This is a genomic window from Streptomyces sp. NPDC015139 (assembly GCF_043079785.1).
Lineage (GTDB): Bacteria > Actinomycetota > Actinomycetes > Streptomycetales > Streptomycetaceae > Streptomyces > Streptomyces albidocamelliae.
The window spans coordinates 1-112,555 of the sequence record NZ_JBIBUW010000001.1; the positions used below are offsets into that span (position 1 = coordinate 1).

100 protein-coding genes and 2 pseudogenes (1 of these 102 cut by a window edge) are annotated in these 112,555 nt (G+C 72.9%); 55 read left to right on the top strand and 47 right to left on the bottom strand.

Going from position 1 to position 112,555, the window contains the following annotated elements:
• A pseudogene (locus ACF08B_RS00005) lies at positions 1-198 on the top strand (IS5/IS1182 family transposase); the annotation flags it as partial.
• 15 nt (positions 199-213) lie between these two features.
• On the opposite strand, the gene ACF08B_RS00010 reads toward ACF08B_RS00005, so the two are convergent.
• The 3 genes from ACF08B_RS00010 to ACF08B_RS00020 form a co-directional block, all read right to left on the bottom strand.
• Entirely contained in the window at positions 214-1,455 is a 1,242-nt protein-coding gene (locus tag ACF08B_RS00010; protein WP_392315263.1) for a sensor histidine kinase, read from the bottom strand.
• A 93-nt stretch (positions 1,456-1,548) separates the two neighbouring features.
• Positions 1,549-3,870 (bottom strand): TOMM precursor leader peptide-binding protein, encoded by a 2,322-nt coding sequence (locus ACF08B_RS00015; protein WP_392315264.1) that lies wholly within the window; start codon positions 3,868-3,870, stop codon positions 1,549-1,551.
• The gene (locus tag ACF08B_RS00020) at positions 3,867-4,040 is read right to left on the bottom strand and encodes a hypothetical protein (protein WP_176985518.1); all 174 of its coding nucleotides are present in this window, start codon (positions 4,038-4,040) and stop codon (positions 3,867-3,869) included. The genes ACF08B_RS00015 and ACF08B_RS00020 overlap by 4 nt, the downstream gene beginning before the upstream one ends.
• A 220-nt stretch (positions 4,041-4,260) precedes the next feature.
• Between ACF08B_RS00020 and ACF08B_RS00025 the strand changes: the two genes are divergently transcribed.
• From ACF08B_RS00025 to ACF08B_RS00055, 7 genes are all read left to right on the top strand, one after another.
• A complete protein-coding gene (locus tag ACF08B_RS00025; RefSeq protein ID WP_392315265.1) occupies positions 4,261-4,476 on the top strand; it encodes a DUF6059 family protein in 216 nt (71 codons plus the stop codon).
• A 155-nt stretch (positions 4,477-4,631) separates the two neighbouring features.
• Positions 4,632-5,855 (top strand): MFS transporter, encoded by a 1,224-nt coding sequence (locus ACF08B_RS00030; RefSeq protein WP_392315266.1) that lies wholly within the window; start codon positions 4,632-4,634, stop codon positions 5,853-5,855.
• Between the two features lie 405 nt (positions 5,856-6,260).
• Positions 6,261-7,847 (top strand): class I adenylate-forming enzyme family protein, encoded by a 1,587-nt coding sequence (locus tag ACF08B_RS00035; protein ID WP_392315267.1) that lies wholly within the window; start codon positions 6,261-6,263, stop codon positions 7,845-7,847.
• The gene (locus ACF08B_RS00040) at positions 7,837-9,489 is read left to right on the top strand and encodes a phosphopantetheine-binding protein (RefSeq protein ID WP_392315268.1); all 1,653 of its coding nucleotides are present in this window, start codon (positions 7,837-7,839) and stop codon (positions 9,487-9,489) included. Before ACF08B_RS00035 ends, ACF08B_RS00040 begins: the two co-directional genes overlap by 11 nt.
• A gap of 54 nt (positions 9,490-9,543) precedes the next feature.
• A complete protein-coding gene (locus tag ACF08B_RS00045; RefSeq protein ID WP_392315269.1) occupies positions 9,544-10,602 on the top strand; it encodes a ketoacyl-ACP synthase III family protein in 1,059 nt (352 codons plus the stop codon).
• Between the two features lie 125 nt (positions 10,603-10,727).
• Positions 10,728-11,144, top strand: a complete 417-nt coding sequence (locus ACF08B_RS00050) for a hypothetical protein (protein WP_392315270.1) — start codon at positions 10,728-10,730, stop codon at positions 11,142-11,144.
• 182 nt (positions 11,145-11,326) lie between these two features.
• Positions 11,327-12,583, top strand: a complete 1,257-nt coding sequence (locus ACF08B_RS00055; RefSeq protein WP_392315271.1) for a cytochrome P450 — start codon at positions 11,327-11,329, stop codon at positions 12,581-12,583.
• A gap of 119 nt (positions 12,584-12,702) precedes the next feature.
• Here ACF08B_RS00055 and ACF08B_RS00060 read toward each other — a convergent pair whose 3' ends face one another.
• Positions 12,703-13,971: an FAD-dependent oxidoreductase gene (locus ACF08B_RS00060; protein WP_392315272.1), complete on the bottom strand. Its 1,269-nt coding sequence runs from the start codon at positions 13,969-13,971 to the stop codon at positions 12,703-12,705.
• Between the two features lie 102 nt (positions 13,972-14,073).
• A complete protein-coding gene (locus tag ACF08B_RS00065) occupies positions 14,074-14,529 on the bottom strand; it encodes an SRPBCC family protein (protein WP_392315273.1) in 456 nt (151 codons plus the stop codon).
• Between the two features lie 462 nt (positions 14,530-14,991).
• On the opposite strand from ACF08B_RS00065, the pseudogene ACF08B_RS00070 reads away from it, so the two are divergent.
• The 3 genes and pseudogenes from ACF08B_RS00070 to ACF08B_RS00080 all read left to right on the top strand — a co-directional run bounded on the left by ACF08B_RS00070 (position 14,992) and on the right by ACF08B_RS00080 (position 17,936).
• Positions 14,992-15,812 (top strand): annotated as a pseudogene (locus tag ACF08B_RS00070) (methylenetetrahydrofolate reductase).
• A 104-nt stretch (positions 15,813-15,916) separates the two neighbouring features.
• Complete coding sequence (locus ACF08B_RS00075) at positions 15,917-17,422, top strand: AlkA N-terminal domain-containing protein (protein WP_392315274.1); 1,506 nt, start codon at positions 15,917-15,919, stop codon at positions 17,420-17,422.
• 22 nt (positions 17,423-17,444) lie between these two features.
• A complete protein-coding gene (locus ACF08B_RS00080; protein WP_093480602.1) occupies positions 17,445-17,936 on the top strand; it encodes a methylated-DNA--[protein]-cysteine S-methyltransferase in 492 nt (163 codons plus the stop codon).
• A 25-nt stretch (positions 17,937-17,961) separates the two neighbouring features.
• Here the strand turns inward: ACF08B_RS00080 and ACF08B_RS00085 are convergent, their stop codons facing one another.
• On the bottom strand, positions 17,962-18,246 hold the full coding sequence (locus ACF08B_RS00085; protein WP_392315275.1) for a hypothetical protein: 285 nt from the start codon (positions 18,244-18,246) through the stop codon (positions 17,962-17,964).
• Between the two features lie 680 nt (positions 18,247-18,926).
• On the opposite strand from ACF08B_RS00085, the gene ACF08B_RS00090 reads away from it, so the two are divergent.
• Positions 18,927-19,628: a hypothetical protein gene (locus tag ACF08B_RS00090; RefSeq protein ID WP_392315276.1), complete on the top strand. Its 702-nt coding sequence runs from the start codon at positions 18,927-18,929 to the stop codon at positions 19,626-19,628.
• Here ACF08B_RS00090 and ACF08B_RS00095 read toward each other — a convergent pair.
• On the bottom strand, positions 19,596-20,330 hold the full coding sequence (locus ACF08B_RS00095; RefSeq protein WP_392315277.1) for an NAD-dependent deacetylase: 735 nt from the start codon (positions 20,328-20,330) through the stop codon (positions 19,596-19,598). The two genes, ACF08B_RS00090 and ACF08B_RS00095, sit on opposite strands and share 33 nt — an antisense overlap.
• A gap of 272 nt (positions 20,331-20,602) precedes the next feature.
• On the opposite strand from ACF08B_RS00095, the gene ACF08B_RS00100 reads away from it, so the two are divergent.
• Positions 20,603-20,803: a type II toxin-antitoxin system VapB family antitoxin gene (locus tag ACF08B_RS00100; protein WP_093473416.1), complete on the top strand. Its 201-nt coding sequence runs from the start codon at positions 20,603-20,605 to the stop codon at positions 20,801-20,803.
• Positions 20,804-20,829: 26 nt separating this feature from the next.
• Here the strand turns inward: ACF08B_RS00100 and ACF08B_RS00105 are convergent, their stop codons facing one another.
• Both ACF08B_RS00105 and ACF08B_RS00110 read right to left on the bottom strand, forming a co-directional pair.
• The gene (locus ACF08B_RS00105; protein WP_392315278.1) at positions 20,830-21,324 is read right to left on the bottom strand and encodes an NUDIX domain-containing protein; all 495 of its coding nucleotides are present in this window, start codon (positions 21,322-21,324) and stop codon (positions 20,830-20,832) included.
• A gap of 28 nt (positions 21,325-21,352) precedes the next feature.
• The gene (locus ACF08B_RS00110; protein WP_392315279.1) at positions 21,353-22,441 is read right to left on the bottom strand and encodes an ADP-ribosylglycohydrolase family protein; all 1,089 of its coding nucleotides are present in this window, start codon (positions 22,439-22,441) and stop codon (positions 21,353-21,355) included.
• A 176-nt stretch (positions 22,442-22,617) separates the two neighbouring features.
• Here ACF08B_RS00110 and ACF08B_RS00115 point away from each other — a divergent pair, with 176 nt between their 5' ends.
• Positions 22,618-23,754 (top strand): glycerate kinase, encoded by a 1,137-nt coding sequence (locus ACF08B_RS00115; protein WP_392315280.1) that lies wholly within the window; start codon positions 22,618-22,620, stop codon positions 23,752-23,754.
• A gap of 81 nt (positions 23,755-23,835) precedes the next feature.
• Here ACF08B_RS00115 and pssA read toward each other — a convergent pair whose 3' ends face one another.
• The 9 genes from pssA to ACF08B_RS00160 all read right to left on the bottom strand — a co-directional run bounded on the left by pssA (position 23,836) and on the right by ACF08B_RS00160 (position 34,779).
• Complete coding sequence (gene pssA, locus ACF08B_RS00120; RefSeq protein WP_093473412.1) at positions 23,836-24,657, bottom strand: CDP-diacylglycerol--serine O-phosphatidyltransferase; 822 nt, start codon at positions 24,655-24,657, stop codon at positions 23,836-23,838.
• Positions 24,658-24,679: 22 nt separating this feature from the next.
• Positions 24,680-25,336, bottom strand: coding sequence for a phosphatidylserine decarboxylase (locus ACF08B_RS00125; protein ID WP_093473410.1), 657 nt, complete (start codon positions 25,334-25,336; stop codon positions 24,680-24,682).
• Between the two features lie 170 nt (positions 25,337-25,506).
• Positions 25,507-26,712, bottom strand: coding sequence for an acyl-CoA dehydrogenase family protein (locus ACF08B_RS00130; protein ID WP_093473409.1), 1,206 nt, complete (start codon positions 26,710-26,712; stop codon positions 25,507-25,509).
• 2 nt (positions 26,713-26,714) lie between these two features.
• Positions 26,715-27,227, bottom strand: coding sequence for a MaoC family dehydratase (locus ACF08B_RS00135; protein ID WP_123440216.1), 513 nt, complete (start codon positions 27,225-27,227; stop codon positions 26,715-26,717).
• A gap of 5 nt (positions 27,228-27,232) precedes the next feature.
• Positions 27,233-28,195: a CoA ester lyase gene (locus ACF08B_RS00140; protein ID WP_161291613.1), complete on the bottom strand. Its 963-nt coding sequence runs from the start codon at positions 28,193-28,195 to the stop codon at positions 27,233-27,235.
• Positions 28,192-30,219: a protein meaA gene (locus ACF08B_RS00145; RefSeq protein WP_392315281.1), complete on the bottom strand. Its 2,028-nt coding sequence runs from the start codon at positions 30,217-30,219 to the stop codon at positions 28,192-28,194. The genes ACF08B_RS00140 and ACF08B_RS00145 overlap by 4 nt, the downstream gene beginning before the upstream one ends.
• Before the next feature lie 9 nt (positions 30,220-30,228).
• Positions 30,229-31,566, bottom strand: a complete 1,338-nt coding sequence (gene ccrA / locus ACF08B_RS00150; RefSeq protein WP_392316006.1) for a crotonyl-CoA carboxylase/reductase — start codon at positions 31,564-31,566, stop codon at positions 30,229-30,231.
• 431 nt (positions 31,567-31,997) lie between these two features.
• Positions 31,998-32,819, bottom strand: a complete 822-nt coding sequence (locus ACF08B_RS00155) for a TetR family transcriptional regulator (RefSeq protein ID WP_392315282.1) — start codon at positions 32,817-32,819, stop codon at positions 31,998-32,000.
• A gap of 145 nt (positions 32,820-32,964) precedes the next feature.
• On the bottom strand, positions 32,965-34,779 hold the full coding sequence (locus tag ACF08B_RS00160) for a 3-hydroxyacyl-CoA dehydrogenase family protein (RefSeq protein WP_392315283.1): 1,815 nt from the start codon (positions 34,777-34,779) through the stop codon (positions 32,965-32,967).
• Positions 34,780-35,149: 370 nt separating this feature from the next.
• On the opposite strand from ACF08B_RS00160, the gene ACF08B_RS00165 reads away from it, so the two are divergent.
• Positions 35,150-35,734, top strand: a complete 585-nt coding sequence (locus ACF08B_RS00165; protein ID WP_392315284.1) for an adenylosuccinate lyase — start codon at positions 35,150-35,152, stop codon at positions 35,732-35,734.
• 7 nt (positions 35,735-35,741) lie between these two features.
• Here ACF08B_RS00165 and ACF08B_RS00170 read toward each other — a convergent pair whose 3' ends face one another.
• The 4 genes from ACF08B_RS00170 to ACF08B_RS00185 all read right to left on the bottom strand — a co-directional run bounded on the left by ACF08B_RS00170 (position 35,742) and on the right by ACF08B_RS00185 (position 39,547).
• Positions 35,742-36,266 (bottom strand): GNAT family N-acetyltransferase, encoded by a 525-nt coding sequence (locus tag ACF08B_RS00170; RefSeq protein WP_392315285.1) that lies wholly within the window; start codon positions 36,264-36,266, stop codon positions 35,742-35,744.
• A 53-nt stretch (positions 36,267-36,319) separates the two neighbouring features.
• The gene (locus ACF08B_RS00175) at positions 36,320-36,718 is read right to left on the bottom strand and encodes a RidA family protein (RefSeq protein ID WP_392315286.1); all 399 of its coding nucleotides are present in this window, start codon (positions 36,716-36,718) and stop codon (positions 36,320-36,322) included.
• Positions 36,719-36,768: 50 nt separating this feature from the next.
• Positions 36,769-38,358 (bottom strand): alpha/beta hydrolase, encoded by a 1,590-nt coding sequence (locus tag ACF08B_RS00180; protein WP_392315287.1) that lies wholly within the window; start codon positions 38,356-38,358, stop codon positions 36,769-36,771.
• A 136-nt stretch (positions 38,359-38,494) separates the two neighbouring features.
• Positions 38,495-39,547, bottom strand: a complete 1,053-nt coding sequence (locus ACF08B_RS00185) for an Rv2578c family radical SAM protein (RefSeq protein WP_392315288.1) — start codon at positions 39,545-39,547, stop codon at positions 38,495-38,497.
• A gap of 135 nt (positions 39,548-39,682) precedes the next feature.
• Between ACF08B_RS00185 and ACF08B_RS00190 the strand changes: the two genes are divergently transcribed.
• The 11 genes from ACF08B_RS00190 to ACF08B_RS00240 all read left to right on the top strand — a co-directional run bounded on the left by ACF08B_RS00190 (position 39,683) and on the right by ACF08B_RS00240 (position 55,043).
• Entirely contained in the window at positions 39,683-40,126 is a 444-nt protein-coding gene (locus ACF08B_RS00190) for an SRPBCC family protein (protein ID WP_392315289.1), read from the top strand.
• 151 nt (positions 40,127-40,277) lie between these two features.
• Positions 40,278-42,737 carry an MFS transporter gene (locus tag ACF08B_RS00195; protein ID WP_392315290.1) on the top strand — a complete coding sequence of 820 codons (2,460 nt, stop codon included), beginning with the start codon at positions 40,278-40,280 and terminating at the stop codon, positions 42,735-42,737.
• 142 nt (positions 42,738-42,879) lie between these two features.
• Entirely contained in the window at positions 42,880-45,333 is a 2,454-nt protein-coding gene (locus tag ACF08B_RS00200) for a SpoIIE family protein phosphatase (RefSeq protein ID WP_392315291.1), read from the top strand.
• A gap of 139 nt (positions 45,334-45,472) precedes the next feature.
• Positions 45,473-46,192, top strand: coding sequence for a class I SAM-dependent methyltransferase (locus ACF08B_RS00205; protein ID WP_392315292.1), 720 nt, complete (start codon positions 45,473-45,475; stop codon positions 46,190-46,192).
• A gap of 209 nt (positions 46,193-46,401) precedes the next feature.
• Positions 46,402-47,235 (top strand): M55 family metallopeptidase, encoded by an 834-nt coding sequence (locus ACF08B_RS00210; RefSeq protein WP_392315293.1) that lies wholly within the window; start codon positions 46,402-46,404, stop codon positions 47,233-47,235.
• Positions 47,228-48,532, top strand: a complete 1,305-nt coding sequence (locus ACF08B_RS00215; RefSeq protein ID WP_392315294.1) for a M20/M25/M40 family metallo-hydrolase — start codon at positions 47,228-47,230, stop codon at positions 48,530-48,532. The genes ACF08B_RS00210 and ACF08B_RS00215 overlap by 8 nt, the downstream gene beginning before the upstream one ends.
• A gap of 3 nt (positions 48,533-48,535) precedes the next feature.
• Positions 48,536-50,503 carry a prolyl oligopeptidase family serine peptidase gene (locus ACF08B_RS00220; RefSeq protein WP_392315295.1) on the top strand — a complete coding sequence of 656 codons (1,968 nt, stop codon included), beginning with the start codon at positions 48,536-48,538 and terminating at the stop codon, positions 50,501-50,503.
• On the top strand, positions 50,500-51,423 hold the full coding sequence (locus tag ACF08B_RS00225) for an LD-carboxypeptidase (RefSeq protein ID WP_392315296.1): 924 nt from the start codon (positions 50,500-50,502) through the stop codon (positions 51,421-51,423). The genes ACF08B_RS00220 and ACF08B_RS00225 overlap by 4 nt, the downstream gene beginning before the upstream one ends.
• A gap of 82 nt (positions 51,424-51,505) precedes the next feature.
• Positions 51,506-52,057 carry a GNAT family N-acetyltransferase gene (locus tag ACF08B_RS00230; protein WP_073891800.1) on the top strand — a complete coding sequence of 184 codons (552 nt, stop codon included), beginning with the start codon at positions 51,506-51,508 and terminating at the stop codon, positions 52,055-52,057.
• An 84-nt stretch (positions 52,058-52,141) separates the two neighbouring features.
• Complete coding sequence (locus ACF08B_RS00235; protein WP_392315297.1) at positions 52,142-53,041, top strand: arginase family protein; 900 nt, start codon at positions 52,142-52,144, stop codon at positions 53,039-53,041.
• A gap of 40 nt (positions 53,042-53,081) precedes the next feature.
• A complete protein-coding gene (locus ACF08B_RS00240; RefSeq protein WP_392315298.1) occupies positions 53,082-55,043 on the top strand; it encodes a DUF5107 domain-containing protein in 1,962 nt (653 codons plus the stop codon).
• Between the two features lie 5 nt (positions 55,044-55,048).
• On the opposite strand, the gene ACF08B_RS00245 is transcribed toward ACF08B_RS00240, so the two are convergent.
• Positions 55,049-55,396, bottom strand: coding sequence for a VOC family protein (locus ACF08B_RS00245; protein ID WP_093473380.1), 348 nt, complete (start codon positions 55,394-55,396; stop codon positions 55,049-55,051).
• An 81-nt stretch (positions 55,397-55,477) separates the two neighbouring features.
• Between ACF08B_RS00245 and ACF08B_RS00250 the strand changes: the two genes are divergently transcribed.
• Positions 55,478-55,927, top strand: coding sequence for a phage holin family protein (locus tag ACF08B_RS00250; protein WP_392315299.1), 450 nt, complete (start codon positions 55,478-55,480; stop codon positions 55,925-55,927).
• A gap of 157 nt (positions 55,928-56,084) precedes the next feature.
• Here the strand turns inward: ACF08B_RS00250 and ACF08B_RS00255 are convergent, their stop codons facing one another.
• Positions 56,085-57,041 carry an LLM class F420-dependent oxidoreductase gene (locus tag ACF08B_RS00255; RefSeq protein ID WP_392315300.1) on the bottom strand — a complete coding sequence of 319 codons (957 nt, stop codon included), beginning with the start codon at positions 57,039-57,041 and terminating at the stop codon, positions 56,085-56,087.
• 223 nt (positions 57,042-57,264) lie between these two features.
• On the opposite strand from ACF08B_RS00255, the gene ACF08B_RS00260 reads away from it, so the two are divergent.
• The 13 genes from ACF08B_RS00260 (at position 57,265) to ACF08B_RS00320 (ending at position 67,257) form a co-directional block, all read left to right on the top strand.
• Complete coding sequence (locus ACF08B_RS00260; RefSeq protein WP_392315301.1) at positions 57,265-58,668, top strand: NAD(P)/FAD-dependent oxidoreductase; 1,404 nt, start codon at positions 57,265-57,267, stop codon at positions 58,666-58,668.
• Between the two features lie 268 nt (positions 58,669-58,936).
• On the top strand, positions 58,937-60,784 hold the full coding sequence (locus ACF08B_RS00265) for a transketolase (protein ID WP_392315302.1): 1,848 nt from the start codon (positions 58,937-58,939) through the stop codon (positions 60,782-60,784).
• Positions 60,781-61,743: a non-homologous end-joining DNA ligase gene (gene ligD, locus ACF08B_RS00270; RefSeq protein WP_392315303.1), complete on the top strand. Its 963-nt coding sequence runs from the start codon at positions 60,781-60,783 to the stop codon at positions 61,741-61,743. The genes ACF08B_RS00265 and ligD overlap by 4 nt, the downstream gene beginning before the upstream one ends.
• A 76-nt stretch (positions 61,744-61,819) precedes the next feature.
• A complete protein-coding gene (locus ACF08B_RS00275) occupies positions 61,820-62,239 on the top strand; it encodes a gas vesicle protein (protein ID WP_392315304.1) in 420 nt (139 codons plus the stop codon).
• Between the two features lie 59 nt (positions 62,240-62,298).
• Entirely contained in the window at positions 62,299-62,724 is a 426-nt protein-coding gene (locus tag ACF08B_RS00280) for a gas vesicle structural protein GvpA (protein WP_392315305.1), read from the top strand.
• Positions 62,721-63,491 carry a GvpL/GvpF family gas vesicle protein gene (locus tag ACF08B_RS00285; RefSeq protein WP_392315306.1) on the top strand — a complete coding sequence of 257 codons (771 nt, stop codon included), beginning with the start codon at positions 62,721-62,723 and terminating at the stop codon, positions 63,489-63,491. The genes ACF08B_RS00280 and ACF08B_RS00285 overlap by 4 nt, the downstream gene beginning before the upstream one ends.
• 29 nt (positions 63,492-63,520) lie before the next feature.
• On the top strand, positions 63,521-63,778 hold the full coding sequence (locus ACF08B_RS00290) for a gas vesicle protein GvpG (RefSeq protein WP_392315307.1): 258 nt from the start codon (positions 63,521-63,523) through the stop codon (positions 63,776-63,778).
• A 1-nt stretch (position 63,779) separates the two neighbouring features.
• On the top strand, positions 63,780-64,439 hold the full coding sequence (locus ACF08B_RS00295; protein WP_392315308.1) for a DNA primase: 660 nt from the start codon (positions 63,780-63,782) through the stop codon (positions 64,437-64,439).
• Positions 64,436-65,611, top strand: a complete 1,176-nt coding sequence (locus ACF08B_RS00300; RefSeq protein ID WP_392315309.1) for an SRPBCC family protein — start codon at positions 64,436-64,438, stop codon at positions 65,609-65,611. Before ACF08B_RS00295 ends, ACF08B_RS00300 begins: the two co-directional genes overlap by 4 nt.
• On the top strand, positions 65,608-65,973 hold the full coding sequence (locus ACF08B_RS00305; RefSeq protein WP_392315310.1) for a gas vesicle protein: 366 nt from the start codon (positions 65,608-65,610) through the stop codon (positions 65,971-65,973). The genes ACF08B_RS00300 and ACF08B_RS00305 overlap by 4 nt, the downstream gene beginning before the upstream one ends.
• On the top strand, positions 65,970-66,785 hold the full coding sequence (locus ACF08B_RS00310; RefSeq protein WP_392315311.1) for a GvpL/GvpF family gas vesicle protein: 816 nt from the start codon (positions 65,970-65,972) through the stop codon (positions 66,783-66,785). Before ACF08B_RS00305 ends, ACF08B_RS00310 begins: the two co-directional genes overlap by 4 nt.
• Positions 66,782-66,970 carry a gas vesicle protein gene (locus ACF08B_RS00315; RefSeq protein ID WP_073891766.1) on the top strand — a complete coding sequence of 63 codons (189 nt, stop codon included), beginning with the start codon at positions 66,782-66,784 and terminating at the stop codon, positions 66,968-66,970. Before ACF08B_RS00310 ends, ACF08B_RS00315 begins: the two co-directional genes overlap by 4 nt.
• Positions 66,967-67,257 carry a gas vesicle protein K gene (locus ACF08B_RS00320; RefSeq protein ID WP_073891764.1) on the top strand — a complete coding sequence of 97 codons (291 nt, stop codon included), beginning with the start codon at positions 66,967-66,969 and terminating at the stop codon, positions 67,255-67,257. Before ACF08B_RS00315 ends, ACF08B_RS00320 begins: the two co-directional genes overlap by 4 nt.
• A gap of 73 nt (positions 67,258-67,330) precedes the next feature.
• Here the strand turns inward: ACF08B_RS00320 and ACF08B_RS00325 are convergent, their stop codons facing one another.
• Both ACF08B_RS00325 and ACF08B_RS00330 read right to left on the bottom strand, forming a co-directional pair.
• A complete protein-coding gene (locus tag ACF08B_RS00325; protein ID WP_392315312.1) occupies positions 67,331-68,152 on the bottom strand; it encodes a class I SAM-dependent methyltransferase in 822 nt (273 codons plus the stop codon).
• A gap of 123 nt (positions 68,153-68,275) precedes the next feature.
• A complete protein-coding gene (locus tag ACF08B_RS00330) occupies positions 68,276-69,772 on the bottom strand; it encodes a bifunctional phosphatase PAP2/diacylglycerol kinase family protein (protein ID WP_392315313.1) in 1,497 nt (498 codons plus the stop codon).
• An 82-nt stretch (positions 69,773-69,854) separates the two neighbouring features.
• Between ACF08B_RS00330 and ACF08B_RS00335 the strand changes: the two genes are divergently transcribed.
• Both ACF08B_RS00335 and ACF08B_RS00340 read left to right on the top strand, forming a co-directional pair.
• Positions 69,855-70,574, top strand: a complete 720-nt coding sequence (locus ACF08B_RS00335; protein WP_392315314.1) for a histidine phosphatase family protein — start codon at positions 69,855-69,857, stop codon at positions 70,572-70,574.
• A gap of 42 nt (positions 70,575-70,616) precedes the next feature.
• Positions 70,617-72,236 carry an ABC-F family ATP-binding cassette domain-containing protein gene (locus ACF08B_RS00340; protein ID WP_392315315.1) on the top strand — a complete coding sequence of 540 codons (1,620 nt, stop codon included), beginning with the start codon at positions 70,617-70,619 and terminating at the stop codon, positions 72,234-72,236.
• Between the two features lie 26 nt (positions 72,237-72,262).
• Here the strand turns inward: ACF08B_RS00340 and ACF08B_RS00345 are convergent, their stop codons facing one another.
• The gene (locus ACF08B_RS00345; protein ID WP_392315316.1) at positions 72,263-73,375 is read right to left on the bottom strand and encodes a Vms1/Ankzf1 family peptidyl-tRNA hydrolase; all 1,113 of its coding nucleotides are present in this window, start codon (positions 73,373-73,375) and stop codon (positions 72,263-72,265) included.
• An 87-nt stretch (positions 73,376-73,462) separates the two neighbouring features.
• Between ACF08B_RS00345 and ACF08B_RS00350 the strand changes: the two genes are divergently transcribed.
• Complete coding sequence (locus tag ACF08B_RS00350; protein WP_093473339.1) at positions 73,463-73,720, top strand: DUF6158 family protein; 258 nt, start codon at positions 73,463-73,465, stop codon at positions 73,718-73,720.
• Between the two features lie 75 nt (positions 73,721-73,795).
• Here the strand turns inward: ACF08B_RS00350 and ACF08B_RS00355 are convergent, their stop codons facing one another.
• The 3 genes from ACF08B_RS00355 to ACF08B_RS00365 form a co-directional block, all read right to left on the bottom strand.
• Entirely contained in the window at positions 73,796-74,338 is a 543-nt protein-coding gene (locus ACF08B_RS00355) for a type 1 glutamine amidotransferase domain-containing protein (protein WP_392315317.1), read from the bottom strand.
• Positions 74,339-74,393: 55 nt separating this feature from the next.
• Positions 74,394-74,771 (bottom strand): DUF2795 domain-containing protein, encoded by a 378-nt coding sequence (locus ACF08B_RS00360; RefSeq protein ID WP_392315318.1) that lies wholly within the window; start codon positions 74,769-74,771, stop codon positions 74,394-74,396.
• A 100-nt stretch (positions 74,772-74,871) separates the two neighbouring features.
• Positions 74,872-76,668: a thiamine pyrophosphate-requiring protein gene (locus ACF08B_RS00365; RefSeq protein ID WP_392315319.1), complete on the bottom strand. Its 1,797-nt coding sequence runs from the start codon at positions 76,666-76,668 to the stop codon at positions 74,872-74,874.
• 341 nt (positions 76,669-77,009) lie between these two features.
• On the opposite strand from ACF08B_RS00365, the gene ACF08B_RS00370 reads away from it, so the two are divergent.
• The 3 genes from ACF08B_RS00370 to ACF08B_RS00380 all read left to right on the top strand — a co-directional run bounded on the left by ACF08B_RS00370 (position 77,010) and on the right by ACF08B_RS00380 (position 80,539).
• Positions 77,010-77,948: a hypothetical protein gene (locus ACF08B_RS00370; protein WP_392315320.1), complete on the top strand. Its 939-nt coding sequence runs from the start codon at positions 77,010-77,012 to the stop codon at positions 77,946-77,948.
• Positions 77,949-78,167: 219 nt separating this feature from the next.
• Positions 78,168-79,424: an aminotransferase class I/II-fold pyridoxal phosphate-dependent enzyme gene (locus ACF08B_RS00375; protein ID WP_392315321.1), complete on the top strand. Its 1,257-nt coding sequence runs from the start codon at positions 78,168-78,170 to the stop codon at positions 79,422-79,424.
• The gene (locus ACF08B_RS00380) at positions 79,421-80,539 is read left to right on the top strand and encodes an MBL fold metallo-hydrolase (protein WP_392315322.1); all 1,119 of its coding nucleotides are present in this window, start codon (positions 79,421-79,423) and stop codon (positions 80,537-80,539) included. Before ACF08B_RS00375 ends, ACF08B_RS00380 begins: the two co-directional genes overlap by 4 nt.
• A 74-nt stretch (positions 80,540-80,613) precedes the next feature.
• Here the strand turns inward: ACF08B_RS00380 and ACF08B_RS00385 are convergent, their stop codons facing one another.
• Both ACF08B_RS00385 and ACF08B_RS00390 read right to left on the bottom strand, forming a co-directional pair.
• The gene (locus ACF08B_RS00385; protein ID WP_392315323.1) at positions 80,614-81,255 is read right to left on the bottom strand and encodes a DedA family protein; all 642 of its coding nucleotides are present in this window, start codon (positions 81,253-81,255) and stop codon (positions 80,614-80,616) included.
• Between the two features lie 8 nt (positions 81,256-81,263).
• Positions 81,264-82,037 (bottom strand): MBL fold metallo-hydrolase, encoded by a 774-nt coding sequence (locus tag ACF08B_RS00390; protein WP_392316007.1) that lies wholly within the window; start codon positions 82,035-82,037, stop codon positions 81,264-81,266.
• Between the two features lie 84 nt (positions 82,038-82,121).
• Between ACF08B_RS00390 and ACF08B_RS00395 the strand changes: the two genes are divergently transcribed.
• The 4 genes from ACF08B_RS00395 to dnaK all read left to right on the top strand — a co-directional run bounded on the left by ACF08B_RS00395 (position 82,122) and on the right by dnaK (position 87,368).
• A complete protein-coding gene (locus ACF08B_RS00395; RefSeq protein ID WP_256340241.1) occupies positions 82,122-82,553 on the top strand; it encodes a hypothetical protein in 432 nt (143 codons plus the stop codon).
• A gap of 109 nt (positions 82,554-82,662) precedes the next feature.
• Positions 82,663-84,738: a phage holin family protein gene (locus ACF08B_RS00400; RefSeq protein ID WP_392315324.1), complete on the top strand. Its 2,076-nt coding sequence runs from the start codon at positions 82,663-82,665 to the stop codon at positions 84,736-84,738.
• 173 nt (positions 84,739-84,911) lie between these two features.
• On the top strand, positions 84,912-85,337 hold the full coding sequence (locus ACF08B_RS00405) for an OsmC family protein (RefSeq protein ID WP_073891740.1): 426 nt from the start codon (positions 84,912-84,914) through the stop codon (positions 85,335-85,337).
• A 138-nt stretch (positions 85,338-85,475) separates the two neighbouring features.
• Positions 85,476-87,368, top strand: a complete 1,893-nt coding sequence (dnaK, locus tag ACF08B_RS00410) for a molecular chaperone DnaK (RefSeq protein WP_392315325.1) — start codon at positions 85,476-85,478, stop codon at positions 87,366-87,368.
• 27 nt (positions 87,369-87,395) lie between these two features.
• Here dnaK and ACF08B_RS00415 read toward each other — a convergent pair whose 3' ends face one another.
• From ACF08B_RS00415 to ACF08B_RS00470, 12 genes are all read right to left on the bottom strand, one after another.
• On the bottom strand, positions 87,396-89,897 hold the full coding sequence (locus tag ACF08B_RS00415) for an acyl-CoA reductase (protein ID WP_392315326.1): 2,502 nt from the start codon (positions 89,895-89,897) through the stop codon (positions 87,396-87,398).
• Positions 89,894-91,060 carry an acyl-protein synthase gene (locus ACF08B_RS00420; RefSeq protein WP_392315327.1) on the bottom strand — a complete coding sequence of 389 codons (1,167 nt, stop codon included), beginning with the start codon at positions 91,058-91,060 and terminating at the stop codon, positions 89,894-89,896. Before ACF08B_RS00420 ends, ACF08B_RS00415 begins: the two co-directional genes overlap by 4 nt.
• A complete protein-coding gene (locus ACF08B_RS00425) occupies positions 91,057-92,193 on the bottom strand; it encodes a GNAT family N-acetyltransferase (RefSeq protein WP_392315328.1) in 1,137 nt (378 codons plus the stop codon). The genes ACF08B_RS00420 and ACF08B_RS00425 overlap by 4 nt, the downstream gene beginning before the upstream one ends.
• Positions 92,190-93,470 carry an MFS transporter gene (locus tag ACF08B_RS00430; protein ID WP_392315329.1) on the bottom strand — a complete coding sequence of 427 codons (1,281 nt, stop codon included), beginning with the start codon at positions 93,468-93,470 and terminating at the stop codon, positions 92,190-92,192. Before ACF08B_RS00430 ends, ACF08B_RS00425 begins: the two co-directional genes overlap by 4 nt.
• Entirely contained in the window at positions 93,467-94,729 is a 1,263-nt protein-coding gene (locus ACF08B_RS00435; protein ID WP_392315330.1) for a phenylacetate--CoA ligase family protein, read from the bottom strand. Before ACF08B_RS00435 ends, ACF08B_RS00430 begins: the two co-directional genes overlap by 4 nt.
• 239 nt (positions 94,730-94,968) lie before the next feature.
• The gene (locus ACF08B_RS00440) at positions 94,969-95,853 is read right to left on the bottom strand and encodes an LLM class F420-dependent oxidoreductase (protein WP_392315331.1); all 885 of its coding nucleotides are present in this window, start codon (positions 95,851-95,853) and stop codon (positions 94,969-94,971) included.
• Between the two features lie 235 nt (positions 95,854-96,088).
• Positions 96,089-96,811: a respiratory nitrate reductase subunit gamma gene (gene narI, locus ACF08B_RS00445; RefSeq protein WP_392315332.1), complete on the bottom strand. Its 723-nt coding sequence runs from the start codon at positions 96,809-96,811 to the stop codon at positions 96,089-96,091.
• A complete protein-coding gene (gene narJ / locus ACF08B_RS00450; protein WP_392315333.1) occupies positions 96,808-97,302 on the bottom strand; it encodes a nitrate reductase molybdenum cofactor assembly chaperone in 495 nt (164 codons plus the stop codon). Before narJ ends, narI begins: the two co-directional genes overlap by 4 nt.
• Positions 97,302-98,897 carry a nitrate reductase subunit beta gene (gene narH, locus ACF08B_RS00455; RefSeq protein ID WP_392315334.1) on the bottom strand — a complete coding sequence of 532 codons (1,596 nt, stop codon included), beginning with the start codon at positions 98,895-98,897 and terminating at the stop codon, positions 97,302-97,304. Before narH ends, narJ begins: the two co-directional genes overlap by 1 nt.
• Entirely contained in the window at positions 98,897-102,592 is a 3,696-nt protein-coding gene (locus tag ACF08B_RS00460; RefSeq protein ID WP_392315335.1) for a nitrate reductase subunit alpha, read from the bottom strand. The genes narH and ACF08B_RS00460 overlap by 1 nt, the downstream gene beginning before the upstream one ends.
• Positions 102,593-102,713: 121 nt before the next feature.
• Positions 102,714-103,577, bottom strand: coding sequence for a helix-turn-helix domain-containing protein (locus ACF08B_RS00465; protein WP_392315336.1), 864 nt, complete (start codon positions 103,575-103,577; stop codon positions 102,714-102,716).
• A gap of 98 nt (positions 103,578-103,675) precedes the next feature.
• Entirely contained in the window at positions 103,676-104,509 is an 834-nt protein-coding gene (locus ACF08B_RS00470; protein ID WP_392315337.1) for a helix-turn-helix domain-containing protein, read from the bottom strand.
• 155 nt (positions 104,510-104,664) lie between these two features.
• On the opposite strand from ACF08B_RS00470, the gene ACF08B_RS00475 reads away from it, so the two are divergent.
• The 4 genes from ACF08B_RS00475 (at position 104,665) to ACF08B_RS00490 (ending at position 108,188) form a co-directional block, all read left to right on the top strand.
• Positions 104,665-104,970 (top strand): 4a-hydroxytetrahydrobiopterin dehydratase, encoded by a 306-nt coding sequence (locus tag ACF08B_RS00475; RefSeq protein WP_392315338.1) that lies wholly within the window; start codon positions 104,665-104,667, stop codon positions 104,968-104,970.
• Positions 104,971-104,975: 5 nt separating this feature from the next.
• Complete coding sequence (locus tag ACF08B_RS00480) at positions 104,976-105,725, top strand: class I SAM-dependent methyltransferase (protein WP_392315339.1); 750 nt, start codon at positions 104,976-104,978, stop codon at positions 105,723-105,725.
• An 87-nt stretch (positions 105,726-105,812) separates the two neighbouring features.
• Positions 105,813-106,730, top strand: a complete 918-nt coding sequence (locus tag ACF08B_RS00485; protein ID WP_392315340.1) for a class I SAM-dependent methyltransferase — start codon at positions 105,813-105,815, stop codon at positions 106,728-106,730.
• A gap of 756 nt (positions 106,731-107,486) precedes the next feature.
• A complete protein-coding gene (locus ACF08B_RS00490; protein ID WP_392315341.1) occupies positions 107,487-108,188 on the top strand; it encodes an SDR family oxidoreductase in 702 nt (233 codons plus the stop codon).
• Between the two features lie 12 nt (positions 108,189-108,200).
• Here ACF08B_RS00490 and ACF08B_RS00495 read toward each other — a convergent pair whose 3' ends face one another.
• Positions 108,201-108,908: a glycoside hydrolase family 75 protein gene (locus ACF08B_RS00495; protein WP_392315342.1), complete on the bottom strand. Its 708-nt coding sequence runs from the start codon at positions 108,906-108,908 to the stop codon at positions 108,201-108,203.
• Between the two features lie 209 nt (positions 108,909-109,117).
• Here ACF08B_RS00495 and ACF08B_RS00500 point away from each other — a divergent pair, with 209 nt between their 5' ends.
• On the top strand, positions 109,118-109,729 hold the full coding sequence (locus ACF08B_RS00500) for an antibiotic biosynthesis monooxygenase (protein ID WP_392315343.1): 612 nt from the start codon (positions 109,118-109,120) through the stop codon (positions 109,727-109,729).
• A 69-nt stretch (positions 109,730-109,798) separates the two neighbouring features.
• On the opposite strand, the gene ACF08B_RS00505 is transcribed toward ACF08B_RS00500, so the two are convergent.
• Both ACF08B_RS00505 and ACF08B_RS00510 read right to left on the bottom strand, forming a co-directional pair.
• Complete coding sequence (locus tag ACF08B_RS00505) at positions 109,799-110,635, bottom strand: aldo/keto reductase (RefSeq protein WP_392315344.1); 837 nt, start codon at positions 110,633-110,635, stop codon at positions 109,799-109,801.
• 106 nt (positions 110,636-110,741) lie between these two features.
• Positions 110,742-112,555, bottom strand: partial view of an AMP-dependent synthetase/ligase gene (locus ACF08B_RS00510; RefSeq protein ID WP_392316008.1) — the 3' portion only. The gene runs 13 nt beyond the window's last position; only the last 1,814 of its 1,827 coding nucleotides appear in the window; the start codon falls outside the window, past its right edge; the stop codon is at positions 110,742-110,744.

A 112,555-nucleotide genomic window follows, 5' to 3' on the forward strand; every position in this document is an offset into this window, starting at 1 on the left:
CACCGCCACAACCGCGGTTCCCGCGGCGGCCGGCCCACCGGCTTCGACCGGGAGCGCTACAAGAAACGCAACACCGTCGAACGAGCCATCAACCGCCTGAAAGGCTTCCGCGCCGTCGCCACACGCTACGAGAAACGGGCCTACACCTACCTCGGCACTGTCACCCTTGCCGCACTCATCATCTGGCTCCGCACATGATCCGAGAAACAGCGCCTAGAGGGTGTCCGGCACGGCTCCGGTCGGTCTCTCGGCCCCGGCCGGTGCCGGGAGTGAGGCCGGCGCGACCGCCCGGACCCGGAACGTGCCGCCCGGCAGGGCGCCGGAGGTGAGGTTGCCGCCGATCTCCCGCAGTCGCAAGGCCAGGTTCTCCAGACCGTTGCCGCCGTGCTCCGAGGGCACGCGACCGCCCGGAGAGGAGCCGTCGTTGACCACCGACAGCACGATCGCCCCCGGCTCCGCCACCACCCGGATCGTGCAGTGGGCGGCCTTGCTGTGCCGCAGCACGTTGGTGACCGCCTCCCGCACCACGGCCGCCAGCACGTTCTCCACCCGCCGGTCGAGATCCCGCACCGACACCTCCACCTCGACGGTCACGTCCGCGGCGTTCAGGACCGACTCGGCGGAGGTGACCTCCTGGGCGAGCGACATGTTGCGGAAGCCGCTGGCGACCCGGCGCACATCCGCGAGCGACTGGCGGGAGATGGTCAGGATGTCGTCGACCTCCTGCACCGCCCGCTCGGGGTGCAGGGGTATGAGCCGGTGCACCAGCTCGCTCTTGAGGGTGATCGCCGACAGGCTGAAGCCGAGCAGGTCGTGCAGGTCCCGGGCGAACCGCAGCCGCTCCCTGACCACCGCGAGGCGCGCCAACTCCCCGTGCGCGTCGTGCACTTCCTGGATGACCTCGGCCAGGTGCGTCAGGCCGTACACGATGAGGCCCGTCAGCAGCGTCGACTGGCACAGGTAGATCGCGTCGACGATGCTGCGGCCGTCCAGCAGCGGGGGCAGGAACATGCTGAGCCCGACGGCCGCGTACAGGCACCACGCGGGCCGGGGCGGCAGCAGGAGCAGCAGCGACCCGGAGAGGAAGCCGCCGAGCGCGCCCCACTGGGCGTGGTAGACGAGGATCGGCAGATAGGTGAGCAGCATCTGCGCGCCCAGCGTCAGGAACCGCTCGCGTCCGGGGCGCCGTCCGGCCCCCGGCGCCGAGTGCCGCAGCTGGATGAGGAAGACGGCGACGAGCGCCAGGATCGCACCGACGTCCGCGGCCGGCGACAGACCGGTGCTGATGACGTTCAGCGCGGTGATGAAGAGGTAACTGAGCAGTGCCACCCGCAGGATGACCCGGGCCAGACGGGGCCCGGGGAGAGCCTGGTTGATGCGCGTGTCCGTGTCTCCGGCGCCGGCCGGAGGCTGGACGAGACCTGCACGCGGCTCACGAGGTGCACTGGCCTTCACGGACTCCTCTTTCGCAGCAAGGGGCGGAGTTCGTTTCGGATCGTATGGGACCTACGTGAAGACCGTGTGTGACTTGTATTGATAGCTGGAGATTTAGACGAACATGGGTACCGGGTTGAGCTGTTCGTACCGTCTTCGCTCCCGCAGCCGCCCCAGCGTCACGGGTACGTCGTAGAGCCGGCCCGGGGCCAGTCTGGCCCAGAAGTGCCTCATCCCGGGCACGATCACCTTGACCACCGGCAGTTCCAGATCGGGGCGCGTCTGGTCGAGGACGAGCAGTTCCATGCCGCGGTCCCGGACCAGTTCACCGATGGCGGTCACGTCGTCCAGCAGATCCGGGCGCGGAGCGGCCGGCCACGACCGCGGACCGCGTGCGGCGACGGACGGGTCCGGCAGCAGGTAGGGCTGGTTGGCGGTCGTCGCGGTACGCCACCAGTGGACCGCATCGGGATCGTCGATGCCGTAGCCCGGGGCGTCCGGCCGCCGTGGCGTCACCGCGGGCAGCATCTGCCCCATCTCGGTCAGCGCCCGGCGCAGGGCCACCCGCGGATCGAAGTGGGCACCGAAGCCGAAGATCACGTCCTCGGCCGGCCGGCCGGTCCGCCGGGACACCGCCGCCAGGACCGGGACGCCGAAGTCCGAGGTCAGGTCGAGCACCCACAGCTCCCGGCCCAGCCGCAGGCACCCCTCGCGGATCCGGTCGGTCTCGGGGGCGGCGAACGCGTCCAGGTCCACGCCGGGCTGACGGGTGCGGTTGTACCACCACAGGGCCACCGCGTCCCGCTCCACCAGCTCCAGAAAACCCTGCACCAGGGCGTCCTCCGGGCTGCTGCCCGCCGCGTTGCCGTTGGAATCGGCGTGCAGCCCGTCCGCGGACCCGCCGCCGTCGGAGAAGTAGAGCATCGAGGTCGGCAGCAGCCGGTGCCGCCCGGCGGTCAGCGACCACACCGGCGTCCAGTCGGTGGGCCGGCCCTCGTCGAACGGCCGCGGCACGTGCTGGAAGTGCGAGCCGCGGGCGTTCCAGAGGTCGCGGTCCCGCAACTGCCGCTCGTGGTACAGCTGGCAGGCGTTCGGGTGCACGGCGTCCGCGCCGAGCGCCCGGTAGGTGTCCTGTACGACGGGCTCGTCGCCCTGCCGGGTGCCGCTGTACCGTTCCACCGCCTCGCCCAGCGCGCTGACCCGGGCCTCCGTGGCGTCCAGGCCCTTGCCGCCGCTCAACGCCCGCAGCCCGGCGCGCAGTCCGGCCACGCTGTGCGGGTTGAAGGCGAGGTTGTGCCCGGACAGAAAGGTGTCGACGAAGTCGGGCGTGCGCGGGGCACGGCGGATCTCCTTGACGATCCCGGTCACCGGGCCGACGAGATGGCCGTACCGGTCCAGCATCTCCCCGGGCGACGCGGACCGGTGGCTGTTGCCGTGGTGCGCGGCCTTCGGCCGGGACACCGGCACGAACGGTGCACGGACCCGCTTCGCCACCGCCTGCGGATCACCGCACACCGGGCACTGGGGGCGCCGGCGCACCGGATGGCAGGCCGCCCGCAGCAGCATGGTGTCCAGGGTGTGCACGAGGTCCTGCGACGGATACCGCATCCCGGCCAGCCACTTGGCCGCCTCCAGCACCGCCATGTGCACACCGAGGGCCCGGCCCGCCGCGACCGACGCGGCCGGCCGCTCCGGCGGCCCGGTCAGCCCGAGAGCGCGCTGCACCGGCCACTCGGAGCGGCGGTGCCCGCGCAGCCGGTGGGCGAGGCAGGTCCAGCACGGGCCGTGGCCCGGCCGGAAGAAGGGCCCGATCCACGGGTCGACACCGCAGACCTTGGCGAGCAGCCACGGCGTTCCGCTCGCCCGGTGCCGGGCGTCCACCTCCGCCAGTTCCGGCGACAGGTAGTCGTCGCACAGGACGAGGGAGAGGGCGCCGGACGAGCCGGGGGCCGCCACGGCGACCCCCGACTCCCTGCACGCCGCCAGGACCGGCGCCGCGTCGACCGTCGGGAGCACCTCCAGTAAGACCGCCGCGCCCGCCAGTTCGGCCGTGGCCCGGCAGCCGTCAAGGCCCATCAGGTCCCAGTAGGCCTCGGCCATCGGGTCGGCCTGCCGGACGGGACCGCGGTCGTCGGCCTCCGCCGGGCGGAAGCCGAGCAGACCCGAGCGCGCCAGCTCGCCGAGGGAGGAGCCGGCCTCCTCCGCGGTCAGCGCCGAGGACGCCTCCCGCAGCACCGAGCGCACGCTCCGCGTCCCGTCGAGCAGCGGCGCGAGCACCTCGGCGTGCGGGCCGCGCAGCGCGGTGACCCCGCGGCGGGACACCAGGTAGGTGGCTTCACCGGGAACCACGACCGGGCTCAGATGGCGCTTGAAGCCCACCAGAACGCTTTCGTCCGGGAGCGTCGTCCCGGCCTCGTGCCCCCCGGCGTCGGTCATGCCCCGAACTGCCCGCTCGCCTCGGCGGCCGGGAACGCGATGATGCAGATGCTGAACAGCACGGCGTCGTTCTGGCCGAGGGAGTCGAGATCCTCGATCACCAGGGAACGGGCGGACTGAGCCGTGTCGTCGGTGCGACGGTGGACGCCGGACGGAACTGCGTTGACCATGGGACAACCTTTCCCCGTTGGGATTCCGCTGACTTAGGGTGTTTCGAACGACTGTCCTTGTGGCGAAGATTCTGGCGAGGGCGGCGACCTCACAGACAGTGCTGCCGTCATCTGTCGAGGGTGAACTTTTCACGCCAACGGGCCCCGGCCCAAGGGCCGTTTTAGCTCCGTCCGGGAACATCGAGGGCCCTGCCCGCCCAGGTCGAGAGGAACCCCCCGGATGATCCGCCTCCTGGCGCACTACGCCGCCCGCGCCGTGGGCCAGGCGTACCGCTGTCTGGTCGCGTACGGCCAGATGTGGCTGTACCTCCCGGCCGAGCCGCCCCACCCGACACCGCCCCACCTGCTGGAACGCCTCCGCCCCGACATACCCCTCACTCCGGCCGAACGGGCCCTGGACGAGCAGCTGCGGGACCTCGACTTCCGGAGCCGATGAGCTGACCGGACGGCCCAGTTCCGGCCAATCGTGCCGCGCCCGTTCACACCGGTGGCCTCGCGGGTCGCCGCGCAAGCGGCACTTCAGGGCCCGCTCCTACGGTCGCGCCGCAGCCGCGCCCGGCCCGGGCGCCGGCGGTCACCGGAAGGGGTGCCATGGAGACATCGGTACGGCTGCGGCAGGCCCGCCTCGCACTGCTGGCGGTGTTCCTCGTCCACGGCGCGGTCTTCGCCCTGCTGGTCACCCGCATCCCGGCCGTCCAGGACCGCTACGGCCTCAGCGACACCGCCCTCCCGCTCTTCCTCGCCGCCGTGCCGGTCCTGGCCGGCGCGGGCAGCGTCACCGCCGCACGGCTGGTACGCCGGGTGCCCGCCCCCACCGTGGTCCGCGTGCTCCAGCCGGCGGTCTGCCTGCTGCCCGCGGGCATCGGCGCGGGCGACACCTGGTGGCAACTCGCGCTCTGCCTGGCCGTCTTCGGCCTGCTGGTGGGCGCGCTGGAGGCGAGCGTCAACATGAGCGGGGTGGCGGTGCAGCGCCGCTACGGCCGCAGCGTCATGCTGGGCTTCCACGGCGCGATGAGCCTGGGCGGCATCCTCGGCGCCCTGCTGGCCGGCGCCGGCGCCCGCTGGCACCTGTCCCTGTTCGCCCTCTTCGCGGGCGCCGCCGTACCGCTGCTGGCGATCGCGGCGACGGCCGGCCCCCGGCTCACGGCTGTCGCCGACGGACCGGCGGACAGGGCCGGTGACGGCGGCGGGGCGGCCCGCCCCGCCGCCGTCCCGTGGCGGCCGCTGCTGCCGCTCTGCCTGATCATGGGCGCGGCCTTCGTCGCCGACTCCACCTCCAGCAACTGGAGCGCCAAGTTCCTCGAGGACACGCTGCACAGCTCCGAGGCGATGGCCACGGTCCCGTACGCCCTCTACATGGCCACCACCCTGCTGGGCCGCGGACTCGGCGACCGCTGGGTGCGGCGCTGGGGCGCGACCGCCGTGGTGCGCGCCGGCGCCCTGCTCAGCACCGTCGGCTTCGCCGCGGTCGCCGCCGCACCGGGGCCCTGGGCCGCCGTCGCGGGCTTCGCCGTGCTCGGCGCGGGGCTCTCGGTGATCGTCCCCCAGGTGTTCACGGCCGCCGCGCAGCGCCTGCCGGGCGCGGCGGACACCGCCGTGGCCCGCATCAACCTCTTCAACTACGTCGGGTTCCTGGTCGGTCCGCCCCTGGTCGGCGCGGTCGGCGCGACCGTCTCCTACCGCGCCGCCATGTGCGTACCGCTGCTGCTGACCCTGGGCGTCCTCCTCGCCGCCCGGTCGCTGACCCCGGCACCCCACGCCGTACCGGCCGGGGCCGCGCCCCGGCCGGAAACGGCGACAGCGGGCACGGCGTGACGGCGCCGGGACCGCACCGTTCGCGCCCGCTTCGGGAACGGCACGCGCCAACTGCCTTTTTAGCCGTGCCAAAGCACCACCCCCGACGCTTTCCGCAGGACACGAGCCCGTTCACGGGTGAGCCCGCCGACGAGGGGAGGACCATGCGCCGGGAGAGCGTCCACGCGGTGCGGACGGCATCCAGGGCCCCGGGCAGGCCTCCGCCCCGGCTCGGAGCCGGCGCCCCCCGGCGGCGCCGCACGACGGCCACGGCGACCGCGGCACGGCGTCCGTGCCCCGGACCGGCGGCCGGCCCCCGGCACCGGCCGGAGACACCGGCCGTGCCGTGCCGGGGGACCTCCGCCCACCGGGCCGGACGATTCCGGCCGCCGAACCGCAGGATGCGCAGAAACCGGAGATGCAGCCATGACCGCGACCGCACTCGGATCCGCCCCCGCCACCGCCCTGATAGACGACGCCGTCGGCACTCCGGCCGCCCCCCGGGTGGCCAACGCGGCCGAGGTCTTCCTCACGGCCGCCGTCGACCGGAGCCCCGGCGCACCGGCCGTGCGCGACCGCGAGGGCGCCTGGACCTACGCACAGCTCGACGCCGCCGCCGACTCCTTCGCCCGCGTCCTGGACGGCCACGGCATCCGGCCCGGCGACCGGGTGCTGGCCCGCGTCGACAGCGCCCGCGAGTTCACCGCCCTGCTGTACGGGACCTGGCGCCGCGGCGCCGTCCTGGTGCCGATCAACCCCGGCATGAAGGCGTTCCACCTCAAGGCCGTGCTCGCCGACTCCGAACCCTCCCTGATCGTCGTGGACGCGGCGGAGCGCACCGGCACCGAGGGCCTGACCTGGCCCGCCGGCACACCGGTCGCCGTCGCCGCGGAGCTCGACCTGTCCGGACCCGCCGACCCGGCCGCCCGCACCGAACGGGAGGTCCCCGCCGACCGGCTCGCCCTGCTCATCTACACCTCGGGCAGCACCTCCGCGCCCAAGGCGGTGGCCTGTCCGCACGGCCCCGTCGCGTTCGCCGCCCGCGCCATCGAGGCCCGGCTCGGCTACCGCCCGGACGACGTCGTGCTCACCGCCGTCCCGCTCTCCTTCGACTACGGCCTCTACCAGATCCTGCTCTGCGCCCTCGCCGGCGCCGAGCTGCTGCTGTCCGGCCCCGCCGACCACGCCCGCGTCCTGGGCTTCGCCCGCGACCACGGCGCCACGGTCGTACCGCTGGTCCCCTCCCTCGGCGAACTCCTGGTCCGCCTCGCCTCCCGCGACACCCGGCCCACCCGTATCCGCATGTTCACCAACACCGGCGCCGCGCTCAACGCCCCGCTCATCGCCTCGCTCCGGGAGACCTTCCGCGGCGCCGCCGTGGTGCCCATGTACGGCACCACCGAGTGCAAGCGGATCACCATCCTGGAGCCCGACGGCGACCTGACCCGCCCCGGCTCGGTCGGGCCCGCGCTGCCCGGCACCGAGGTGCTCGTCGTCGACGACGAGGGACGGCCCCTGGCACCGGGGGAGACCGGCGAGATCGTGGTCCGCGGCCCGCACGTGATGGCCGGCTACTGGCGGGCCCCGGAACCGACCGCGCTGCGCTTCCGGCGCCCCGCGGACGGCGGCCCGGTCACCCTGCACACCGGCGACTACGGACGGCTCGACGACGACGGCCACGTCTACTTCCAGGGCCGCCGCGACGACCTGTTCAAGCGCCGGGGCTCGCGCATGAGCTCCGTCGAGATCGAGTCCGCCGTACTGGACATCGACGACGTGCGCGAGGCGGCGCTGCTGGTCCCGGAGGAGGACCGCGACATGGTCCTGTTCGTCGTCGGCGAGACGCCCGCACTCACCGGCGAGCAGGTGCTGGCCCGGCTCGGCGACCGCCTGGAGGCCGCCAAGGTCCCGGACGTCTGCCACGTGCTGCCCGCGCTTCCGCTCACCCCCAACGGCAAGACCGACCGCAAGGAACTGCGCCGCCGCCTCGTGGAGGGCACCGATGAGCACTGACAGGGACGTGGCCGGGCGGACCGGTCCCGCCGCCCCGGCCGTCCGCCGCCTCGCCGAGCGGTACGGCAGCCCGCTCTACGTCTACGACCTGGACCGGGTACGGACCGCGCTGGCGGACCTGCGCGCCGCCCTGCCGCAGCCGAGCCGCGTCTACTACTCCCTCAAGGCCAACCCGCACCCGGCCCTCGTGGCCGAACTCCGCCGGGGCGGCGCCCGCGCCGAGGTCACCTCGCGCGGCGAACTCGCCGCGGCGCTCCAGGCCGGCCACCCCGCCGCCGAGCTGATGTACTCCGGCCCCGGCAAGGTGCGCGCCGAACTGGACGAGGCGATCACCGCGGGGATGCGCACCTTCTCCGCCGAGTCCTTCGGCGACCTGGAGCGGATCGGCGCCGCCGCGCACGCGCAGGGCGTCACGGCCGACTGCGTCCTGCGGATCAACGCCGCCGGCGCGCCCGGCCAGGCGGGGCTGCGGATGACCGGCGCCCCCTCGCAGTTCGGCTTCGACCTCGACGACCTGACCGAGCACCGGGCCCGGCTGCTCGCCGAGGGCGCCCGGATCGTCGGGATGCACTTCTTCCCGCTGACCAACGCCCGGGACGAGGACGGCCTGTGCGCCGAACTCGCGCAGAGCGTGCGCACCGCGGCCCGCCTGCGCACCGAACTCGGCATCCCGCTGCACCTCCTGGACCTGGGCGGAGGATTCGCCGCGCCCTACGCCACACCCGGCGAGCGCCCCGTCTACCGCGGTCTGCGGGCGGCACTGACGGCCGTGCTGGACGAGCACCTGCCCGGCTGGCGGGACGGCGAGCCGGTGGTCGCCTTCGAGTCCGGCCGCTACCTGGTCGGCGACAGCGGGCAGTTGGTGGCCACCGTCACCGACGTGAAGCACAGCCGGGGCAGCGCGTACGCGGTGCTCGACTCCGGCATCAACCACCTGGGCGGGCTGTCCGGCCTGGGCCGGCTGCTCCCGCTGTCCGCCCGGCCGCTCGACCCGGCGGACCCCGGCGACGACCACCCGGAGACCCGGGGCCTGCCGGACGAAGCCCCCGCGGACGGCGCCCGTCCGGCCGCCGTCACCCTCGCCGGCCCGCTGTGCACCCCCGCCGACATCCTGGCCCGGGCCGCCGAACTGCCCGGACTGCGCCCGGGGGACCTGCTGGCCTTCCCCAACGTCGGCGCCTACGGACTGTCCGCGAGCCTCCTCGGCTTCCTCGGCCATCCGGCACCCGCCGAGATCGTCGTCGACGGCCACGAGGTCATCTCCGCCACGCGTCTGGCCCTCGGCCGCCACGACGCCGAGCCCCTCACCGCACCCCGTACGGAGGAATCCGCCGCCATGACCGACACCACCGCCGCCGTCCCCGCGACCGACGCGGCAGCGCCGCCCTGGGACAAGGCGTACGAGGAACTCCTGCTCGAACTGCTGCCCAGGCTCGCCTCCCAGGGGCCGCTGCGGCCCGACAGCAGCCTGAAGGCGGCGGGCCTGGACTCGCTCGCCATGGTGGAGACCCTGGTCCGGGTCGAGCAGACCTACGGAATCGCCGTACCCGACTCGGAGCTGGTCGCCGACACCTTCGCCACCCCGGCCGCGCTGTGGCGTGTGGTGTCCGCCCTGCGCGACAGCTCCGTCGGACCGGCCTGAGCGCGCCGGCCGCCGGCCAGGACATCCCGACGACACAGGACGAGAGGAGCCACCATGCGGTGGGAAGGCGTGTACGTGGCCGGGACGGGGGCGTGGCTCGGCGAGCCCGAGTCCGCCCGGTCGGCCGTGGAGTCCGGCGCGTACGACGCGGAGCAGCACGCGGCCGACGAGATCGTGTCGGTCTCCGTCGCCGAGGAGTCCATGGCCCCTCCGGACATGGCGGTCCACGCGGCGACGACCGCGCTCAAGCGGTCCGGTCTCGACGCGTCCCGGGTGAACCTGCTGATCCACAGCGGCTTCTGGTTCCAGGGCGTCGAGATGTGGCCGGCGGCCTCCTACGTCGCCGGTCACGCCCTCGGCCGGGACGCGACCGCGTTCGGCTTCGAACAGGAGTGCAACGGCGGACTCGGCGCCCTGGAGGTCGCGGCCCGCCAGGTCGCCGCCCAGCCGGGCACCGGGGCCGCGATGGTCACCACCGCCGACCGGTTCGGCGCCCCGCTGGTGAAGAGGTGGAGCAGCGAGCCCGGTTTCGTCTACGGCGACGGCGGCACCGCCCTGCTGCTGTCCGCCGCCGACGGCTTCGCCCGGCTTGTGTCCACCGCGAGCGGATCGGACAACTCCCTGGAGGCGGTCGTCCGCGGGGCCGGGCTGCGGCCCCTGCCGTCCGGGGAACCCCTGGACCTGCTGGGCCGGGTGGGGCACTTCATGCGCGCCCACGGCAGCGTCCGGGAGGCCACCGAACGGGTCGGCGCCGTGATGAGGAACGTCGTGGGCACCGCGCTGGCCGACGCCGGCATCGAACTCGCGGACGTGTCCCGGGTGGTGACCCTGGCCAGTGGACGCAGCCGGCTGGAATGGCAGGTGCCGGTGCTGCTCGGCCTGCCCGTGGAGCGCTCCACCTGGGACTTCGCCCGCCGGGTCGGCCACCTCGGTGCCGGGGACCAGATCGCCGGCTTCAACCACCTCGTCGAACAGGGCGAGTTGAGCCGGGGCGACCATGTGCTGTTCGTCGGCGGCGGCTCCGGATTCAGCTGCACCTGTGCCGTGCTGGAGATTGTCGACGTACCGGAATGGGAACGCTCCGGCAGCGGGGGCGCGACCAGCGTGACCTGACCCCAACCCGCGTCGGTGACCTGCGACTTCAGTGGGACTTCAGCGCGCCGCGGGACACTGCACCGCCGGACCGGTCCGCCGTCCGTGCCCCCGCCGTCCGTCCGTCTCCACACGAGGAGAGAAGCATGGTGACGACCGAACCCGACGGCGCCACGAGGAGCTCCACCTCCACCGTGGTGCGCGTGGTCTGGGGAGTCGTGGGGATCCTGCTGCTGGCCTGGGACGTCTTCGAGGCGGTCAAGCACGCCGGCTGGGTGTACCCGGCCGCCGTCCTCGGCCTGGTCCTGCCCGAGCTGCCCCGGCTGGCCGGCCTCGGGCAGCGCCACGCGCCGGGCCGGCTCGCGCCCCGGGCCGTGCCCCTGTACAACCTGCTGAACCGGCCGCTGATCCCCTTCGCGATCATGGTGGTCTTCTCGTTCCTGGGGGACAGCCCTAACGACATCGCCGCCCCCTTCACCTTCGGCATGTCCTGGCTGACCACCATCGCCCTCACCCGCGCGCTGGGCCAGGGCCTGCGCACGCCGGACGGCCGCCTGCGCTGAACCGGCCCCGCGAACCCGGGCCCGCAGCCTCTCCCCCCAGAGCTGCGGGCCCGTCGCCGTATCCGGACGCCGGGAGCGGACGAGCCGGCTCCGGCGGCCTTTATCGGCGCGCAAGCCGGTGCTGCGAACCTCGCCGGACAGTCCCGAACGCATGCACCTTCCGAAGCACCGGAGGCCACACGATGGACACCGCCTCAGCGCCCGGCACCGGCACCGACACCGGGACGGCGCCCGAGACCGGGACGGAGCCCGGACTCCAGTACCCCTTCCACCGCCCCTCGGCCGTGCAGACACCGCCCGTCTACGAGGAGTTGCGCGGCAAGTGCCCCGTGGCCCACGTCCGGCTGCCCAGCGGTGACGAGGGGTACGTGGTCAGCCGTTACGACGACGTCCGCACCGTCCTCGCGGACGGCCGGTTCAGCCGGGCGGCGATGCTCGCCGAGGGGGCGCCGCGGCTCACCGCGGCCCCGCCCATGGCCGGCAGCCTGTTCACCATGGACCCGCCCGAGCACACACGGCTGCGCAAGCTCGTCTCCCGCGAGTTCACCGCCCGCCGGGTGCAGAACCTGCGCCCGCGCATCCAGGAGCTCACCGACGGGCTGCTGGACGAGATGGAGAAGCTCTCCGGGCCCGTCGACCTCAACCCCGTCTTCGCGTTCCCGCTGCCGGTGATGGTCATCTGCGAGCTGCTCGGCGTCCCCTTCGAGGACCGGGGCAGGTTCCGCGCCTGGTCCGACGCCTTCGTCTCGCTCACCTCGCACACCCCGGAGGAGGTGCTGGAGCAGCGGATGGCGATGGTGCAGTACCTCGGCGAGCTGGTGCAGCGCAAGCGCGAGGAACCCACCGACGACCTGATGGGCGCCCTGGTCTCCGTGCACGACGAGGACGGCGGCCGGCTCAGCGAGCACGAGCTGATCACCATGGGCATCACCCTGCTCGTGGCCGGCCACGAGACCACCGTCAGCATGATCGGCACCTGTGTGCTGACCCTCCTCCGGCACCCCGAGCACCTGGCCGCGCTGCGCGAGAACCCGGGGACGATCGACCACGTGGTGGAGGAACTGCTGCGGATCAACCCCATCGGGGACGGCGGCCCGTTCCGCATCACGCTGGAGGACGTCGAGCTCGGCGGCACGACCATCCCCCGGGGCAGCGGGGTGATCGCCTCGGTGTGCTCCGCCAACCAGGACGCCGACCGCTTCGGGGAGTCCGCCGACTCCTTCGACCCGTCCCGGCCGTCCGCCTCCGCCCACCTGGCGTTCGGGCACGGCGCGCACTTCTGCCTGGGCGCCGCCCTCGCCCGCGCCGAGCTGCAGATCGCCATCTCCTCGCTGATCCGCCGCTTCCCGACGCTGCGCCTGGCCGACGAGGTCGGCAACCTCACCATGACCAGCGGCATGATGGTGCACGCCCTGAGCAGTCTGCCGGTCACCTGGTGACCCGCCGCCGGTGACCCCGGAACGCCGCCGCCCGGATCCCTGCCAAGGGATCCGGGCGGCGGCGTGTCGACGGGTGCCGGCGTCCGGCGCGGGGGCGGCCCCCGCGCCGGCGGCCGGGCTCAGGCCCGCCGGGCGGGCTCCTGCACCATCCGCCGGGCCACGGTGGGACCCGGCTGCTGCACCTGGAAGTACGCCCGCGACAGCACGCGCTGCTGCACCGAGCGGTTGCGGTCCATCACCCGGTACAGCGACCGGCGGAACACGCCGCCGAGCCGCCCCTCCAGCGCGAACAGGCGTTCCTGGCGCAGCTGGAGGGCACGGGAACGGCGTACGGACTCCTCGCGCGCCTCCTGGAACGCCTCCCCGGCCCGCTGCAGCCGCTCCGGGCCGCCGCCGGCGGCCATCGCCTTCTCCACCAGCGGCGCCAGGGTGACCGCGTCGATGATCGCGTGGTTGACGCCCTGTCCGAGGATCGGCGTCAGGGTGTGCGCGGCGTCCCCCATGAGGATCAGACCGGGCGTCGACCAGCGCGGCACCAGCGTGGTGAAGATGTCCAGCATCGACGTGTCCGACCAGGCGCGCACGGTGTCGCGCACCGCGTCCGACAGCTCGGGCGCGAGCCGGTCCAGGCGCTCGTGGAGCGCGCCGAGACCCTGCGCGCGCAGCGCCTTCAGGCCGCCCTTGGGGATGTTGAGCCCCACCCGGACACTGTCCGGATGGGTGGGGATGAACAGCCCGTGCTCGCCGCCCCGGATGCGGATGCGGTACGTGTGGCCGTCCCACTGCTCGGGGAACGGCAGCCGCAGCCAGATGACGTCCCGGTCCAGCGGCAGCTTCTCGTAGGACAGTCCGGACAGCTCCCGCACCTTGCTGAACCGGCCGTCGGCCGCCACCGTCACCGCGGCCCGTACGGTGATCTCACCGTCGGGGGTGCGGGCCCGCACCCCGGTCACCGGTCCGTCGTCGCCCTGCTCGCGCAGCAGTCCCACGGCGGTGGCGGACTGGACGAGCGTGAAGCCGGAGTGTTCCCGCCCGGCGTCGGCGAGCGCGGACAGCAGGGCCGGCTGGGGGAGTTCGACGGGGTAGGGGTGCGGATAGGGGAACTCGGAGAGGTCGGCCCGCAGCACGACGCTGCCACCGTCGACGATCTCCATGTGGTGCATCTGGACGTACGTCCCCTCGAGCCGGTCGAGCAGCCCGAGCCGGTCCAGCATCCACACCGAGTCCGGGGACACCGACTCGCCCCGGAACGAACGGTTGAAATGCCCGCTCTGCTCCAGGACCACCACCGAAACGGAACGCTTGGCGAGCTCCACGGCGAGCGTGAGCCCGGCGGGCCCCCCTCCTACCACGCACACCTGTGCGGTCAGCTCTGCTGTCATCGTCATGCTGCCTCTCCAGCGGAGTCATGGTCGGTCGATCGTGTGACCGCGCCCTAAAGCTCCTCTTGCAGCCGACGCGCCCCGGACGCCGCAGGCCCGGCCCGGCGTTCAGTCCCGCGGCCGAGCCGGGACGGAGGCGGACTCGACCCGCTCCTTCAGCGCGTCGGTCAGCGCCTGGAACCCCTTCTCCGAGGGGGTGATGACCGCACCGGAGAACGGCACCAGCAGACCGCTGAACCGCTCGCTCTGCAGCACGTGCGTGCCGCCGTCCCGGGCCGTGAGTTCGAAGCTGTGCACCCCGTCGAAGACGCCCGGCACGCCGAACCGGCCCCGCCAGCGCAGAAGCCGGCCGGGCTCGCTCTCCAGCACGGTGGGCGTGAACACCATCTCCCGCCCGCCGCCGGGAAGCCGGAACCGCAGGCTCAGCCGCGTGCCCGGAACGGCCTGTCCGGCGGCCTCGACGAGGAAGGGGTTCCACTCGTGGAACCGCTCGAAGTCGGTCAGGACCGCCCACACCTGCTCGGCGGGCGCGCAGATGTGCACTGCGGACGAGATGCGACGCATACGGGGTCCTTCCAGAAGCCCGGCGGAACGTCCACGCGGGGCGGGGCGGAATGTGCCGTGCTCCGGCAAGCGTTGTCCGACGCACCACGCTACTGAACGCCACCGCACGACCGCACGCCTCGACCGCCCCCGCACAAGCGCCGCCTTAGCGCCCGCGCGAGCGGGGAGTACGGCGCGGGGCCGGTGAACCGGACGGGCTCGTGTGACCTCCGGCCCGGTACGGCCGCGCGCCGCGACGGCCCGGGGGACCGCTCGGCGAGGGCCGGACCGGGGCCGGCCTCCCCCCCTGGGACCGGGCTCCGGCGGGGCGCGTGGCATCATCGGGCCGGGTCAGGACCACGCCGTAGGAGGAGCACGATGAACCCCGCTCTCACCGCCCCGCCCGACGGGGGTACCCCCGGCCCGCACGGAGCCGAGAGCCAGGAGCGGGCCACCGGACTGCTCGACGACTTCTCCCTGGAGATGACCGGCAAGGACGTGGCCCGCCTGGAGGAGGCGTCCGACGGCATCCCGCCCGGCACCCGGATCAACATCACCTTCCTCGCCGGCGAGGACCTCGCGACGCGGCTGACGGCCGCCCGCGCGGTCCGCCGGCTCGGCTTCGTCCCCGTGCCGCACATCTCCGCGCGCCGCCTGCCCTCCCGCGCCGCCCTGGAGGAGTTCCTGTCCGGGCTCGCGGCCGACGGCACCGCCGAGAACGTGTTCCTCGTCGGCGGCGACCCCGCCCGCCCCGAGGGCCCCTACGCGGACGCCCTCGCCCTCCTGCGCACCGGCCTGCTCCAGGAGCACGGCGTCCGTCACGTCGGCATCAGCGGGTATCCCGAGGGCCACCCGGCGATACCGGACCCCACCCTGTGGTCGGCCCTCACCGACAAGGCGGCCGCCATCGGCGCCCACCGGTTCGGCGGCGACGTCATCACCCAGTTCGGCTTCGACCCCGCCCCGGTCCTCGGCTGGCTGGAGGCCGTCCGGGCCCGGGGCGTCCACCTGCCCGTCCGCATCGGCGTCCCCGGCCCGGCCGGTGTGCGCCGGCTGCTCGGTACCCCACCCGGTTCGGCGTCGCCACCAGCGCCTCGGTCGCCCGCAAGTACGGTTTCTCGCTGACCAACCTGATGGGCACGGCCGGCCCGGACCGCTTCCTGCACGCGCTGGCCGAGCGGTACGACCCCGCACGGCACGGCCGGGTGAAGGTGCACTTCTACACGTTCGGCGGGCTGCGGACCACCGCGGAATGGGCCGCCCGCTTCCGGCACGAGGGCCACGCCCCCACCGGACGGCCGTGACGCCGGGGACACCCCCGCCCCGACCCACCCCCCTCCCAGGCCACCTCACGTACGTGTCGCATTCTCGCCAGCGGCCCGCCCCCGCCCTGGCCGATCCTGGAGTCATGCAGACAGGGACGCAGACGAGGACGCAGACAGGGACCCACTTCGACCGGGAGCACTGCGTACGCGCCGTCCAGTCCAAGGACGCGCGGTTCGACGGCTGGTTCTTCACGGCCGTCCTGACCACCCGCATCTACTGCCGGCCCAGCTGCCCGGCGGTCCCGCCCAAGCCCGAGAACATGACGTTCTACCCGAGCGCCGCCGCCTGCCAGCAGGCCGGCTTCCGGGCCTGCAAGCGCTGCCGCCCCGACACCAGCCCCGGCTCCCCGGAGTGGAACCTGCGCGCCGACCTGGTCGCCCGCGCCATGCGCCTCATCGCCGACGGCGTCGTGGACCGCGAGGGCGTGCCCGGCCTCGCCACCCGGCTCGGCTACAGCACCCGGCAGGTGGAACGGCAGCTGCTGGCCGAGCTGGGCGCCGGACCCCTCGCACTGGCCCGCGCCCAGCGCGCCCAGACCGCCCGCCTGCTCATCGAGACCACCCCGCTGCCCATGGCGGAGATCGCCTTCGCGGCCGGCTTCTCCTCCATCCGCACCTTCAACGACACCGTGCGCGAGGTCTTCGCCCTCTCCCCGAGCGAACTGCGCGCACGAGTCCCCGGCAACCGCGCGGCGGGCACCCCGGGCACCCTCGCCCTGCGCCTGCCGTTCCGCGCCCCGCTCAACCCCGACAACCTCTTCGGTCACCTCGCCGCCACCGCCGTACCCGGCGTCGAGGAGTGGCGCGACGGCGCCTACCGGCGCACGCTCCGGCTGCCCTACGGCCACGGCATCGTCGCGCTCACCCCGCGCCCCGACCACATCGCCTGCCGCCTCACCCTCAGCGACCTGCGCGACCTGACCGTGGCCATCAGCCGCTGCCGCCGGCTGCTCGACCTGGACGCCGACCCCGTCGCCGTCGACGGCAGGCTGCGCACCGACCCGCTGCTCGCACCCCTGGTCGACCGGGCCCCGGGTCGCCGGGTACCGCGCACGGTCGACGAGGCCGAGTTCGCCGTGCGCGCCGTCCTCGGGCAGCAGGTGTCCACGGCCGCCGCCCGCACCCACGCGGGCCGCCTGGTCACCGCGCACGGCAAGCCCCTCGACGACCCCGAGGGCGGCCTCACCCACCTCTTCCCGTCCGCCGAGGCGCTGGCCGCCGTCGACCCCGAGACCCTGGCGATGCCCCGCACCCGGCGCACCACCTTCACCACCCTCGTCCGGCGACTCGCCGACGGCACCCTGCACCTGGGCGTCGACTCGGACTGGGCGGAAGCCCGCGCCCGGCTGCTCGCGCTGCCCGGCTTCGGCCCCTGGACGGTCGACGTCATCGCGATGCGGGCCCTCGGCGATCCCGACGCCTTCCTCCCCACCGACCTGGGCATCCGCCGGGCGGCGGGGGAGCTCGGCCTGCCCTCCACCCCGGCCGCGCTCACCGCGCGCGCCGAGGCCTGGCGGCCCTGGCGGGCGTACGCCGTGCAGTACCTGTGGGCGACCGACAGCCACCCGATCAACTTCCTTCCCGTGTGAGCCCCTTGGAGTGATGGAAGCCGTGAAACGCCACACCGTGATCGACAGCCCCTACGGCCCGCTCACCCTGGTCGCCGACGCGGACGGCGCCCTGTGCGGCCTGTACATGGCCGAGCAGCGGCACCGGCCGCCCGAGGAGAGCTTCGGCCCGCCGGAGGACGGCCTGCGCTGCTTCGCCGAGGCCGAGGAGCAGCTGTCGGCCTACTTCGCGGGCGAGTTGACCGAGTTCACCCTGGAACTCGCCCTGCACGGGACGCCGTTCCAGCGCCTGGTCTGGGACGGCCTCACCCGCATCCCCTACGGCGAGACCCGCACCTACGGCGAACTCGCCGGCGCCCTCGGCAACCCCGGTGCGTCCCGCGCCGTCGGCCTCGCCAACGGCCGCAACCCCGTCGGCATCATCGTCCCCTGCCACCGCGTGGTCGGCTCCGACGGCAGCCTCACCGGCTACGGCGGCGGCCTCCCCCGCAAACGCCGCCTCCTGGACTTCGAACGGGGCGCGGCGCTGTTCTAGCGCCCGGCCCTCCGCCCGATACGTGTCAGCCTCGCGGTGACGAGCACACGCTTTTCCGTGCCTGCACCGCATCCGCGGCGATCATCGCCAGTGCGAGGACCACAGTTGCCCAGGTGATTTCTCCATGCGTGTGTCCGGTCGCAACCCAGCCGGCGAGGCCGGAGCCGGTACAAGTGCCCAGCCTCGACCCGACGCCCGTGCCTTTCACCAGCTTTCCCAAGGGCGGGACGGGGAACGCCACACGGCGCCAACCCGGCCCGCTGTCAGGGATGTCGAGCGCCTCGTTGTGGCCCCGTTCATTCAAATCCATGGCAACTCCTCGTTCCTGCAAGTGAATCGACCTCCTCGGCGTCATCCGACAACCGGGCAGGAACAAGCTCAGCACTCGACAGGGCTCGGCTGGCTACTATGGTCCTACGCGAGACAAAAAAGGACGTACTGGAGAGTGGCTTCATGCCTCGTGCACGTCTTTTGGACCGGTCGAAACCGCTGGAAGCCTTCGCCGCCGACCTGCGGAGACTACGAGACTCGGCGCCGCCGCGAAGGCTCCGGAAGAAGCAGCCTCTCAAGAGGCAGGAGCCCGCGGGCCGTAGAGTCCTCGCGCCCCTGACGGTGGACCAGGTCGTCACCGAACACGGAGTAGGCCGGTCCAGTATCTACGCCGCGTTGAGCGGGAGGCGCCTGCCCTCGACCACGCTGCTCCGGGTCATGGTCCTGGCCTGGGACCCCAGGGGTGCGGACGCGATACCGCAGTGGATGGACAGGAGACGAGAAGTCGAAGCGGCGCTCAGCCTGGAGGATCCCGTCCCCGGGCGCTCCACGGCGCCTGCTCCCGCCGGTGACACCGGGAAGCCTGTCGAGCCGGATGCACCCGAGCCCGCACCGGACGGCCGTCCGGAGCCTGCCCGGTCCTCTCCCTCGCAGGCCCCGGCCTCGTCACCTCTGTCCACTGAGATCAAGCGACTGTACGAGGCTGCGGGCAGTCCGTCGGTGAGGCAGATCAGCGCCGCGGTCCTGACGGACGATCAGAGCGCTGACATCAGCCCCGAGACGGTCCGGCGCGTGGTCGCCGGGACGCACGCAAGGCGGACGAGTGTCGCTTCTGTCGTCCGAGCACTTGCCGCGATCAACGGTGAGGACGTTTCCGCAGCCGAGGAGAGAGCGCTGGGTCTGCGCACACTCGAGGAGTCGACGACCGACGTCGACCCGCGGCCGAGCACCACTGCTTCCGAACCGGCGACGGTTGACCTCAGAGGGGCAGTCATCCACGGACTTCACCTGATCGCGGGTGACGGGCAGACCATCGACCTGCGCCACGCGGTTCTGAACGGCCCCGTAGTGCGTGCGGGTGACGGGCAGACGTTTCATGTCGGCGACAGTGCGCTGAATGATGTGGTGGTGCGTGCGGGTGATGGGCAGACGTTTCATGTCGGCGACAGTGCGCTGAATGATGTGGTGGTGCGTGCGGGAGATGGGCAGACGATTCATGTCGGCGACAGCACGCTGAACGATGCGGTGGTACGTGCGGGGGCTCGGCAGACGTTCCACGTAAGCGACAGTGCGCTGAACGACGCCGTCGTGCGAGGCGAGGGCAGGGCGCTTCCCGCGGGGTCAGGCGCGCACGGCTTCGCGACGGATGCCGCGAAGCCGTGGAAGACGTCAGTCAGTCACCTCGCCCAAGCGACGGAGTAGTTCGGGCAGGGCGGTGCCGATGGGCTCGCGGATCACTTCGGCGGCCAGGTCGTCGTACGGGGTCGGTTCGGCGTTGACGATGATCAGGCGGGCGTCGTGGTCGGCGGCGACGCCCGCGAGGCCGGCGGCGGGCTGCACCTGGAGGGTGCTGCCGACCGCGACGAACACCGTGCAGGCCTTGGCGATGGCGGCCGCCTCGCCCAGCACCATCGGGTCCAGCCGTTCGCCGAACATCACGGTGGCCGACTTGAGGATGCCGCCGCAGTCCAGGCAGGCCGGATCGTCCTCGCCGGCCTCGACCCGGGCGAGCGCGTCCGCCATGGAGCCGCGCGCACGGCACTGCGTGCAGACGACACCGTGGGCGCTGCCGTGCAGTTCGAGCACCTTGCGGGCGGGCATCCCGGCCAGCTGGTGCAGCCCGTCCACGTTCTGCGTGAGCACGCGCACCGGGATGCCGGACCGGTCCAGTTCGGCGACGGCGCGGTGGGCCGCGTTCGGCCGGGCCCGCAGCGCGTCGCTCTCGCGCCGCATCAGCCAGGACCGCCGCCGGATCTCCGGATCGCCCATGTAGTACTCGTAGGTCACCAGCTTCTCCGCGTCGGGATCGCGCCGCCACAGCCCGTTCGGACCGCGGTAGTCGGGGATCCCGGAGTCGGTGGAGATACCGGCCCCGCTGAGGACGGCGACGAGAGGCTTGGTCATGCCGCCGAGGGTAGGCCGGGTGCCGTGGCTCCGGCGAACGGATAAAACGTCAGTCGAGCCAGGCCAGGCGAAGGGCCGCCACCGCTGCCGGCGTCAGTGCGGGCGCCGCCCAGACCCCACCCCACGGGTACCGCGAGGACGCGGCGGTCGTCGAGCGGGTCCGTGGTGCGGGGCATCGGCGGTCGTCGTCCTCGGGTCGGCGGAACCGGTCACGGTCGCCGGGTCGGGCGGAACCTCTCACGACGGGGAGCCCCCGATGCTAGCGTCCGGGCATGGCCAAGGTGACTGTCTCGCTCGACGCCCAGCTCGTCGTGGAGGTCATGGTGCTCGCCGGTGTCGGGAATCCGCAGGACGCCGTCGAACTGGTCGTCCGCGACTACATCGAGCGCGGACACCGCACGGAGGCGAGGGTCGCCGCCCGCGACGACGCCCTGCGCGAGGTCGACGCCAAGCCCCGCGACCCCGAGGGCTGAGGGGCGCCGCCGCGGCGCGGCACGTCTCAGGCGACCCGGTGGCCGTTCTCCAGCTCGACCGTGGGGGAGCCGTCCGTCACGGCGTCGAGGGCGGCCAGCACCCGGCGGCCGAGGGCACCCGGCAGGTGCTCGGGGATCTCCTCGCGCGGCACCACACGCCAGGACAGCAGCTCCTCCTCCTGGAGGCGGATCGCCTTGAGGTCGGCCTCCGCGAGGACACCGCCGTCGTACAGGTACGCCACCAGCGGCGGCCGGCCCGTGCCGTGCACCCAGTCCACGGCCAGCAGCCGGCCGAGCTCCCGGTCGAGCCCGATCTCCTCCAGCGTCTCCCGGCGGGCGCCCTGGCGCGGGGTCTCCCCGTCGTCGGACTCGATGGTGCCGCCCGGCAGCGCCCAGCCCTCGCGGTAGTTCGGTTCGACGAGCAGCACCCGTCCCTCGTCGTCCCGGAAGAGCGCGGCGGCACCGGCGAGGACCCGGGGCAGGCTCGCGATGTACGCGGCGAAGTCTGGAGTCGTGGTCATCCAGGAAGGGTAACCAGCCGCCACCCGGCTACGACCCGCTCCGGGCCAGGCGCAGGGTGCGTTCGGCCAGCGCACTGATCCGCACCCCGTCGAAGCCGAACACCGCGCTGCGGACGGTGTCCTCCAGCGGCGCCGTCCACTGGTCCGGGATCGCGGCCGCACCGGTGACGACCCCGGCCACCGAACCGGCGGTCGCGCCGTTGGAGTCGGTGTCCAGGCCGCCGCGCACGGTCAGCGCGATGGTCCGGGTGAAGTCGCCGTCGCCGTACAGCAGCCCTGCGGTGAGCACGGCCGCGTTGGGCACCGTGTGGATCCAGCCGAGGCCGGCCGTCTCCTCCGACAGCGTCGCCAGGGTCTCCTCCCAGGGCAGACGGGCCTCGTGCAGGGTCGCGACCCGCCGGACCGTCCGGGCGAGGCGGCTGCTCGCCGGGATCACCCCGAGCGCCGTCTCCAGCGCGTCCCGCACGGTCGCGGCGGTGAAGGCCGCCGAGACCAGCGCGGCCGCGAACATCGCCCCGTACACGCCGTTGCCGGTGTGCGACAGGACCGCGTCCCGGCGGGCCAGCCCCGCGGCGCGCGACGGTTCGCCGGGGCAGGTCCAGCCGTAGACGTCGGCGCGGATCAGCGCGCCGATCCACTCCTGGTACGGGTTCTCGTACGTCGCCGTCAGCGGCGGCTTCAGCCCGTTCGCGAGGTTCCGGTACGCCGCCCGTTCCGCGGTGAAGGTCTGCAGGTACGGCATCCGCAGCAGCCACAGATCGCCGACCTGCTCGGTGGAGAACCCGAAGCCGTGGGTCTCCAGCAGGTGCAGCCCGAGGATCGCGTAGTCCACGTCGTCGTCCCGGCAGCTGCCGTGGATCCGGCCGCGCACGCACGCCCGCCACTCCGGGCGCAGTACGGCGCTCTCCTCGGCGTCGGCGGGTTCGGGCAGGTAGTCGGTGAGCGGCAGGGCCGCCGCCCGGCGCAGATAGCGGTCGATGCGGTCGCGGGTCCACACCTCGCCCTGTTCGACCGGTTTGCCGAGCATGTTCCCCGCGATCCGGCCGAGCCAGCCGCCGTGGATGCGGTCGGCCAGGTCGGGTTCGGTCCGCCGGGTGGTCAGGGGCCGCGTGGTCATGGCTGGGGTCTACCCGTTTTCCCGGGCCGCCTCCCGGCCGCCCGCCGGCGGCCTTCCACGGTTCGGTCGGGGCATGACGGCGGGGGCGTCCTGCGGTTATGGTCGCAGCGGCGCGACTGGCCCTGACGTGCGCGGGGCCCGGAGAGCAAGGGGAAAGCAAGGTGGCGGACGCTGCAGTGAACGAGACCCGTCGGGTGCTCATCGCCGCGGACAAGTTCAAGGGCTCGCTGACGGCCGTACAGGTCGCCGAGCGGGTGACGGCCGGGCTGCGCCGGATCGTACCGGACCTCCAGGTGGAGGCGCTGCCCGTGGCCGACGGCGGCGACGGCACCGTGGACGCGGCGGTGGCGGCCGGCTTCGAACGCCGGGAGGTCCGGGTGGCCGGACCGCTCGGCCGGGAGGTCACGGCCGCGTTCGCGCTGCGCGGTGGCACGGCGGTCGTGGAGATGGCGGAGGCGAGCGGACTCCAGCGGCTGCCCGCCGGGGTGTTCGCCCCGCTGACCGCGTCCACGTACGGCTCCGGCGAGCTGCTGCGGGCCGCGCTGGACGCGGGCGCGCGGACGATCGTGTTCGGCGTCGGCGGCAGCGCGACCACGGACGGCGGAGCGGGAATGCTGGCGGCGCTCGGCGCGCGCTTCCTGGACGAGAACGGCGAACCGGTGTCCCCGGGCGGCGGCGGCCTCGCCGGGCTGGCCCGCGCGGACCTGTCCGGTCTCGACCCCAGGCTGGCCTCGGTCGAGCTGGTGCTGGCCAGTGACGTCGACAACCCGCTGACCGGGCCGAAGGGCGCCCCGGCGGTGTACGGCCCGCAGAAGGGGGCCACGCCGGACGACGTCGAGACCCTGGACGCGGCCCTCGCCCACTTCGCGAAGGTGCTGGAGGGCGAGGCCGGGCCGCGGGCGGCGGAGTACGCCGCGTCGCCGGGGGCCGGCGCGGCCGGCGGCATCGGTTACGGCGCGCTGCTCATGGGCGCACGGTTCCGAGCCGGTATCGAGGTCATGCTGGACGTGCTGGGCTTCGCGCCCGCTCTGGAGCGGGCCTCCCTGGTGGTCACCGGCGAGGGCTCCCTGGACGAGCAGACCCTGCACGGCAAGGCACCGGCGGGCGTGGCCGCGGCGGCGCGGGCGGCCGGCAAGGAGGTCGTCGCGGTGTGCGGGCGGCTCGCTCTGTCCCCGGAGGCCCTGCTGCGGGCCGGTATCGGCCAGGCGTACCCGCTGACGTCCGTGGAGCCGGACGTCGCCCGGTGCATCGCGGAAGCGGGACCGATCCTGGAGCAGGTCGCCGCCCGGATCGCCGAGGACCACCTGAGCTGAGGCCCCGCCCCGGCCGGGCGAGGCCGGGCAAGACGAAGGGCCCCGGACCAGAACGGTCCGGGGCCCTTCGTACGAGCGCCGCTACGGCAGCTGTGCCGCGCGTGCCTCGCGTCGGTTGCCGCGGAAGTTGTTCACCCGGCGGGCCGTGGCGAACAGCGGGATCACCGCGCCCATGACCAGCTGCAGGGCGCAGCCCGTCTGGAGGAGCAGCTGACCGCTCGGGGCGTCGAAGGCCCAGGCGGCCAGGAGGCCCATGGACAGGACGATCCAGCCGAGCATCGCGCCGGCGAGGCGGCCCCGCGGCTTCGGGTACTCGACCCGGCTCACCATCAGCCAGGCGGTGCCCAGGATCGCCAGCAGCGTCGCCACGAAGGGCAGCTCCAGCAGCACGATCGAGACGACCGTCAGGGCGCCGAACGGCGAGGGCATGCCCTGGAACATGCCGTCCTTCAAGGTCACGCAGGAGAAGCGCGCCAGACGGAGCACGACGGCCAGGAGCACCACGATCGCCCCGAGCGCCGCCACTCTCTGGTGGGCGTCGTCCGCGACCATGCCGTAGACGAGGACGAAGTACGCGGGCGCCAGGCCGAAGCTGATCAGGTCGGACAGGTTGTCCAGCTCGGCGCCCATGGGGGAGGAGCGCAGCTTCCTCGCCACCAGGCCGTCGAACAGGTCGAACACGGCCGCGCAGAGCATCAGGATCACGGCGGTGGCGGCGCTGTGCCGGGCCATGCCGGCGGACTCGTCGTTGCCCGTGAGGTGCGGGATGAGGATCCCGGTGGTGGTGAAGTACACCGCCATGAAGCCGCACGTCGCGTTGCCCAGGGTGAGGGTGTCCGCTATCGACAGGCGGAGAGAGAGGGGCATCTCCTCCTCTTCGTCCACCTCGTCTGCCTCGGGCACCCAGCCCGCCTGGGTCTCCGGATCAATCACGGTCAATGCGAGTCACCCCAGCCACGGTCTTCTGACCGACCTCGACCGCGACCTCCACGCCCTCGGGCAGGTAGAGGTCGACACGCGAGCCGAAGCGGATCAGACCGATACGGTCGCCCTGCTCGACCTTCGTGCCCTCGGGAAGGTAGGGCACGATGCGGCGGGCCACCGCGCCGGCGATCTGGATCATCTCGATGTCGCCGAGTTCGGTGTCGAAATGCCAGACTACGCGCTCGTTGTTCTCGCTCTCCTTGTTGAAAGCGGGAACGAAGCCGCCGGGGATGTGCTCGACCGACGTCACCGTGCCCGCGAGGGGCGCGCGGTTGACGTGGACGTTGAGCGGGCTCATGAAGATCGCGACGCGGGTGCGCCCGTCCTTCCACGGCATGATGCTCTGCACCACACCGTCGGCGGGGGAGATGACACGGCCCGTGGCGATCTCGCGCTCGGGGTCGCGGAAGAACCACAGCATGCCCGCCGCGAGCGCGGTGGCGGGCACGGCGACGGCCTTGGCCGCGCCCGAGCGGCGGGCGCGGGCCAGGCTGAGGGCTGCGGTGGCGACGGTCGGAAGAAGCCACGGCGATGCTCCGCGCGCGAGGCGTACGCCTGCTCGGCTGTCGCGAGGTGCAGAGGTTTGGCTGTGGGGCATGGATGACCTTCGTAGCGGATGATGCCGCGCTTCGACGGGGGACGGCGGCTTTCCCGGGATCGTACCGGTCGGGGCCTACAACTGGGCAAGCCAGTCAGCCGAGTCGGCGGCCGAAGGCCGCCTACGGGGTGTGATCTTCTTCTCGAAGAAAACACCCCGTACCCGGACAATCAGCCCTGGAATCGATACTCTTCGAGCAGTCTGCGCCCGATGATCATTTTCTGGATCTCGGCGGTGCCTTCACCGATGAGCAGCATCGGGGCCTCGCGGTAGAGGCGCTCGATCTCGTACTCCTTGGAGAAGCCGTAGCCGCCGTGGATCCGGAAGGCATCCTCCACGACCTCCTTGCAGTACTCGGAGGCGAGGTACTTCGCCATCCCTGCTTCGAGGTCGTTTCGTTCGCCGGAGTCCTTTTTGCGTGCAGCGTTCACCATCATGGCATGCGCCGCCTCCACCTTGGTGGCCATCTCCGCCAGTTTGAACTGGATGGCCTGGTGCTGGGCGATCGGCTTCCCGAAAGTGTGACGCTGCTGGGCGTACTGGACGCCCAGCTCGAAGGCACGCTGGGCGACACCGCAGCCACGGGCCGCCACATTGACGCGGCCGACCTCCACGCCGTCCATCATTTGGTAAAAACCTCGGCCGGTGACGCCGCCGAGCACCCGATCGGCCGGAATGCGCAGGCCGTCCATGATCAACTCGGTGGTGTCGACGCCCTTGTAGCCCATCTTGTCGATCTTGCCGGGGATGGTGAGGCCCGGACGGACCTCGCCGAAGCCCGGCTCCTTCTCGACCAGGAAGGTGGTCATCGACTTGTGGGGCGCGGTGCCGTCGGGGTGTCCTTCGTCACTTCGGACCAGAACGGCCACCAGGGACGACGTACCGCCGTTCGTCAGCCACATCTTCTGGCCGTTCAGGACGTACTCGTCGCCGTCCTTGACCGCCTTGGACGTGATCGCCGACACATCGGAGCCGAGGCCCGGCTCCGACATCGAGAAGGCGCCCCGGATGTCGCCGGCCGCCATCCGCGGCAGGAAGTGCTCCTTCTGCTCCTGCGTGCCGTGCTGCTTGAGCATGTACGCCACGATGAAGTGCGTGTTGATGATGCCGGACACCGACATCCAGCCACGGGCGATCTCCTCCACGCACAGCGCGTAGGTGAGGAGCGACTCGCCCAGGCCCCCGTACTCCTCGGGGATCATCAGACCGAAGAGGCCGAGTTCCTTCAGGCCGTCCACGATCGCTTGCGGGTACTCGTCGCGGTGCTCCAGCCCGGTGGCGACCGGGATGATCTCCTTGTCCACGAAGTCGCGGACGGTGGAGAGGATCTCCTGCTGGACGTCGGTCAGACCGGCGGTCTGGGCGAGACGGGCCATCTCTACTTCTCCTGCTGCTTCAGTTCGGGACGGCCCGGCTGCTCGCCGCCGCGCTCCTTGATGTACGTCTCGGTGGGCACCATGACCTTGCGGCGGAAGACGCACACCAGGGTGCCGTCCTGCTTGTAGCCCTTGGTCTCGACGTAGACGATGCCGCGGTCGTCCTTCGACTTCGACGGCCACTTGTCCAGCACGGTCGTCTGACCGTAGATCGTGTCGCCGTGGAAGGTCGGCGCCACGTGCTTGAGCGACTCGATCTCCAGGTTGGCGATCGCCTTGCCGGAGATGTCCGGCACGGACATGCCGAGCAGCAGCGAGTAGATGTAGTTGCCCACGACGACGTTCCTGCCGAAGTCCGTCGTCTTCTCCGCATAGTTGGTGTCCATGTGGAGCGGGTGGTGGTTCATGGTGAGGAGACAGAACAGGTGGTCGTCGTACTCCGTGACCGTCTTGCCCGGCCAGTGCTTGTACGTCGCCCCGACCTCGAACTCCTCGTAGGTGCGTCCGAACTGCATCGCGCTCAGGCCTCCGGGATCTCGAACTTCGACGTGCGCTGCATGCCGGCGGCCCGGCCCTTGCCGGAGATGACCAGGGCCATCTTGCGGCTGGCCTCGTCGATCATCTCGTCGCCGAGCATCGCGGAGCCCTTCTTGCCGCCCGCCTCGGACGTGTAGTAGTCGTACGCGTCCAGGATCAGCTCGGCGTGGTCGTAGTCCTCCTGCGACGGCGAGAAGATCTCGTTGGACGCCTCGACCTGGCCCGGGTGCAGCACCCACTTGCCGTCGAAGCCGAGCGCGGCGGCGCGCTGCGCGACCGCGCGGTAGCCCTCGACGTTGCGGATCTGGAGGTAGGGGCCGTCGATCGCCTGGAGGTTGTTGGCGCGGGCGGCCATCAGGATCTTCATCAGGATGTAGTGGTAGGCGTCCGCCGGGTAGCCGGGCGGCTGCTCGCCCACGACCAGCGACTTCATGTTGATGGACGCCATGAAGTCGGCCGGGCCGAAAATGATCGTCTCGACGCGCGGGGAGGCCTGCGCGATCTCGTTGACGTTGTTCAGGCCCTGCGCGTTCTCGATCTGCGCCTCGATACCGATCTTGCCGACCTCGAAGCCCATGGTCTTCTCGATCTGGGTGAGCAGCAGGTCCAGGGCGACGACCTGCTGGGCCGTCTGCACCTTCGGCAGCATGATGCAGTCGAGGTTCTGGCCGGCGCCCTCGACGACGGTCACGACGTCGCGGTACGTCCACTCGGTCGTCCAGTCGTTGACGCGCACGACCCGCGTCTTGCCCGTCCAGTCACCCTCGTTGAGGAACTTGACGATGGTGTGCCGTGCCTCCGGCTTGGCGAGCGGCGCGCACGCGTCCTCCAGGTCCAGGAAGACCTGGTCCGCCGGCAGGCCCTGCGCCTTCTCGAGGAAGCGCGGGTTCGAGCCCGGTACGGCCAGGCAGGAGCGCCGCGGGCGAAGGCGGTTGACGGTGGTCATGCGGGGACCTCCAGAGGGTCGAGCTTGTTCGCTTTCCGGATCTCGTCGACGATGCGGCCGATGATTCCGGTGATGTCGAAGTCCTTCGGGGTGAAGACGGCGGCCACTCCGGCGGCCCTGAGCTGGTCGGCGTCCCCGTTCGGGATGATGCCACCTGCGATCACCGGTATATCTGTGGCACCGGCCACACGCAGCCGCTGGAGCACGTCCGGCACCAGCTGGGCGTGCGAGCCCGAGAGGATCGACAGGCCCACGGCGTGCACGTCCTCGGCGAGTGCCGCGTCCACGATCTGCTCGGGCGTCAGCCGGATGCCCTGGTAGACCACCTCGAAGCCGGCGTCGCGGGCCCGGACGGCTATCTGCTCGGCGCCGTTGGAGTGCCCGTCCAGGCCGGGCTTGCCGACCAGGAAGCGCAACTTGCCGACGCCCAGCTCGCGGGCGGTGCCGTCCACCTTCGCGCGGACCTCGGCCAGCGCGGAGCCCGGCTCGGCGGTGACCGCCACCGGCGCCGACGACACCCCGGTGGGCGCCCGGAACTCGCCGAACACCTCCCGCAGGGCCCCGGCCCACTCACCGGTCGTGACACCGGCGCGGGCGCACTCCAGCGTGGCCTCCATCAGGTTGTCGGTGCCCTTCGCGGCCTCCTTCAGCCGGTCCAGCGCCTTGCACGGGCGCGGGTGGTTGAAGGGCGGCTGGTAGCGGGTGTCGCGCCAGTGCTGGAGGGACTCGATGACGCGGGCCTCGACCGCCGGGTCGACCGTCATGATCGCCGTGTCCAGGTCGGCCGTCAGCGGGTTCGGCTCGGTGCCCTCGAAGGCGTTGACACCGATGATCTTCTCTTCGCCGGACTCGATCCGCGCCCGCCGCTCGGCGTGCGAGGCGACCAGCTGGGACTTCAGGTAGCCGGACTCCACGGCGGCCATCGCGCCGCCCATCTCCTGGATCCGCTCGATCTCCGCGAGGGACTCCGCCACGAGGGCGTCCACCTTCGCCTCGACGACGTGCGAGCCCGCGAAGATGTCCTCGTACTCCAGCAGGTCGCTCTCGTAGGCGAGCACCTGCTGGATGCGCAGGCTCCACTGCTGGTCCCAGGGCCGGGGCAGGCCCAGCGCCTCGTTCCAGGCCGGCAGCTGCACGGCACGCGCGCGTGCGTCCTTGGAGAGGGTCACGGCCAGCATCTCGAGCACGATCCGCTGGACGTTGTTCTCCGGCTGCGCCTCGGTCAGGCCCAGGGAGTTGACCTGGACGCCGTAGCGGAAGCGCCGCTGCTTGGGGTTCTCGATGCCGTACCGCTCGTGGGTGACCTTGTCCCAGATGCGGCCGAACGCCCGCATCTTGCACATCTCCTCGACGAAGCGGACGCCCGCGTTCACGAAGAAGGAGATGCGCGCGACGACGTCGCCCATGCGCTCCTGCGGCACCTGGCCGGAGTCGCGCACCGCGTCGAGCACGGCGATCGCGGTGGACATCGCGTACGCGATCTCCTGCACCGGCGTGGCCCCGGCCTCCTGCAGGTGGTAGCTGCAGATGTTGATCGGGTTCCACTTCGGGATGTGGGAGACCGTGTACGCGATCATGTCCGTCGTCAGGCGGAGGCTCGGTCCCGGCGGGAAGACGTGCGTCCCCCGGGACAGGTACTCCTTGACGATGTCGTTCTGGGTCGTGCCCTGGAGCTTGGTGATGTCCGCGCCCTGCTCCTCGGCGACGACCTGGTAGAGCGCCAGCAGCCACATGGCGGTGGCGTTGATCGTCATCGAGGTGTTCATCTGCTCCAGGGGGATGCCCTGGAACAGCCGGCGCATGTCACCGAGGTGCGCGACGGGCACACCGACCCGGCCGACCTCGCCGCGGGCGAGGATGTGGTCGGAGTCGTAGCCGGTCTGCGTCGGCAGGTCGAACGCCACCGACAGACCGGTCTGGCCCTTGGCGAGGTTGCGCCGGTACAGCTCGTTGGACGCCTCCGCGGTCGAGTGACCCGCGTACGTCCGCATGAGCCACGGACGGTCCTTCTGACGCTCTGTCATCTAAGGCCCTCAGATGTTCCGGAAGCGGTTGATGGCGTCGATGTGCTTGGCGCGCATCTCCTCGTCGCGCACGCCCAGGCCCTCCTCGGGAGCGAGGCACAGCACGCCGACCTTGCCCTGGTGGGCGTTGCGGTGGACGTCGTGGGCGGCCTGGCCGGTGTCCTCCAGGGAGTACACCTTCGACAGCGTCGGGTGGATCTTGCCCTTGGCGATGAGGCGGTTGGCCTCCCAGGCCTCGCGGTAGTTGGCGAAGTGGGAGCCGATGATCCGCTTCAGCGACATCCACAGGTAGCGGTTGTCGTACTCGTGCATGTAGCCCGAGGTGGAGGCGCAGGTGGTGATGGTGCCGCCCTTGCGCGTGACGTAGACCGAGGCGCCGAAGGTCTCGCGGCCGGGGTGCTCGAAGACGATGTCGATGTCCTCGCCGCCGGTGAGCTCGCGGATGCGCTTGCCGAAGCGCTTCCACTCCTTCGGGTCCTGGGTCTGCTCGTCCTTCCAGAACTTGTAGCCCTCGGCGCTGCGGTCGATGATCGCGTCGGCGCCCATCGAGCGGCAGATGTCCGCCTTCTGCTCGCTGGAGACGACGCAGATCGGGTTGGCGCCGCCGGCCAGGGCGAACTGCGTGGCGTAGGAGCCGAGCCCACCGCTCGCGCCCCAGATGAGCACGTTGTCGCCCTGCTTCATGCCGGCGCCGTTGCGGGACACCAGCTGCCGGTACGCGGTGGAGTTGACCAGACCCGGGGCGGCGGCCTCCTCCCAGCTCAGGTGGCCCGGCTTCGGCATCAGCTGGTTGGACTTGACGAGCGCGACCTCGGCGAGGCCGCCGAAGTTGGTCTCGAAGCCCCAGATGCGCTGCTCGGGGTCGAGCATGGTGTCGTTGTGGCCGTCCGAGGACTCCAGCTCGACGGAGAGGCAGTGGGCGACGACCTCGTCGCCGGGCTTCCAGGCGTTGACGCCCGGGCCGGTGCGCAGGACGACGCCCGCGAGGTCGGAGCCGATGATGTGGTACGGCAGGTCGTGGCGCTTGGCCAGCTCGTTGGTGCGGCCGTAGCGCTCCAGGAACCCGAAGGTCGACAGCGGCTCGAAGATCGAGGTCCACACCGAGTTGTAGTTGACCGAGGAGGCCATGACGGCCACCAGGGCCTCGCCCGGGCCGAGCTCGGGCACGGGGACCTCGTCGAGGTGGATCGACTTGCGCGGGTCCTTGTCGCGGGTCTCGAGGCCCGCGAACATCTCGGTCTCGTCCTTGTGGACGGTGATCGCGCGGTACGACTCGGGGAGCGGCAGGGCGGCGAAGTCGGCGGACGTGGCGTCCTTCGACTGGATCGCGTCCAGGATGTCCTTCACGGTCACGGTATTGCCTCCGGCGGTGAGCGCCCTGAGGGAGGGGCGCCTTGGGATTCGTCGGTGCTGCGATGAGTGCTGCTGAGGGTGGGTGGAGATGTGCCGTCGGTTCGGCTCGGTGGTGCTTCGGCAGCGCTTTGTGGCGCGGGAGGTTGCCTGTGACGCAGGCGTCCGGGCGCGCAGGCCGTCGGCTTGCGGGGACAGCCGGCGAACGCTTGGTCTCTGCTCGCCGGCCGCCCGGACATCTTCAACGTATGACACCGCGTGTCAGGTGGCAAGGCACTGAGTGCCATGACTTGGCCTCAGATGAAATCTTTACGTAACAAATGAGCGATGATCGATCGAACGGCCTCGGAAATCTCCGCGAAAACGGCCTCTGACATGGCAAAACGGCCACCCCGAAGGGTGGCCGTCATCACAGGGCGAGCGGTCCGTCAGCGCTCCTTCAGAGCCTCCTCGATGGTCCGCATGACCTCGTCCAGCGGTGCGTCGGTCCGGGCGACGGTCACCAGCACCTCGCCGTGGGCCGACACCGAGGCCGGCGCGGTGGTCGTCGCCGTCCGGGGCGCCGAGCCGCGCCCGGCGCCGATTCCGGTGCCGAACGTCCGGCGCACGATCGCGAAGGCGTGGTCCAGCTGCGTCTCCACGTCCCCCTGGCCGCCGGCCCGCAGCCAGCGCCGGAGGACGTGGTTGTGCGCGGTGACCACGGCGGAGGCGGCCACCTCGGCGAGCAGCGGGTCGTCGTTGGCGTCGTCGGCGTGCGCGTGCTCGTCGAAGTGCCCCAGCAGATAGCGGGTGAACAGCCGCTCGTAACGGGCCACCGAGGCGATCTCGGCCTCGCGCAGGGTGGGCACCTCGCGCGTGAGCTTGTAGCGGGCGACCGAGATCTCCGGCCGGGCCGCGTACATCTTCATGACTTCCTTGATCCCGCGGCACACGGTGTCGAGCGGGTGCTCGTGCGCGGGCGCGGCGTTCAGGACCGCCTCGGCGCGGATCAGCGTGTCGTCGTGGTCCGGGAAGATCGCCTCTTCCTTGGATCGGAAGTGGCGGAAGAAGGTGCGGCGCGCGACCCCGGCGGCGGCCGCGATCTCGTCGACGGTGGTCGCCTCGTACCCCTTGGTCGCGAACAGTTCCATCGCTGCGGCCGCCAGTTCCCGGCGCATTTTCAGCCGCTGGGCGGCGGCGCGACTGCCTGCGGCACTTTCCGGCGCGTCGGGCGTGGCTGGTGTACGTGAGGACTTGGCGGGCTGGGGCATGACCCGAAAGTACTGCATGTGCGCAGCTCGGTGCGCGGGTGAGGGGGCTCCCCCGCCCGTGAGGGGCGGGGGAGCGTCCACCGGGTCGAGCAGTCCGCCCCAGTCCGCGCCGTCCGCGGCGCCGTCGAACCAGTCCCCGGCGCCGTCAGCGGCGGGCATACTCGCGGAAGCCGCGGCCCGTCTTGCGGCCGAGGCAGCCCGCGGCCACCAGGTGCTCCAGCAGCGGCGCCGGGGCGAGACCGGGGTCGCGGAACTCGCGGTGCAGCACCTTCTCGATGGCCAGCGAGACGTCCAGGCCCACCACGTCCAGCAGCTCGAACGGGCCCATCGGGTAGCCCCCGCCGAGCTTCATCGCCGCGTCGATGTCGTCCAGCGAGGCGTAGTGCTCCTGGACCATCTTGATCGCGTTGTTGAGGTACGGGAACAGCAGCGCGTTCACGATGAACCCGGCGCGATCGCCGCAGTCCACCGCGTGCTTCTTGATCTTCCCGCAGATCTCGCGGACGGTCGCGTGCACGTCGTCGGCGGTCAGGACCGTGCGGACGACCTCGACCAGCTTCATCGCCGGGGCGGGGTTGAAGAAGTGCATGCCGATCACGTCCTGCGGGCGCGAGGTGGCGCGGGCGCAGGCGACGACGGGCAGCGAGGAGGTGGTGGTGGCCAGGATCGCGCCGGGCTTGCACACCTTGTCCAGCGCCTGGAACAGCTGCCGCTTGACCTCCAGGTCCTCGGCGACCGCCTCGACGGCCAGGTCGACGCCGGCGAAGGCTTCGTAGGAGCCGGCCGGGGCGATCCGGTCCAGGATCTGCGCGGCGGCCTCGGCGGTCAGCCGGCCCTTGTCGACGGAGCGCGCGAGGGACTTGCCGATGCGGGCCTTGGCGGCCTGCGCCTTCTCCTCGCTGCGGGCGGCCAGGACCACCTCGTAGCCCGCCTTCGCGAACACCTCGGCGATGCCGGAGGCCATCGTGCCGGAGCCCGCGACACCCACCGAGCGGATCTCGCGCCCGGCGGTGAGCGTGCCGCCCGCCGCCGGGGTCAGCGCGTCCGGCACGACCGTGGCGCTGCCCGGCGCCTCGTAGGTGTAGAAACCGCGCCCGGACTTGCGGCCGGTCAGACCGGCCTCGCTGAGCTGCTTGAGGATCGGGGCGGGGGCGTGCAGCCGGTCGTGGGACTCGGCGTACATGGCCTCCAGGACCGTGCGCGCGGTGTCGATGCCGATCAGGTCCAGCAGGGCGAGCGGGCCCATGGGCAGACCGCAGCCGAGCCGCATCGCCGCGTCGATGTCCTCACGGGAGGCGTACCGGGCCTCGTACATCGCGGCCGCCTGGTTGAGGTAGCCGAAGAGCAGGCCGTCCGCGACGAAGCCGGGGCGGTCGCCGACCGCGACCGGCTCCTTGCCCAGCTCGACCGCGAGGTCCGTGACCGCGGCGACGGCCTGCGGCGCGGTCAGCACCGAGGAGACGACCTCGACCAGCTTCATCGCCGGGGCCGGGTTGAAGAAGTGCAGGCCGAGCATGCGCTCGGGGTGGGCCGAGTCCGCGGCCAGCCGGGTCACGGACAGGGCGTTGGTGCCGGTCGCGAGGATCGTCTCCGGGCGGACGATGCCGTCCAGTTCGCGGAAGATCTGCTGCTTGATCTCGTACGACTCCGGGGCCACCTCGATGACCAGGTCGGCGTCGGCCGCCGCCCGCAGGTCGGTGGAGGTGCGGACCCGGGCCAGAGCCTCGGCGCGCTCCTCCTCGGTGAGCCGGCCGCGCGCCACGGCACGGGCGGTGGAGGCCTCCAGGGCGGTGCGGGACCTGTCGGCCTGGGCCTCGCTGATGTCGATGCCGATCACCTCGCGGCCGGCCTTCACGAGGACCTCGGCGATGCCGGTGCCCATGGTGCCGAGGCCGACCACGGCGATCGTCTTGAACGGGGACGGAGAGCTGCCGGTCCGAGGGGACAGGGGAGTGGCCATCGCGGGACTCCAGAATGAGGGTGACGACGAGGAACGCCCGGGTGCGCCCGGAGGGCGCACCGCGGTGCGTGAAGGGATGCGGGTGTTTCCGGGCCGCGAGCGCACACGCCCGGTGTGCCGGTCCCACGGGCGTGCACACGCCGGGGAGCGGCTGATTCCGACCGGCTCTGTCCCGAAGCCGGGTCGTACTGCGGTACACACGGTGCACCGAACCGACAAGCTCGCGACGGCTGCGTCACCAAACCGGCGCCAGCGAGAGTGCGAGGGGTACTCGCTCGTCTGAGCTTAACCGGCGAGTAACGAGCGCGCCAGTCCCCGGACTTTGTGATGTACCTCCCTCCGCCGGCATCGCCCCTCTACGCTGGTGCGCGTGGACGAAGAGTTGCGATCGCTCACGGAACGCTTACGGCGGGAGTCGCACGGCACGGCCGGGTACGACCGGCTGCTGGCGACCGACGACCGCGACGAGCTCGCGGACGTGCTCACCGCACCCGGACAGCCCCTGTGGGCCAGGGAACTGGCCGCGTTCCGTCTCGGCCTCGCCGGCGACCGGCGCGCCTTCGAGGCCCTGGTGCTGCTCCTCAACCACCGAGACCCTCCGCGCTGCGCCTCCGCCGCCCACGCCCTCGCCCGGCTCGGCGACCCGCGCACGGCCCGGGCGGCCGCCGCCCTCGCCACCAACGAGCTCCGCGTCGCCTACGCCCTGCACCCGGTACGGCTGCTGGCGGCCCTGCGCGCCCCGGAGTCGGTGCCCGCGCTGATCACCACCCTGGAGCGGCGGCTGCGCCCGCACGACCCCTACCGGCGGGTCGCCCTCGCCTGCGTGGAGGGCCTGGGCGCGCTCGGCGACGGCCGCGCCCGGCGGGTGCTGAACGAGGCACTGGCCCACCCCGCCCTCGCGGAGGCGGCGGTGCACGCGCTCGCCCGCATCCCGCAGCAGAAGGGCGTGAGGTGACGCGCGGTCAGCCGCGCAGCTCCTTCACGTACCGCAGCTCGGGCACCGGCACGCCGCCCGCCTCGAAGGGCTCCTCGGCGCCGTCCGGCCGGAATCCGGCGCGCTCGTAGAAGCGGCGGGCCCGGGTGTTGTCCTTCAGGACCCACAGGCGCATGCGCGGGTACGCGGAGCACCGCGCGACCGCCTCCGCCAGCAGGGCCCGCCCGATCCCGCCGCCGACGTGTCCCGGGTCCAGGTAGATCGCGTACAGCTCGGCGTCCCCGTTCGGCGAGCCACCGTCGCGGTACGGCCCGTACGCCGCCCAGCCGAGGATCTCGCCGGCCCGCTCGGCGACCAGGTTCCCCACGGGCCCGGTCCCCTCGGCGAACCGGGCCCGCCGCCGCTCGGCGTCCGCCGCGACGTCGAGGCCGGCGAGGTACGTCTCGGGTATGAGGCCGCGGTAGGCGTGCTGCCAGCCGCGTATGCGGATCTCGGAGACGCGCTCGCAGTCGGCGAGGGCCATCGGGCGGATGCGGGTCGGGGTGCCGTCCATGACGGCACCCTAGGCAATGAACTCCCGGGAGTGCCCGCGGATTGAGCCCCCCCTCAGGAGCCCACCACCGCGAACGCCTCGATCTCCATCAGGAACTCCGGCGCCACCAGACCCGCCACCTGCACGGCGGAGGACGCCGGCAGGCGGTCGTCGGGTATGTGCGCGGCGCGCGCCGCCCGGATCGCCGGCAGATGCGCCCGGTCCCTGACGAAGTACGTCAGCTTCACGACGTCCTCGAAGCCGGCCCCCGCGGCGGCCAGACAGCGCCGCAGGTTCTCGAACACCTGGCGGGCCTGTGCCGCCGGATCGTCCTTGCCGACCAGGTGGCCGTCCTCGTCCAGGGCGAGCTGTCCGGAGACGGCGACGAAGCGGCCGGTCGCCGAGACCACGTGGCTGTACTGGGCCGCGGGGGCGACCCCGGCGGGGGCGGAGATCCGGGTCGGTTCACTCATCTCTCCATGGTGGACCACCCCACTGACAACGCCCCCGCCCGGCCGGGCCGTCAGCGGCGGAACCCCAGCAGCCCGTGCAGGGCCGAACCGCGGGACGACACCGACGCCGCCTTCGCGGTGAGCGGCTTGGGGTCGGGCGACTTCGGGCAGACCGCGTCGGCCGCGTCCGTCGTGCCGGTGCCGTGCGGCAGCGTGCCGTCGGCCAGGTACGCGGCGAGATACCCGTCGAGGCAGGCGTTGCCGCTCAGCGTGATGCCGTGGTTGCCGCCGCCGTCCTCGACCACCAGGCGGGAGCCGGCCAGCAGCCGGTGGACCCGCGTACCGCCCGGATAAGGGGTGGCCGCGTCCCGCGTCGCCTGGAACAGCAGCGCGGGCGGCAGCTCGGTGTTGGCGATGTCCACCGGCTTCAGCGCCGCCGTCGGCCAGAACGCGCAGGGTGCGTTGTACCAGGCGTTGTTCCAGGCCATGAAGGGAGCCTTGCCGTACACCGCCCAGGTGTCCGCGCTCCACCGGCTCCACGTGCGCCGCCAGGAGGTGTCACGGCACTGCACGGCCGTGTAGACGCTGTAGCCGTTGTCGCCCGAGCCGTCCACGGTGGCGAAGTTGTCGTACGCCTCCACCAGCGGCCCGGTCCTGCCGTCGTGGACGTAGGCCACGAACGCCTCGGCGAGGTAGGGCCAGTAGCCGTCGTAGTAGCCGCCCGGAATGAAGGTGTCCTCCAGCTCGGAGGCGCCGACCCGGCCCTCGGCCGGGGTCCGCGCCAGGGCCGCCCGCATCGCGTACCACTGCGCCTCGACCTTCGCCGGGTCCGTGCCCAGCTTGTACCTGGCGTCGTACTTGGCGATCCACGCCATCAGCGCCCGGTGGCGGTCGTCGAAGGCGTAGTCCTGGCCCAGGTTGTCGTCGTACCAGACGCCGGACGGGTCGACGATCGAGTCCAGCACCAGACGCCGGACCCGCTCGGGGTACAGCTTGGCGTAGACCGCGCCGAGGTAGGTGCCGTACGAGTAGCCGAAGTAGTTGATCCGCTCCGCGCCGAGGGCCCGGCGGATGGCCTCCATGTCCTGGACGGCGCTGACCGTGTTGACGTACGGCAGCACGTCGGCGTACTTGCGGCCGCAGGCGGCCGCGAAGGACTTCGCGCGCTCCACGTTCGCCTGTTCCAGCGCGGGCGTGGCGGGGACGGTGTCCGGGCGCACCGGCTTGAAGTGGCCCGGCACGCAGTCCAGGGCGGGGGTGCTGCGGCCGACCCCGCGCGGGTCGAAACCGATCACGTCGTACTGGGCCGCCACGGCCTTGGGCAGCGTCGAGGCGACGAACCCGGCGAGGGTCAGCCCGCTGCCGCCGGGGCCGCCCGGGTTGACCAGCAGGGGGCCCTGGGAGGTCTTCGCGGTGTGCGGGACACGGGACAGGGCGAGGGTGATCTGCCGGCCGGACGGCTGCGCGTGGTCCAGCGGCACCGTCAGGGACGCGCACTGGAGCGTCGGGTAGTCGTTGGTCGCGCACTTCTTCCAGACGGGTTCCGCGGCCGGAGCGGCCGGTGCCGCCGGCGCGGTCCGGGCCGCGTGGGCGGGGACGGCCGCGACCGAGCCCGCCAGCACGGCTGCGGCTGCGCACAGCACGGCTGCGCGTGTTCTCATGGGTCCTCCCGGGACGGAGGTGTCGGCGAGCCGTGAGGATCACGGTTCTCGCCGGATCGTCCCGGAATCGGCCACCCGGAGAACGCGTCGCGGCCATAGTTGACCCGGATGGGCCGAGGGATGCCCTCGAACGCTCTCAGATGAGGGTGAGTTGGGTCGGCTCGGACATGTCCCGCGGCTCCGGCTCCACCGGGCGGATCCGCCGGGCCAGGCCCGCGCGCGTGGGCCCGATGCCGTACTCCCGCGCCAGCTCGTGCACCTGACGGGTGATCCGGCGCTGGTACCACTTGGGCGCGTAGGCGCCGTCCGCGTACAGCCGCTCGTAGCGGCGCACCAGGTGCGGGTGGTGGCGGCCGAGCCAGGCCATGAACCACTCCCGGGCGCCCGGCCGCAGGTGCAGCGCCAGAGGTGTGACGGAGGTGGCCCCGGCCGCCGCTATCGCCCGTACCGTCGCCCGCAGTTGGGCCGGGTCGTCGCTCAGGAACGGGATCACCGGTGCCATCAGGACCCCGCAGCCGATGCCGTGCTCCCCGAGGGTGCGCACGACGTCCAGCCGGCGCTCCGGCGCCGGGGTGCCGGGTTCCACCGTGCGCCACAGCCCGGTGTCGAGGAAGCCGACGGAGACCGAGACGCCGATGTCGGTCACCTCGGCCGCCCGGGTCAGCAGCTCCAGGTCGCGCAGGATCAGGGTGCCCTTGGTGAGGATCGAGAACGGGTTCGCGTGCTCGGTGAGGGCGGAGATGATGCCCGGCATCAGCCGGTAGCGGCCCTCGGCGCGCTGGTAGCAGTCCACGTTCGTGCCCATCGCCACGTGATCGCCCGTCCAGCGGCGGGAGCCGAGCTGACGGCGCAGCACGTCGGGCGCGTTCACCTTGACCACGATCTGGGTGTCGAAGCCGACTCCGGTGTCCAGGTCCAGGTAGCTGTGCGTCTTGCGCGCGAAGCAGTAGACGCACGCGTGCGAGCAGCCCCGGTAGGGATTGACCGTCCACTCGAACGGCATGCGCGAGGCGCCCGGCACCCGGTTCAGCACGGAGCGGGCCCGGACCTCGTGGAAGGTGATCCCGCGGAACTCGGGGGTGTCGAACGTCCGGGTGGTGACGGCCTCCGCGCCGAACAGCGCGGGATCGGCCGCCCGGCCGTGCTCGGCGGGCTCCCCGGACTCCACGGTGAGGTTCTCCCAGCGCATGACGCCTCCTCGGTAGGACTGCACCCACAATAGAACATCTGTTCCCATGATCGTGCGCCCCCCGATTTGGGCGGCCGGGCGCCGGGGTGGTTGGCTTGCCCCAACCGGCGAGCACACAGGTCCTGGAGGAACGCAATGGCGCAGGTCGAGGCCACTACGGAGCGGGTCGTCGCGGCGGACGCGGAGAAGGTGTTCGACGCCCTGGCCGACTACCGCGGCACGCGGCAGCGGCTGCTGCCCGAGCACTTCAGCGAGTACGAGGTGCGCGAGGGCGGCGACGGCGAGGGCACCCTCGTCCACTGGAAGCTCCAGGCCACCAGCAAGAGGGTGCGCGACTGCCTCCTGGAGGTCGGCGAGCCCACCGACGGCGAGCTGGTCGAGAAGGACCGCAACTCCTCCATGGTCACCACCTGGCGGGTCACCCCCGCCGGCGAGGGCAGCTCCCGCGTCGTCGTCACCACCACCTGGAAGGGCGCCGGCGGCATCGGCGGCTTCTTCGAGAGGACCTTCGCGCCCAAGGGTCTCGGCCGCATCTACGACGCCGTGCTCGCCAACCTCGCCGCCGAGGTCGAGAAGTAGCGCCAAGCCCCCACCGGTGGAGGGGCGTTGCGCCCCTTCACCGGTTCGAGTGGATCTCCGCCACCTCCACGGCGGTGCCGTAACTCGCCGCAGTTGTTCGCAGTTGTCGCCTTACGCGGGAATTGTGACAGGTGCGACGAGGGAGCGGTACGTGGGCGGGTCGACTCTGGTGAAGCACGAGCCGGTCGCGGCACCGGACGCCGGGGAGGCGATCCGGGCGGCCGAGGGTCCCGAGGGGGCCGCGGGTGCCGGAGGGACCGCCGCCGTCACCGCCGCGCCCCCACCCGCCGCGACCATGGCCGAACTCGGGCCGCGCCGCGTGCGGCTGGTGTTCGTCGGGCTGATGCTCGCGTTGCTGCTCGCGGCACTGGACCAGATGATCGTCGCCACCGCGCTGCCGAAGATCGTCGGCGAACTGCACGGCCTGGACAGGATGTCCTGGGCGATCACCGCCTATCTGCTCACCTCCACCATCGGCCTGCCGCTGTACGGCAAGCTCGGCGACCTGGTCGGCCGCAAGGGCGTCTTCCAGTTCGCCATCGCCGTCTTCGTCGTCGGCTCCGCGCTCGCCGGCCGGGCGCAGAGCATGGACCAGCTGATCGCCTTCCGCGCCGTCCAGGGCGTGGGCGCGGGCGGGCTCATGATCGGCGTGCAGGCGATCATCGCCGACATCGTGCCGCCCCGCGAACGCGGCCGGTACATGGGCCTGATCGGCGCCGCCTTCGGCCTCGCCTCCGTCGCCGGACCGCTCCTCGGCGGCTACTTCACCGACCACCTCTCCTGGCGCTGGTGCTTCTACGTCAACGTCCCCTTCGGCCTGGTCACCCTCGCCGTCGTCACCGTCGTCCTCAAGCTCCCCAGGCCCGCGGTGCGCGGACGGCTCGACGTGCCCGGCGCGCTGCTGCTCGCAGCCGCCTCCACCTGCCTGGTCCTGCTCACCAGTTGGGGCGGCACCGAGTACGCGTGGGACTCCCGGCAGATCCTCGGCCTGGCGGCCGGCGCGGTCGCCGCCGTCGCCCTCTTCCTCGTCGCCGAGCGCTTCGCGGCCGAACCCCTCATCCCGCTGCGGCTGTTCCGCGACTCCGTCTTCAACGTCAGCGGCCTGGTGGGCCTCGTCATCGGCGTGGCCCTCTTCGGCGCGGCCAGCTATCTGCCGACCTTCCTGCAGATGGTGGACGGGGCCAGCGCCACCGGCTCCGGGCTGCTCATGCTGCCCATGATGGCCGGGATCGTCGGCGCCTCGATCATCGGCGGGCAGCTCATCAGCCGCACCGGCCGCTACAAGATCTTCCCCGTGCTCGGCGGCGCCGTCTCCGCCACCGGCATGTGGCTGCTGTCCCGGCTGGAGACCGACACGCCCCGGCTGCACTACAGCATCTGGATGGCCGTCCTCGGCGCCGGCATCGGCCTGGTGATGCCCGTCCTGGTGCTCGCCGTGCAGAACTCCGTGCGCCCCGCCGACCTCGGCACCGCCACCAGCGCCAACAACTACTTCCGGCAGATCGGCGGCAGCGTCGGCGCGGCCGTCTTCGGCACCCTCTTCGCCGACCGGCTCACCGACTCCCTGCGCAGGGAACTGCCCCCGCGGGCGGGCGCCGGGCTGCCCGACGCCGACTCCCTCACCCCGCAGCTCGTCCACGCGCTGCCGCCGGCCCTGCGCGACGCCTACATCCGCGCCTACGCCGACGCGATGCCCCGGATCTTCCTCTACCTGGTCCCGGTGCTCGCCCTCGGCCTGCTCATCGCCTTCTTCCTCAAGGAGAAACCCCTGGTGTCCCACCACACCGCCGAAACCGAGCCCGAGACCCTGAGCGCCGGCGCCCCGATCCCGACGGCCCGCACCCCCCACACCGCGGGCGTCCCCGTCTGCGGCACCGTGCAGCACCCCGACGGCACCGTGGTGCCCCGCGCCGCCCTCACCCTCATCGACGTCGCCGGACAGCAGATCGGCCGGGGCGCGAGCGGCGAGGACGGCCGGTACGCGCTCGGCACCCCCGGTTCCGGGGCGTACGTGCTGATCGCCGCCGCCGGCGGTCACCAGCCGCAGGCCGTCTCCGTCACCGTCGGCGAACGGCCCGTCGAACTCGACGTCGTCCTCGGTGGCGCCGGGCGACTGGCCGGCAGCGTGCTCACCGCCGACGGCAGCCCCGTGCGGGACGCCACCGTCACACTGACCAACGTCCACGGCGAGGTCGTCGCCGCCACCCGCAGCGGCCGGGAGGGCGGCTACGTCATCACCGAACTGGTCGCCGGCGAGTACACCCTGGCCGCCAGCGCCCCCGCCTTCCGGCCCGCCGCGCTGCCCGTCACCGTGCAGGCCTCCCGGGAGACCCGGCAGGACGTCGAACTCGCGGGCGGCGCCGTGCTGAAGGGGACCGTGCGGGCCCACGGCGGCCGCGCGGTGGAGGACGCGCGCGTGACGCTCCTCGACGCCGCGGGCAACGTCGTCGACACCCTCACCACCGGAGCCGACGGAACGTTCCGGTTCGTGGATCTCTCCTCCGGCGAGTACACCGTCATCGCCGCAGGTTACCCGCCGGTCGCCACGGTGCTGCAGGTCGCGGGCGGTGGCCGCACGGAACGGGACCTGCAACTGGGGCACGAGGACTGAGCGGCGCACGGGGCCGCGCGCCGGTGCGATCGGGCGCCACCAATTCCCGGATTGCCACACATCGCCACCGGCCGTCGCCTTACCGTAGTGGCGGGCGGCACAGATCGTTTGCGAACAGCCGTGGGGAGAGAGGGCCTGGGCCATGGACCGTGGCAGCGAGCGGGACACAGCTCCCGAGCGCGACACCGGCGACACGGCGGCCGGCCGGATTCCGCTGGCCGTGGTCGTCGTCGACCGTGACGGCCTCGTCTCCCACTGGAGCAGCGGGGCGCGGCGCCTGTTCGGTGTGGGCCGGGAGGACGCGGTCGGGCGCTCCGCGGCCGACCTGCTGCCGGTCTCCGGCGCCCTCGCCGACGACCTGCACGGCGAGCCGATGCCGGACGCCTACGACGAGTACGACGCCCTCGGTCCCGACCTGGAGTCCTCGCTCGGCGGCCGGACCTCGTACGCCACGGCGGGCCGCGCCCGCCTCGTCCCGTACGGGCAGCCGGCGGACGGTGAGCGGCTCGACGTGCTCTGGTGGGCCTACCCGCTGGTCGGGCCGGGCTCCTTCCGGCTGCTGGTGCTCGCCGCGGACGCCACCCGGCTCCGCGAGGAGCGGGGCTACGACGACGAGACCGCCGAACGCATCTCGCCCGGCTTCGCCCGCCACACCGAACTGCCCGCCTTCGACGAGCTCGAACGGCGGCTGCCCGAGATCCTGCCCAACATGGGGCCGGGGCTCAGCGGCCGCATCGTCTCCCAGGTCCTCGAACTGGGCTACCCCGTCCTGGAGTTCAGCCAGTACGACCGGGTGCCCGTGACGCCGTACTGGGGTGTGCCCCGCCGTGCGGGACGCGCCCGCGTCGAGGCCGTCGTGCCGCGGGAGCGGGCGGCGGCCGCCCCGGTCCCGGCCGGAGCCGAGCTGGACCTGGAGTACGCCGCCGTCCGCGAGCGGCTGGAGTTCCTCAACGAGGTCAGCTCCGGCATCGGCACCTCCCTCGACCTCGGCGAGACCATCCGCGAGGTGACCAGCGCCGCCGTCCCCCGTTTCGCGGACTTCGCGGGCACCCACCTGCGCGCCGCGGTCCTGGCGGGCGAGGGCTTCCCGGACGGACCGCCCGACGCGAGCACCGTGATGTTCCGCGTCTGGGTCGAGCACAACGACGAACCGGGCCGCTGGGACGACACCGTGCCGGTCGGCGAGGCCTTCGCCTTCCCCGAGCACACCCCGTTCTACAAGTGCATGGTCACCGGCGAGCCCGTCGTCGTCCCGAGGGTCACCGAGGAGCTGTCCGAGCGCATCTCCGGGGAGTTCGAGAAGCGCGACCTCAGGCCGCTCATCGGCGGCCGCTCCCTGCTGATCGTCCCGCTCAAGGCACGCAACGTCGTCCTCGGCTTCATGGTGCTGATGCGCCGCCCGGACCGCCCCGCCTTCGACGACATGGACCGCACCACCGGCGCCGAACTCGCCGCCCGCGCCGGCCTCGTGCTCGACAACGCCCGCATGTACACGTACCAGGAGAACGTCGCCGACACCCTCCAGGACAGCATGCTGCCGCAGGTGAACCCGCGGATGGCCGGGTGCGACGTCGCCACCCGATACCTGCCCGGCACCCGGCTCGGCCGGATCGGCGGCGACTGGTTCGACACCATCAAACTGCCCGGTTCGCGCACCGCCCTCGTGGTCGGCGACGTCATGGGCCACGGCCTGAACTCGGCGGCGATGATGGGCCAGTTGCGCACCGCCGTACAGACCATGGCGACCATGGAGACCCCGCCGGCCCAGCTGCTGCGCAACCTCGACGACCTGGCTCGCCGGCTCGGCGAGAACTACCTCGCCACCTGCCTGTACGCGGTCTACGACCCGATCTGCGGTGAGCTGACCCTCGCCAACGCGGGCCACATCCCGCCGGTCCTGGTCCGCGCCGAGGACGGCAGCAGCGAACTGCTCGACCTGCCCACCGGTGCGCCGATAGGCGTCGGTGGCGTCCCCTTCGAGGCCGTCCGTATCCGGGTCGCCCCCGGCGACCGCCTGGTGCTGTGCACCGACGGCCTGGTCGAGGTGCGCGGCTCCGACATCGGCGAGGGTCTCGCCGCGCTCTGCGAGTCCGCCGCGCACCCGGCCGCCTCGATGGACGACGCGTGCGACACCATCATCCGCGCCCTCAACACGCGCGGCGGGCGCAAGGACGACGTCGCCCTGCTCATGGCCCGCCTCAACGGCATTCCCGACGATCACGTCGCCGAATGGCGGTTCGACGCCGAGCCGCTCGCGGTGCCCCGGGCCCGCCGCCTGGTGCGCGAACGGCTCCTCACGTGGGGCCTGTCCCATGCGGTGGAGACGGCCGAGCTGCTGGTCAGCGAGGTCGTCACCAACGCCGTACGGCACGCGCAGGGCGACCGGATCGGGTTGCGCGTGGTCCGCACCGACGCGCTGCTGTTCGAGGTCACCGACGACGAGCCCGCCCTGCCCGCCATGCTGAGTGCCGGCCCTCTCGACGAGTCCGGTCGCGGACTGCGGGTGGTCAGCCGGCTCGCCCGGGAGTGGGGTGCCAGCACCAGCGGACACCGCAAGACCGTCTGGTTCGAGCAGACCCTCACCGGCAACCGCTGAACAGGGGGCGTGCGGCACCCCGTTGCACGCCCTCCGCTCCACTGGATCCCGTACATCCGGTGAACGTGGCCCCCCACCCCTTGCCCGATGGGACAGCGACGCGATATCCCGATCACGGAACCGACCGTGGGGAGAGGGCATGAACGTCTCGGACAACTATCGCAACGCGTGGGAGAGTTACTGGAGCCAGACCTCCGAGGGCCGGGGCGAGGCGATCTGGGACGCCGATCCCTCCCTCAGCGCCGAACCCCACAGCGCCCTCCTCCTGCCGCACGCCGACCCCGCCCGCACCATCGTCGACCTCGGCTGCGGCAACGGCACCCAGACCCGCTACCTGGCCACCCGGTTCGCGCGCGCCGTGGGCGTCGACCTCTCGCACGCCGCCGTCGAGCACGCCCGCCGCGCCGAGAGCGCCGGCACCGTCGAGTTCCAGCAGCTCGACCTCACCGACACCGGCGCCGTCCGCGCCCTGCACGAGCGGCTCGGCGACAGCAACGTCTACATGCGGGCCGTCATCCACCAGAGCGAACCGGCCGCGCGCCCCGCGGTCGCCGCCGCCGTCGCCGAGATCATCGGCGCCGAGGGCCGTGCGTTCGTCGTCGAGCTCACCTCCGGCTCCCGGGACGTGCTCAAGCGCGCCGCGTCCGATCCGGGCGGCCCGGGTCCCAAGCTCCAGCGCGTCTTCCACCACGGGCTCAAGCCCGCCGACGCCGACGACGCGGAGATCCCCCGGCTGCTGACCGAGGCCGGCCTGAAGATCCTCGCCGAGGGCGAGACCGCCCTGCCGCAGACCGAGAACCTGGCGGACGGCACCCGTATCGACCTGCCGGCCCACTGGTTCGTCCTCGCCGGCGCCTGACCCGGCCCCACGCCCGGACCGGCGCCGGGTGTGCGCCGGGGAAAGCGCCTCTCCGGCCGCTGCCGCCCCACCGGTTCGCTGTCGTACCGCCCCTCCACCGGCGGCGGGCACCTCGGAATCCGGGCCCGGCACGGCAGCGGCCGGCGGCGGTCGTTTCGCGAGGTCGGGGTCGTAGCCTGGGCGCCCGTCGGCGCGTAACGTGACGCAGCATGAAGATCCTCATCAGTGCCGACATGGAGGGGGCCACGGGCGTCACCTGGCCGGCCGACGTGCTGCCGGGGACGCCGCAGTGGGAGCGGTGCCGGTCGATGTTCACCTCCGACGTGAACGCCGCCGCGCAGGGATTCTTCGACGGCGGCGCCGACGAGGTGCTCGTCAACGAGGCCCACTGGTCCATGCGCAACCTGCTCCTGGAGCGACTCGACGAGCGGGTCGAGATGCTCACGGGGCGGCACAAGTCGCTGTCCATGGTGGAGGGCGTCCAGCACGGCGACGTGGACGGCATCGCCTTCGTCGGCTACCACGCGGGCGCCGGCATGGACGGCGTCCTCGCCCACACCTATCTGGCGAACCAGCTGACCGGGGTCTGGCTGGACGACGTCCGCGCCAGCGAGGGCCTGCTCAACGCGCACGTCGTCGCCGAGTACGGCGTCCCCGTCGTGCTCGTCACCGGCGACGACGTGGCCTGCGAGGACGCGCTCGGCTACGCGCCCGAAGCGCTGAAGGTCGCCGTGAAGGACCATGTGTCGCGGTACGCGGCCGTGTGCCGCACCCCGGCCCGCACCGCGGCCGACATCCGGGCCGCCGCCAAGGAGGCCGCACGGCTGGCGGTCCGCGCCGAACCCGTGCACGCCGGGCCGCACACGATCGCCCTGGAGTTCGACGCGGAGCACCTGGCGATGGCCGCGACCGTCGTCCCCGGCGTCGCCCGGACCGGGGAGCGGAAGGTGGCCTACACCAGCGCCGGGATGTACGAGGGCATCAGGACGTTCAAGGCGGTCACCACGATCGTCTCTGCCGCCGTGGAGGAGCAGTATGGCTGACCAGCAGGCCCTGGACGAGGTCGTGCAGTTCACCTCAGGCCTGATCAGGATCGACACCACCAACCGGGGCGGCGGGGACTGCCGGGAGCGGCCCGCCGCCGAGTACGCGGCCGAGCGGCTTTCCGGGGCCGGTCTGGAACCGCTGATGCTGGAGCGGACCCCGGGCCGGACCAATGTCGTCGCCCGGGTCGCCGGCACCGACCCGTCCGCCGACGCGCTGCTGGTCCACGGCCACCTGGACGTCGTCCCGGCCGAGGCCGCCGACTGGAGCGTGCCGCCCTTCTCCGGCGAGGTCCGCGACGGGGTGGTGTGGGGCCGGGGCGCCGTCGACATGAAGAACATGGACGCGATGATCCTGGCCGTCCTGAGGTCCTGGGCCCGGCAGGGCGTACGGCCCCGCCGGGACCTCGTCATCGCGTTCACCGCCGACGAGGAGGCCAGCGCCGAGGACGGCTCCGGATTTCTCGCCGACCGGCATCCGGAGCTGTTCGAGGGCTGCACCGAGGGCATCAGCGAGTCCGGCGCGTTCACCTTCCACGACGGCGCCGGGCGGCAGATCTACCCCATCGCGGCGGGGGAGCGGGGCACCGGCTGGCTCAAGCTCACCGCCCGCGGCCGGGCCGGGCACGGCTCCAAGGTCAACAACGAGAACGCGGTCACCCGGCTCGCCGCCGCCGTCACCCGCCTCGGCGAGCACGAGTGGCCGCTCCGGCTGACCCCGACCGTGCGCGCCGCGCTCGCCGAACTGGCCACGCTGTACGGCATCGAGCCGGACTTCACCGACGTGGACCGGCTGCTGGAGAAGCTCGGCCCGGCCGGGAAGCTGGTCGAGGCCACCGTCCGCAACAGCGCCAACCCGACCATGCTGGAAGCCGGTTACAAGCTGAACGTCATCCCGGGCGAGGCGGTCGCCTTCGTCGACGGCCGCTATCTGGCGGGCGCCGAGGACGAGTTCCGCGCCACCCTCGACCGGCTGGTCGGCCCGGACGTGAGCTGGGAGTTCGCGCACCGCGAGGTGGCCCTGCAGGCCCCCGTGGACTCGCCGACCTTCGCGAGGATGCGGGCCGCCGTCGAGGAGTTCGCGCCCGAGGGGCACGTGGTGCCGTACTGCATGTCCGGCGGTACGGACGCCAAGCAGTTCTCGCGGCTCGGCATCACCGGGTACGGTTTCGCCCCGCTGAAGCTGCCCGAGGGACTCGACTACCAGGCGCTGTTCCACGGGGTCGACGAACGGGTGCCCGTGACGGCGCTGCACTTCGGTGTGCAGGTGCTCGACCGCTTCCTGCGGACGGCGTAGACGATGGGGGACGAGGTGCTCAAGTCACCGTACGGATCGTGGCCTTCGCCCGTGGACGCGGCGCTGGCCGCCGCGCACGACGGCCGGCCGGACTGGGTGGGGGTCGTCGGCGACGAGATCTGGTGGACCGAACCCCGGCCCGCCGAGGGCGGCCGCCGGGCACTGGTGCGGCGGCGGGCCGACGGCGGCGAGGAGCCGGTGCTGCCCGCGCCGTGGAACGTGCGCAGCCGGGTCATCGAGTACGGCGGCCGCCCCTGGTCCGGGGCGGTGCGCGACGGCCGGCCGCTCGCCGTGTTCACGCACTTCGCCGACCAGCGGCTGTACCTCTTCGAGCCGGGCGGCGAGCCGCGCCCGCTGACCCCCCTCTCCCCGGTGGGCGGCGGACTGCGCTGGGTCGAGCCGCAGATCCACCTCGAACGCGGCGAAGTGTGGTGCGTGCTGGAGGAGTTCACCGGCGAGGGACCCGACGACGTGCGGCGCGTCCTCGCCGCCGTACCGCTCGACGGCTCCGCCGCCGACGACCGTGGCGCCGTACGCGAACTCACCCCCGAACGGCAGCGGTTCGTCACCGGGGCCAAGCTGTCGCCCGACGGCCGGCGGGCCGCCTGGCTCACCTGGGACCACCCCCGGATGCCCTGGGACGGCACGGAGCTGCTCGTCGCGGAGGTCGCCGACGACGGCACCCTGCGCGACGCGCGCACCGTCGCGGGCGGGCCCCGGGAAGCGGTCGCCCAGGTCGAATGGGACGCGGACGGCAGGCTCCTGTACGCGAGCGACCGCAGCGGCTGGTGGAACCTCTACCGCGACGGCACCGCGCTGTGCCCGCGCGAGGAGGAGTTCGGCGGCGCGCTCTGGCAGCTCGGCCTGCGCTGGTTCGCACCGCTGGACAGCGGGCTGATCGCGGTCGTGCACGGCAAGGGCGCGACGATACTCGGGATACTCGACCCCGAGACCGGCGAACTCGTCGACGCCGCCGGACCCTGGACCGAGTTCACCGCCGGCCTCACCGCGCACGGGGAGCGGGTCGTCGCCGTCGGCGCCAGCCCGCGTACCGCCTACGAGGTGATCGAGCTGGACACCAGGAGCGGACGCGCCCGCCCGGTCGGCGCCCCGCACGAGGACCCCGTCGACCCCGCGTACTACCCCGAACCGCAGATCCGGGTCTTCACCGGGCCGGACGGGCGCGAGGTGCATGCCCACGTCTACCCGCCGCACCACCCCGAACGGACCGCACCCGACGGCGAGCTGCCGCCGTACGTCATCTGGGCGCACGGCGGCCCCACCAGCCGCGTCCCGCTCGTACTGGACCTGGAGATCGCCTACTTCACCTCCCGGGGCATCGGCGTCGCCGAGGTGAACTACGGCGGCTCCACCGGCTACGGCCGGGCCTACCGCGAGCGGCTGCGCGAACAGTGGGGCGTGGTCGACGTCGAGGACTGCGCGGCCGTCGCCCGTGCCCTCGCCGACGAGGGCACCGCCGACCCCGCCCGCCTCGCGATCCGGGGCGGCAGCGCGGGCGGCTGGACCACCGCCTCCTCCCTGACCACCACCGACCTGTACGCCTGCGGCACCATCCTCTACCCGGTCCTGGACCTGGCCACCTGGGGGCCGGGGGAGACCCACGACTTCGAGTCCCGCTACCTGGAGTCGCTGATCGGCCCGCTCGCCGAGGTGCCGGCCCGCTACGCCGAACGCTCGCCGACCGCGCACGCCGACCGGATCGGCGTCCCGTTCCTGCTGCTCCAGGGCCTCGACGACGTCATCTGCCCGCCCGCCCAGTGCGAACGCCTCCTCGCCCGCATCGACGGCCGGGGCGTACCGCACGCCTACCTCACCTTCGCCGGGGAGGGCCACGGGTTCCGTCGGGCCGAGACCATGATCCGCGCCCTGGAGGCGGAACTGTCCCTGTACGCCCAGGTGTTCGGGCTGACGCCGACCCCCGAGGTCCCGAAGGTGGGCTTGCGCACGTGAGAGAACTGCTGCGGCCCGCCCGGCTCGCCCCCGGCGCCCGGGTGGCCGTCGTCGCCCCCAGCGGGCCGGTGCCCGAGGAGCGGCTCCAGGCCGGGCTCGACGTGCTGCGCGGCTGGGACCTCGACCCGGTCGTCGCACCCCATGTCCTGGACCGGCACCGCGAGTTCGGCTACCTGGCGGGCACGGACGCCGACCGGGCCGCCGACTTCCAGCACGCGTGGTGCGACCCCGCCGTGGACGCGGTGCTGTGCGCCCGCGGCGGGTACGGGGTGCAGCGCATGGTCGACCTGCTCGACTGGGAGGCGATGCGCGCGGCCGGGCCCAAGGTCTTCGTCGGCTTCAGCGACATCACCGTCCTGCACGAGGCCTTCGCCACCCGCCTGGGACTCGCCACGCTGCACGGGCCGATGGCGGCCGGTGTCGACTTCGTCAAGAACACCCGGGCCCAGGAGCACCTGCGGGCCACGCTCTTCGCCCCGGAGACCGTGCGCACCATCGCGTCCGGCGGCACGGCCCTGGTACCCGGCCGGGCCCGGGGCGTCACCCTCGGCGGATGCCTGTGCCTGCTCGCCGCGGAACTCGGCACCCCGCACGCCCGCGCCTCGGCGGCCGGCGGACTGCTGTGCCTGGAGGACGTGGGCGAGGAGACGTACCGGCTGGACCGGTACCTCACCCAGCTCCTGCGCGCGGGCTGGCTGGACGGCGTCCGCGGGGTCCTGCTCGGCTCCTGGGAGAACTGCGCCGACCACACGGAGGTGCGCCCCCTGCTGGCCGACCGGCTCGGCGCGCTCGGGGTGCCGGTGGTGGAGGACTTCGGCTTCGGCCACTGCGCGGGTGCCCTGACGATCCCCTTCGGGGCGACGGCGGAACTGGACGCCGACGCCGCCACGCTGACCCTGGACCGGCCCGCCCTGCGCTGAGCCCGGGACCGTACGACGCCCCGCGGCGCCGGGGCCGGAAAATCCCGGGGCACCGCGGGCGGCGACGCCGTAGGCTGGCCGGATGCCCCACTCCACCCCCCGCCACCTCGCCGAGGGCCCCCGCGTGGCCGTCCGCCACTTCACCGCCGAGGACGGACCCGAGTTCACCGCCCGGGCCCGGGAGAGCAAGGACCTGCACCGGCCGTGGCTGTTCCCGCCGGACACCGACGAGGCCTATGCGGCCTACGCGGACCGGCTGATCGAGGACCCGTCCAAGGCCGGGTTCCTGGTGTGCGAGAAGGACAGCGGCGACCTCGCCGGGTTCATCAACATCAACAACATCGTCCGGGGCGGCTTCCAGTGCGGCGCCCTCGGCTACGGCGCCTTCGCCCACGCCGCCGGACGGGGGCTGATGCGGGAGGGCCTGGACCTGGTGATCGGGTACGCGTTCGGGCCGCTGGGACTGCACCGTCTCGAGATCAACGCGCAGCCCGAGAACACCGCCTCCATCGCCCTGGCCCGGGGCGCCGGCTTCCGCCTGGAGGGCTTCTCACCCCGGATGATCTACATCGACGGTGCCTGGCGCGACCACGAACGCTGGGCCCTCACCGCCGAGATGCGCCCCGGCGGCTGATCCCCTCACCGGTCACGCAAGAGCCGCCGGGGAGGACCGGTCACCGAACACCCCGCCAGGAAGTGCCCGTTCAGGAAGGCCGCCATGCGCACACTCGTCGTGCTCGACGCCCCCTCCAACCTGGGCCTGCGCCCACCCGCTCCCGGCACCGTCCCGGGCTGCTACAAGCTGGCCGGCGCCCTCAGGGAGCAGCGCCTCCCACGACGGCTCGGGGCCCGCGAGGGCGGGGTGGTCGTACCGCCGCGCTACGACCGCGGGGACTGGCAGGAGGGCGACGGCGTCTTCAACGCCACCGCGCTCGCCGCGTACACCGTCAAGCTCGCCGACCGCATCGAACACCACGTGCGCGCGGGGGAGTTCCCCGTCGTCCTCGGCGGCGACTGCTCGATCCAGCTCGGCGCCTCCCTCGCCCTGCGCCGCATCGGCCGGTACGGGCTCGCCGCCGTCGACGCCTCGCACGACTTCCGGCACTTGGGCAACTCCGACCGGATCGGCGCCGCGGGCGGCGAGGAGGTCGCCATCGCCACCGGCCGCGGCCAGGCCGACCTGAGCGACCTGGAGGGCCTCGGTCCCTACCTCAGGGACGAGGACGTACGGTTCTTCGGCATCCGTGACGCCTACACCGACGACACGGCCGAACTCGCCGCGCTGAAGATGCCCGTCGCCACCGTCGGCGACCTCCGCGCCGAGAGCCCCGACGCGGTCGCCCGGGCCGCCGTCGAGGCCTTCGGGGCACCCGGACTCGACGGCTTCTGGGTCCACCTCGACGCCGACGTCCTCGACCCGTCCGTGATGCCGGCCGTCGACAGTCCCGACCCGGACGGCCTGCTGCCCGGCGAACTGGAGCTGTTGCTGCGCCCGTTGCTCGCCGCACCGCGCTGCGTGGGCCTCAACATCACCATCTACGACCCCGACCTGGACCCCGACGGCACGGCGGGCGCGCTCCTGGCCGACCTGGTCGTGGCCGCCTTTGCGCAATCCTGACCGGCAGCTCCCCTGGCCGAGTCCCGCCCCGCCGGGTTCCATGGTCGTCGTGACGAGGATCCGACGTGAGGTACTGACCCTGCCCGCCGCGCGGTTGGGGGCCGACAACCCGCTTCCCCCGCTGCGCCCGCTCGACGAGGTCCACCGCATCGACGACCGGGACCGGGAGGAGATGCCCCGCGACATGGCCCGCCAGCTCGGCCACGAACCGCTGGGCAGCCTGCTGCCGGTCCGTGTCCGCGACGGCTACGGCAGAACCCGCGAACCCCGGCCGGTCGAGGCGCTGGTCATCGAGAACGACCGGCTGCGCGCCACCGTCCTGCCGGGCCTCGGCGGCCGGATCGCCTCCCTGCTCCACCTGCCCACCGGACGCGAACTCCTCTACCGCAACCCGGTGTTCCAGCCCGCCAACTTCGCCCTGAACGGCGCCTGGTACTCCGGCGGGATCGAATGGAACATCGGCGCCACCGGCCACACCACTCTTTCCTGCGCCCCGCTGCACGCCGCCCGCGTCCCCGCCCCCGACGGCGGTGAGATGCTGCGCCTGTGGGAGTGGGAGCGGCTGCGCGACCTGCCCTTCCAGGTCGACCTGTGGCTGCCGGAGGGCTCCGACTTCCTCTACGTCGGCGGCCGGATCCGCAACCCCCACGAGCGGCCGGTGCCCACCTACTGGTGGTCCAACATCGCCGTCCCCGAGGACGTCAGGGTCCTCGCCCCCGCCGAGGAGGCCTGGTTCTTCGGCTACGAGCGCCGGCTGCGCCGCGTACCCGTCCCGTCGTACGACGGTGTCGACCGCACCTACCCGCCGAACAGCCGGTACGCCGCCGACTACTTCTACGAGGTGCCGGACGGCCGCCGCCGCTGGATCGCCGCGCTGGACGCGGACGGGCACGGGCTGGTGCAGACCTCCACCGACGTGCTGCGCGGCCGCAAGCTCTTCGTGTGGGGCGGCGGACCCGGCGGCCGGCGCTGGCAGCAGTGGCTGACCGAGCCCGGCACCCGCGGCTACTGCGAGATCCAGGCCGGACTCGCCCGCACCCAGCTGGAGCACGTCCGGCTGGAGGCGGAGAGCGAGGTGTCCTGGCTGGAGGCGTACGGGCCGCTCGACGCCCCGCCCGGCGGGGAGTGGACCGAGGCCGTCCAGGGGGCGGAGCGGCGGCTCGCGTCGGCACTGCCCCGCACCCGGGTCGAGGAGGCGTACGCCGTCTGGAAGCCGTGCGCCGACACCGAACCGGCGGAGATCCTGGCCGTCGGCTCCGGCTGGGGCGCGCTCGAGGTACTGCGCGCCGACTGGAAGCTGCCGGGCACACCCTTCCCCGAGTCCTCCCTCGGCGAGGCGCAGGCGCCCTGGCGGGAGCTGCTGCGCACCGGATCCCTGCCCGAGCCGCGCCGGGTGCGGCCGCCCGGTGAGACCCTGGTCGCGCCGCACTGGCGGGACATGCTGGAAACGGCCCCGGCGACCCCGCACACGGAGTACCACCTCGGCGTCGCCCAGTGGCACGCCGGCGACCGCGCCCAGGCGGTCCGCAGCTGGGAACGCGCCCTGCCGCTGGCGCCCTCCCTCTGGCCTCTGCTGCGCTGCCTGGCCGTCGCCGACCAGGAGGCCGGGCACCACGAGCGGGCCGCCGAACGGTACGCGGACGCCTTCGACGACCTCTGCCGCGAACGCCGCGACGACGGCGAGACCTGGACGGCCGCCGTCGCCGCGCTCGGCCGCGAGACCCTCGAGGCACTGCTCAGGGCCCGGCGCACGGCGCAGGCACGGGCCGTGTGGGACCGGCTGCTGCCCGCCGTACGGCAGCGTGGCCGGTTCCGGCTGCTCCACGCCGAACTGCTGCTGGCCGAGGGCAGCAGCGCGCGGGCCAGGGCCGTCTTCGACGAGGGCTTCGAGGTCGCCGACCTCCGGGAGGGCGCGGACGTGATCGGCCGGCTGTGGGCCCGCCTCAGCGACGAGCCGCTGCCCGCCCGGCACGACTTCCGGATGCGGCCGGATCCGGTCTGACCGGGTCAGCCCCGCTGGTCGACGTACTCGAAGACCGATCCGTCGGGATGCATCGCGAGGAGGTTGCGGCCCGCCGGCGTCGGCACCGGCCCGGCGAGGACCCGGGCGCCGAGGTCGGTCAGCAGCCGGTGGGCCTCCTCCACGTCCTTGACGGCGATCGTCGCGGTCACCCGGCGCAGGATCTCCAGCTCCGCTTCCGGGCCGCTCATCAGCAGGAAGGAGCCGACCGCGGCGACCTGGACCCCGCCGCGGTCGAAGCGCTGCGCTCTGCCGCCTGCCAGACGCTCGTAGAACGGGATCGCGGTATCGATGTCGTCGACGCAGATGCGCAGCGAGGCGCCCAGAATCTCCATGCGTCCGAGCCTAGTTGGGGAGGCGCCCGCGACGCGGGGTGCCGGGCGTTACCTGCCGTTCCCACCGGGTAGACGCAGGACATGGACCGTTTGGATCACCTGGAACATCTGGACAAGCACCTTGTCGAAGAGCTGGCACAGGTGGCACGCGAGACGGTACGCGACGAACTGCGCGAGCAGAGCCGCAAGCAACGCCGCACCGCCATGCTCTACGCCGCCTCCGGTGCCACCGCGCTCTACGCGGGCGCCGCGGTGGCCCTGGCCGTCGGCCTGGCCCTCGCGATCGGCCTCCCCGGCTGGGCGGCCGCGCTGATCACCGCGGCGATCATGGGAGTGGCGGCCTTCCTGCTGCGCGGTGCCGCACGCCCGGGCCACGGGCAGCACCACACGCCGCACGCACCGCACCACGTGATCGGAGGCACCCCGCCGCCCGGCCCGCCCAGCGGCCTCGGCATGCCCTACCCCCCGATGCCGACGGAACCCCCGTCCGCGCCCCCCACGGACCCCGGCGGCCCCCACCACAGGGCCTGACGAACAGCACAGCACCGGAAAACGAAGGGCCCCGGCCACCAGCAGTGACCGGGGCCCTTCGGCCGAGGCCGGGCCGGCCGACCTCAGGGGCGCGGGGAACTGCGCGAACGACCACGGCGCACCCGCACCCGAGAACGCACCGGCACCGACCCGCCCCTCACTCGCCGAGCCGCGGCAGCACCTTCGTGCGGTAGAAGTCGAAGAACCCCCGCTGATCCGGCCCGATCTGGTTCACGTACACCCGGTCGAACCCGGCGTCCGCGTACGCCCGCAGCGCCGACACGTGCTGCTCGGCGTCGTCCCCGCACACCACGTTCTCCCGCACCATGTCCTCGGTGACCAGCTCGTGCAGCTGCTCGAAGTGCCGTGGCGAGGGCAGCACCTGGCCCATCTCGCCGGGCAGCAGCTCGTTGTACCAGAGCCCGTGCACCGTACGGACGCAGTCGTCGCGGTCCGTGCCGTAGCAGACCTTCGTGCCGCCGCTGACCAGCTTGGTCCCGCCGCCGCCCTTGCGGTACTTGGTGACCATCTCCTCCTCCGGCATCATCGTGATGTAGCCGTCGCCCACCCGGGCGGCGAGGGAGGTGGCCTTCGGGCCGAAGCCGGAGATGTCGATCGGCACGGGTTCGTCGGGGACGGTGTAGAGGCGGGCGTTCTCCACCGTGTAGTGCTTCCCGTGGTGGTCGACCTCCTCGCCCGTGAACAGCCGGCGCATCACCTGGATCGACTCCTCCAGCATCTCCAGGCGTACGTGCAGCGGCGGCCACCGGTCGCCCAGGATGTGCTCGTTCAGCGCCTCGCCGGTGCCGACGCCGAGCCGGAACCGGCCCTCGGTCATCACCGCGCTCGTCGCCGCGGCCTGCGCCACCACCGCCGGGTGCATCCGCACGGTCGGGCAGGTCACCGCCGTCTCGATGGGCAGGGACACCGCCTCGGACAGCGCGCCGATCACCGACCACACGAAGGGGCTCTGTCCCTGGGCGTCGTTCCACGGGTGGAAGTGATCGGAGATCCACAGCGCCTGGAAGCCGGCCTGTTCGGCCATCCGGGCCTGCTCGACGAGTTCGGCGGGGTCGTGTTCCTCGCTCGCCAGGAAATAGCCGTACTCGGGCATGGGGGCACCTCCGCGGGAGCGCCGGCAGGGGGTCTTCGAACGGTCCCGGGCCGGGTAACCGGGCGCGACCGGGCGAAACGCCGCCGCGGCCGGGCGCGGAGAGCCCCCGCGGGACGGCGTTCGGGTGCTCCGACCGGCGTACGGGTGACCCGTCCGGCGTTTGGGTGCCCCGGCCCCGGTTACGCGGAAAACCTGGGACGAGCCACACTGCCGGAGGCGCACCGTGAGCCGACCTCGCGTCGTGATCGTCGGCGCCGGATTCGCCGGGTACCGGGCTGCCCGCACCCTGGCCCGCCTGACCCGGAACCGGGCCGAGATCACCCTGCTGAACCCGACCGACTACTTCCTGTACCTGCCCCTGCTGCCCCAGGTCGCCGCCGGCGTCCTGGAGGCCCGCAGGGTCACCGTGTCGCTGCCCGGCACCCTGCGCGGGGTGCGGACGGTGCTCGGCGAGGCCGGCCGCGTCGACCTCGACGCGCAGACCGTCCACTACACCGATCCGGAGGGCGGCACGGGCACCCTCGGCTACGAGCGCCTGGTGCTGGCCGTCGGCAGCGTGAACAAGCTGCTGCCCATCCCCGGGGTCGCCGAGCACGCGCACGGTTTCCGCGGGCTGCCCGAGGCGCTCTACCTGCGCGACCACGTGACCCGGCAGGTGGAACTGGCCGCGGCGGACGACGACCCCGCCACCAGCGCGGCCCGGTGCACCTTCGTCGTGGTCGGCGCCGGGTACACCGGCACCGAGGTGGCCGCCCACCTGAAGATGCTCACCGACCGGCTGGCCCGCAGCAGCCCGCTGCCGCCCGGTGTGCGCCCGCGCTGGATCCTGCTGGACGTGGCGCCCCGGGTACTGCCGGAGATGGACGAGCGGTTGTCCCGCACGGCCGACCGCGTCCTGCGGGCGCGGGGCGTGGACGTACGGATGGGGACGTCGGTGAAGGAGGCCACGCGCGACGGGGTGCTGCTCACGGACGGGGAGTTCGTCCCGTCCCGGACGCTGGTGTGGTGCGTGGGCGTGCGGCCCGATCCCCTGGTGGAGGCCGTCGGGCAGCCGCTGCAGCGGGGCCGGCTGATCGTGGACCCGTACCTGCAGGTGCCGGGCCGCCCCGAGGTGTTCGCCTGCGGGGACGCGGCCGCCGTACCGGATCTGCAACGGCCCGGGCAGTTCACGTCGATGACGGCCCAGCACGCCTGGCGGCAGGGCCGGGTGGCCGGGGAGAACGTGGCCGCCTCGCTCGGCCTCGGCCGGCGACGGCGCCCGTACCGCCATCGCGACCTCGGCTTCGCCGTCGACCTGGGCGGGATCCGGGCCGCCGCCAATCCCTTCGGCGTCCCGCTGTCCGGTGCGGCGGCCGGCGCGGTCACCCGCGGCTACCACCTGGCGTCGCTGCCCGGCAACCGCGTGCGGGTCGCCGCCGACTGGCTGCTGGACGCCGTACTGCCGCGCCAGGGCGTCCAGCTCGGGCTCGTACGGGCGTGGTCGGTACCCCTCGACACGGCTTCACCCGAGCTGGCGCGGGTACCGGGCGGACCGGACCGCACGGGGGAGCGGACCGCGAAGGGCCCGGACACCGGGGCGCCGCCGGCGTCCGGTACCGGGCCGGACGGCAAGGAGGCGACCCCATGACGAAGCACCCGTACCGCCGGAGCACCGAGCCGGCGAAGAACCAGCCTGGCGGCGAGCCCGCGAGGAACCAGCCGGGCGGCGAGCCCGCGAGGAACCAGCCGGGCGGTGAACCGGCGAGGAACCAGCCGGGTGCGGAGCCCGCCGGGAACCGGCCGGAGCACACCGCGCCCGGCCACCCCGCCCCCGGCCCGGTCAGGCGGACCGATTCCCCTGCCCCGGTGGACCGCCCCCACCCCGACGACTCTGCGCAAGGAGACCGAGGAGACACATGAACACCGCCGAACTCGCCGAACTGGGACAGCAGTTGCGCGTCGACAGCGTACGGGCGGCCGCCGCCGCGGGGTCCGGGCATCCCACGTCCTCGATGTCCGCGGCCGACCTGATGGCGGTCCTGATGGCGAACCATCTGCGCTACGACTTCGAGCGTCCCGAACACCCCGCCAACGACCGCTTCGTCCTGTCCAAGGGCCATGCCTCGCCGCTGCTGTACGCCGCCTACAAGGCCGCCGGCGCCGTCGAGGACGGCGAGATGATGACCTTCCGCAAGCTCGGCAGCCGGCTGGAGGGTCACCCCACCCCCCGGCGCCTGCCGTGGGTGGAGACGGCCACCGGCTCCCTCGGCCAGGGCCTCCCGGTCGGAGTGGGCATCGCCCTCGCCGGGAAGCGGCTGGACCGCGTCGACTACCGGGTGTGGGTGCTGTGCGGCGACAGCGAACTGGCGGAGGGATCGGTGTGGGAGGCCGCCGAGCACGCCGGCCACGAGAACCTGGACAACCTGACCGCGATCGTCGACGTCAACCGGCTCGGCCAGCGCGGCCCCACCCGGCACGGCCACGACCTGGACGCCTACGCCCGCCGCTTCCAGGCCTTCGGCTGGCACACCGTCGAGATCGACGGGCACGACGTCGACAAGATCGACCGCGCGTACGGAGAGGCGCTGTCCACCACCGGACAGCCCACCGTGATCCTCGCCCGCACCCTCAAGGGCAAGGGCGTGGCGGCCGTCGAGGACCGCGAGGGACTGCACGGCAAGCCGCTGCCGGAGGCCGAGGAGGCCATCGCCGAACTCGGCGGACCGCGCGACCTGCACGTCCGCGTCAGCGAGCCGCCGGCCGCCGCCGTGCTGCGCTCGGCCACCACCGAGGTCCTCCAGCTCCCGCGCTACGACCTGGGGGACGAGGTCGCCACCCGCGACGCCTTCGGAGCGGCCCTCGCCGCGCTCGGCAGCGCCCGCGGCGACGTCGTCGCCCTGGACGGTGAGGTCGGCGACTCCACCCGGACCGAGGAGTTCGCCAAGGCCCACCCCGACCGGTTCTTCGAGTGCTACATCGCCGAGCAGCAGCTCGTCGCCGCGGCGGTCGGCATGGCCACGCGCGGCTGGGTGCCGTTCGCCTCCACGTTCGCCGCGTTCCTCAGCCGCGCCTACGATTTCGTGCGCATGGCCTCCATCAGCGGCTCCGGTCTCAACCTGGTCGGCTCGCACGCCGGTGTCTCCATCGGGCAGGACGGGCCCTCGCAGATGGGCCTGGAGGACCTGGCGATGTTCCGCGCCGTGTACGGCTCGACCGTGCTGTACCCGTGCGACGCCAACCAGACCGCCAGGCTGGTCGGGACCATGGCCGGCCTCGACGGCGTCCGCTACCTGCGCACCTCCCGGGGCAAGAGCCCGGTCGTCTACGGTCCCGACGAGGAGTTCCCGGTCGGCGGCAGCAAGACGCTGCGCTCCTCGGAGGACGACCGGCTGACCGTCGTCGCGGCCGGGGTCACCGTGCCCGAGGCGCTGGCCGCCGCCGACCGGTTGGCCGAGGACGGCATCCGGGTGCGGGTCGTCGACCTGTACTCCGTGAAGCCCGTGGACGCGGAGACCCTGCGCCGGGCGGCGCAGGAGACCGGCTGCCTGCTCACCGTCGAGGACCACCACCCGGAGGGCGGCCTCGGGGACGCCGTGGCGGAGGCGTTCGCCGACGGCGGGCCCGTACCCCGGCTGGTCCGGCTCGCGGTGCGCGTGATGCCGGGATCGGCCGCACCGGACGAGCAGTTGCACGCGGCCGGCATCGACGCCGCCGGTATCGCGGCGGCCGCCAAGCTGCTGGTGGAGGAGGCGGTCGTGCGATGAGCCCCGGCGACGCCAGGACCGTCCGGGCGGGCCGCCGCGCGGTGCGGATCCAGCGGCCCGGCAAGGTGCTCTTCCCGGGCGGTTCCGGCGTCGTGGAGTACACCAAGGGCGACCTCGCCGACTACTACCGGTCCGTCGCGCCCTGGCTGCTGCCGCGCGTCCGGGGCCGTCCGCTGATGCTGGAGAGGCATCCGGACGGCGTCGACGGGCCCCGGTTCATGCAGAAGAACACACCGGACCACTACCCGGACTGGATCGAGCGGGCCGAGGTCGCCAAGGAGGGCGGCACGGTGACGCACGTCGTCTGCGGCGACACGGCCACCCTGCTGTTCCTGGCCGACCAGGCGTGTCTCACCCTGCACCGCTGGCTCTCGCGCACCGACCGCGCGGGCGGGCTCGACCACCCGGACCGGCTGGTCTTCGACCTCGACCCGCCCGGTGACGACTTCGCGGCGGTGCGGCAGGCCGCCGGATGGCTGCGCGAGCTGCTGGACGAGCTGGGGCTGCCCGCCGCGCCGATGACCACCGGTTCGCGCGGGCTGCACCTCGTCACCCCGCTGGACGGCCGCCAGGACTTCGACGAGGTCCGGCGGTTCGCCCACGAGGTGGCCCGGGTCGCCGAGTTCCGGCATCCCGACCGGCTCACCACCGCGGCCCGCAAGAGCGACCGCGGCGGCCGGCTGTACCTGGACGTGCAGCGCAACGCCTACGCGCAGACGGCCGTCGCCCCCTACACGGTGCGCGCCCTGCCGGGCGCGCCCGTCGCGGTGCCCCTAGCCTGGGAACAGGTGGACGAACCGGGCACCGACGCCCGCCACTGGACGATCGCCGACGCCGTGGACCAGGCGCGTACGGATCCCTGGGCCGCACTTCCGGTCCGCGGGCGGTCCCTGAACACCGCGCGAAGCCGTTTGGCGACGCTGCGTGGTGACGCGGACATCCATTCCGACCAGGCATGACGGCCCGCCCGCGGTATGCCTTCCGCGCTTGAGGTTTGGCCATGGATGTGGCGGCCACACGCAGGGAGAGGTGGCCATGTCGAACACAAAGAGCACATCCCGATCACAGGGTTCACGGGAGCCCCAAGACTCCCGGGACGTGGAAGAGACGGAAGAGGCGGAAGAGGCGGAAGAGGCGGAAGCGCAAGAGCCGCAGGGCAGCACGGACAGGCGCGCGGCGGGCGGCAACCGGCGTCCGCCCCTCATGAAGGTGCTGCGCGAGGCGCGTGCCCAGCTCGCCGAACTCACCGGTCTGGTACCGGAGTCGGTGTCCTCGTTCGAGCAGACCGAGGAGGGGTGGTCGCTGGAGGTCGAGGTCCTCGAACTCGAGCGGGTGCCCGACACCATGAGTCTGCTGGCGACTTACCAGGTCGAACTCGACCCGGAGGGCCAGCTCACCGGCTACCGGCGCGTCCGCCGCTACGAACGCGGGAGGGCCGACGCGCGCGGCCGTTAGGCCGCCGCTCACGGACCCACTCGCGAAGAACCGACTACGTACGAGGAGGAATGTCCGGCATGACTGTTGTTCCGGCACAGCAGACCGGAGGCGGAGGCGGCAGCAGTGGCCTCTACGACGTACTTGAGCTGGTCCTGGACAGGGGGCTCGTCATCGATGCGTTCGTACGTGTCTCCCTGGTCGGCATCGAGATCCTGAAGATCGACGTCCGGGTCGTCGTGGCCAGCGTGGACACCTATCTGCGCTTCGCCGAGGCCTGCAACCGCCTCGACCTGGAATCCGGGCCCAACAAGAGCCCCGGCCTGCCCGAGATCGTCGGCGAGGTCACCGAGTCGGGCGCCCGCGGCAAGTCCAAGGGAGCCCTCTCCGGCGCCGCGGAGACGATATCCAACGCCTTCAGCCAGGCCCGTGAGGGCGAGTCGGAGCCCCAGTCCCGGCCGCGCGCCCGCAAGGCTCCGGCGCGCCGTAAGGAGGAGCAGGAGTGAGCACGTACGTCTACGGGATCACCGCGAGCTCGCACCCGGAACTGCCCGAGGGCATGACCGGCGTGGGCGAGCCGGCCCGCCCGGTGCGGGTCCTCTCGGCCGGCCCCCTCGCCGCCGTGGTCAGTGACGCCCCCGAGGACCTGCGGCCCAAGCGCAGGGACCTGCTCGCCCACCAGAATGTGCTCGCCGAGACCGGCGCGGCCGGCTGCATCCTGCCGATGCGCTTCGGGAGCGTCGCCGCCGACGACGACTCCGTCACCCAGGTGCTCACCGAGCGCTCGGAGCACTACCAGGAGCGGCTGCGCGAGCTCGACGGCAAGGTCGAGTACAACGTCAAGGCCACGCACGTCGAAGAGGCCGTACTGCACCTGGTGATGGCCGAGCACGCCGAGGTGCGTTCCCTCGCCGAGGCCAACCGCAAGTCCGGCGGCGGCAGTTACGACGACAAGATCCGTCTGGGCGAGATGGTCGCGGCCACCGTGAAGGCCCGGGAGGCCCAGGACGCGAGCGAGGTGCAGAGCGCGCTGACGCCGACCGCCGCCGCGGTCAGCGTGGGCCCCGAGTCGACGGGCTGGCTGGTCAACGTGTCGTTCCTGGTCGCCCGCGACACGGCCGAGCGCTTCCTGGCCGCCGTCGAGCAGGTCCGCGACAGCCACAGCCACCTGGACCTGCGGGTCAACGGCCCGCTGCCGCCGTACAGCTTCGTCGAGCCCGGCCCCGCCGAGCCCGCCGGCAGCACGGCCGGCGCGGACGCCGGCGCGCAGTAGCGCACCGGCCCGAGCGGAAGGAGAACACCGTGGGACTGATCGGCGAAGTACTGCTGCTGCCGTTCGCGCCCGTGCGCGGCAGTGCGTGGGCCATCAGGCAGGTGCTCCGCGAGGCGGAACGGATCTACTACGACCCCGCCACCGTACGGGCCGAACTCGCCCGCCTGGAGGAGCAGTTGGAGGCGGGCGAGATCACCGAGGAGGAGTTCGACCGGCGCGAGGACGAACTGCTCGACCGGCTGGAGACCGCGCTGCGCTCCGGCAACACCACAGGCAACGGGACGTGACATGAACCGAACGGCACTGGGCCTCGCCGTAGGGGCCGGATACTTCCTTGGACGCACGAAGAAACTCAAAATGGCGCTCGCGGTGGGTTCCCTGGTGGCCGGGAAGAAGCTGAACCTCGGTCCGCGGGGGATCGCGGAACTGGTGAACCAACAGCTGCAGAACAACCCGCAGTTCAAGGAGATAGGCGACCAGCTCCGCCAGGACATGCGAGGTGTCGGCAAGGCCGCCGGCGGGGCGATGGTCGAGCGGCAGATGAGTTCGCTCGCCGACCGGCTGCACGGCCGGACCGCGTCGATGCGCGACCAGCTCTCCGGGGTGGCGCCGACCGGCTCCGACAAGGACCAGGACGACGAGGACGCCTACGACGACTCCGCGGAGGAGTCCGGCAAGCGCGAGGACGACGAGCGCGGCGACGAAGAGCGCGGCGACGAAGAGCGCGAGGCGCGCGGCGAGCGGTCGGAGGGCAGGCCCGCGGCGAAGCGGCCCGCCAAGAAGGCCGCGGCCAAGAAGGCCCCGGCGAAGAAGGCGGCCCCCGCCAAGAAGACGGCGGCCAAGAAGGCCGACGGGGCGCGCAGGACGGCGGCGAAGAAGACGGCAGGCGCCGGTGGCGCCGCCCGGCGCGCCACGTCCCGGCAGGCGAAGGGCGGTGATGACCGATGACCGAGACCCTCGGATCAGCGGCCTCCAAGGCCGGCGGCGCCGCGGGCAAGGCCAGTCCGCTCGCGGACCTCGCGCACAGCGAGGCCGCCGACCGGCTGAAGGCGGAGGCCCAGGACTTCCTGGCGGCGCAGGCCCAGAAGATGCTCGTCGGCCTCGGCCGCAAGCTCGGCGAGACCACCCTCAAGCTCAACGACATAGCCGACGGCAAGAGCCCCGGCTTCGCCAAACTCGCGCTCGAAGGCGGACGCAAGATCGCCGAGGGCAAGGGCCCGCTGCGCTCCGCGCTGGAGCTGGGCGGCTCCCGGGTCAAGGACAACGTGATGGACGCCGTCAAGAGCCTCGGGGGCAGCAAGGGCAAGAAGGGCGGTGCGGGCAAGAAGCCCACCGTCATCATGGAGTCCGTCGACGTCGGCGTTCCGCTGCGCACCGCCTACGACCAGTGGACCCAGTACCAGAGCTTCAGCAGCTTCGCCAAGGGCGTCAAGAGCGCGAACCGCGCCGACGACACCCACTCCGACTGGCAGGCGAAGATCTTCTGGTCCAGCCGCAGCTGGAAGGCGCAGACGACCGAGCAGATACCCGACTACCGCATCCAGTGGACGTCGGAGGGCGCCAAGGGCACCACCAAGGGCGTGGTCTCCTTCCACAAACTGGAGGAGAACCTCACCCGGGTACTGCTGGTCATCGAGTACTACCCGACCGGCCTCTTCGAGAAGACCGGCAACATCTGGCGCGCCCAGGGCCGCCGGGCCAGGCTGGACCTGAAGCACTTCGCCCGTTTCATCACCATCAAGGGCGAGGCGGAGGACAGCTGGCGCGGCGAGATCCGCGACGGTGAGGTCGTCAAGAGCCACGAGGACGCCGTGGCCGAGGAGGAGGAGCAGGAACAGCAGGGCAAGGCGGACGAGGAGGCCGAGGAGCCCGAGGAGCCCGAAGGGTCCGCCGAGCCGGAGGAGTCCGAGGAAGAGGGTGAGGAGCCCTACGAGGACGAGGCGGACGAGTACGAGGACGAGGCGGAGGAGGGCGAGGAGCCCTACGAGGACGAGCGCGGGGAAGAAGGCGAGGAAGAGGGCGAGGAGGAGCCCGAGGAGTACGCGGACGAGGCCGAGGCCGAGGACGAGGAGTACGAGGACGAGGAACCCGAGTACGCCGAGCGCGGGAGCCGTCGATGACGACGGCCAGCCGGTTCCCCGAGCCCTACGGTGGTCAGGGCTCGGGGGCCAACCTCGCCGACATCCTGGAGCGCGTGCTCGACAAGGGTGTCGTCATCGCGGGTGACATCCGGATCAACCTCCTCGACATCGAGCTGGTCACCGTCAAACTGAGGCTCATCGTCGCCTCGGTCGACAAGGCCAAGGAGATGGGGATCGACTGGTGGGAGACCGATCCGGCGCTCTCCTCCCGGGCCCGCCGGGACGAGCTGACGCGGGAGAACGCCGAGCTGCGTGAGCGGCTGGCCCGGCTCGAGGAGCTGAGCCTCGAACCCGGCTCCTCGCAGAAGGCCGGACGCACGCGGAAGAGGGAGGCACCATGACCGGACTGCGGTACGTGTACGCCGTCTGCCGCCCCTTCGAGCTGCCCCTGCAGTCCCAGCTCACCGGCATCGGGGGCGCCCCGCCCGCGGTGGTGCACCACCACGGCCTGGTGGCGGTCGTCAGCACCGTCTCGGAGGCCGACTTCTCCGAGGAGGCCCTCAAGGCCCACCTGGAGGACCTGGACTGGCTGGCCGCGACCGCCCGCGCCCATCAGGGGGTGATCGACGCGCTCACCACGGTCACCACGCCGCTGCCGATGCGGCTCGCGACCGTCTTCAGGGACGACAGCGGTCTCCGGACGATGATCGAGGCCCGCGAGGACGACTTCCGGCGCATCCTCGACCGGCTGGCCGGCCGGGTCGAGTGGGGCGTGAAGGTGTACCTGGAGCCCGAGCCGGCCGAACCCGAGCCCGCCGCGCCGGAGAAACCCGCGAGCGGGCGGGACTATCTGCGCCGGCGCCGCGCGAGCAGCCACGCGCACGAGGAGAAGTGGCAGCGGGCCGAGGCCTTCGCCCACTCCCTGCACGACAGGCTGCGCGCTCACGCCGAGGACTTCCGGCTGCACGCCCCGCAGAACGCCGCGCTGTCCACGGCACCCGGGCGGAACGTGCTCAACGCCGCCTACCTGGTGCCGAGGGCGCATTCCGAGGAATTCGTGGAGATGGTCGACCGTACGAAGGACGAGGCCCCCGGGATCAGGGTGGAACTCACCGGCCCGTGGGCCGCCTACTCGTTCTCCGGGGAGGGCGCCGGCGAGACGGGCGGGGAGACGGCGGGGAAGGCCGCGGAGTCGGCGGGGGATGCGTCGTGACCGTCGTCGAACGACGTGAGATCGCCCTCGTGGACCTCCTCGACCGGCTGCTGGCCGGCGGGGTCGTCATCACCGGCGACCTCACCCTGCGCATCGCGGACGTCGACCTGGTGCGCATCGACCTGAACGCCCTGATCAGCTCGGTGAACGAGAACGTCCCCTCGCCCTTCGAGGAGCTCGCATGACCGCCGGCAAGAGCCGGGCCCGGCTCGACCTCGAACCCGACACGGTCGAGCGCGACCTGGTGAAACTCGTCCTCACCGTGGTGGAGCTGCTGCGCCAGCTGATGGAACGGCAGGCGGTGCGCCGCTTCGACACCGGAGAGCTGACCGAGGAGCAGGAGGAGCGCATCGGGCTCACCCTGATGCTGCTGGAGGACCGGATGGCCGAGCTGCGGGACCGGTACGGCCTGCGGCCGGAGGACCTGAATCTGGACCTCGGACCGCTCGGCCCCCTGCTTCCCCGCGAGTGACCCGGACTTTTCCGCGAACGCCCCCGGCTGCCCCGCGGGTGTCCACCGCTTCCCCGCGCCCGGGCCGGCCCGGTCAGGCCTCCTTACGGCACAGGATCTCCCCGTGCAGGACCGTGAACCAGCCGTCCTCCCGGCCGCCCCACTCCCGCCAGGCCTCCGACACCGCCCGCAGCTCCTCGGCGGTCGCGTGGCCGCCCCCGGTGGCCCGGTCGGCGTAGGCGGAGGCGAGGGTGCGGTCCGCCCACAGCCCGCTCCACCACGCCCGCTCCCCGGGCGTGGCGAACGTCCAGGTGCCGGAGGTGGCGGTGATGTCCCGGAGCCCGGCGGCCAGCGCCCAGGCCTTCAGCCGGTGCCCGGCGTCGGGCTCCCCGCCGTTGGCCCGTGCCACCCGCTGGTACAGGTCCAGCCACGCGTCCAGGCCGGGCAGCGCCGGGTACCAGGTCATCGCCGCGTAGTCCGCGTCGCGTACCGCGATGTAGCCGCCCGGCCTGGTGACGCGGCGCATCTCGCGCAGTGCCTGCACCGGGTCACCGACGTGCTGGAGCACCTGGTGGGCGTGGACGACGCAGAAGGTGTCGTCGGGGAAGTCCAGGGCGTGCACGTCGGCGACCGCGAAGTCGGTGTTGTCCAGTCCGCGGGCGGCTGCGGTGGCCCGGGCCTGCTCCAGGACGCCCGGCGCGTGGTCCACGCCGGTGACATGCCCCTCGGGGACCAGTTCCGCCAGGTCCGCGGTGATGGTCCCCGGGCCGCAGCCGATGTCCAGGATCCGCATGTGCGGCTTCAGCGAGCCGAGCAGGTAGGCGGCGGAGTTGGCGGCGGTACGCCAGGTGTGCGACCGCAGCACCGACTCGTGGTGCCCGTGTGTGTAGACGGCGGTCTCCTGCGCTCTCGGCATGGCTGCACCCCTTCTCGTCGTACCGGCCCGGTGCCCTGCGGCACCGGGCCGACGGTACGCGTCACGGTACGCTCGCATGCCGAATAATGAGATAGGCATTTTGCATACTGGACTGACGATGCGTCAGGCAGTGGGTTCCAGCGGGCGGTACACGGTCAGCGCCTCGGGCAGGTTCTCCAACGTGACCTCGCCGCCCGAGACCGGCACGACCTCACCGTCGTAGGCGAGCGGGGTGCCGGGCGCGATCCCCTTCAGCCGCAGCCGGTTCACCTGCACCGCGGCGTGGGCCGGGGAGCGGGTCAGCGGGCCCGCCACGGCCGCCGCGAGCAGCCGCAGCGCGGGCCGGCGGCTGCCGTGCACCACCCGTACGTCGAGCAGGCCGTCCGCCAGGTCGGTGCGGCGGCCGGGCGCGAGCCCCATCCGGTGGTAGACGCCGTTGCCGACGAACAGCAGCCACAGCGGTCGCCGTTCGCCGCCCAGCTCCACCTCCAGCGGATGCCGGTCGGCGCGCAGCACCTTGAGCGTCCCCAGCAGCCCGGCCGGCCAGCCGCCGATCCGGTGCGACCAGCGCTCCCGTTCGCGCACCAGCTCCGGGTACACCCCGAGACTCAGCGTGTTGAGGAACAGCCCCTCGCCGTCGCTCGTGACGAACCGCCCCGCGTCCACCCGGACCGCCTCGCCGTGCCGGATCGCCCGGGCCAGATCGCGCTCGTCCTCCACGTGCAGGTCGTACGCGAAGTGGTTGAGGGTGCCGCCGGGCAGCACCGCGAGCGGCAGGCCGTGCCGCAGTGCCACCTCGGCGGCCGCGTTCACGGTGCCGTCGCCGCCGCACACCCCGAGCACCCGCGCCCGGGCCGCCGCCTTCTCCAGCTCGTCCCGGACCTCCTCGGGCGCGCACTCGACGGTCTCCGCCATCGGCAGCGCCGCGTGCAGGGCGCGCACCCGGTCCGCCGTGCCCGAGGCCCGGTTGGCGACCATCACCAGACCTTCGCCCTCCGGCAGCGCCGGCGCCTGCGCGCGAGGCCGGGCGGGCCGCCGGATCTGCGCCCGGGTCGGCACCAGGCGCCGTACCAGGAACGCGGCGCCCGCGCCGAGCGCCGCCCCGGCCAGCACGTCGCTCGGGAAGTGCACCCCGGTGTAGACGCGGGAGGCCGCCACCGAGAACGCCACCGGCGCCACCGCCGCGCCCCACGCCGGCGACTCCAGCGCGACCCCGGTCGCGAACGCCGCCGCCGACGCCGCGTGCCCGGACGGGAACGAGGTGGTGATCGGCTGCCGCTTGAGCTGCCGCACCAGCGGCACCGGATCCAGCACCGGCCGCGCCCGGCGCACCGAACGCTTGCCGATGGTGTTGATCGTCAGGGACGCCACGCTCAGCGAGGCGAGCCCCCGCACGGCGGCCCGGCGGGCCCGCGGCGTCCGGATCGCGGCCATCGCGGCGGCCGTGGCGAACCACAGGACCCCGTGGTTCGCGCTGCGGCTCAGCCGGGGCAGCACGCGCTCGGCACCGGGCCAGTGCCAGGAGGCGGCCGCCTCGAACAGACGGCCGTCGACGTCGAGGAACGTGCGCAGCGCCTTGCGGCCGGTCGGGAGGGCGGTCAGGTCCAGGTCTGGGCTCATGGGCTCCGGTTACCCTGAAGTGCCCGTATCTTGTGCGCCCGTGCCGCGCGCACGACCGGTGTCGCGTAAGGAGATCGCCCGGATGCGCCTGCTGCTCGTCCGCCACGGCCAGACCCCGTCCAATCTGCACCATCTGCTGGACACGGCCGCACCGGGACCGGGACTGACCGCGCTCGGCGAGGCCCAGGCCGCCGCTCTGCCGGAGGCGCTCGCCGGCGAGGACATCGAGGCGCTGTACGCCTCCACCCTGGTACGCACCCAGCTCACGGCCGCCCCGCTGGCCGCCGCCCGCGGTCTCGGCGTGCTCGTGCGCGACGGCATCCGCGAGGTCGCCGCCGGCGACCTGGAGATGTGCCCCGGCCGCTCACCGGAGGGCGAGCGGTACCTGCGCACGGTCTTCGCGTGGGCGGCGGGCGACACCGCGCTGCGCATCCCCGGCGCGGAGAGCGGCGCGGAGGTGCTCGCACGGTACGACGCCGTGGTCGCCGAGGCCGCCGCCGACGGCGCCCGCACGGTCGCCATGGTCAGCCACGGCGCCGCGATCCGCATGTGGACCGCCGCCCGCGCCGGCAACGTCGACGTGGCCTACGCGGCGGCCCGCCCCCTGGAGAACACCGGCGTGGTCGTCCTGGAGGGCTCGCCCGACACCGGCTGGAACGCCCTGACGTGGGAGGGAGCGACCGTGGAACCGGCGGGCGAGGGCGGCCCGGCCGGGGAGCCGCTCGACCCGCTCGCGGGCCCGCCGGACACGGCGGGCCGGCGCGGACCCGCGCCGGAGCCGCCGGGCGGTACCGTCCGATAAGGGTTTGCCCCCGGTCCCGGCCGCCCCGCAGAATGCCTGACCATGGGACATCTGGAAGCCGCGCACCTCGAGTACCACCTCCCCGACGGGAGGACGCTGCTCGGGGACGTGTCCTTCCGGGTCGGCGAAGGCGCCGTCGTCGCCCTGGTCGGCCCCAACGGCGCCGGCAAGACGACCCTGCTGCGCCTGATCTCGGGCGAGCTGAAGCCGCACGGCGGCACCGTCACGGTCGGCGGCGGCCTCGGCGTGATGCGCCAGTTCGTGGGCTCCGTACGCGACGAGACGACCGTACGGGACCTGCTGGTGTCCGTCGCCCCGCCGCGCATCCGGGAGGCGGCCCGGGCGGTGGACGAGGCCGAGCACGCCATCCTGACCGTCGACGACGAGGCCGCCCAGATGAGGTACGCGCAGGCCCTCGCCGACTGGGCCGAGGTACGCGGCTACGAGGCCGAGACCCTGTGGGACATGTGCACCACCGCCGCGCTGGGCGTGCCCTACGAGCGTGCCCAGTGGCGGCAGGTGCGCACCCTGTCCGGGGGCGAACAGAAACGCCTCGTGCTGGAGGCGCTGCTGCGCGGCACCGACGAGGTGCTGCTGCTGGACGAGCCGGACAACTACCTCGACGTCCCCGGCAAGCGCTGGCTGGAGGAACAGCTCGCGGAGACCCGCAAGACGGTCCTGTTCGTCTCCCACGACCGGGAACTCCTCGCCCGCGCAGCGGAGAAGATCGTCTCGGTGGAGCCCGGGCCGGCCGGCGCGGACGCCTGGGTGCACGGCGGCGGCTTCGCCACCTACCACGAGGCGCGCCGGGAGCGCTTCGCCCGCTTCGAGGAGCTGCGCCGCCGCTGGGACGAGAAGCACGCCCAGCTGAAGAAGCTCGTCCTCAACCTCCGCCAGGCCGCCGCCGTCAGCCACGAGATGGCGTCCCGGTACGCGGCCGCGCAGACCAGGCTGCGCAAGTTCGAGGAGGCCGGACCGCCGCCGGAGCCGCCGCGCGAGCAGGACATCACCATGCGCCTCAAGGGCGGCCGTACCGGCGTGCGGGCCGTCACCTGCGAGGGGCTGGAGCTGACCGGCCTGATGAACTCCTTCGACCTGGAGGTCTTCTACGGCGAACGGGTCGCCGTCCTCGGCTCCAACGGCTCGGGCAAGTCGCACTTCCTGCGGCTGCTGGCCGGGCAGGACGTGGCGCACACGGGCGCGTTCAAGCTGGGCGCGCGGGTCGTACCCGGTCACTTCGCGCAGACCCACGCCCATCCGGAGCTGCGGGGCCGCACCCTGCTGGACATCCTGTGGAAGGAACACGCCCAGGACCGGGGCGCGGCCATGTCCCGGCTGCGCCGCTACGAGCTGACCCAGCAGGCCGAGCAGTCCTTCGACCGGCTCTCGGGCGGCCAGCAGGCCCGTTTCCAGATCCTGCTGCTGGAACTGGAGGGCGCCACCGCCCTCCTGCTGGACGAGCCCACCGACAACCTCGACCTGGAGTCCGCCGAGGCGCTCCAGGAGGGCCTGGAGGCCTACGAGGGCACGGTGCTCGCGGTCACCCACGACCGCTGGTTCGCCCGCTCCTTCGACCGCTACCTGGTCTTCGGCTCCGACGGCCGCGTCCGCGAGACACCGGAGCCGGTCTGGGACGAACGGCGCGTCGAGCGGGCCCGCTAGCGGGCCCGCCCGTCACCGCCCGGCGGTCACTTCCAGCGCAGCAGCGCGCCCATACCGCCCGCCGGGACCTCGTCGCCGGTCTCCTCCAGGACCGGGGTCAGCGAGAACACCGGCGCGTCGGTCACCACGGCCGCCCGGACGAGCGCGTCGTCCGCGCGGGCCGGCCAGGACTGGCGCTCGCCGAGGTCCTTCAGCTCCGTACGGCGGGCCGCCAGCTGGTCGGGATCCTCGGAGATCCACACCTGGCGGTGCGTGTCCGGGGCGTCCGGGCGGATCAGCAGCTCGGCGAGCCGGTGCTCACGCGCCGCCTCGATCAGCTGGGGCACCCCTTCGCAGGCCGCGGCCCGCCGCTCCTCGTCCGGCACCCGGGCCGCCCGGTACCGGTCGACCTCGGCCAGGACACGCTCGCGCACGTGCCGGGCGCGGATCTCGTCGACCTCCTGGGGCAGCAGCCGGCTGCCCCTGCCGTGCTCGGTCTCCACCGTCCGGTCGCGAAGATGTCCGGGCAGCTGCTCGTGCACCGCACGGCACTCCCGGTCGTCCCCGCACAGCAGCAGCAGGTCGGCGCCTGTCTCCTCCTGGCAGTCGGCGAGCGCGCCGGCGATCTCCCGGGCGTTGTGCTCCCAGGTGTTCTCCACCTTCAGCTGGAAGTGGCGCTCGGACCAGTCGGAGGACTTCGCCCGGTGCGTCGGCCACTGCCGGCCCGTCACCTGCCCGGCCTCCTCGTGCAGCAGCGCGCTGCGCAGTTCGAGGTCGGCGCCCGTGCGGTCGATGTACGCCACCAGCGACACGGGGTCCTCACCGGCCAGGTCCAGCAGCGGTGTCACGTGCGGCAGCGTGCCCCAGTGCACCAGGCCCTGCGGCGGCGCCTTCGTCAGCGGCACCAGGAGCGCCACCTCGCCGTTGCGGGCGAACACGGCCCTGCCGTAGGGCTCCGACGGGCTCAGCCCTTCGACGGCGTCGTGCACCGCCCGGCAGGTGGCCTCGTCGGCGCCCTGGTCGCGCAGCTCCCGGGACACCGCCTCCGCCGTGAGGCGCCTCCGATGGTCCATGTCCTCGTCGTGCTGGGAGAGGTCGACGTATGCGGAGGCCCAGGACCCCGGATGTTCGTACAGTGGATTCAGGAACGCGAGCTCCATGGATTCCTCCCGGAAACCGCTTGGTGGCAGTGCAGGCCGGGCGGGTACCCGGACCGCGGACACGAACACGACGAGCGGGGAACCACGATGACCGGAGTCGACCCCAGCAGGCTGGACGACCAGCAGCTCATGAAGGAGCTGGAGACGATCCACCGCACGCGCCACGACACCCTCCTGTACGCCTCGAACGACGCGCTGCGGGCCCACAACGAGCGCATGGCACAGCTGGAGGGCGAGTACCTGCGCCGCAACCCGCGCCGTCTGGTGAGCGCGGGCCGCACCCGCGAGGGCGCCCGTGAGCGGGGCTGTGGCGAGGCGGCGACTCCGGGTACGCCCGCCACCTGACGGGCGGCCCCGAAACCCGCACACGAAAGGGCCGGCCCGCTGCGGGCCGGCCCTTCCCGTGACGGGACCGTCCGATCAGCCGGCCTCCCCGGCGAACACGTGCAGGAACGCGTCGCAGAACGCCTTCAGATCGTCCGGCTTGCGGCTGGTCACCAGCTGGTTCGGACCGTGGTCGCAGATCTTGACCTGCTCGTCCACCCAGGTGCCGCCGGCGTTGCGGATGTCCGTCCGCAGGCTCGGCCAGGAGGTCAGCACCCGGCCGCGCACCACGTCCGCCTCCACCAGCGTCCACGGCGCGTGGCAGATCGCCGCCACCGGCCTGCCCTGCTCGAAGAAGTCCTTCACGAACCCGACGGCCTTCTCGTCCATCCGCAGGAAGTCCGGGTTGGCCACCCCGCCGGGCAGCACCAGCCCCCCGAACGAACCGGCCGACGCCTCGCCCACCACCTCGTCCACGGGGAACGTGTCCGCCCTGTCGAGATGGTCGAACGCCTGGATCTTCCCGGACCCGGTCGACACCAGCACCGGTTCGTGCCCGGCGTCCGAGGCCGCCTTCCACGGCTCCGTCAGCTCGACCTGCTCGACGCCCTCCGGCGCCACCAGAAACGCTATACGCATGATCTTCAGGTTCCTTTCCCGGCGCGCACGGCGGCCTCGGCCGCCCGGCCCCGGCTCATTCGCCGCCCACCAGCGCCTCCGCCAGTTGCTGCACGTTCTCGAACCGGTCCCCGTGCGGCAGCCGGGCGACCGCGTCCACCAGCCCGCCGGGGGCGTTGCTCCGGCGCAGGGCCCGCGCCAGCTCGCCCGTCCGGGCGGGGAACGCGTGCCGGTTCAGGTGCCGGGCCAGCTCCATCCGCCACCGCTCCAGCGACGCCTGCGATCCCAGGCCGCCCACCGGGCCGCTCCAGACCTGGGGGTCGTCGTCCGCGGCCGGCTCCGGGTCGTGCCACTCCTCGACGCGTGTCGGGTGGCCGGACCTCAGCAGGCCCTTCAGTTCGTGCTTCATCTCGTCGTCCCGGTGCACGCTCAGCCGGTCACTGCCTCGCTGCATATCTCCCTCCAGAGGGTCGGTGGTCCGCACCGCGTACCCGGCGGTCCGGGGGCCGACACCGGATCCGCCCACCGGAAACCGGCCGAATCCGGTCGTCCCGCTACTTCTTGTCCCGGCCCGGCAGGAACTCCTGCACCTTGGCCTTCAGCCCCTGTTTGATCATCGAGCCCCGGTCGGCGTCGCCCTTCAGGATCGACGTCGCCGTCGCCTCCATCTGCTCCCACGTGGCGTGCGGCGGGATCGGCGGTACGGCGGGGTCGGTGAGGAACTCGACGACGGCGGGTCCGTCGGCGTCGAGGGCCGCGCGCCAGCCCGCCTCGACGTCCTCGGGCTTCTCCACCCGGATGCCGGTCAGACCGAGGGAGCGGGCGAACGCGGCGTACTGGACGTCCGGGATCTCCTGCGACGGCAGGAAGGACGGGGAGCCCTCCATGGCCCGCATCTCCCACGTGACCTGGTTCAGGTCGTGGTTGTTCCACACGGCGACCACCATCCGCGGATCCGACCAGCGGTCCCGGTACTTGGCCGCGGTGATCATCTCCGCCAGCCCGTTCATCTGCATCGCGCCGTCCCCGACCAGCGCGACCACCGGCCGGTCCGGATGCGCGAACTTGGCGCCGATGGCGTACGGCACCCCGGGACCCATCGTCGCCAGCGTTCCCGACAGCGATCCGCGCATGCCCGGCCGCATGGTGATGTGCCGCGCGTACCAGTTGGCGACCGAACCGGAGTCCGAGGTCAGGATCACGTTGTCCGGCAGCAGCGGATCCAGGGCCCGGGCCACGTACTCGGGGTTGATCGGGTCGGCGGACAGGCCGGCCCGTCGTTCCATCGTCTCGTGCCAGCGGCGCACGTTCGCGGACACCGTGTCGTACCACTCGCGGCCGCCCCGGTCGGCCTTCAGCATCGGGATCAGCCGCTGGAGCGTCGCCCTGGCGTCGCCGACGAGGTTCACCTCGTACGGGTAGCGCATGCCGATCATGTGCGGGTCGATGTCGATCTGCACCCCGCGCGCCTTGCCGAAGTCCGGCATGAACTGCGTGTACGGGAACGACGAACCGATCGTCAGCAGCGTGTCGCAGTCCCGCATCATCTCGTACGACGGCCGGCTGCCCAGCAGGCCGATCGGGCCGGTGACGTACGGCAGTTCGTCGCTGAGGACGTCCTTGCCGAGCAGCGCCTTCGCGACGCCCGCGCCGAGCAGCTCGGCGATCTCCTGCACCTCCACGACCGCGCCGGCCGCACCCTGGCCCACCAGGATCGCGACCTTGTCGCCCTCGTTCAGCACGTCCGCGGCCCGGCGCAGCGCCTCGTCCGTCGGGGTCGCCGTGTAGTCGCTCATGCCCAGACTGGAGGGCACCATCTTGAACTCGTGCGTCGGCGGCGAGTAGTCCAGCTCCTGCACGTCGCCGGGGATGATGAGCGCCGTCGGGCTGCGCCGGGAGTAGGCGGTGCGGATCGCCCGGTCCAGTACGTTCGGCAGTTGCTCGGGGACGGTCACCGTCTCCACGAAGTCGGAGGCGACGTCCTTGTACAGCGTGTGCAGGTCCACTTCCTGCTGGTAGGAGCCGCCCATCGCGGTCCGGTTGGTCTGCCCGACGATCGCCAGCAGCGGCACGTGGTCGAGCTTGGCGTCGTACAGGCCGTTGAGCAGGTGGATCGCGCCCGGTCCCGAGGTCGCCGCGCACACCCCGAGCCGGCCGCTGAACTTGGCGTACCCGACGGCCTCGAACGCGGACATCTCCTCGTGACGGGACTGGATGAACCGCGGCTTGTCGTCGGCGCGGCCCCAGGCGGCGAGCAGTCCGTTGATGCCGTCGCCCGGATAGCCGAAGACCTGTTCCACGCCCCAGGCGCGCAGGCGTTCGAGGATGTGGTCGGAGACCTTGGTGCTCATGAAGGGAACCTCCCGGTGCGATGCCGATTGGACGATCCGGTCAGCACGTGCCGAGTCACCTGTGGGGGGCACGGAAAACCTCCGCGGCCGGGCGCCCCGGGGCGGCCCGGCCGCGGTGTCCGCCGGCCGACGGTCCGCGGGCCGGCTACGCCTGCCCGGCGGGTCTGTCACCCGGCCGGGCGTCCGCATCCCCTCGAATGGGGTCCGGCCGCGCGCGGTGCGCCGGGGTGCGGGCTGTCATGGCAGCGAGGGCACGCCCCGTGCCCGCACCCGTGGCACGGCCCGGCGGTACGCCGTCCCGGCGCCACGGACCCCGCCGTATCCGCCGAGGAGCCCTTCGCATGCGCCGCACCGCCCGCGCCCTGTCCGTCGCCCTCGCCGCCGGTGCCGCACTCGTCCTCCCGGCGTCCGCGGCCGCCTTCGCCGACCCGGCCGCCGACGCCGGCTCGCTCGCCGTGTCCGCCGCCTGCGATCCGGTCACCGGGCTGCCACCGCGGAGCGGCGACCCCGCCTCGCCCTCCTACGAGGGCGTCACCGCACAGCCGGACCGGGTCACCGGCAGGGCCGGCCCGCCGGCCGGGGACGCCCTCGGGAGCGCCGCCGGCGACCCCGCGGGTGACGACCCCTCGCTCGGCGGCGTCCCGGGCCCCGTCCCGACCGACGACGGCGCCTGCCCGGCGGCCCCGAGCGGACCGGCCGCCCCCAGGGACCCGGACTCCGCGGTCCCGGGCGGCGACAGCCGGCCCTGCGAGGACGGAGCGCGGTGCGGGGACGGCGGCCGGTGCCGGGAGGGGCAGTCCTGCCCGACGGGGACGGGCTGCCGGGCGGACGAGCCGTGCCCGGACCGGACCTCGGGCCGGGAGGACACGCCCTGCACCGGGACGGGGGAGCAGTGCCCGGGCGGCCCGGACGCGTGCCCCGGGGACGGAAAGGAGTGCGCGGGCGGCGGGGACCGGTGCACGGGTGCCGGGGACACCGGGGCGGGCAAGGAGTGCCAGGGCGGTGGCGGGGGTCAGGACTGCGCCGGCGCCGCCTGTTCCGACGAGGACCGCCCGTGCGGGGAGTCGCACGGGGCGGACTGCTCCGGCGACCCCGGCTGCCGCGACACCCGCGACGCCGGCGACTGCGACCCGGCCGCCGTGCAGCGTCCCGTGCAGGCCGGCACGGGAGGCACCTTCAGCGACTCGGTCCCCGCCCTCGTCGCCGGCGGCCTGTTCATCGCCGCCGCCTGCGCGGGAGCGGTGTACCGGATGTACGGCCGCGGGCGGTCCGCGGTGTGACCGCCCGCGGCCGAGGACCGCGCCCCGTGCTCCCGGCCGCCCGGGACGCCAGCCGGTGACCCGCGGGCTCGCGGTCGCCGCCATGGAGGACCGTCCTGCGGGTACACACCTTCCGAGGACACACCGGCAACGGGCACCCCACGCACCAGCCGCGAATCCCCGGCCACAGCACGACCCGACGGGACAGCACACGGCACCACGGACTGCGCGGAGGCGGACATGCGGCGGACGGACCCCGAGGACCACGGACCCGTCCGGTACGGCCCGCCCCTGCCCGCCGACGGACTGCCCGTGCTGCCCGAGCTGTCGTCCGTGCTCGCCGGCGCGGCACACCGCGCCGCGGCCCAGCCCGTCGGCGGTGCCCCCGCGCTGCTGGAGGCGGCCTGCGGCTACTTCACGCGCCGGGGACTGGCCTGCGTCCCCGACCAGGTGGCCGTCGGCCCCGGCGCCCCCGCACTGCTGCTCGCCCTCACCGCCGCGCTCGCCGGGGACGGCGCCGACGTCCTCGTGCCCCGGCCCTGCGCCGCCTGGTGGGCGCCGTACGCGCGGCTGCTCGGTCGGCCCGTCTACCACGTGCCCACCCCCGCCGAGAGCGGCGGTGTCCCCGACCCGTACGCCCTGCTGGAGACCGTCCGCCGGGTCCGCGCCGAGGGCGGCGACCCCCGGCTGCTGGTCCTGTCCGTCGCCGACGACCCCACCGCCACCGTCGCCCCGCCCGAACTGCTGCACGAGACCGTCGAGGCCGCGACGGCCGAGGGACTGCACCTGGTCAGCGACGAGACCTGGCGCGACACCCTGCACGCCCCGCACGCGACCGTGCTGCTCAGCCCCGCCGAGATGCAGCCCGACCGGGTCACCGTCGTCACCGACCTCGGGGGCTCCCTGCTGCCCCCCGGCTGGCCCGCCGCCGTGGCCCGCTTCCCCGCGACCGGTGACGGACGGGTTCTCCACGCGCGCGTGCTCGACATCCTCACCGCGCTCGACGCGCGGATCGCCGCACCCGTCGCCGCGGCCGCCGGCTACGCCCTCGACGAACCCGCACCCGTCACCGAGCGCCGCGAGGCCGCCGTACGGCTGCACGCGCGGCTGGCCGCCGCCGTGCACGCCGCGGTCGTCGCCGCGGGCGCGCTCGCCCGGCCGCCGCAGGCCGGCCGCCATCTCTACGCCGATCTCGCGCCGCTGCGCTCGCCCCTGACGGCGCAAGGGGTCGGCGACGCCCAGGAACTGGAGGATCTCCTCACCGCCCGGCTCGGCATGCCCGCGCCCGGCGGCCACCGCTTCGGCGACGACCTCGGTGCCCTGCGCGTCCGGCTCGCCACCGGGTCCCTGCTGCGCGGCACGGACGAGGACCGCGCGGAATGCCTCATGTCCCCCGAGCCGTTGGAACTGCCACACGTGGAACGCGCGTTGATCTCCTTGAGGTCGGTCCTCGACGATCTCCGCGACGACGCTCAGCGACGGGAGCCTCCTCGATGACGCAGCAGACGCACGAGCCCGGACCGGTCACGACCACCACCGACACGACCGCCACCGCCGACACGACCCCCGCTGCCGCAACGACCGCGGCGGCCCACGCGCCCGACGCCCCGACCCCGCTCGCGCCCGCCTCGCCACCGCTCGCCGAGCCCCGCCCACTCGGCGAACACCGGGTCTGGCCGCGGACCTTCCACGACCGGCTCACCGCCCCCCTGCCCGGCCTCAAGGCCCTCGCCCGCTTCGCCCGCGAGGGTGCCGTACGCCCCGGTCCGGAAGGCCTCGCCGACGCGTCGAGGGTGCCCTACGAGCCCGCGCCGCCGCCCCGCGTCGGCACCCGCGCCCTCGCCGTCACCTGGGCCGGACACGCCAGTTGGATCGTCCGGATCGGCGGCCTCACGGTCCTCACCGACCCCGTCTGGTCCCGCCGCATCCTCGGCACCCCGGCCCGCATCACCCCCGTCGGCGTGCCCTGGGACAGCCTGCCCCGCGTGGACGCCGTCGTCATCAGCCACAACCACTACGACCACCTCGACGCCCCCACCCTGCGCCGACTCCCGCGCGACACCCCGGTGTTCGCACCCGCAGGGCTCGGCCGCTGGTTCCAGCGCCGCAGGTTCACCCGGGTCACCGAGCTGGACTGGTGGGAGGGAGCCGAACTCGCCGGTGTGCGGTTCGACTTCGTGCCCGCCCACCACTGGTCCAAGCGCACCCTCACCGACACCTGCCACAGCCTCTGGGGCGGCTGGATCCTCACGGCACCCGGCCGGCAGCGCCTGTACTTCGCCGGCGACACCGGCTACGGCCACTGGTTCTCCCGCATCGGCCGCCGCTACCCGGGCATCGACCTCGCGCTGATGCCCATCGGCGCCTACGACCCGCGCTGGTGGCTGAGCGACGTGCACTGCGATCCGGAGGAGGCGGTGCGGGCCACGCTGGACCTGGGTGCCCGCCGGATGGCCCCCATGCACTGGGGCACGTTCGTCCTCTCCGCCGAGCCGGTCCTGGAGCCGCTCACCCGGGTGCGGACGGCCTGGGAGAAGGCCGGACTCGACGCCGGCGACCTGTGGGACCTCCCGGTCGGCGGATCGCGGGTGCTGGCGGACGGAAACCCGTAGGGCCGCCGGCCGGCACAGGACCTCGCCGGCCGCCGCCCGGCCTCCTCGGCTGCTGGCGGAACCCTCTTCGGTCGCTACCGAGCCCTCTTCGGCTGCTGGCGGAACCGCCGTACGAGACCCGGCACCGCGCTGACCACCACGGTCAGCGCGACCGCCGCGAGCACGCCCTCCCACGGCTCCGGGAACAGCGACCCGCCCAGAATGCCGATCACCTGGTACGTCACCGCCCATGCCAGACACGCCGGAAGGTTCCCCCGCGCGAACCTCCGCAGCGGCCACTCGGCCAGCAGGCACGCCAGCATCACCGGTATGCGCCCCGCCGGTACCAGCCGGGACAGCACCAGCACCGCGACCCCGTGCTCGGCCAGCTTGCCCTGCGCCTGCTCCAGCCGCTCCTCCGGAGCCCGCGACCGGATCGCCTCCAGCCACCGGGAGCCGTTCTTCGACCCCAGCCCGCGCCGCCCCAGCCAGTACAGCGCCGCGTCCCCGAGGAACGCGGCCAGCGACGCCGTCACGAACACCAGGAGCAGGGAGAACGGCGCCGTCTGATGGAACGCCACCACCGCGGCCGAACTCACCAGCGCCCCCGTCGGCACCACCGGCACCAGCGCGCCGACCAGCACCAGCAGGAACAACGACGGGTACCCGAGCACCTGCTGGGTCGACTCCGTCGGCACGGCCGAGACCGAGGCGGCCGCGAGTATCGCGGCGGGCACCGAACCTCTCACCGGGCGACCTCCGGCCGGACACTCTCCCCGTGCCCCAGCCGGTGCACCGAGACCTCCGGTGCGGCCACGGCCGCCAGCCGCACGAACTCGTCGCCCGGCGCGTGGAACTCGTGCGGCCGGATCGCGTCCATCCCGATCGGCCAGTACGTCCCGTAGTGCACCGGCACCGCCGCCCGCGGCGCCAGCAGGGCCAGCGCGCGTGCCGCCCGCCCCGCGTCCAGGTGCCCCTCACCGAGGTACGGCCCCCAGCCGCCCACCGGCAGCAGCGCCACGTCCACCGGGCCCACCTGCTCCGCCATCGTGTCGAACAGCCCGGTGTCCCCGGCGAAGTACGTGCGCGCCTCGCCCTCCACGACGTAACCGAGCGCGGGGCAGCTGTGCGGACCCACCGGCAGACGCCGGCCGTCGTGCTGCGCGGGCACCACCCGCACCAGCAGGTCGCCGATCCGCACCTCGTCCCCGGGCGCCACCTCGGTCACCCGCAGGTGCCGCAGCCGGCGCACCCCCGGTACCGCCCGTGGTGCGCCCCGGGGCACGAGCAGGCGCGTGCCCGGGGCCAGACCGGCCAGCGAGGGCAGATGCAGATGGTCGGCGTGCAGATGGCTGACGAGGACGACGTCGGCGCGGCGCGCCTCGGCGGGCGGAACGTCGCCGCGGCGGCGCCGCAGATGCGCCAGCCTGCGGGCGAACAGGGGATCGGTGAGCACCCGTGTGTTCGCGTCCTCCACCGTGCAGGTGGCGTGACCCCACCAGGTGATCTCCACCGGCACCTCCTTCGCCTCCTTCACACGACTCCCCGAAGCCTACGGGCAGGAGTAGGGTCGGCGGCGAAACCCGGAGGTGAGGGGGACGCCATGGGACAGCTGCGGGGTGCCTTCGGCGCGATCATGCCGGTGCGGGTGACCGCGATCGCCAGCCTGACACCTCTGGAGGAACTGGAGGCCGAACCCTTCCTGGTGGACTCCCGCAGCCAGCACGCGATGTGCGCCCGCTGGGCGGCCGAGCGCGGCTACGTGATCGCCCGGGAACTCCTCGTCGGCGGGCTGCGCTTCGACCACTGCGCCCTGTGGGACGGGGTGCGGCCCGGCGTCGACGTGTTCGTCGCCCCCAGCCGCCGGGTGCTCGAACGGGCCCTGTCCTCGGTGGAGGAGTTCACCGCCGAGTGCGCGCGCCGGGGCGTGCGGGTCGAGACGGTGGGCCGCGCCGAGCCGTCGTACGACGCCCAGATGAAGGCACACGTCCACCGCCGCCTGTCCATGCCGACGGCGGGCTACGACGGCCGCTGACCCCGGGGCTCCGCCGGTGCCCCGACGGCCCGCGCCCTCTCCCGACCGGTATGACAAGGTGGGGACCGGCCCGGTCGGTTCAGGGGCCGGGACGTGAGGGGTGCGGGGCGTGCGTGGGGTGCGGTGGCGGCGGATCGCCAGTCAGATCGGGCGGAGCATCGCCGTATGGGCGGTCTCCACGGTCACCATGCTGCTGCTCGCCGGGATCCTGCCCGACTTCCAGCTCCAGTCCGACGACGGCGACAGCACCACCCGCATCGCGGTCACCGCGGCGTGCGGCGCCGGTGCCTTCGGTGTCCTGTCGGCCGTGGTCTGGCCGTTGCTGGTCCGGCTGCTGCTGCTCGTGCCGGCGCTGGTGCTCGGCCTGCTGGTCTTCTTCCTCAACGGCTCCCTGCTGCTGCTCGCCCTGCGCATCAACCCCACCGGGCAGGGCGAGGCGGCACCGGAGACCGCCGTCATGGTGGCCGCCGTGATGTCCGCCGTGGCCTCGGCGACCGGCGCCGGCCTCGCCGTACGCGACGACGAGACCTACCGGCGCCGGCTGCACCGGCTCGCCACCCGCAGCCGCCGCGCCCACCCGCCCTGCCCGTCCGCCCCCGGCCTGGTCTGCGTCCAACTCGACGGCGTCGGCCACGACGTCCTCACCTCCGCGGTCCGCAGGGGCCTCATGCCCACGCTCGCCGGCTGGCTGGCCACGGCCGACGGCGCACCGCCCACCCACCGCCTCGTGCCCTGGCGCACCGACTGGTCCAGCCAGACCGGCGCCAGCCAGCTCGGCATCCTGCACGGCAGCACCTTCGACGTGCCGGCGTTCCGCTGGTACGAGAAGGACCGGGGCGAGGTGATGGTGTCCAACCGGCCGACCAGCGCCGCCGAGCTCCAGGAACGCGCCGTCGAGCGCACCGGTGACGGCGGGCTGCTCGCCGTCGACGGCGCCAGCCGCGGCAACCTGTTCAGCGGCGGCGCCGGCGAGCAGGCCCTCGTCCTGTCCATAGCCGCCCGCCGCCGCAGCCGGGAGAACCGTTCCCGCGCCGGCTACTTCGCCTACTTCTCCGACCCGGCCAACGCCGTCCGGACCGCCCTGTCCTTCGCCGCCGAGGTCGGCCGCGAGATCGGCCAGTCCACCCGTGCCCGCCTGCGCAGACAGCGCCCGCGCGTCGGCCGCGGCGGTCTCTACCCCCTGGTCCGCGCCTTCGCCACCGTCGTCGAACGGGACGTCGTCGTCGCCGCCGTGATGGGCGACATGCTCGCCGGCCGCACCGCCGTCTACGCCGACCTCGTCGCCTACGACGAGGTGGCCCACCACTCCGGACCGCACAGCCGGGACGCCGAGAAGGTGCTCGGACGCCTCGACCGGTCCCTCGCCCTGCTCCAGCGGGTCGCCGAACACGCCCCCCGCCCCTACCGCATCGTCGTCCTCTCCGACCACGGCCAGAGCCCCGGCGAGACCTTCCGCGCCCGCTACGGCCTCACTCTCGGCGACCTCGTCCGGGCCGGCTGCGGACTGCCCGTGCCGCGCCGCGCGGAACGTACCCGCAGCGGCGCCGAGGCCCGCGCCGCCGTGCGCGCGGCCCTGCGCCGCCCCGAGGAGAACGGCGCGCGCCACCCCGCCGCCGGCGGCCCCGACCCGATCGTGCTGGCCTCGGGCAACCTGGGCCTGGTCTCCTTCCCGGACGTGCCGCACCGCATGACCAAGGAGGAGATCGACGCCCGCCACCCCGGCCTGCTCACCACCCTCGCCAACCATCCCGGCATCGGCTTCCTGCTGGTGCGCAGCGAGCGGCACGACGGCGTGGTCCTCGGGGCGTACGGCGCCGAGATCCCGCTGGCCGGGCTGGACGACGACCCCGGCCCGCTGGCCCGCTTCGGGCCCGGCGCCGCCGACGCCGTCCGGCGCACCCACTCCTTCCCGCACACCGCGGACATCATGGTCAACTCCGCGCACGACCCCGCCGACGGCGAGGTCCTCGCCTTCGAGGAGCAGATCGGCTCCCACGGCGGCCTCGGCGGCGCCCAGTCCCATCCGTTCCTGCTCGCCCCGCTGGAACTGTCCTCACCCGCCGCGGACGGGGAACCGCTGACCGGGGCCGAGGACGTGCACCGCCTGCTGCGCCGCTGGCTCGGCGAACTGGACGGGCCCCAGGTGCCGCTGTCGATGGACGCGGCCCCGGAGCGGGCCGCCTGAACACCGGGGCCCGCCCGTGCTCCCGCGCTTCCGCGCTTCCGCCCGGGAAGGTCCGCGGGGAAGTCACCTCCCGTTCACCCCGCGCGGGCCGGTCTTCGGAGTGCGACGCGCCGGGATGTGATCGGATAGGGACAGGAAGTCCGCACACGGGACCACTCGCGAAAGGAACCATCGTGGCTACCACGCGCACCGCGCACACGGTCTGGGAAGGCAACCTGCTCGAGGGCAACGGCGTTGTCACCTTCGACTCCTCCGGCATCGGCCAGCAGCCGGTCACGTGGGCCTCGCGCGCCCAGGACGCGAACGGCAAGACCAGCCCCGAGGAGCTGATCGCCGCCGCCCACTCCAGCTGCTTCTCCATGGCCCTCTCGCACGCCCTGGCCGGCGCCGGCACCCCGCCCACCCGGCTGGAGACCAACGCCGACGTCTCCTTCCAGCCCGGTGAGGGCATCACCGGCATCCACCTCACCGTGCGCGGCGAGGTGCCCGGCCTGGACGCGGAGGGCTTCGCCTCGGCCGCCGAGGACGCCAAGAAGAACTGCCCCGTCAGCCAGGCGCTGACCGGCACGACCATCACCCTGACGGCCGAGCTGGCCTGACGCTCGTACGTCCCCGTGTGCCGCGTCCCCCGCCGGGGGCGCGGCACCGCCGTTTCCTGGGAACCCGTGGATTGACAGCGCCGTACGCACGTCCTGTGCTGGAAGTGCCGAAGGCGCCCGGGCGGAAGGGGACGGACCATGGCACGTGCGGTCGGGATCGATCTCGGGACGACGAACTCGGTGGTCGCCGTCCTGGAGGGCGGCGAGCCGACGGTCGTCGCCAACGCGGAGGGCGCGCGGACCACCCCGTCGGTGGTGGCCTTCGCGAAGAACGGGGAGGTACTGGTCGGCGAGGTCGCCAAACGGCAGGCCGTGACCAACGTGGAGCGCACGGCCCGCTCGGTGAAACGGCACATGGGCGATCCGCAGTGGCGCTTCCCCGAGCAGGGCTCCCTGGACGGCGCACGGCTGCGCGCGCAGGAGCTGTCGGCACGGGTGCTGCAGAAGCTGAAGCGGGACGCGGAGGCCTACCTGGGCGAGGACGTCACGGACGCGGTGATCACCGTGCCCGCCTACTTCGACGACCACCAGCGGCAGGCCACCAAGGAGGCCGGGGAGATCGCCGGCCTGAAGGTGCTGCGGATCATCAACGAGCCGACCGCCGCCGCCCTCGCCTACGGCCTGGACCGCGGCGAGGAGCAGACGGTCCTCGTGTTCGACCTGGGCGGCGGCACCTTCGACGTGTCGCTGCTGGAGATCGGCGACGGCGTCATCGAGGTGAAGGCCACCAACGGCGACACGCACCTCGGCGGCGACGACTGGGACCAGCGGATCGTCGAGCACCTGGCCAAGCGGTTCAAGGGGCAGTACGGCATCGACCTCGCGGCCGACAAGATGGCGGTGCAGCGGCTGAGGGAGGCCGCGGAGAAGGCCAAGATCGAGCTGTCCTCCTCCTCGGAGACGTCGATCAACCTGCCCTACATCACCGCCTCCGCCGAGGGCCCGCTGCACCTGGAGGAGAAACTCACCCGGGCCCAGTTCCAGGAACTCACCGCCGACCTGCTGGACCGCTGCAAGACCCCCTTCCACCAGGCGGTGCGGGACGCCGGGGTGGAGCTGTCCGCGGTCGACCGCGTCATCCTGGTCGGCGGCTCCACCCGGATGCCCGCCGTCACCGAGCTGGTGAAGGAACTCACCGGCAAGGACCCGCACAAGGGCGTCAACCCCGACGAGGTGGTCGCGGTCGGCGCGGCCCTCCAGGCGGGCGTCCTGCGCGGTGACGTCAAGGACGTCCTGCTGCTCGACGTCACCCCGCTGTCCCTGGGCATCGAGACCAAGGGCGGCATCATGACCAGGCTGATCGAGCGCAACACCACGATCCCGACCCGCCGTGCGGAGATCTTCACCACCGCCGCCGACAACCAGCCCTCGGTCGCCATCCAGGTCTACCAGGGCGAACGCGAGATCGCCGCGTACAACAAGAAGCTCGGCGTCTTCGACCTCACCGGGCTGCCGCCCGCGCCGCGCGGTGTCCCGCAGATCGAGGTGGCCTTCGACATCGACGCCGACGGGATCATGCACGTCTTCGCCAAGGATCTCGCCACCGGCCGCGAGCAGAAGATGACCGTCACCGGCGGGTCCGCCCTGCCCAAGGACGACATCGACCGCCTGATGCGCGAGGCCGAGCAGTACGCGGACGACGACCGCCGGCGCCGCGAGGCCGCGGAGACCCGCAACCAGGCCGAACAGCTCGTCTACCAGACCGAGAGGTTCCTCGCCGACAACCGCGACCACGTACCGGCCGACACCCGTGGCGAGGTCGAGGAGGCGACCGCCGGGCTCAAGGCCCTGCTGGAGCAGGAGGCCGACACCGCCGCCCTGCGCACGGGCGTGGAGAAGCTCGCCACCGTCAGCCAGAAGATGGGCCAGGCGATGTACGCGTCCGCGTCCGCGGCCGGTGGCGACGCGTCCGGCGGCGAGGCGGCCGGGGAGCGGAGCGGCGGGGAGCACCGCACCGCTTCCGACGAGGAGGGTGTGGTCGACGCGGAGATCGTCGACGAGGACGGGGACGCGAAGGGAGGCGCGGCCTAGGCCGCGCCCCTCCGGCGGGCGGGCCGGCTACCGCAGGTCGACGACCGTGCGCAGCTTTCCGCTGGTCGCCGTGCGGGCGAAGGCCGCCCTGGGCACGGTCTCCACGGCCACGGCCAGCAGGCCCTCCGCCTCGGCCGCGGCCAGCTCCGGGACCTCGGCGGCCAGCGCCTCGCGCGCGGCGGCCGCGTCCCCGGCGTACTGCTCGTCGAGCCGGACCGTCAGCAGTTCCGGGCCGGTGCCGGGGGCGACCAGCAGCTGCACCTCGCCGTGGTACGCCAGCCGCTCCTGCGCCGCCCGCAGGACCCGCCGGTAGTTGACGAAGTAGGTGCCGACGCGCACCACGTCGCCGTGGCGTCCGAGGAGTTCCAGGCGCGGTACGTGGCTGCCGCACGCGCACGGCCCCTCCACGGCCCGCCCCAGGTCACCGATCTCGTACCGCTCCAGCCGCTGACCGGAGCGGGCCCGGGAGGTGAAGACCAGCCGGCCCGGCTCGCCCGGCGCCACCGGCCGGTCCTGGAGCGGGTCGAGGATCTCCAGCGTGTGCAGGTCGGTCAGCACGTGGTGCACGGAACCCTCGCACGCGGTGCACTGGTAGCCGAGCGGACCCAGGTCGGTGCTGCCGTACGCGGCCGACCGGATCGTCTCGACCCCGAACTCCTCGTGCAGCACCCGGCGTTGCTCGGCGGTGAAGTGCTCGCCGCCGTAGAACACCTTCTTCACGCCGCCGTAGGCCCGCAGCCGGTCCGCCTCCGCGTGGAAGAGCTGCCACAGGTAGGACGGCATGCCGAACACGGTGTCCACACGGTGGGCGACCAGCGCCTCGGCCACCGTGGCGTGGTCGGGACCCGCGGCCATCGGGATCTGGGTGGCGTCGAGCCGCTCCAGGATGGAGAAGAAGCTGATGAAACTCCCGTACATCCCGCCGCAGTAGAACAGGTTGGCCGCCCGGTCGCGGGCCGGGTCGAACCCGGCGGTGAGCAGCCCGTGCGCCGCCGCCCGCATCTGGTTGTCGTAGTCGTCGCAGGTGAACACCGACAGGGCGGGCGCGCCGGTGGAACCTCCGCTGCGGAAGTACAGGTGTGCGTGGCGCGGGTCCAGCGTGGCGAGCGCGCGCTGCACGCCCTCCTTGCCGAGCAGGGGCGCGTCCGGGGCCGGGGGCAGCACCGGGGGCGCCACCAGGTCGTCCAGGCAGGCGACGTCGCCGAAGTCCGCGCCCGGTGCGCGGACGCCGACCCGGCGGCTGTAGCGCTGCAACGCGTAGACACCGTCGTGCGGTTCGCCCTCGTAGCCGTCCAGCATGGAGCCGACCGGGGTGACGCGGGTGACGCCCGCGGCGAGCAGGGCGCGGGACAGCGCGGCGAGGTCCGACCGGTCCGCGCCGACGGCGGCCGTCTGGAGGTAGCGGCGCATCGGCCGCAGTGTCGCGACGAGTTCGGCCCGCGGCAGCGGCTTCACCCACACGCTGCGGTGCAGCGGGGAGGCGTCGAGCGCCGGACGGGTGTCCGCGAGCACCCGCCAGGAGCCGTCCTCGGCGGCGAACACGCGGGTGAGGCCCAGGTGTTGCTCGAGCCGCGCGAGCTGCTGCACGGTGCTGATCTCCGCCTGCTCGGCGGGGCCGGGCAGCGGTGCGGGGCGGGCGTCGGACACCTTCGCCAGCCGCTCGGCGAACCGGGCGGCGAACGCGAAGAGTTCCTCCGTGTCCCCGGTGTCCAGGTACACCACCTGCGGGCTGGAGCACGCCTGCTGTTCGAAACGGCAGACGTCGGCGGCGAGGTCGTCGAGCAGGGCGTCGTCGGCCGCCGCGCCGGGGGTGAGGTAGGCGAAGGAGATCCGGTGGCCCCACTCGACCACGCGGCAGCCGGGCGGGGCGAGTTCGCCGACCGCGCGTACGGCGTCCTCGCCGCCCCACACGGCGATCGCGTCGGCCTGCCCGCACAGCGTCCGGAGCCAGTCGCGGCGCGACGACGCGAAACGCAGCACGACGACGCGTTCGGCGATCAGACCGCTCGGGTCGGCCGCCCCCAGCGCGGTGAGCAGGTCGGCGGCCAGTCCGTTGTCGGCGCTGCTCGTCTTGAGGACGTTGAGGTTGCCGCTGAGCAGTCCCTCGACGACGCTGAGCGGTGCCACGGCGGCGGCGTTCGACGGGGCGATGTGCACCAGCAGGCCCACGGGCGCCCACGACTCGTAGACCGTCTCGCGGGCGTCCGGCCGGGTCAGGCGCTCCGGACGCAGCCCGCCCAGCTCCCGGCGCAGCTTGCGTTCCAGCGCCTGCCGGGTGAGGGCGGCCGCCAGCTCCGCGAGGACGCCCGCGGCCTCGCCGGCGGGCAGGTGTCCGGCCAGGCGGCCGTACAGGTCCGAGGCGGGATCGGCGAGCCGGCCGCCGACGACGGCGCAGGCGTCGAGGACCACGTCGGTGGGCAGCGGGCGGGCCAGGACGCGCCCGGCCCGTTCGGACAGCCCCGCGAGCCGCCGGCCCGCCTCGGCGTCGTCGACGAACTCGCCCTGCCAGAGGTGGAGTACGGCAGTCACGACATTCCCTTCAGCAGTTCGGCGGCGGCGACCGCGCAACTGCGGTTGCGGCTCACTCCGGCACGGCCGTGCACGGTGAACCAGTCGGTGGACGACGGGCAGGGGCACTCCTCGCCCGGATGCAGCGAGGCGAGGTCGCCCATCACGACGCTGTGCGCCGGCACGGCGGTGATGTACGGGCTGACCAGGTGCAGGAAGCCGGGCTCCCCGTACGGCAGCGGCCGCAGGGTCGCGGTGTCGCGGACCGCGGCCCGGGACCAGACCGGCACGTGCAGCCGGTGGTGGGCGCACTCGACGTACGGCACGCAGTGCTCGACGGACCCGAAGGTGTCGCGGACGCGGTCGCCCGGGATGCCGAGGAGCTCGGTGACCTCGGCACGGAACGCCTCCTTGCCGATCTCCCGGTCGGCGTGGCCCTTCCAGCCGCCGCCGAGGATCACCAGCGACCCCGCCGGCAGCCGCAGCGGCTCGGTCCCCAGGGCCCGCATCCGCTCCAGGGTGAAGTACAGGAAGGCGGGGAAGCCCAGGATGCGGACCGGTACGTCGTCCTCGGCGTACCGGCGCAGCGCCGCGATGCAGCCGTGCACGTCGAACTCGTGGCCGCCGCCGGTGTGCCGCAGGGCGTGCGTGGTGTGCCGGGCCGGTGCGAAGTCGCACAGGTAGTTGTCGGTGAACGACGTGCCGAGCTTCAGCGACGGCGCGGGCTCGTAGCTGTAGAGCAGGTAGTTGACCGGCTGCTGGGGGGTGATCCAGCCGTAGTGGTCGAAGATCCGGGCCACCATGCGCTGTGCCGAGCGGATGGTCCACTCGTCGAAGAACATCTGCGACTTCTGGCCGGTGGTGCCGGAGGAGGTGAGGTGCAGGAACACCTCGTCGCGGGGGATCGAGAGGACCTCGTGGCGCTTGAAGAAGGCGGCGGGCACCAGCGGAGCGCGCACTCCCGGGCCGATGGTGGGCGCCGGGTCCTCGGGCGGGTCGGCGAGCAGACCGGCGAAGAAGGCGGAGCGTTCGGCGTGCCAGGCGTGGGTCTCGGCCATGGCGGCGGCGAACAGTCCGTCGGGTCCGGCTCCGGACGCGTACGGCTCGGCCAGGTCGCACAGCGCCTGCACATGGCCGAGCGCCGCCGGGTCGGGGACCTCGACGGGAGCGAGATGGGGGTTCAACGGGACACCTCGTGAAGGGGCAGGTAGGTGGTGGTCCAGGCGCTCAGGTAGGCGCCGAGGTAGGGCTGGAGCAGCGGGCCGGCGGCCGTCGCGCGGAAGTCGATCTGGCGGCTGGTACGGGACAGCACGACGTAGTCGTGGAGCCGGTCGCCGATCCGGCGCATGGCCGGATAGACCGCGCTCGGCACGAAGCCGGAGGCGAGGAAGACGTCCAGGGCCGCGGTGTCGGCGAGCGGCAGCAGCGTCTCGGCGTAGTCCGCGCCGGCCCGGGTGACCGTGGTCATCAGCGACTCCAGCGCGCCGCTGACCGCGGCCGGACGGGGGTGGACGGCGACGATGGCACAGCTCCCGGCGGCCGGATCGAGGTCGGCGTACGCCTCGAAACCGCCGTCGGCGGCCACCAGGACCGCGTTGGGCGTGTGCAGCGGGAAGAAGCGGTCGCCCGCGTCGGGGAAGTGCTCCAGGAAGCGGCGGCGCACGAACGCCGGGGCGGCGATCAGCTCGATCGGCTCGGCACCGGGTGCGGTGGGCAGCGGGGCGCGGGACGGCAGGCGGCCGGTGTCCGCGTAGTCGATGCCGACGCCCGCGCGGGCGGCGGACAGCAGCGCCGAGAGGCGTTCGGGAACGTGCGGCACGGGGGCGCGGCGGGCCAGTACGCCGTCGGCGTAGCGGGCGAACAGCGCGAGGGTCTCGCACCCCTCGACCTCGACGGCGTTGGGCAGCAGACCGAGCGGCCGGAAGCCGTTGCGCACGACGACGTGCTGCGGGCCCTCGGTGACGACCCGGACGGTGGCGTACACCGAGTCCAGCCGGCCGGTCGCGAAGGCCTCGCCGCAGACCGCTCCGGTCAGCCGCGAGGCGAGACCGTCGCCGCGGTGGCCGGGATGCACGGCGAGGCCCAGGAGCTTGCCGATACGGCTGCCCGGATCGGTCTGCACGACCGCGGAGCCGACCAGGGCGCCGCCGGGCGTGCGGGCGGTCAGCCAGTGGTCGGTGCCGTGGGTGATCAGCCGGCGCATGACGGCCGGGTCGCTGCCCAGCGGCACGGGGTAGCCGTGCCCGTACACGTCGAAGTACAACTGCCGCAGTTCCGCGACGTCCTGGAGGGTGGCGGGGGCGAGGACGACGCTCATGACCGCTCTTTCGCCGTCGCGAGGGCCGGTACGGCTTCGGCGGGTGCCGTCGTTCCGTCGGTGCCCGTCCGGCCGCCGAGCCACCACAGCGCCAGGGCCACCGGCGCCAGACCGGCGCCCTGCACCAGGCAGAGCACGCGGGCCGTCAGGTGGTCGCCGAGCACTCCGAAGGCGAGGGAGGACAGCGGGAACGCGACGCCGAGCAGCGCCTGCATCACCGCGAAGAACCCCGGCTTGTCCTCGGCGGGCACCAGGCGCTGGAACAGCGCCACGAACCGGACGCCGATCACGCCGACGCACCAGCCGACGACCGCGAGCGCACCGAGCGCGACCGGGCGGGCGGCGACGAGGCCCGGCAGGGCGAGGGCCGCCGCCGTCCCGGCCAGGCACATGCTGCCGAGGGCGGCCGGACGCCCCGGCACACGGGCGCCGGTGAAGGACCCGACGAGCGTGCCCGCGCCGAGCGCGGCCTCCAGCAGGGCGACGGTGGCCCCGGTGGAGTGCAGGACACCGCGCGTGTAGAGCGGCATCACGACGTAGACGGCCGTGGTGCAGACGTTGGCGGCGGCGAAGCAGACCAGTACCCGGCGGATGAACGGCAGTCCGGCCAGGATCCGGCGCAGCGTCCGTCGCGGTGGCGCGGGAGCGCCGGCCGGGTCCCGGTCCGCCGTGCCGGCGTGCGGGAAGCGGACCGAGACGACCAGCAGGGCCGCGAGCAGATAGGCGGCCGCGCATCCGGCGACCACACCGGCGAGGCCGCCGGAGTCGACCACGAGGGGGCCGAGCAGGCCGCCGCCGAGCCCGGCGACCGACTGGGTGGCCAGCTCGAAGCCGGTGGCCGACTCGATGTCGGCGTCCTCGACCAGTTCGGGCACGGAGGTCGTCAGACACGGGTCGAACACCGCCTGGCAGGCGGCGAGAACCAGCCCCACGGCGTAGACGGCGGCCAGGGGCAGCGCCCCGGCCTGCGCGGCCGCGGCGGCGGCAGCGGCCGCCACTCCCGCCGTGGCCGCGGTGCCGGCCAGTACCGTCCGGTGCGCGCGGCCCGCGACGACCCGGGCGACCACAGGGGCCAGTGCGACCGCGGGCAGCGTGCTGACCATGAGGAACAGCCCTGAGCCGAGCCCGCGGTGAGCCCCGCCCGCGACGGCGACGAGCCACCAGACCGCGCCGACCTGGAACATCCGGCCTGCCGCCTGGGTGAGGAGCTGGCCGGCCCATACCCGGCCGAACGAGGGATTGCGCAGCACGAGGGGCCGACGCGACGGCACGCTCATGACAGGGGCCGTTCGTCCACGACGCGCACGAGCTTGCCGGAACGGGAGTTGACGGCCAGCTCGCGGTGGTGTGCCCATTCGACGACGAGCGGGTTCACGTGGCCCGCGGCGGCGGCGCTGCCGTACAGCGGGCGCTGGGTGAGGACCGCGGCGGTGACCGCGTCGGCCAACGCCGTTGCCGGACGAGCGGGTTCGGCCGTGGCCAGGCGCAGGACCAGGCCGTCCCGGCCGTCCTCGCGGCGCACCACGAGTTGCAGTCCGGTGACCTCGCCGGCCGTGTCGGCGGCGGTGACGATGTCGTGGACGTCCTGGGTGTGCAGGGTCACCGGGCCGACCCGCACGCCCTCCTCGGCGCGGCCCAGGATGCGGAACACGGCGGCGTCCCGGTCCACCCACTCGGCCCGGTCGCCGACCGGGTAGCGCAGGACGGGCATCAGCCGTCTGCGCAGGTCGGTGACGACGAGCCGCCCCGGCACACCGGCTCGCGGGATCGGCCGTCCGCTCTCCTCGTCGACGATCTCGACCACCGTGTGCGGTGTGAAGGCCCGGTGGACGCGTGGATCGCCGCCCGGTACGGCCTCGCCGAGCAGGCCCGCGTCCACGCTCGCGTAGCCGAGCGAACGGGCCTCGGCGTTCGGGAACGCGGCTTTGAGCAGGGGCAGTTGGTCGCCGAAGAGGCACTCCCCGCCGAAGAACAGCAGCTCCACGTCCGGCAGTGTCCGGCCGGCGGCGACGAGGCGTTCGGCGAGCGCGCACAGGGTGGTGGGCGTTCCGGCCACGACCTGGACCCGGAACTCCTCCAGCGTGGCTGTGGTGGACTCCCAGGGAGCAGCGCCGCCGATGGGCAGGCGCACGTTCGCGACCGGGGAGCGGTGCAGCGAGTCGAGGACGAAGCTGAAACTGGCATACAGGTCGCCCGCGTAGAACAGGTCGGCCACCCGGTGTCCGGGCCGCAGACCGGCGTTCACGATTCCGGCGCCGAACGCTGCCGTGAACTCGCGCCATTCGTCGCGGGTGTAGCAGGAGAACTTCGGCGACCCGGTGGTGCCGCCGCTGCGGAAGACGACGGCCTCTTCCAGTGGGGCGGTCAGCAGCGTGTTGTCGCGGGGGGAGTTGGCCCGCCAGAAATCGGCCTGGGGAACCAGCGGGAGTTCGGTGAGGTCCGCCACGTGTCCGGGCAGATGGGCGTAGAGCTCCCGGTAGAAGGGCGAGTTGAGGCGTGCGAAGCGTATGAGCTCCGCCAGTGGTTGAACGGGCATCAATTCCTGCTCGAAGGCGTGGAACCGTCGGCGCGAGAAAGGCGGACGGCGGTGCGAAGAGTCGTCGAAAGAAAAGTCGTTGAAAATGCGAATCAACGGTTCACCCGCGGAAAAGGGGTGCCGGACCAGAAGGATATCTCAGAATCCGGGACACACTTGCGCTCCAACTGCGCATGTGAGCAGCGGCACTTCACCAATCCGTCAGGCGGCCACGGTCATAAGCGATTGTTGAATACCCCTCAAGTGGCCTTTATGGAATGAGCACCGTTCAACCATTGTCCGGCGAGTCCGCCTACCCAGCGGGCCGCCTCGTCCGGTGCCCCGGGCGGCGCGCCGACGACCACCACCTCGGTGACACCGGCCCGGGCCAGCTCGGGCAGCACGGCGGGAGTGGCATCGGTCAGGGCGACCGCCACGGTCAGTGCGGCCATCGGACGCCGCTGCTCCACGCAGTGCCCGGCCAGCACGGACACCCGCTCCAGAGCCTGCGCCGTGGAGAGGTTGAAGCCGTACCAGCCGTCCGCGAGCGTCACGGCCCGGCGCAGCGCCGCGTCGCCGTTGCCGCCCATCACCACGGGAAGCCGCCGCTCCCGCACCGGTTTCGGGTTGACCCTGATGTCCCGGAAGCGGGTGAACTCCCCCTCGAAGGTGGCCACGTCCTCCCGCCACACGGTGCGCATCGCGGCGAGGTACTCCTCGGTCCGCCGGCCCCGCCCCGCGAACGGGACGCCGAGCGCGGCGAACTCGTCGGCCGACCAGCCGATGCCGATCCCCAGGGTGAGCCGCCCGGCGGACAGCACGTCCAGCGTCGCCGCCTGCTTCGCCACCACGACGGGCTGGTGCTCCGGGAGCAGCAGCACCCCCGTGGCGAGCCCGATCCGTTCGGTCACCGCCGCCGCAAAGCTCAGCGTGAGCAGCGGGTCGAGCCAGTCGGCGTCGGACGGGACGGCGATACGGCCGTCGTCGGAGTAGGGGTACCGCGAGACCGGCGCGTCGACCAGCACCACGTGCTCACCCGCCCAGAGCCGGGCGAACCCGTGCGCCTCCGCCGCTCGCGCGACCGCCCGGACGACCTCCGGACGGGCGCCGTGCCCGATGCCGAGTGCGTGCAGAGCCACCCGCATACGCCGCCTCCTGACTCGTCCGCCGTACCGGCCGCCCGGAGAGGGGGCCCTAGGGCCTGTCGTTCGGATCATGCCCGCGTCGCGGGGCGTGGCACGCACATCCGCGGCGTCGTCGTCGGTTGTCGACGCTCCGCGTCGCCGCCCTCCTCCGCCTTGCGGCTGCACGCACCACGCCCCGCTCGGGCCGGCCGACAAGGCACCGTGAGCCAGGCCGGCCTGATCCGAACGACAGGCCCTAACCGCCGAGCCGCTCCCAGCCCCGCCGTTCCGGACGCGGCCCCAACTGCCGTGGGTCCCGGGTCCGGTAGACCACGTACGGCCGGAACAGGTACTGCACCGGCGCGCTGAACATGTGCACCAGACGGCTGTACGGCACGAACGCGATCAGCACCATGCCGACCACCGCGTGCACCTGGTAGAGGACCGGCACACCGGCCATCAGCCCCGTCCGCGGCTGGAGCGTGAAGAGACTCCGCGCCCAGGGGCCGATCGTCCGCCGGTAGTCGTAGCCGTCACCGGCCGAGTGCGACAGCTTGGCCACCATGCCGAGCACCACGGCCCCGACCAGCAGGACGTACATGGCCTTGTCGTTGGCCGTGGTCGCCCGGAACACCGGGGCCCTGGTGCGCCGGCGGTAGACGAGCAGCAGGATCCCGACGACCGTCAGCGCCCCGGCCGCCGTACCGCCGTACAGCGAGAACAGGTGGTAGACGTGCTCGTCCACACCGACCGCCGCGGTCCACGACGAGGGCACGAACAGGCCCACCAGATGCCCGGCGAGCACGAACAGGATCCCGTAGTGGAAGACCGGCGAGGCGATGTTCAGCAGCCGCGACTCGTACACCTGCGACGAGCGGGTCGTCCAGCCGTACTTGTCGTAGCGGTAACGCCAGACGAGACCGGCGACCAGCAGCGCGAAGGCGGTGTACGGCAGGGCGCCCCACAGCAGGGTGGTCATGGGCGCGCCCCGGTCCGTGCGGCCGGCAGGGCGGCGCACACCGCGTCCAGCACACTGGCGTACGGCGTGCCGTGGTCGCTGAGCCGGGCGCGCAACCGCTCCAGACCGTCCCGGTGTCCGGTCAGCAGCCCGGTCTCGCCGGTGCGCGCCGTGAACTCCAGCACCGCCGGCAGGAAGTCCGGCAGCTCCTCGCCGGTGAACTCCAGCCCGTGCCGGCGGTAGACGTCCTTGAAGCGCACCAGGGACAACCCGCGCCGCCGGGTGTCGCCGTCGTGCCACCAGCTGAGGTACAGACTGTGCCGGTTCCGCAGGTCGAAGACCTGCACGTAGTGCGCCTCCAGCTCGGGCAGCGGGGTGACGGCCGCGTGGTCGGTGAACTCCCGCAGCTGCGGGGCGGCTTCACGCAGCAGCGGCAGCCGGGCCACGAAGTCGTCGTCCGGGTAGGTCAGGCAGAGGGCCGCCGCCTGGTACAGCACCGCGTCCGCGGGCATCACGCCTCCTTCGCGTCGTCGGACCTCTGCCGTCCGCGCAGCAGATGGAAGTTCTCCACGGACACCAGCGGCAGGTTCCTGCGCCCGGAGTCCTGCCCGAACGGGCCGTCGCCGCCCATGCCGGGACCACCCTCGTACTCGAGGCTGCACCCCTCGGGCAGGGCCGACTCCTCCAGCCGGCGGGCGTCGCCGACGGCGGTGGTCGGGATGACGTACCGGTCCTCGTACTTGGCGATCGCCAGCAGCCGGTACATCTCCTCGATCTCCTCCGGGGTCATCCCGACCGCCTCGGCGGCCGAGGTGTCCGGCTCCTCGTCCAGATTGAGCGACCGCATGTGCGAGCGCATCGCGGCGAGCCGCTCCAGCGCGGCCCGCACCGGCCCGGTGTCGCCCGCGGTGAACATCTCCGCCAGGTACTCCAGGGGAATGCGCAGGGTGTCGATGGCGCCGAACAGATTGCCGGCGTCCTCACCGTCGTGCCCGGTGCCGGACAGCGCGTCCACCACCGGGGACAGCGGCGGGATGTACCAGACCATCGGCATCGTCCGGTACTCCGGGTGCAGCGGCAGCGCCACCCGGTACCGGCTGATCAGTGCGTGCACGGGGGAGCGGCGGGCGGCCTCGATCCAGTCGTACGGGATGCCCGCCCCTTCGCAGGCGTCGCGCACACCGGGGTCCTCCGGATCCAGGAAGACCCCCAACTGCGCCTCGTACAGGTCCTTGTCGTCCGGCACGGACGCGGCCCGGGTCACCCGGTCGGCGTCGTAGAGGACGACCCCGAGGTAGCGCAGCCGGCCCACACAGGTCTCCGAGCACACGGTCGGCAGACCCACCTCGATCCGCGGGTAGCACATGGTGCACTTCTCGGCCTTGCCGGTGGCGTGGTTGAAGTACACCTTCTTGTACGGGCATCCGGTCACGCACATCCGCCAGCCCCGGCACTGGTCCTGGTCGACCAGCACGATGCCGTCCTCCGCCCGCTTGTACATCGCTCCCGAGGGGCACGAGGCCACGCACGACGGGTTCAGGCAGTGCTCGCAGATCCGCGGCAGGTAGAACATGAAGGTCTGCTCGTAGGCGAACCGCACCTTCTCCGAAGCCTGTTCGCGAACGCGCTCGACCATCGGGTCGAGATCGCCGTACGCGGGGGCGCCGGCGAGGTTGTCGTCCCAGTTCGACGACCACTCGATCTTCATCGGCTTGCCGGTGATCGACGACACGGGCCGCGCCACCGGGAAGTCGTCACCGAGCGGGGCGTCGGTGAGGTTCTTGTAGTCGTACGTCCAGGGCTCGTAGTAGTCCTTGATCTCCGGCAGCTTCGGGTTGGAGAAGATCCCGGCCAGCTTGTGCAGCCGGCCGCCCGCCCGCAGCTTCAGCGCCCCGCGCCGGTTCAGATGCCAGCCGCCGCGCCACTTCTCCTGGTCCTCGTAGCGGCGCGGATAACCCTGCCCGGGCCGCGTCTCCACGTTGTTGAACCAGACGTACTCCATGCCGCGCCGGTTGGTCCACGCCTGCTTGCAGGTCACCGAACAGGTGTGGCAGCCGATGCACTTGTCGAGGTTCATGACCATCGCGATCTGGGCCATCGGGCGCATCAGTACTCGACCTCCTGGTCGCGGCGCCGGATCACGGTGACCTCGTCGCGCTGGTTGCCCGTCGGGCCCAGATAGTTGAACGCCCAGGACAACTGGGCGTAGCCGCCGATGAGATGGGACGGCTTCAGCAGCAGCCGGGTCAGCGAGTTGTGGATGCCGCCGCGCATCCCCGTGGTCTCCGCCTTGGGCACGGCGACGGTGCGCTCCTGCGCGTGGTGCATGTAGACGGTGCCGGGCGGCATACGGTGCGAGACGACCGCGCGGGCGACGACCACTCCGTTGCGGTTGACCGCCTCGATCCAGTCGTTGTCCCGCACCCCGATCGCGTCCGCGTCCTGCGGGGACATCCAGATGTTCTGCCCGCCCCGGGAGAGGGCCAGCATGAACAGGTTGTCCTGGTACTCGGAGTGGATCGACCACTTGTTGTGCGGGGTGAGGTAGCGGACCGTCACCTCCCGCGTGCCGTCGGGGCCCGGCCGGGGTTCACCGAACAGCCTGTTCATGTCCAGCGGCGGCCGGTACACCGGCAGCGCCTCGCCGAGTTCGTGCATCCAGTCGTGGTCCAGGAAGAAGTGCTGCCGCCCGGTGAGGGTGTGCCACGGCTTGGCGTGCTCGGTGTTCAGCGTGAACGCCGTGTACCTGCGGCCCCCCGACTCGCTGCCCGACCACTCCGGCGAGGTGATCACCGGTACCGGGGCCGCCTGGGTGTCGGCGTAGGTGACCCGCTTGCCCTCGTGCTCGGCCGCGAGATGTGCCATCTCCTGCCCGGTGCGCCGCTCCAGGGTGCGGAAACCCTGTGTGGCCAGCCGGCCGTTGGTGGTGCCGGACAGGGCGAGGACGGTGTCGGCCGCCTTCACCGCCGTGTCGAGCGCCGGGCGCCCGTCCGCCGGACCGCCGTGCACCCGGCCGTTCCGCTCCCGCAGCCGCGCGACCTCCTCGTCGGGTCGGAGGGCGATCCCCTTGGCGGGCAGCCCCAGTTCCTCCACGAGGGGGCCGAGCGCGGCGAACTTCGCGCCGATCGCCGTGTAGTCGCGCTCCACCACGGTGAGGTTCGGCATCGTCCTGCCGGGCACCGGTTCGCACTCGCCGTGCTTCCAGTCGCGCACCACCCCGCCCGGCTGGGCGGTCTCCCCGGGGGTGTCGTGCTGCAAGGGGGCCGCCACCAGGTCCTTGCGCACACCCAGATGGCCCTCCGCCAGCTCGCTCAGCCTCTCGGCGAGCGCCTTGAAGGTGTCGAAGTCGGTCCGTGCCTGCCAGGGCGGGTCCACGGCCGGGGTGAACGAGTGCACGTACGGATGCATGTCGGTGGAGGACAGGTCGTGCTTCTCGTACCAGGTCGCCGCCGGCAGCACCACGTCCGAGAGCAGGGTGGAGGAGGTGTGCCGGAAGTCCAGCGACAGCAGCAGGTCGAGCTTGCCCTCGGGCGCCCCCTCCCGCCAGGTCACGTCCCGCGGCCGTTCCCCGGGCGCCGCCTCCTGCGCGCGCAGCGAGGAATGGGTGCCCAGCAGATGCCTGCTGAAGTACTCGGCGCCCTTCGCCGAGGAACCCAGCAGGTTGGCCCGCCACAGTGTCAGCACCCGCGGCCAGTTCTCCGGTGCGTCCGGGTCCTCGCAGGCGAACCGCAGGGTTCCGGCGCGGAGTTCGGCGACCGCGTTCGCCACCGGGTCGGCGTCCTGCTCGGCGAGCAGGAGCGGATTGCGGTCGAAGGTGGGGTACGACGGCATCCAGCCCACGCGCGCCGACAGCGCCAGGCAGTCCGCGGCGGTCATCCCGCGGAACCGGCCCTCGCCGAGCGGCGACGCCAGCACATCGGCACCGAAACGGTCGTAGCGCCACTGGTCGGTGTTGAGGAACCAGTACGCGGTGCCGATCATCTGCCGGGGCGGCCTGGCCCAGTCCGAGGCGGCGGCCAGCGTCGCCCACCCGGTCACCGGGCGGCACTTCTCCTGGCCGACGTAGTGCGCCCAGCCCCCGCCGTTGCGGCCCTGGCAGCCGGTGAGCTGGAGCAGGGCCAGAAACGCACGGTAGATGGTCTCCGAGTGGAACCAGTGGTTGGTCCCCGCGCCCATGAGGATCATGCAGCGGCCCTTGGAGCGCTCGGCGGTCCGCGCGAACTCCCGGGCGATCCTCACGCACTGGGCGGCGGGGACGGAGGTGAGCGCCTCCTGCCAGGCGGGCGTCGCCGGCGAGCGGGCGTCCTCGTAGGAGGCGGGCCAGTCGCCCGGCATGCCGGGGCGGTGCACGCCGTACTGCGCCAGCAGCAGATCGAACACGGTCGTCACCAGGGGGCCGTCCGCCCCGCCCAGCCGGGTGGCCGGCACGCTCCGCCGCAGGACGTCACCACGGCCCTGTCCGTGTTCCCCGCCCTCGGTGTCGAAGCGCGGCAGCAGCACCTCCACATGGGCCGCGACCTCGTCGCCGTACAGGGTCAACCGGGGTTCGATGTCATCCAGTCGCAGGTTCCACCTGCCCTCGCCGGTCTCGGTCCAGCGGAAGCCCAGCGAGCCGTTCGGGACGGCCGCCCGGCCGGTCGCCGCGTCCAGCACGACCGTCTTCCACTCGGCTCCCTCACCGTCCTGTCCGAGGTCGGCGGCGCGCAGGAACTTGTCCGGCACGAAGGCCCCGTCGCGCTTCCGCAGCGTCACCAGGAACGGCAGATCGGTGAACCTGCGCACGTAGTCGGTGAAGAACGGCGTCTGTCGGTCGACGAAGAACTCCTTGAGGACCACATGCCCCATGGCGAGGGCCAGCGCGCCGTCGGTGCCGGGGTGCGGGTGCAGCCACTCGTCGGCGAACTTGGCGTTGTCCGCGTAGTCCGGCGCCACCACCACGACCTTCTGGCCGCGGTAGCGCGCCTCGGCCATCCAGTGCGCGTCCGGGGTCCGCGTCACCGGCACGTTGGAGCCCCACATCATCAGGTAGGCGGCGTCCCACCAGTCGCCCGACTCCGGCACGTCCGTCTGGTCGCCGAAGACCTGCGGGGAGGCCACCGGAAGGTCGGCGTACCAGTCGTAGAACGACAGCATCGCCGCGCCGATGAGGGAGTGGTAGCGGGCGCCGGCCGCGTGCGACACCATCGACATCGCCGGAATCGGCGAGAACCCGGCCACACGGTCCGGGCCGTAGGTCCTGATGGTGTGCACCTGCGCGGCGGCGACGATCTCCACGGCCTCGTCCCAACGCGCCCTGACCAGACCGCCCTTGCCACGGGCCCGCTGGTAGCGGCGGCGCCGCTCGGGGTCGTTCTGGATGTCCGCCCAGGCCAGCACCGGGTCCCGCAGCCGGCCCCTGGCCTCCCGGTACATCTCCAGCAGCACGCCTCTGACGTACGGGTGACGCACCCGGGTGGGGGAGTAGGTGTACCAGGAGAACGCGGCACCGCGCGGGCAGCCCCGCGGTTCGTACTCCGGCCGGTCCGGGCCCACCGACGGATAGTCCGTCTCCTGGGTCTCCCAGGTGATGATGCCGTCCTTGACGTACACCTTCCACCGGCACGATCCGGTGCAGTTCACCCCGTGCGTGGAGTGCACGACCTTGTCGTGGCTCCACCGGTCCCGGTAGAACGCGTCCCCCTCCCGGCCACCGGTCAGCGTGACACTGTGCAGGTCGGCCGCGGGCGTGCCGGGCCGGAAGAACCGCCCGGCCGCCAGCAGGGCCGCGCCGGGCTCCCTGGGCGGTATGTGCGTGTCGGTCACGTGCGCTCCTCGGCCTCGCCCTGTGGTTCGAACCTAGGGGCGGGCACCGGAGCGCACCCGTTCACAGACCCGTACGGGTCATCGGGTCACCGGGGACGGACGTTCGGCCGGGGGATTGGTCTCACAGTTTCTCGCGGCACTCCTGCAGCAGCTTCCTGGTGCGCTGCGCCGAGGCCGCCCGGGCCGTCATGTGGTCCAGCACCTCCAGATGCGCGGCGACCTCCCGGCGCGAGTCCAGGTAGAGCGCGCCCGTCAGGTACTCGGTGAAGACCATGTCCGGCAGCTCCGGCTCGGCGAACCGGAACAGCGTGAACGGGGCGTACGTTCCCGGATGCGGGCCCGAGGCGAACTCGGCGAGCTGCAGCGTGACCCGGTCGCGCTCCGCGTACTCCAGCAGCCGGTCCAGCTGGCCGCGCATCACCTCGGGCCGCACGCTGACCGGGCGCCGCAGCACCGTCTCGTCCATGATCACCCACAGGTGGGGCGGATCGTCCCGCTCCAGCAGCGCCTGCCGCTCCATGCGCAGCGACACGTGCCGCTCTATCGTCTCCGGCACGGTCTGCCCGATCGTCCCGGCCTCCATCACCGCACGCGCGTACGCCTCGGTCTGGAGCAGCCCCGGCACGAAGTGCGGCTCGTAGGAGCGGATGACCCGGGCCGCGCCCTCCAGACTGACGTACAGACTGAACCAGTCCGGCAGCACGTCGTGGAACCGCTGCCACCAGCCCGGCTGGTTCGCGTCCTCGGCCAGCCCCACGAACGCGGCGGCCTCGTCCTCGGCCACCCCGTACGTGTCCAGCAGCACCTGCACGTAGGGGATCTTGAGAGCGACCTCGGCCATCTCCATGCGCCGCACCGTGGCCGACGCCACCCGCAGCACCCGGGCGGCCTCCTCGCGGCTCAGCCCGGACGCCTCACGCAGCTCCTGCAACCGCTTCCCGAGCACCACCTGACCCACGGTGGGCGCGGCACGCCGCTCACTCACGCCACGCCCTCCCCTACGCGCCGGAAGTACGCGGGCAGTCTGCCACGGGACGCCGTCTCGCACACGCGGTCGAGAGGACCCGGTTCCGGTCTACTTCGTCAACCCGCCAGCGAGTGCAGGTACTTGGTGGTCGCCGGGTCCGCCGGCAGGAACGTCTCGATGGCGAGCTCGGCGACCGTGACGTCCATCGGGGTGTTGAAGGTGGAGATCGACGACACGAAGGACAGGATCCGGCCGTCGTGCTCGATCCGCAGCGGCAGCGCGAAGTAGGGGACGGGTTCGGCCGGTTCGCCGTCGTGCGCGTCCTCGGGCACCGGGTAGGCCGACACCTCCTCGTACAGGGCGCGCAGCCGCTCGGAGCGCTGGAGGGCGATCTCCCGCTCCATCTGCGCCAGCAGGTGCCCGCGCCACTCCCGCAGGTTCCGGATGCGCGGCGCCAGCCCGTCGGGATGCAGGGTCAGGCGCATCGCGTTCGGCGCCGGTGCCATCAGCTCCTCCGGTACGCCCTCCAGCAGCATCGCGATGCCCCGGTTCGCGGCGACGACGGTGTAGCCGGCGTCCACCACCAGGGCGGGGTAGGGCTCGTAGCCCACGATGAGGCGTTCCATGCCGTCGCGCAGCGCGTCCAGCGCCGGGTCGTCCAGCGGGGTCTCGGGGAAACGCGGGGCGTAACCGGCTGCCAGCAGAAGGGAGTTGCGCTCACGCACCGGCACCTCCAGGTGCTCGGCGAGCCGCAGCACCATCTCCTCGCTCGGCCGGGACCGGCCGGTCTCGACGAAGCTGATGTGCCGGGCGGAGGAGTCGGCCCGCAGCGCCAGTTCCAGCTGGGAGATCCGGCGCCGCTCCCGCCAGGCGCGCAAGTGCGGGCCGACACCCTTGTCGGTGACGGCGGCGGACCCGGATGCGGGAGGACCGGACGCGACAGTGGTCATACCGACGACCCTAGTCGAGGCGCACCCGGCCGGCGGAGGAGCAGCGGCCGGGGCCGCCGCGTCGGCCGAGTGGGGACGCCCCTGACGTGGCAGGCTGAAGACGTACCCGCCTTCCCCCGAGAGGGACACCCCCCACCCCGAAGGGAGCCCCCGCCATGGCCGTCGAACCGCTGTCGCAGAAGGAGATCGAGGACCGGCTGGCCGAGTTGCCCGGCTGGTCGGCCGACGGTGACCGGCTCACCCGCTCCTACCGCCTCGGTTCCCACTTCGCGGCGGCCGCACTGGTGATGCACGTCGCCGGCATCCAGGACGAGCTGGACCACCACTCCGACCTCACCCTCGGCTACAACACCGTCTCCCTCGGCGTGAACACCCACAGCGCGGGCGGCGCCGTCACCGAGAAGGACTTCGTCCTCGCCCGCAGGGTGGAGGACATCGCCCCGGCCCACGGCGCACACTGAGGGGCGTGCTCGACTACGACGAGGAAGCCCGGCACTACGACAGTTCCCGCGGCGGCGAGGCCAGAGCCGCCGCGGCCGCCCATGCCGTGCTCGGCCTGATACCCGACGCCCCGGGCCGGCTCCTGGACGTCGCCTGCGGCACCGGGATCGTCACCCGGCGGCTCGCCGCCGCCCGCCCCGGGCTGCGGGTGACGGGAGCCGACCTCACCCCCGCCATGGTCCGTACGTCCTCGGCCCGGCTGCCCGGCGCGGTCGTCCGGGCCGACAGCCGCCGACTGCCCTTCCGCACCGGCAGTGTCGACGCGGTCACCACCGTGTGGCTGCTGCACCTGCTGGACGACCCCGACGGTGTGCGAGCCGTCGTCGCCGAGTGCGCCCGGGTGCTGCGGCCCGGCGGGACCTACGTCACCACCGTCGACAAGGCCGCGGCGCACGACGTCGGCAGCGACATCGACGCCGTCCTCGTCGGACGGCCGCGCCGCCCCGCCGCGGACGCGGCCGGCCCGCTCACCGCGCACGCGGGCCGGCACGGACTCCGGCCCGCGGGCCGCGGCTCGTTCCCCGGGGCCGGGCAGGGCCGCAGCCCCCGCGCCACCATTGCCGACCTGCGCCGCGGCTGGTTCACCATGCTCCCGCCGGGCGAGCCGCGCACCGAGGAGTTCGCCGCCCGCCTGGCCCGGCTGCCGGACCAGGACCTTCCCCGCCCCGACCCGGTGTTCCACCTGCGCGCCTTCCGGAAACCGGTGGAGGCGTGAGCGGGATTTGCCGTATCGGCAACGGGGCTGGCCCCCGGTCGGTGTGCCGTCGCACGCTGGCGGCACCCGGACGAGAGGCTGACCCGCATGGCGCACGACCACCACGACACCGAGCACCGATCCGCCCATGGCCACCGGCACGGCCACGGGCACGGCTCGGGCACGGACATCGACTGGGGTGAGATGGGATCCCTGCTGGAGACGCAGGCGGAGCTGTTGTCGCCCGTCTACGAGCGGGCCATGGCCTGGCTCGCCAAGGCGGTGACCGAGCCGGGGCTCATCGTGGACGCGGGCAGTGGCCCCGGAGTCGTCTCGTGCCTGTTCGCCGAGGCGTTCCCCGGCGCCCGCGTCGTCGCCGTCGACAGTGCGGGTCCGCTGCTGGAGCGCGCCCGTGCCCGGGCCGCCCGGCAGGGCGTCGCCGACCGTTTCGACACCCTGACCGGTGAACTTCCGGGCGTGCTGGGCGAGTTGAACTATCCGGCCGACCTGCTGTGGGCCAGCCGCAGTCTGCACCACCTCGGCGACCAGCGCGCCGGGCTCACCGCGTTCGCCGAGCGGCTGGCGCCCGGCGGCACACTGGCCCTCCTCGAAGGCGGCCTGCCCAGCCGCTTCCTGCCCCGGGACATCGGCATCGGCCGCCCCGGGCTGTCCGCGCGGATCGACGTGCTGGAGGAGGAGTGGTTCGCCCGGATGCGGGCCGACCTGCCCGGCTCCGTCGCGGAGGTCGAGGACTGGCCGGCCCTGCTGACCGCCGCCGGCCTCCGGCACGCCCGCACCCGCAGCTTCCTGCTCGACCTCCCGGCCCCGCTCGGCGACCGGGCGCGCGCCTACATCGCCTCGCACCTGACCCGGCTGCGCGACGGCATCGGCGACGGACTCGACGCCGACGACCTCGCCACCCTGGACCGCCTGCTCGACCCGACCGACCCGGCGAGCGTCCACCGCAGGCCGGACGCCTTCATCCTGAGCGCCTACACGGTCCACACGGCAGTACGCCCCCTCTGACCGCCCCTGCCCTGCCGGGCGGAGGCGCCACTCGCGCCGCGCCCGGCGGTGCTGCTGGTTCGGTACGCGGGGGGTGCGCGTCCTCTGCTGTCGGGCCGGGGCCGCCACTCGGGTCACGGTGCTGCTCGCGCCGCGCCCGGCGGTGCTGCTGGTTCGGTACGCGGGTGGTGCGCGTCCTCTGCTGTCGGGCCGGGGCCGCCACTCGGGTCACGGTGCTGCTCGCGCCGCGCCCGGCGGTGCTGCTGGTTCGGTACGCGGGTGGTGCGCGTCCTCTGCTGTCGGGCCGGGGCCGCCACTCGGGTCACGGTGCCGCTCGCGCCGCGCCCGGCGGTTTGGGCCCGCCGGGCCCGGCACGAAGCTCCGCCCTGGCCACCCGGCCGATGCCGTCGCACGTCGCGGGCCGCCCGGCTCACGACGGCACTCATGCCCACACCGTGATGGGCCCGGCCCGGCCAGGGGCTTGGCGGACGGTGCCGGCACGGCCCGGCCTCCGCGGTGTGCGGGCCGGTGCTGCGCACGGCCGACCCCACCCGGCGGGTATGCCCCGGCCGCCCGGCGCCCCAGGCGCTCGTGCCAGGCCCAGCCGGGCGGGCCGGTGGCCGTCAACACCCGTGCCGCCCCGGCAATGTCGTGCCGGGAGGCGGCCGGGCCCCTGGCGTCGACGTCCCGTAGCGCCGCGCACGCGACCCGCACTTGACTTCGAGTGCTCTTCAAGTGGTGGGCTGGGCGGAGTTCACCGACACACAGGGGGAAGACATGAACGACTCTCCGGTCGCGCTCGTCACCGGTGGGGGCAGCGGTATCGGGGCCGCCGTCGCGCGGCAGTTGCTGGACGCCGGGTACCGGGTCACCGTCACCGGGCGCGGGGAGCAACGGCTGCGGGCCTTCGCCGAGGAGCTGGGGAACCCCGACGGGTTGCTGACGGCCGTCGGCAGCGCGTCGGCGTACGACGACGTGCGGGACGCGGTCGGCCGCACGCTGGAGGCGTACGGCCGGCTCGACACAGTCGTCGCGAACGCCGGCGTCGCCACCCACGACTCCGTCGCCGACGGCGATCCGGCCGGCTGGACCGAGATGGTGCTCACCAACGTCCTCGGTCCGGCCCTCCTCGTCCGCGCCTCCGTGGACGCGCTGAAGGAGACCCGCGGCCGGATCGTGCTGGTGGGCAGCGTCGCCGGGTTCGTGAACACACCCGGCAACATCTACGGCGCCACCAAGTGGGCCGTCACCGGGCTCGCCGAGAACACCCGGCGGCAGGTCACCGAGTTCGGGATCGGGGTGACCCTGGTCGCCCCCGGCCGGGTGGAGACCCCGTTCTGGGACGGCCTGGGCAGCCTGCCGCCGGGGCATCTCCTCACCGCCGACCAGATCGCCGACTCGGTCCTCTGGGCGATCCGGCAGCCGGCCGGGGTCGACGTCAACACCGTGGTCGTACGCCCGCTGGGACAGCCCAACTGACGTACGTGTACCTCAGTTGTTCTGCAGGAACTGCCTGGCCAGCTGGTCCCCGAGGGTCACCGCGGCGCCGTGGCTCTCGATGGGGGACACCTTGGAGTTCTTGAAGAGGATGTACGTCACGCCCGAGTCGACACCGCCGGTGGCCGGGTCGGAGTCGATGCCGAGCGCCTTGGCCGTGGCGTACGACGCCTCCCCGATGATCTTCGTGGGCCCGGTGTCGCCGACGACGGCGTACTCGACCCTGTTGTTGTAGATCACGGCGACGACACCGCCGCCCTTGATGCCCGCGCCGGAGTAGTTCCAGATGCTGCTGGAGCTGGGCACCACCACGTACGGCAGCGACTCGGCCTTCAGCGGCTTGCCGTCGGACTGGTGGAAGGCGGTGTCGTCCTGGTACCAGGGGTCGCGGTCCTCGTTGCAGTTGGCGGTGCGCTGGCCGTCGCAGTCGATGTCCAGGTCGGCCTTCCAGAACACCGCGCCGTTCTTGCCGCACACGGGCACCGTGGCCGAGGTCTCGTCGTCCGTCTTGTACTTGCCGTTGGAGATCTGGGAGCAGGACGTCACCTTCGCGAGCAGGTCGGACGCGCTGACGGTGCCTTCCTGGGCGGACGCGGGGGTGGTGCCGGGTGCCGAGGTCGCCGCCGCGTTCGCGGGGAGGACCCCGGCGGCGAGCAGGGCGGCCCCGGAAGCCGCGGTGAGGGTCAGTGATCGAAGACGCACTGTGGGGGACCCTTCTGTTAGGAAAGTTTCCTTACCGAGTGTCGTACAAAATGGCGCTGCTTGCATGTTCGCGTCAACCCTTCGGGGGGAAGTCGCGAAACCGGCGCGGATTGCGGCGAATTGTGACTTGGGCAAGAGTGGATGCACCGGGATGTTCCGGAAGTGTCCGACCCTGTCAGTGGTCACCGCACCGGGAGGCGAGGGGTTCCATGTTCGTACGCACGGTGTACGCGACCGGCGATCCGGCCGAGCTGGACACGGCGATCCGAGCCCTCAACTCCGAGGGACGCGACCTGCTCGAGGAGCGGCCCGGCTACCGGGGCGCGGACGTCTACGTCGACCGCGAACTCGGCAAGCTGCTCACGGTGAGCTGGTGGGACTCCGAGGAGGCCCGGCACAACAGCGACGAGGTGATGCGCGAGCGCCGGCCCGCGCTGCTGGAACCCTTCGCGGGCACCGTCGCGGTCGAGAACTACGAGGTCGCCGTCTTCCACTCCATCGAGCACCCCACCGCGGGCGGCGGACTGCGCCTGAGCCGGGTGGAGTTCGAACCGGTGGACGCCGACCTGTTCGCCGACACGTTCCACTCCAGTGTGGTGCCCCGCTACGAGACGCTGCCCGGTCTGGCGCGAGCGGTCCTGTTCCTGGACCGGGAGCACGGACGCGGGCTGGTCGGCACGGTCTTCTCCGACCGCCGCCACCTCGCGGCGTCCCGCGCGGGCCAGGCGGCGGCCCGGCACGAGGGCGCGGCCAAGGCGCACGTGACGGTGGTCTGCCTGGAGGAGTTCGAGGTCGTGCACACGGACGCGCGGGTGGAGTGAGCCGGACACGGCCGTGCGCCCCGCCGGGCCGGCGGGGCGCACGGTGTGGTCTCTCTGATTCCCGCGGCCTCAGGCCATGTCGAACGCGGCCGGGTCGGGACCCAGGCGCCGGTCCTCGTTCAGGGCGCTGATCGCCGCGAGGTCCTCGTCGTCCAGGCTGAAGTCGAAGACCTGGATGTTCTCCTCGATCCGGGACGGCGTCACGGACTTCGGGATGACGACGTTGCCGAGCTGGACGTGCCAGCGCAGCACGACCTGGGCCGGCGTCCGGCCGTGCTTCTGCGCGATCGCAACGATCGCCGGCACCTCCAGCAGGCCCTTGCCCTGGCCGAGCGGGGACCAGGCCTCGGTGGCGATGCCCTGCTCCGCGTGCAGCTCGCGCGAGGCGTGCTGCTGCAGGTGCGGGTGCAGTTCGATCTGGTTGACCGCCGGGACCACGGAGGTCTCGGAGATCAGGCGCCGCAGGTGCTCGGGGAGGAAGTTGGACACGCCGATGGCCCGGATCCGGCCGTCGGCGTGCAGCTTCTCGAACGCCTTGTAGGTGTCGACGTACGTGTCCCGGGACGGCAGCGGCCAGTGGATCAGGTACAGGTCCAGATAGTCGAGACCCAGCCGCTCCAGCGACGCGTCGAAGGCGCGCAGCGTGGCGTCGTACCCCTGGTCGCTGTTCCAGAGCTTGGTGGTGACGAAGATGTCCTCGCGGGGCAGGCCGGAGGCGGCGATCGCCTTGCCGGTGCCCTCTTCGTTGCCGTAGATCGCCGCTGTGTCGATGCTGCGGTACCCGGCCTCCAGTGCCGTGGCGACGGCCCGCTCGGCCTCGTCGTCCGGCACCTGCCATACGCCGAAGCCCAGCTGGGGCATCTCGACGCCGTTGTTGAGGATGATCGGGGGGACCTTGCTGCTCACGAGCTTCTTGATCCTTCGGTTGTCTACAGGTGGTACACCCATCGTCAACGATCACGGCCCGCGATGCATTCCTGACGCCGCGATCGGCCGGTGCGAACCGGATGCGTCAGGACCGGTACAGCGCGTCGACCTCGTTCTCGTACGCCTTCTCGATCGCCTTGCGCTTCAGCTTCAGCGAGGGGGTCAGCAGACCGTGCTCCTCGGTGAACGGCTGGGCCAGTATGCGGAAGGTGCGGATCGACTCGGCCTGCGAGACGAGGGTGTTCGCGGCGACCACCGCACGCCGCACCTCCGTCTCCAGGTCCGCGTCGTGCACCAGCTGGGCCGGCGGCATCCCCGGCTTGCCGCGCATCTGGAGCCAGTGCTCCACGGCCTCCTGGTCGAGGGTGACCAGGGCGGCGATGTAGGGGCGGTCGTTGCCGACGACGATGCACTGGTTGACCAGCGGATGCTCGCGGACCCGCTCCTCCAGCACGCCCGGTGAGACGCTCTTGCCGCCGGAGGTGACCAGGATCTCCTTCTTGCGGCCGGTGATCGTCAGATAGCCGTCCTCGTCCAGCACGCCGAGGTCGCCGGTGGCCAGCCAGCCGTCGTGCAGCGTCCCGTCGGTGGCCTTCGGGTTGTTGAGGTAGCCCTGGAAGACGTTGCCGCCGTGCAGCCAGACCTCCCCGTCGTCGGCGATGTGCACGCTCACGCCGGGGATCGCCTGGCCGACGCTGCCGTAGCGGGTGCGCTCGGGCGGATTCGCGGTGGCGGCGGCCGTCGACTCGGTCAGGCCGTAGCCCTCGTAGATCTGCACGCCGGCGCCCGCGAAGAACAGTCCCATCCGGCGGTCCATCGCGGAGCCGCCGGACATCGCGTTGCGGATCCGGCCGCCCATCGCCGCCCGCACCTTGGAGTAGACGAGCTTGTCGAAGAGCTGGTGCTGCATGCGCAGGCCCGCCGACGGGCCGGGCCCGGTGCCCCACGCCTTGGCCTCGACGGCCTCGGCGTACTTGACGGCGATGTCGACCGCCTTCTCGAACGGGCCCGATCTGCCCTCCTTCTCCGCCTTCCGGCGGGCCGCGTTGAACACCTTCTCGAAGATGTACGGCACCGCCAGGATGAAGGTCGGCTTGAACGCGGCCAGGTCGGGCAGCAGGGCGGCGGCGTGCAGCTGCGGCTGGTGGCCGAAGCGGACCCGGCCCCGGATGGCGGCGACCTCCACCATCCGCCCGAAGACGTGCGCGAGCGGCAGGAACAGCAGCGTGGACGCCTCGCTGTCCTTCTTCGTGTGGAACACCGGTTCCCACCGCTGGATCATCGTGTCCGCCTCGAACATGAAGTTCGCGTGGGACAGGACGCAGCCCTTGGGGCGGCCTGTGGTGCCCGAGGTGTAGATGATCGTCGCGACGGAGTCGGGGGTGACCGCCTGCCGGTGCCGGTGCACCACCTCGTCGTCGACGTGCGCCCCGGCGTCGTACAGCTCCCGCACACAGTCCGCGTCGAGCTGCCAGAGCTGGCGCAGCTGGGGCAGCCGGTCGATGACCGTGGCGATGGTCATCGCGTGGTCCTCGTGCTCCACGACCGCCGCCGACACCTCGGCGTCGTAGAGCATCCAGAAGCACTGCTCGGCCGACGAGGTCGGATAGATCGGCACCACCTGGGCGCCGATCGACCACAGGGCGAAGTCGAACAGGGTCCACTCGTAGCGCGTGCGGGACATGATGGCGACCCGGTCGCCGAATCGGATGCCGCCGGCGAGAAGGCCCTTGGCGAGGGCCATGACCTCGTCGCGGAACTCCGCGGCGGTCACATCGCGCCACTGTCCGGCGGTGTCCTTACGGCCGAGCGCGATATGCAGCGGGTCCGTCAGGGCATGGTCGAAGACGACGTCGGCCAGACCGCCCACCGGCGGCCCCGACGCCAACGGCGGGTTGG

Excerpts from the sequence above, each read along its gene's own strand:
- ACF08B_RS00015 (WP_392315264.1), bottom strand. The coding sequence starts at position 3,870 with ATGACCGACGCCGGGGGGCACGAGGCCGGGACGACGCTCCCGGACGAA.
- ACF08B_RS00020 (WP_176985518.1), bottom strand. The coding sequence starts at position 4,040 with ATGGTCAACGCAGTTCCGTCCGGCGTCCACCGTCGCACCGACGACACG.
- ACF08B_RS00025 (WP_392315265.1), top strand. The coding sequence starts at position 4,261 with ATGATCCGCCTCCTGGCGCACTACGCCGCCCGCGCCGTGGGCCAGGCG.
- ACF08B_RS00030 (WP_392315266.1), top strand. The coding sequence starts at position 4,632 with ATGGAGACATCGGTACGGCTGCGGCAGGCCCGCCTCGCACTGCTGGCG.
- ACF08B_RS00035 (WP_392315267.1), top strand. The coding sequence starts at position 6,261 with ATGACCGCGACCGCACTCGGATCCGCCCCCGCCACCGCCCTGATAGAC.
- ACF08B_RS00040 (WP_392315268.1), top strand. The coding sequence starts at position 7,837 with ATGAGCACTGACAGGGACGTGGCCGGGCGGACCGGTCCCGCCGCCCCG.
- ACF08B_RS00045 (WP_392315269.1), top strand. The coding sequence starts at position 9,544 with ATGCGGTGGGAAGGCGTGTACGTGGCCGGGACGGGGGCGTGGCTCGGC.
- ACF08B_RS00050 (WP_392315270.1), top strand. The coding sequence starts at position 10,728 with ATGGTGACGACCGAACCCGACGGCGCCACGAGGAGCTCCACCTCCACC.
- ACF08B_RS00055 (WP_392315271.1), top strand. The coding sequence starts at position 11,327 with ATGGACACCGCCTCAGCGCCCGGCACCGGCACCGACACCGGGACGGCG.
- ACF08B_RS00060 (WP_392315272.1), bottom strand. The coding sequence starts at position 13,971 with ATGACGATGACAGCAGAGCTGACCGCACAGGTGTGCGTGGTAGGAGGG.
- ACF08B_RS00065 (WP_392315273.1), bottom strand. The coding sequence starts at position 14,529 with ATGCGTCGCATCTCGTCCGCAGTGCACATCTGCGCGCCCGCCGAGCAG.
- ACF08B_RS00075 (WP_392315274.1), top strand. The coding sequence starts at position 15,917 with ATGCAGACAGGGACGCAGACGAGGACGCAGACAGGGACCCACTTCGAC.
- ACF08B_RS00085 (WP_392315275.1), bottom strand. The coding sequence starts at position 18,246 with ATGGATTTGAATGAACGGGGCCACAACGAGGCGCTCGACATCCCTGAC.
- ACF08B_RS00095 (WP_392315277.1), bottom strand. The coding sequence starts at position 20,330 with ATGACCAAGCCTCTCGTCGCCGTCCTCAGCGGGGCCGGTATCTCCACC.
- ACF08B_RS00100 (WP_093473416.1), top strand. The coding sequence starts at position 20,603 with ATGGCCAAGGTGACTGTCTCGCTCGACGCCCAGCTCGTCGTGGAGGTC.
- ACF08B_RS00105 (WP_392315278.1), bottom strand. The coding sequence starts at position 21,324 with ATGACCACGACTCCAGACTTCGCCGCGTACATCGCGAGCCTGCCCCGG.
- ACF08B_RS00110 (WP_392315279.1), bottom strand. The coding sequence starts at position 22,441 with ATGACCACGCGGCCCCTGACCACCCGGCGGACCGAACCCGACCTGGCC.
- ACF08B_RS00125 (WP_093473410.1), bottom strand. The coding sequence starts at position 25,336 with ATGCCCCACAGCCAAACCTCTGCACCTCGCGACAGCCGAGCAGGCGTA.
- ACF08B_RS00130 (WP_093473409.1), bottom strand. The coding sequence starts at position 26,712 with ATGGCCCGTCTCGCCCAGACCGCCGGTCTGACCGACGTCCAGCAGGAG.
- ACF08B_RS00135 (WP_123440216.1), bottom strand. The coding sequence starts at position 27,227 with ATGCAGTTCGGACGCACCTACGAGGAGTTCGAGGTCGGGGCGACGTAC.
- ACF08B_RS00140 (WP_161291613.1), bottom strand. The coding sequence starts at position 28,195 with ATGACCACCGTCAACCGCCTTCGCCCGCGGCGCTCCTGCCTGGCCGTA.
- ACF08B_RS00145 (WP_392315281.1), bottom strand. The coding sequence starts at position 30,219 with ATGACAGAGCGTCAGAAGGACCGTCCGTGGCTCATGCGGACGTACGCG.
- ACF08B_RS00155 (WP_392315282.1), bottom strand. The coding sequence starts at position 32,819 with ATGCCCCAGCCCGCCAAGTCCTCACGTACACCAGCCACGCCCGACGCG.
- ACF08B_RS00160 (WP_392315283.1), bottom strand. The coding sequence starts at position 34,779 with ATGGCCACTCCCCTGTCCCCTCGGACCGGCAGCTCTCCGTCCCCGTTC.
- ACF08B_RS00170 (WP_392315285.1), bottom strand. The coding sequence starts at position 36,266 with ATGGACGGCACCCCGACCCGCATCCGCCCGATGGCCCTCGCCGACTGC.
- ACF08B_RS00175 (WP_392315286.1), bottom strand. The coding sequence starts at position 36,718 with ATGAGTGAACCGACCCGGATCTCCGCCCCCGCCGGGGTCGCCCCCGCG.
- ACF08B_RS00180 (WP_392315287.1), bottom strand. The coding sequence starts at position 38,358 with ATGAGAACACGCGCAGCCGTGCTGTGCGCAGCCGCAGCCGTGCTGGCG.
- ACF08B_RS00185 (WP_392315288.1), bottom strand. The coding sequence starts at position 39,547 with ATGCGCTGGGAGAACCTCACCGTGGAGTCCGGGGAGCCCGCCGAGCAC.
- ACF08B_RS00190 (WP_392315289.1), top strand. The coding sequence starts at position 39,683 with ATGGCGCAGGTCGAGGCCACTACGGAGCGGGTCGTCGCGGCGGACGCG.
- ACF08B_RS00200 (WP_392315291.1), top strand. The coding sequence starts at position 42,880 with ATGGACCGTGGCAGCGAGCGGGACACAGCTCCCGAGCGCGACACCGGC.
- ACF08B_RS00205 (WP_392315292.1), top strand. The coding sequence starts at position 45,473 with ATGAACGTCTCGGACAACTATCGCAACGCGTGGGAGAGTTACTGGAGC.
- ACF08B_RS00210 (WP_392315293.1), top strand. The coding sequence starts at position 46,402 with ATGAAGATCCTCATCAGTGCCGACATGGAGGGGGCCACGGGCGTCACC.
- ACF08B_RS00215 (WP_392315294.1), top strand. The coding sequence starts at position 47,228 with ATGGCTGACCAGCAGGCCCTGGACGAGGTCGTGCAGTTCACCTCAGGC.
- ACF08B_RS00220 (WP_392315295.1), top strand. The coding sequence starts at position 48,536 with ATGGGGGACGAGGTGCTCAAGTCACCGTACGGATCGTGGCCTTCGCCC.
- ACF08B_RS00230 (WP_073891800.1), top strand. The coding sequence starts at position 51,506 with ATGCCCCACTCCACCCCCCGCCACCTCGCCGAGGGCCCCCGCGTGGCC.
- ACF08B_RS00235 (WP_392315297.1), top strand. The coding sequence starts at position 52,142 with ATGCGCACACTCGTCGTGCTCGACGCCCCCTCCAACCTGGGCCTGCGC.
- ACF08B_RS00240 (WP_392315298.1), top strand. The coding sequence starts at position 53,082 with ATGGTCGTCGTGACGAGGATCCGACGTGAGGTACTGACCCTGCCCGCC.
- ACF08B_RS00245 (WP_093473380.1), bottom strand. The coding sequence starts at position 55,396 with ATGGAGATTCTGGGCGCCTCGCTGCGCATCTGCGTCGACGACATCGAT.
- ACF08B_RS00250 (WP_392315299.1), top strand. The coding sequence starts at position 55,478 with ATGGACCGTTTGGATCACCTGGAACATCTGGACAAGCACCTTGTCGAA.
- ACF08B_RS00255 (WP_392315300.1), bottom strand. The coding sequence starts at position 57,041 with ATGCCCGAGTACGGCTATTTCCTGGCGAGCGAGGAACACGACCCCGCC.
- ACF08B_RS00265 (WP_392315302.1), top strand. The coding sequence starts at position 58,937 with ATGAACACCGCCGAACTCGCCGAACTGGGACAGCAGTTGCGCGTCGAC.
- ligD (WP_392315303.1), top strand. The coding sequence starts at position 60,781 with ATGAGCCCCGGCGACGCCAGGACCGTCCGGGCGGGCCGCCGCGCGGTG.
- ACF08B_RS00275 (WP_392315304.1), top strand. The coding sequence starts at position 61,820 with ATGTCGAACACAAAGAGCACATCCCGATCACAGGGTTCACGGGAGCCC.
- ACF08B_RS00280 (WP_392315305.1), top strand. The coding sequence starts at position 62,299 with ATGACTGTTGTTCCGGCACAGCAGACCGGAGGCGGAGGCGGCAGCAGT.
- ACF08B_RS00295 (WP_392315308.1), top strand. The coding sequence starts at position 63,780 with ATGAACCGAACGGCACTGGGCCTCGCCGTAGGGGCCGGATACTTCCTT.
- ACF08B_RS00300 (WP_392315309.1), top strand. The coding sequence starts at position 64,436 with ATGACCGAGACCCTCGGATCAGCGGCCTCCAAGGCCGGCGGCGCCGCG.
- ACF08B_RS00305 (WP_392315310.1), top strand. The coding sequence starts at position 65,608 with ATGACGACGGCCAGCCGGTTCCCCGAGCCCTACGGTGGTCAGGGCTCG.
- ACF08B_RS00310 (WP_392315311.1), top strand. The coding sequence starts at position 65,970 with ATGACCGGACTGCGGTACGTGTACGCCGTCTGCCGCCCCTTCGAGCTG.
- ACF08B_RS00320 (WP_073891764.1), top strand. The coding sequence starts at position 66,967 with ATGACCGCCGGCAAGAGCCGGGCCCGGCTCGACCTCGAACCCGACACG.
- ACF08B_RS00325 (WP_392315312.1), bottom strand. The coding sequence starts at position 68,152 with ATGCCGAGAGCGCAGGAGACCGCCGTCTACACACACGGGCACCACGAG.
- ACF08B_RS00330 (WP_392315313.1), bottom strand. The coding sequence starts at position 69,772 with ATGAGCCCAGACCTGGACCTGACCGCCCTCCCGACCGGCCGCAAGGCG.
- ACF08B_RS00335 (WP_392315314.1), top strand. The coding sequence starts at position 69,855 with ATGCGCCTGCTGCTCGTCCGCCACGGCCAGACCCCGTCCAATCTGCAC.
- ACF08B_RS00340 (WP_392315315.1), top strand. The coding sequence starts at position 70,617 with ATGGGACATCTGGAAGCCGCGCACCTCGAGTACCACCTCCCCGACGGG.
- ACF08B_RS00345 (WP_392315316.1), bottom strand. The coding sequence starts at position 73,375 with ATGGAGCTCGCGTTCCTGAATCCACTGTACGAACATCCGGGGTCCTGG.
- ACF08B_RS00350 (WP_093473339.1), top strand. The coding sequence starts at position 73,463 with ATGACCGGAGTCGACCCCAGCAGGCTGGACGACCAGCAGCTCATGAAG.
- ACF08B_RS00355 (WP_392315317.1), bottom strand. The coding sequence starts at position 74,338 with ATGCGTATAGCGTTTCTGGTGGCGCCGGAGGGCGTCGAGCAGGTCGAG.
- ACF08B_RS00360 (WP_392315318.1), bottom strand. The coding sequence starts at position 74,771 with ATGCAGCGAGGCAGTGACCGGCTGAGCGTGCACCGGGACGACGAGATG.
- ACF08B_RS00365 (WP_392315319.1), bottom strand. The coding sequence starts at position 76,668 with ATGAGCACCAAGGTCTCCGACCACATCCTCGAACGCCTGCGCGCCTGG.
- ACF08B_RS00370 (WP_392315320.1), top strand. The coding sequence starts at position 77,010 with ATGCGCCGCACCGCCCGCGCCCTGTCCGTCGCCCTCGCCGCCGGTGCC.
- ACF08B_RS00375 (WP_392315321.1), top strand. The coding sequence starts at position 78,168 with ATGCGGCGGACGGACCCCGAGGACCACGGACCCGTCCGGTACGGCCCG.
- ACF08B_RS00380 (WP_392315322.1), top strand. The coding sequence starts at position 79,421 with ATGACGCAGCAGACGCACGAGCCCGGACCGGTCACGACCACCACCGAC.
- ACF08B_RS00395 (WP_256340241.1), top strand. The coding sequence starts at position 82,122 with ATGGGACAGCTGCGGGGTGCCTTCGGCGCGATCATGCCGGTGCGGGTG.
- dnaK (WP_392315325.1), top strand. The coding sequence starts at position 85,476 with ATGGCACGTGCGGTCGGGATCGATCTCGGGACGACGAACTCGGTGGTC.
- ACF08B_RS00425 (WP_392315328.1), bottom strand. The coding sequence starts at position 92,193 with ATGAGCGTCGTCCTCGCCCCCGCCACCCTCCAGGACGTCGCGGAACTG.
- ACF08B_RS00430 (WP_392315329.1), bottom strand. The coding sequence starts at position 93,470 with ATGAGCGTGCCGTCGCGTCGGCCCCTCGTGCTGCGCAATCCCTCGTTC.
- ACF08B_RS00435 (WP_392315330.1), bottom strand. The coding sequence starts at position 94,729 with ATGCCCGTTCAACCACTGGCGGAGCTCATACGCTTCGCACGCCTCAAC.
- ACF08B_RS00440 (WP_392315331.1), bottom strand. The coding sequence starts at position 95,853 with ATGCGGGTGGCTCTGCACGCACTCGGCATCGGGCACGGCGCCCGTCCG.
- narI (WP_392315332.1), bottom strand. The coding sequence starts at position 96,811 with ATGACCACCCTGCTGTGGGGCGCCCTGCCGTACACCGCCTTCGCGCTG.
- narJ (WP_392315333.1), bottom strand. The coding sequence starts at position 97,302 with ATGCCCGCGGACGCGGTGCTGTACCAGGCGGCGGCCCTCTGCCTGACC.
- narH (WP_392315334.1), bottom strand. The coding sequence starts at position 98,897 with ATGCGCCCGATGGCCCAGATCGCGATGGTCATGAACCTCGACAAGTGC.
- ACF08B_RS00470 (WP_392315337.1), bottom strand. The coding sequence starts at position 104,509 with ATGACCACTGTCGCGTCCGGTCCTCCCGCATCCGGGTCCGCCGCCGTC.
- ACF08B_RS00475 (WP_392315338.1), top strand. The coding sequence starts at position 104,665 with ATGGCCGTCGAACCGCTGTCGCAGAAGGAGATCGAGGACCGGCTGGCC.
- ACF08B_RS00485 (WP_392315340.1), top strand. The coding sequence starts at position 105,813 with ATGGCGCACGACCACCACGACACCGAGCACCGATCCGCCCATGGCCAC.
- ACF08B_RS00490 (WP_392315341.1), top strand. The coding sequence starts at position 107,487 with ATGAACGACTCTCCGGTCGCGCTCGTCACCGGTGGGGGCAGCGGTATC.
- ACF08B_RS00500 (WP_392315343.1), top strand. The coding sequence starts at position 109,118 with ATGTTCGTACGCACGGTGTACGCGACCGGCGATCCGGCCGAGCTGGAC.